104 protein-coding genes, 1 pseudogene and 2 riboswitches (2 of these 107 running past the window's edge) are annotated in these 114,786 nt (G+C 56.6%); of the genes and pseudogenes, 59 read left to right on the top strand and 46 right to left on the bottom strand.

The window, feature by feature from the left end; translation table 11 throughout:
- Together RO22_RS14770 and RO22_RS14765 are read right to left on the bottom strand one after the other, a co-directional pair.
- Positions 1 to 299, bottom strand: the 5' portion of a protein-coding gene (locus tag RO22_RS14770; RefSeq protein ID WP_022522992.1) for a hypothetical protein. The gene continues 61 nt to the left of window position 1, outside the view; the window shows 299 of its 360 coding nt (coding positions 1-299); its start codon is at positions 297 to 299; its stop codon lies off the left edge, out of view.
- A gap of 269 nt (positions 300 to 568) precedes the next feature.
- Entirely contained in the window at positions 569 to 976 is a 408-nt protein-coding gene (locus RO22_RS14765) for a CBS domain-containing protein (protein WP_022522993.1), read from the bottom strand.
- A gap of 241 nt (positions 977 to 1,217) precedes the next feature.
- On the opposite strand from RO22_RS14765, the gene RO22_RS14760 reads away from it, so the two are divergent.
- The 8 genes from RO22_RS14760 (at position 1,218) to RO22_RS14725 (ending at position 7,459) form a co-directional block, all read left to right on the top strand.
- Positions 1,218 to 1,778: a YqaE/Pmp3 family membrane protein gene (locus RO22_RS14760; RefSeq protein WP_041158644.1), complete on the top strand. Its 561-nt coding sequence runs from the start codon at positions 1,218 to 1,220 to the stop codon at positions 1,776 to 1,778.
- A gap of 88 nt (positions 1,779 to 1,866) precedes the next feature.
- A complete protein-coding gene (locus RO22_RS14755) occupies positions 1,867 to 2,736 on the top strand; it encodes a carboxylate/amino acid/amine transporter (protein WP_022522995.1) in 870 nt (289 codons plus the stop codon).
- 63 nt (positions 2,737 to 2,799) lie between these two features.
- Positions 2,800 to 3,735: an NAD(+) kinase gene (locus tag RO22_RS14750; RefSeq protein WP_039859209.1), complete on the top strand. Its 936-nt coding sequence runs from the start codon at positions 2,800 to 2,802 to the stop codon at positions 3,733 to 3,735.
- 2 nt (positions 3,736 to 3,737) lie between these two features.
- Positions 3,738 to 4,724 carry a metallophosphoesterase gene (locus RO22_RS14745; protein WP_027958679.1) on the top strand — a complete coding sequence of 329 codons (987 nt, stop codon included), beginning with the start codon at positions 3,738 to 3,740 and terminating at the stop codon, positions 4,722 to 4,724.
- Positions 4,725 to 4,964: 240 nt separating this feature from the next.
- Entirely contained in the window at positions 4,965 to 5,816 is an 852-nt protein-coding gene (locus RO22_RS14740; RefSeq protein ID WP_009287098.1) for a rhomboid family intramembrane serine protease, read from the top strand.
- Between the two features lie 10 nt (positions 5,817 to 5,826).
- Complete coding sequence (locus RO22_RS14735; protein ID WP_022522996.1) at positions 5,827 to 6,111, top strand: YeaC family protein; 285 nt, start codon at positions 5,827 to 5,829, stop codon at positions 6,109 to 6,111.
- On the top strand, positions 6,095 to 6,955 hold the full coding sequence (locus RO22_RS14730) for a DUF2797 domain-containing protein (protein ID WP_052475638.1): 861 nt from the start codon (positions 6,095 to 6,097) through the stop codon (positions 6,953 to 6,955). Before RO22_RS14735 ends, RO22_RS14730 begins: the two co-directional genes overlap by 17 nt.
- 78 nt (positions 6,956 to 7,033) lie before the next feature.
- Positions 7,034 to 7,459, top strand: a complete 426-nt coding sequence (locus tag RO22_RS14725) for a CopD family protein (RefSeq protein ID WP_022522998.1) — start codon at positions 7,034 to 7,036, stop codon at positions 7,457 to 7,459.
- 25 nt (positions 7,460 to 7,484) lie between these two features.
- On the opposite strand, the gene RO22_RS14720 is transcribed toward RO22_RS14725, so the two are convergent.
- On the bottom strand, positions 7,485 to 7,946 hold the full coding sequence (locus RO22_RS14720; RefSeq protein WP_022522999.1) for a DUF2231 domain-containing protein: 462 nt from the start codon (positions 7,944 to 7,946) through the stop codon (positions 7,485 to 7,487).
- A gap of 36 nt (positions 7,947 to 7,982) precedes the next feature.
- On the opposite strand from RO22_RS14720, the gene coxB reads away from it, so the two are divergent.
- Genes coxB through RO22_RS14700 form a run of 4 tightly spaced genes read left to right on the top strand, consistent with a single transcriptional unit; the run spans position 7,983 to position 14,116 of the window.
- On the top strand, positions 7,983 to 9,026 hold the full coding sequence (coxB, locus tag RO22_RS14715) for a cytochrome c oxidase subunit II (RefSeq protein WP_041158643.1): 1,044 nt from the start codon (positions 7,983 to 7,985) through the stop codon (positions 9,024 to 9,026).
- A complete protein-coding gene (gene ctaD, locus RO22_RS14710) occupies positions 9,023 to 11,563 on the top strand; it encodes a cytochrome c oxidase subunit I (RefSeq protein WP_041158642.1) in 2,541 nt (846 codons plus the stop codon). The genes coxB and ctaD overlap by 4 nt, the downstream gene beginning before the upstream one ends.
- A gap of 4 nt (positions 11,564 to 11,567) precedes the next feature.
- Entirely contained in the window at positions 11,568 to 11,924 is a 357-nt protein-coding gene (locus RO22_RS14705) for a hypothetical protein (protein ID WP_051051983.1), read from the top strand.
- Positions 11,925 to 11,971: 47 nt separating this feature from the next.
- The gene (locus tag RO22_RS14700; RefSeq protein WP_052475643.1) at positions 11,972 to 14,116 is read left to right on the top strand and encodes a heavy metal translocating P-type ATPase; all 2,145 of its coding nucleotides are present in this window, start codon (positions 11,972 to 11,974) and stop codon (positions 14,114 to 14,116) included.
- On the opposite strand, the gene RO22_RS14695 is transcribed toward RO22_RS14700, so the two are convergent.
- Positions 14,113 to 14,412 (bottom strand): helix-turn-helix domain-containing protein, encoded by a 300-nt coding sequence (locus RO22_RS14695; protein ID WP_041158640.1) that lies wholly within the window; start codon positions 14,410 to 14,412, stop codon positions 14,113 to 14,115. The two genes, RO22_RS14700 and RO22_RS14695, sit on opposite strands and share 4 nt — an antisense overlap.
- 41 nt (positions 14,413 to 14,453) lie before the next feature.
- On the bottom strand, positions 14,454 to 15,527 hold the full coding sequence (locus RO22_RS14690) for a PA0069 family radical SAM protein (protein WP_041158639.1): 1,074 nt from the start codon (positions 15,525 to 15,527) through the stop codon (positions 14,454 to 14,456).
- A 169-nt stretch (positions 15,528 to 15,696) separates the two neighbouring features.
- Here RO22_RS14690 and RO22_RS14685 point away from each other — a divergent pair, with 169 nt between their 5' ends.
- Both RO22_RS14685 and RO22_RS14680 read left to right on the top strand, forming a co-directional pair.
- A complete protein-coding gene (locus tag RO22_RS14685; RefSeq protein WP_041158638.1) occupies positions 15,697 to 16,428 on the top strand; it encodes an SDR family oxidoreductase in 732 nt (243 codons plus the stop codon).
- Positions 16,429 to 16,488: 60 nt separating this feature from the next.
- Positions 16,489 to 17,028 (top strand): DinB family protein, encoded by a 540-nt coding sequence (locus RO22_RS14680; RefSeq protein WP_041158637.1) that lies wholly within the window; start codon positions 16,489 to 16,491, stop codon positions 17,026 to 17,028.
- Positions 17,029 to 17,160: 132 nt separating this feature from the next.
- Here RO22_RS14680 and pgi read toward each other — a convergent pair whose 3' ends face one another.
- The 4 genes from pgi to ptsP form a co-directional block, all read right to left on the bottom strand.
- Positions 17,161 to 18,828, bottom strand: a complete 1,668-nt coding sequence (gene pgi, locus RO22_RS14675; RefSeq protein WP_009287092.1) for a glucose-6-phosphate isomerase — start codon at positions 18,826 to 18,828, stop codon at positions 17,161 to 17,163.
- Between the two features lie 178 nt (positions 18,829 to 19,006).
- A complete protein-coding gene (locus RO22_RS14670) occupies positions 19,007 to 20,746 on the bottom strand; it encodes a PTS fructose-like transporter subunit IIB (RefSeq protein ID WP_041158636.1) in 1,740 nt (579 codons plus the stop codon).
- Positions 20,743 to 21,726, bottom strand: coding sequence for a 1-phosphofructokinase (gene pfkB, locus RO22_RS14665; RefSeq protein WP_041158635.1), 984 nt, complete (start codon positions 21,724 to 21,726; stop codon positions 20,743 to 20,745). Before pfkB ends, RO22_RS14670 begins: the two co-directional genes overlap by 4 nt.
- Entirely contained in the window at positions 21,726 to 24,596 is a 2,871-nt protein-coding gene (gene ptsP / locus RO22_RS14660; protein ID WP_041158634.1) for a phosphoenolpyruvate--protein phosphotransferase, read from the bottom strand. Before ptsP ends, pfkB begins: the two co-directional genes overlap by 1 nt.
- Before the next feature lie 300 nt (positions 24,597 to 24,896).
- Between ptsP and cra the strand changes: the two genes are divergently transcribed.
- On the top strand, positions 24,897 to 25,874 hold the full coding sequence (cra, locus tag RO22_RS14655) for a catabolite repressor/activator (protein ID WP_041158633.1): 978 nt from the start codon (positions 24,897 to 24,899) through the stop codon (positions 25,872 to 25,874).
- Here cra and RO22_RS14650 read toward each other — a convergent pair.
- Together RO22_RS14650 and pyk are read right to left on the bottom strand one after the other, a co-directional pair.
- The gene (locus tag RO22_RS14650) at positions 25,871 to 26,347 is read right to left on the bottom strand and encodes a methylglyoxal synthase (protein WP_022523012.1); all 477 of its coding nucleotides are present in this window, start codon (positions 26,345 to 26,347) and stop codon (positions 25,871 to 25,873) included. The two genes, cra and RO22_RS14650, sit on opposite strands and share 4 nt — an antisense overlap.
- Positions 26,348 to 26,451: 104 nt before the next feature.
- A complete protein-coding gene (pyk, locus tag RO22_RS14645; protein ID WP_041158632.1) occupies positions 26,452 to 27,954 on the bottom strand; it encodes a pyruvate kinase in 1,503 nt (500 codons plus the stop codon).
- Between the two features lie 211 nt (positions 27,955 to 28,165).
- On the opposite strand from pyk, the gene gap reads away from it, so the two are divergent.
- Positions 28,166 to 29,170: a type I glyceraldehyde-3-phosphate dehydrogenase gene (gene gap / locus RO22_RS14640; RefSeq protein ID WP_041158631.1), complete on the top strand. Its 1,005-nt coding sequence runs from the start codon at positions 28,166 to 28,168 to the stop codon at positions 29,168 to 29,170.
- 21 nt (positions 29,171 to 29,191) lie between these two features.
- Here gap and RO22_RS14635 read toward each other — a convergent pair whose 3' ends face one another.
- From RO22_RS14635 to RO22_RS14610, 6 genes are all read right to left on the bottom strand, one after another.
- Positions 29,192 to 30,241, bottom strand: a complete 1,050-nt coding sequence (locus RO22_RS14635; RefSeq protein ID WP_009287088.1) for a LacI family DNA-binding transcriptional regulator — start codon at positions 30,239 to 30,241, stop codon at positions 29,192 to 29,194.
- A gap of 165 nt (positions 30,242 to 30,406) precedes the next feature.
- Positions 30,407 to 31,513 (bottom strand): ABC transporter ATP-binding protein, encoded by a 1,107-nt coding sequence (locus RO22_RS14630; protein WP_022523015.1) that lies wholly within the window; start codon positions 31,511 to 31,513, stop codon positions 30,407 to 30,409.
- A 62-nt stretch (positions 31,514 to 31,575) separates the two neighbouring features.
- Entirely contained in the window at positions 31,576 to 33,195 is a 1,620-nt protein-coding gene (locus RO22_RS14625; protein ID WP_041158672.1) for an alpha-glucosidase family protein, read from the bottom strand.
- Positions 33,196 to 33,225: 30 nt separating this feature from the next.
- Entirely contained in the window at positions 33,226 to 34,068 is an 843-nt protein-coding gene (locus tag RO22_RS14620; protein ID WP_035580176.1) for a carbohydrate ABC transporter permease, read from the bottom strand.
- Positions 34,068 to 35,051, bottom strand: coding sequence for a carbohydrate ABC transporter permease (locus RO22_RS14615; RefSeq protein ID WP_041158630.1), 984 nt, complete (start codon positions 35,049 to 35,051; stop codon positions 34,068 to 34,070). Before RO22_RS14615 ends, RO22_RS14620 begins: the two co-directional genes overlap by 1 nt.
- A gap of 15 nt (positions 35,052 to 35,066) precedes the next feature.
- Positions 35,067 to 36,338 (bottom strand): ABC transporter substrate-binding protein, encoded by a 1,272-nt coding sequence (locus RO22_RS14610; RefSeq protein WP_022523019.1) that lies wholly within the window; start codon positions 36,336 to 36,338, stop codon positions 35,067 to 35,069.
- A gap of 455 nt (positions 36,339 to 36,793) precedes the next feature.
- Between RO22_RS14610 and RO22_RS14605 the strand changes: the two genes are divergently transcribed.
- From RO22_RS14605 to RO22_RS14575, 7 genes are all read left to right on the top strand, one after another.
- On the top strand, positions 36,794 to 38,302 hold the full coding sequence (locus RO22_RS14605) for a carbohydrate porin (protein ID WP_041158629.1): 1,509 nt from the start codon (positions 36,794 to 36,796) through the stop codon (positions 38,300 to 38,302).
- Between the two features lie 139 nt (positions 38,303 to 38,441).
- A complete protein-coding gene (malT, locus tag RO22_RS14600; RefSeq protein WP_041158628.1) occupies positions 38,442 to 41,147 on the top strand; it encodes an HTH-type transcriptional regulator MalT in 2,706 nt (901 codons plus the stop codon).
- Between the two features lie 145 nt (positions 41,148 to 41,292).
- On the top strand, positions 41,293 to 42,987 hold the full coding sequence (locus RO22_RS14595; RefSeq protein WP_041158627.1) for an alpha-amylase family glycosyl hydrolase: 1,695 nt from the start codon (positions 41,293 to 41,295) through the stop codon (positions 42,985 to 42,987).
- Positions 42,975 to 44,090, top strand: coding sequence for a sn-glycerol-3-phosphate ABC transporter ATP-binding protein UgpC (gene ugpC / locus RO22_RS14590; RefSeq protein WP_041158626.1), 1,116 nt, complete (start codon positions 42,975 to 42,977; stop codon positions 44,088 to 44,090). Before RO22_RS14595 ends, ugpC begins: the two co-directional genes overlap by 13 nt.
- 112 nt (positions 44,091 to 44,202) lie before the next feature.
- A complete protein-coding gene (locus RO22_RS14585; protein WP_041158625.1) occupies positions 44,203 to 44,727 on the top strand; it encodes a DUF3455 domain-containing protein in 525 nt (174 codons plus the stop codon).
- 118 nt (positions 44,728 to 44,845) lie between these two features.
- Complete coding sequence (locus RO22_RS14580; RefSeq protein WP_223828136.1) at positions 44,846 to 45,400, top strand: sigma-70 family RNA polymerase sigma factor; 555 nt, start codon at positions 44,846 to 44,848, stop codon at positions 45,398 to 45,400.
- The gene (locus RO22_RS14575) at positions 45,397 to 46,134 is read left to right on the top strand and encodes an anti-sigma factor domain-containing protein (RefSeq protein WP_027958700.1); all 738 of its coding nucleotides are present in this window, start codon (positions 45,397 to 45,399) and stop codon (positions 46,132 to 46,134) included. Before RO22_RS14580 ends, RO22_RS14575 begins: the two co-directional genes overlap by 4 nt.
- 17 nt (positions 46,135 to 46,151) lie before the next feature.
- On the opposite strand, the pseudogene trkA reads toward RO22_RS14575, so the two are convergent.
- From trkA to malE, 7 genes and pseudogenes are all read right to left on the bottom strand, one after another.
- Positions 46,152 to 47,605: pseudogene (gene trkA, locus RO22_RS14570) on the bottom strand (Trk system potassium transporter TrkA).
- On the bottom strand, positions 47,602 to 48,324 hold the full coding sequence (locus RO22_RS14565) for a response regulator (protein ID WP_041158623.1): 723 nt from the start codon (positions 48,322 to 48,324) through the stop codon (positions 47,602 to 47,604). The pseudogene trkA and the gene RO22_RS14565 overlap by 4 nt, the downstream one beginning before the upstream one ends.
- A complete protein-coding gene (locus RO22_RS14560) occupies positions 48,314 to 49,459 on the bottom strand; it encodes an ATP-binding protein (protein ID WP_041158622.1) in 1,146 nt (381 codons plus the stop codon). The genes RO22_RS14565 and RO22_RS14560 overlap by 11 nt, the downstream gene beginning before the upstream one ends.
- Positions 49,460 to 49,499: 40 nt before the next feature.
- A complete protein-coding gene (locus tag RO22_RS14555; RefSeq protein ID WP_041158621.1) occupies positions 49,500 to 50,990 on the bottom strand; it encodes a TrkH family potassium uptake protein in 1,491 nt (496 codons plus the stop codon).
- A gap of 133 nt (positions 50,991 to 51,123) precedes the next feature.
- Positions 51,124 to 52,014, bottom strand: a complete 891-nt coding sequence (gene malG / locus RO22_RS14550; RefSeq protein WP_009287077.1) for a maltose ABC transporter permease MalG — start codon at positions 52,012 to 52,014, stop codon at positions 51,124 to 51,126.
- A 10-nt stretch (positions 52,015 to 52,024) separates the two neighbouring features.
- Entirely contained in the window at positions 52,025 to 53,596 is a 1,572-nt protein-coding gene (gene malF, locus RO22_RS14545; protein WP_039859184.1) for a maltose ABC transporter permease MalF, read from the bottom strand.
- 74 nt (positions 53,597 to 53,670) lie between these two features.
- The gene (gene malE / locus RO22_RS14540; RefSeq protein WP_039859183.1) at positions 53,671 to 54,858 is read right to left on the bottom strand and encodes a maltose/maltodextrin ABC transporter substrate-binding protein MalE; all 1,188 of its coding nucleotides are present in this window, start codon (positions 54,856 to 54,858) and stop codon (positions 53,671 to 53,673) included.
- 291 nt (positions 54,859 to 55,149) lie between these two features.
- Between malE and zwf the strand changes: the two genes are divergently transcribed.
- The 4 genes from zwf (at position 55,150) to RO22_RS14520 (ending at position 59,875) form a co-directional block, all read left to right on the top strand.
- Complete coding sequence (zwf, locus tag RO22_RS14535; protein ID WP_022523034.1) at positions 55,150 to 56,655, top strand: glucose-6-phosphate dehydrogenase; 1,506 nt, start codon at positions 55,150 to 55,152, stop codon at positions 56,653 to 56,655.
- 1 nt (position 56,656) lies between these two features.
- Positions 56,657 to 57,322: a 6-phosphogluconolactonase gene (gene pgl, locus RO22_RS14530; protein WP_022523035.1), complete on the top strand. Its 666-nt coding sequence runs from the start codon at positions 56,657 to 56,659 to the stop codon at positions 57,320 to 57,322.
- Between the two features lie 45 nt (positions 57,323 to 57,367).
- Positions 57,368 to 58,030, top strand: coding sequence for a bifunctional 4-hydroxy-2-oxoglutarate aldolase/2-dehydro-3-deoxy-phosphogluconate aldolase (locus tag RO22_RS14525; RefSeq protein ID WP_022523036.1), 663 nt, complete (start codon positions 57,368 to 57,370; stop codon positions 58,028 to 58,030).
- A 249-nt stretch (positions 58,031 to 58,279) separates the two neighbouring features.
- Positions 58,280 to 59,875, top strand: coding sequence for a solute:sodium symporter family transporter (locus RO22_RS14520; RefSeq protein WP_027957643.1), 1,596 nt, complete (start codon positions 58,280 to 58,282; stop codon positions 59,873 to 59,875).
- A gap of 93 nt (positions 59,876 to 59,968) precedes the next feature.
- Here the strand turns inward: RO22_RS14520 and RO22_RS14515 are convergent, their stop codons facing one another.
- The 9 genes from RO22_RS14515 to edd form a co-directional block, all read right to left on the bottom strand.
- A complete protein-coding gene (locus RO22_RS14515) occupies positions 59,969 to 60,865 on the bottom strand; it encodes an SMP-30/gluconolactonase/LRE family protein (protein ID WP_041158620.1) in 897 nt (298 codons plus the stop codon).
- Between the two features lie 15 nt (positions 60,866 to 60,880).
- Positions 60,881 to 61,501 carry a 2-dehydro-3-deoxy-6-phosphogalactonate aldolase gene (locus RO22_RS14510; RefSeq protein ID WP_268747808.1) on the bottom strand — a complete coding sequence of 207 codons (621 nt, stop codon included), beginning with the start codon at positions 61,499 to 61,501 and terminating at the stop codon, positions 60,881 to 60,883.
- A gap of 7 nt (positions 61,502 to 61,508) precedes the next feature.
- A complete protein-coding gene (locus tag RO22_RS14505) occupies positions 61,509 to 62,492 on the bottom strand; it encodes a 2-dehydro-3-deoxygalactonokinase (RefSeq protein ID WP_235270515.1) in 984 nt (327 codons plus the stop codon).
- Between the two features lie 18 nt (positions 62,493 to 62,510).
- On the bottom strand, positions 62,511 to 63,659 hold the full coding sequence (gene dgoD / locus RO22_RS14500) for a galactonate dehydratase (RefSeq protein WP_041158617.1): 1,149 nt from the start codon (positions 63,657 to 63,659) through the stop codon (positions 62,511 to 62,513).
- Positions 63,660 to 63,702: 43 nt separating this feature from the next.
- On the bottom strand, positions 63,703 to 64,422 hold the full coding sequence (locus RO22_RS14495; protein ID WP_041158616.1) for a FadR/GntR family transcriptional regulator: 720 nt from the start codon (positions 64,420 to 64,422) through the stop codon (positions 63,703 to 63,705).
- Between the two features lie 181 nt (positions 64,423 to 64,603).
- Positions 64,604 to 65,551 carry a carbohydrate kinase family protein gene (locus RO22_RS14490; protein ID WP_041158615.1) on the bottom strand — a complete coding sequence of 316 codons (948 nt, stop codon included), beginning with the start codon at positions 65,549 to 65,551 and terminating at the stop codon, positions 64,604 to 64,606.
- A 37-nt stretch (positions 65,552 to 65,588) separates the two neighbouring features.
- Positions 65,589 to 66,458 (bottom strand): aldo/keto reductase family oxidoreductase, encoded by an 870-nt coding sequence (locus RO22_RS14485; RefSeq protein WP_041158614.1) that lies wholly within the window; start codon positions 66,456 to 66,458, stop codon positions 65,589 to 65,591.
- A 35-nt stretch (positions 66,459 to 66,493) separates the two neighbouring features.
- Positions 66,494 to 67,459, bottom strand: coding sequence for a glucokinase (glk, locus tag RO22_RS14480; RefSeq protein ID WP_041158613.1), 966 nt, complete (start codon positions 67,457 to 67,459; stop codon positions 66,494 to 66,496).
- Positions 67,459 to 69,348: a phosphogluconate dehydratase gene (gene edd / locus RO22_RS14475; protein WP_022523045.1), complete on the bottom strand. Its 1,890-nt coding sequence runs from the start codon at positions 69,346 to 69,348 to the stop codon at positions 67,459 to 67,461. The genes glk and edd overlap by 1 nt, the downstream gene beginning before the upstream one ends.
- A gap of 281 nt (positions 69,349 to 69,629) precedes the next feature.
- Here edd and cobT point away from each other — a divergent pair, with 281 nt between their 5' ends.
- The 7 genes from cobT to RO22_RS14440 are packed head-to-tail and all read left to right on the top strand — an operon-like array spanning position 69,630 to position 75,125.
- Positions 69,630 to 70,679 (top strand): nicotinate-nucleotide--dimethylbenzimidazole phosphoribosyltransferase, encoded by a 1,050-nt coding sequence (gene cobT / locus RO22_RS14470; protein WP_041158612.1) that lies wholly within the window; start codon positions 69,630 to 69,632, stop codon positions 70,677 to 70,679.
- On the top strand, positions 70,676 to 71,680 hold the full coding sequence (cbiB, locus tag RO22_RS14465) for an adenosylcobinamide-phosphate synthase CbiB (RefSeq protein WP_041158611.1): 1,005 nt from the start codon (positions 70,676 to 70,678) through the stop codon (positions 71,678 to 71,680). The genes cobT and cbiB overlap by 4 nt, the downstream gene beginning before the upstream one ends.
- On the top strand, positions 71,677 to 72,825 hold the full coding sequence (cobD, locus tag RO22_RS14460; protein ID WP_052475637.1) for a threonine-phosphate decarboxylase CobD: 1,149 nt from the start codon (positions 71,677 to 71,679) through the stop codon (positions 72,823 to 72,825). The genes cbiB and cobD overlap by 4 nt, the downstream gene beginning before the upstream one ends.
- Complete coding sequence (locus tag RO22_RS14455; protein ID WP_041158610.1) at positions 72,822 to 73,391, top strand: bifunctional adenosylcobinamide kinase/adenosylcobinamide-phosphate guanylyltransferase; 570 nt, start codon at positions 72,822 to 72,824, stop codon at positions 73,389 to 73,391. The genes cobD and RO22_RS14455 overlap by 4 nt, the downstream gene beginning before the upstream one ends.
- Positions 73,388 to 74,158 carry an adenosylcobinamide-GDP ribazoletransferase gene (gene cobS / locus RO22_RS14450; RefSeq protein WP_041158609.1) on the top strand — a complete coding sequence of 257 codons (771 nt, stop codon included), beginning with the start codon at positions 73,388 to 73,390 and terminating at the stop codon, positions 74,156 to 74,158. Before RO22_RS14455 ends, cobS begins: the two co-directional genes overlap by 4 nt.
- Positions 74,095 to 74,748, top strand: coding sequence for a histidine phosphatase family protein (locus RO22_RS14445; RefSeq protein ID WP_041158608.1), 654 nt, complete (start codon positions 74,095 to 74,097; stop codon positions 74,746 to 74,748). The genes cobS and RO22_RS14445 overlap by 64 nt, the downstream gene beginning before the upstream one ends.
- Entirely contained in the window at positions 74,700 to 75,125 is a 426-nt protein-coding gene (locus RO22_RS14440; protein WP_041158607.1) for a bifunctional adenosylcobinamide kinase/adenosylcobinamide-phosphate guanylyltransferase, read from the top strand. The genes RO22_RS14445 and RO22_RS14440 overlap by 49 nt, the downstream gene beginning before the upstream one ends.
- 147 nt (positions 75,126 to 75,272) lie before the next feature.
- Here RO22_RS14440 and RO22_RS14435 read toward each other — a convergent pair whose 3' ends face one another.
- Entirely contained in the window at positions 75,273 to 75,890 is a 618-nt protein-coding gene (locus RO22_RS14435; RefSeq protein ID WP_041158606.1) for a hypothetical protein, read from the bottom strand.
- 74 nt (positions 75,891 to 75,964) lie between these two features.
- Positions 75,965 to 76,195: riboswitch (cobalamin riboswitch) on the top strand.
- 156 nt (positions 76,196 to 76,351) lie between these two features.
- Between RO22_RS14435 and RO22_RS14430 the strand changes: the two genes are divergently transcribed.
- From RO22_RS14430 to hemB, 6 genes are all read left to right on the top strand, one after another.
- The gene (locus RO22_RS14430; RefSeq protein WP_041158605.1) at positions 76,352 to 78,172 is read left to right on the top strand and encodes a TonB-dependent receptor domain-containing protein; all 1,821 of its coding nucleotides are present in this window, start codon (positions 76,352 to 76,354) and stop codon (positions 78,170 to 78,172) included.
- The gene (locus RO22_RS14425; RefSeq protein ID WP_152618911.1) at positions 78,153 to 79,076 is read left to right on the top strand and encodes a cobalamin-binding protein; all 924 of its coding nucleotides are present in this window, start codon (positions 78,153 to 78,155) and stop codon (positions 79,074 to 79,076) included. The genes RO22_RS14430 and RO22_RS14425 overlap by 20 nt, the downstream gene beginning before the upstream one ends.
- A complete protein-coding gene (locus RO22_RS14420) occupies positions 79,076 to 80,062 on the top strand; it encodes a FecCD family ABC transporter permease (RefSeq protein WP_041158603.1) in 987 nt (328 codons plus the stop codon). The genes RO22_RS14425 and RO22_RS14420 overlap by 1 nt, the downstream gene beginning before the upstream one ends.
- Positions 80,062 to 80,832 carry an ABC transporter ATP-binding protein gene (locus tag RO22_RS14415; protein WP_041158602.1) on the top strand — a complete coding sequence of 257 codons (771 nt, stop codon included), beginning with the start codon at positions 80,062 to 80,064 and terminating at the stop codon, positions 80,830 to 80,832. The genes RO22_RS14420 and RO22_RS14415 overlap by 1 nt, the downstream gene beginning before the upstream one ends.
- Positions 80,833 to 81,151: 319 nt before the next feature.
- The gene (locus tag RO22_RS24890; RefSeq protein ID WP_174788148.1) at positions 81,152 to 81,313 is read left to right on the top strand and encodes a hypothetical protein; all 162 of its coding nucleotides are present in this window, start codon (positions 81,152 to 81,154) and stop codon (positions 81,311 to 81,313) included.
- Positions 81,310 to 82,305, top strand: coding sequence for a porphobilinogen synthase (gene hemB, locus RO22_RS14410; RefSeq protein ID WP_041158601.1), 996 nt, complete (start codon positions 81,310 to 81,312; stop codon positions 82,303 to 82,305). Before RO22_RS24890 ends, hemB begins: the two co-directional genes overlap by 4 nt.
- Positions 82,306 to 82,398: 93 nt before the next feature.
- Here hemB and RO22_RS24205 read toward each other — a convergent pair whose 3' ends face one another.
- Together RO22_RS24205 and RO22_RS14405 are read right to left on the bottom strand one after the other, a co-directional pair.
- On the bottom strand, positions 82,399 to 83,223 hold the full coding sequence (locus RO22_RS24205; protein WP_081742539.1) for an AraC family transcriptional regulator: 825 nt from the start codon (positions 83,221 to 83,223) through the stop codon (positions 82,399 to 82,401).
- A gap of 158 nt (positions 83,224 to 83,381) precedes the next feature.
- The gene (locus tag RO22_RS14405; RefSeq protein WP_041158600.1) at positions 83,382 to 84,272 is read right to left on the bottom strand and encodes an NAD-dependent epimerase/dehydratase family protein; all 891 of its coding nucleotides are present in this window, start codon (positions 84,270 to 84,272) and stop codon (positions 83,382 to 83,384) included.
- Positions 84,273 to 84,440: 168 nt separating this feature from the next.
- Between RO22_RS14405 and RO22_RS14400 the strand changes: the two genes are divergently transcribed.
- Positions 84,441 to 85,052: a Yip1 family protein gene (locus RO22_RS14400; protein WP_041158599.1), complete on the top strand. Its 612-nt coding sequence runs from the start codon at positions 84,441 to 84,443 to the stop codon at positions 85,050 to 85,052.
- 79 nt (positions 85,053 to 85,131) lie between these two features.
- Here the strand turns inward: RO22_RS14400 and RO22_RS14395 are convergent, their stop codons facing one another.
- The 6 genes from RO22_RS14395 to RO22_RS24195 form a co-directional block, all read right to left on the bottom strand.
- Complete coding sequence (locus RO22_RS14395; RefSeq protein ID WP_041158598.1) at positions 85,132 to 85,896, bottom strand: ABC transporter ATP-binding protein; 765 nt, start codon at positions 85,894 to 85,896, stop codon at positions 85,132 to 85,134.
- Positions 85,896 to 86,960 (bottom strand): FecCD family ABC transporter permease, encoded by a 1,065-nt coding sequence (locus tag RO22_RS14390; protein WP_041158597.1) that lies wholly within the window; start codon positions 86,958 to 86,960, stop codon positions 85,896 to 85,898. Before RO22_RS14390 ends, RO22_RS14395 begins: the two co-directional genes overlap by 1 nt.
- Positions 86,957 to 87,973 (bottom strand): ABC transporter substrate-binding protein, encoded by a 1,017-nt coding sequence (locus tag RO22_RS14385; RefSeq protein ID WP_041158596.1) that lies wholly within the window; start codon positions 87,971 to 87,973, stop codon positions 86,957 to 86,959. The genes RO22_RS14390 and RO22_RS14385 overlap by 4 nt, the downstream gene beginning before the upstream one ends.
- Before the next feature lie 63 nt (positions 87,974 to 88,036).
- Positions 88,037 to 88,228: riboswitch (cobalamin riboswitch) on the bottom strand.
- Between the two features lie 241 nt (positions 88,229 to 88,469).
- Positions 88,470 to 88,925: a DUF2931 family protein gene (locus RO22_RS14380; protein ID WP_235270514.1), complete on the bottom strand. Its 456-nt coding sequence runs from the start codon at positions 88,923 to 88,925 to the stop codon at positions 88,470 to 88,472.
- A 143-nt stretch (positions 88,926 to 89,068) separates the two neighbouring features.
- Complete coding sequence (locus RO22_RS24200; RefSeq protein WP_084625361.1) at positions 89,069 to 89,665, bottom strand: DUF2931 family protein; 597 nt, start codon at positions 89,663 to 89,665, stop codon at positions 89,069 to 89,071.
- On the bottom strand, positions 89,655 to 91,412 hold the full coding sequence (locus RO22_RS24195; RefSeq protein WP_235270513.1) for a type VI secretion system PAAR protein: 1,758 nt from the start codon (positions 91,410 to 91,412) through the stop codon (positions 89,655 to 89,657). Before RO22_RS24195 ends, RO22_RS24200 begins: the two co-directional genes overlap by 11 nt.
- A gap of 327 nt (positions 91,413 to 91,739) precedes the next feature.
- Here RO22_RS24195 and RO22_RS14365 point away from each other — a divergent pair, with 327 nt between their 5' ends.
- The 9 genes from RO22_RS14365 (at position 91,740) to cobJ (ending at position 103,844) form a co-directional block, all read left to right on the top strand.
- Positions 91,740 to 93,497, top strand: a complete 1,758-nt coding sequence (locus tag RO22_RS14365) for an AAA family ATPase (RefSeq protein ID WP_041158594.1) — start codon at positions 91,740 to 91,742, stop codon at positions 93,495 to 93,497.
- Positions 93,494 to 94,087 (top strand): cob(I)yrinic acid a,c-diamide adenosyltransferase, encoded by a 594-nt coding sequence (gene cobO / locus RO22_RS14360; protein WP_041158593.1) that lies wholly within the window; start codon positions 93,494 to 93,496, stop codon positions 94,085 to 94,087. Before RO22_RS14365 ends, cobO begins: the two co-directional genes overlap by 4 nt.
- Entirely contained in the window at positions 94,087 to 95,457 is a 1,371-nt protein-coding gene (locus RO22_RS14355) for a cobyrinate a,c-diamide synthase (protein ID WP_041158592.1), read from the top strand. The genes cobO and RO22_RS14355 overlap by 1 nt, the downstream gene beginning before the upstream one ends.
- A complete protein-coding gene (gene cobW / locus RO22_RS14350; protein ID WP_041158591.1) occupies positions 95,444 to 96,550 on the top strand; it encodes a cobalamin biosynthesis protein CobW in 1,107 nt (368 codons plus the stop codon). Before RO22_RS14355 ends, cobW begins: the two co-directional genes overlap by 14 nt.
- Positions 96,550 to 100,407, top strand: coding sequence for a cobaltochelatase subunit CobN (cobN, locus tag RO22_RS14345; RefSeq protein WP_041158590.1), 3,858 nt, complete (start codon positions 96,550 to 96,552; stop codon positions 100,405 to 100,407). The genes cobW and cobN overlap by 1 nt, the downstream gene beginning before the upstream one ends.
- Entirely contained in the window at positions 100,385 to 101,551 is a 1,167-nt protein-coding gene (locus RO22_RS14340; protein ID WP_041158589.1) for a cobalamin biosynthesis protein CobG, read from the top strand. Before cobN ends, RO22_RS14340 begins: the two co-directional genes overlap by 23 nt.
- 195 nt (positions 101,552 to 101,746) lie before the next feature.
- Positions 101,747 to 102,376 (top strand): precorrin-8X methylmutase, encoded by a 630-nt coding sequence (locus RO22_RS14335; RefSeq protein WP_041158588.1) that lies wholly within the window; start codon positions 101,747 to 101,749, stop codon positions 102,374 to 102,376.
- On the top strand, positions 102,373 to 103,098 hold the full coding sequence (locus RO22_RS14330; RefSeq protein WP_041158587.1) for a precorrin-2 C(20)-methyltransferase: 726 nt from the start codon (positions 102,373 to 102,375) through the stop codon (positions 103,096 to 103,098). The genes RO22_RS14335 and RO22_RS14330 overlap by 4 nt, the downstream gene beginning before the upstream one ends.
- Positions 103,095 to 103,844 carry a precorrin-3B C(17)-methyltransferase gene (gene cobJ, locus RO22_RS14325; protein WP_041158586.1) on the top strand — a complete coding sequence of 250 codons (750 nt, stop codon included), beginning with the start codon at positions 103,095 to 103,097 and terminating at the stop codon, positions 103,842 to 103,844. Before RO22_RS14330 ends, cobJ begins: the two co-directional genes overlap by 4 nt.
- Here cobJ and RO22_RS14320 read toward each other — a convergent pair.
- On the bottom strand, positions 103,841 to 104,578 hold the full coding sequence (locus tag RO22_RS14320) for a cobalt-precorrin-6A reductase (RefSeq protein ID WP_041158585.1): 738 nt from the start codon (positions 104,576 to 104,578) through the stop codon (positions 103,841 to 103,843). The genes cobJ and RO22_RS14320 overlap by 4 nt on opposite strands.
- Here RO22_RS14320 and RO22_RS14315 point away from each other — a divergent pair.
- From RO22_RS14315 to RO22_RS14290, 6 genes are all read left to right on the top strand, one after another.
- Positions 104,577 to 105,800 (top strand): bifunctional cobalt-precorrin-7 (C(5))-methyltransferase/cobalt-precorrin-6B (C(15))-methyltransferase, encoded by a 1,224-nt coding sequence (locus RO22_RS14315; RefSeq protein WP_041158584.1) that lies wholly within the window; start codon positions 104,577 to 104,579, stop codon positions 105,798 to 105,800. The genes RO22_RS14320 and RO22_RS14315 overlap by 2 nt on opposite strands.
- On the top strand, positions 105,797 to 106,180 hold the full coding sequence (locus RO22_RS14310) for a cobalamin biosynthesis protein (RefSeq protein ID WP_041158583.1): 384 nt from the start codon (positions 105,797 to 105,799) through the stop codon (positions 106,178 to 106,180). Before RO22_RS14315 ends, RO22_RS14310 begins: the two co-directional genes overlap by 4 nt.
- Entirely contained in the window at positions 106,180 to 106,983 is an 804-nt protein-coding gene (gene cobM / locus RO22_RS14305) for a precorrin-4 C(11)-methyltransferase (RefSeq protein WP_041158582.1), read from the top strand. Before RO22_RS14310 ends, cobM begins: the two co-directional genes overlap by 1 nt.
- Complete coding sequence (gene cobF / locus RO22_RS14300; RefSeq protein WP_041158581.1) at positions 106,980 to 107,744, top strand: precorrin-6A synthase (deacetylating); 765 nt, start codon at positions 106,980 to 106,982, stop codon at positions 107,742 to 107,744. The genes cobM and cobF overlap by 4 nt, the downstream gene beginning before the upstream one ends.
- 70 nt (positions 107,745 to 107,814) lie before the next feature.
- Positions 107,815 to 108,255 carry a YtoQ family protein gene (locus RO22_RS14295; protein WP_041158580.1) on the top strand — a complete coding sequence of 147 codons (441 nt, stop codon included), beginning with the start codon at positions 107,815 to 107,817 and terminating at the stop codon, positions 108,253 to 108,255.
- A 504-nt stretch (positions 108,256 to 108,759) separates the two neighbouring features.
- Positions 108,760 to 109,140 (top strand): hypothetical protein, encoded by a 381-nt coding sequence (locus tag RO22_RS14290; protein WP_141440944.1) that lies wholly within the window; start codon positions 108,760 to 108,762, stop codon positions 109,138 to 109,140.
- 421 nt (positions 109,141 to 109,561) lie between these two features.
- Here RO22_RS14290 and RO22_RS24690 read toward each other — a convergent pair whose 3' ends face one another.
- Entirely contained in the window at positions 109,562 to 109,699 is a 138-nt protein-coding gene (locus RO22_RS24690; protein ID WP_161575209.1) for a hypothetical protein, read from the bottom strand.
- Positions 109,700 to 110,676: 977 nt separating this feature from the next.
- On the opposite strand from RO22_RS24690, the gene rho reads away from it, so the two are divergent.
- Positions 110,677 to 111,633, top strand: a complete 957-nt coding sequence (gene rho, locus RO22_RS14280; RefSeq protein ID WP_052475636.1) for a transcription termination factor Rho — start codon at positions 110,677 to 110,679, stop codon at positions 111,631 to 111,633.
- 56 nt (positions 111,634 to 111,689) lie between these two features.
- Here rho and RO22_RS14275 read toward each other — a convergent pair whose 3' ends face one another.
- Complete coding sequence (locus tag RO22_RS14275; RefSeq protein WP_041158666.1) at positions 111,690 to 112,886, bottom strand: DEAD/DEAH box helicase; 1,197 nt, start codon at positions 112,884 to 112,886, stop codon at positions 111,690 to 111,692.
- Positions 112,887 to 113,307: 421 nt separating this feature from the next.
- Here RO22_RS14275 and RO22_RS14270 point away from each other — a divergent pair, with 421 nt between their 5' ends.
- On the top strand, positions 113,308 to 113,835 hold the full coding sequence (locus tag RO22_RS14270) for a murein L,D-transpeptidase family protein (RefSeq protein ID WP_084625354.1): 528 nt from the start codon (positions 113,308 to 113,310) through the stop codon (positions 113,833 to 113,835).
- 13 nt (positions 113,836 to 113,848) lie between these two features.
- Here the strand turns inward: RO22_RS14270 and RO22_RS24685 are convergent, their stop codons facing one another.
- The gene (locus RO22_RS24685; protein ID WP_161575208.1) at positions 113,849 to 113,998 is read right to left on the bottom strand and encodes a hypothetical protein; all 150 of its coding nucleotides are present in this window, start codon (positions 113,996 to 113,998) and stop codon (positions 113,849 to 113,851) included.
- Positions 113,999 to 114,320: 322 nt separating this feature from the next.
- Between RO22_RS24685 and RO22_RS14265 the strand changes: the two genes are divergently transcribed.
- Positions 114,321 to 114,786 carry the 5' portion of an HAD family hydrolase gene (locus RO22_RS14265; protein ID WP_052475635.1) on the top strand. 206 nt of this gene lie beyond the right edge of the window, so 466 of the gene's 672 nt are visible here — the first part of the coding sequence; its start codon is at positions 114,321 to 114,323; the stop codon falls past the right edge of the window.

The following is a 114,786-nucleotide window of genomic DNA, read 5'->3' as shown; positions in this document are numbered from 1 at the left end:
TGTCCCTCTTGATTGAGCAACGGCTTGCCCTGGGCAACCATCCAACGGCGGCCGTGCTGTTCCATCAGGTGTGCGGCACGGCGCCTGATGCCGTCCAAGTACTCGTTGTGCCGAATAGGGTAACCGATTATCGCGTTCCACTCGGTTTCGCTCACTTGGCTGCTGAGCGCTTTATCAAACAGCGCCAGTAAATCTTTAGGCTCAGTACGGTAACGTGGGGTGCTTGACGTCATCAGCACCAGCATTACCGCACCAATCACGAGTAAGCAGACTCCAAACACTAATAAATACAGCGCCATTCGCTCTGCTCCTGGGCGTCATCCGTTAATAAATAGCTACGTTATTATACGCTTGGCGCCGCTCGGGTCGGAAATTTTACTTTTTTGCGAACTTTTACTTCATAGCGTGTCTGAGTATGTACAGGCAACATCGCGATAGCAGTCGCTAAAGTTGTTGTCCTGGCTCTTTGTTTTGATCCCTTGCTTCCGCTACTTCTTGAGTAGCGGCTTTTTTTTGTCTAAAGCTCAACTGTTCTTCGACACCTGATTTGAAACCGTTAAGCACTCTGCTAGTGGCGACGTATAGCCAGCAGCGCTACCAGGATATCACGTCGTGTCACAATTCCTATTAGACGCTGCTGTTCCACTACTGGGTAGACTTTGGGTTTAGGGCCTAGCATCTCCTGGGCTAGGTCGGTAATGCTTTTATTGGGAGAGACGCTGAGCACTTCGTGGCGCATCATCTCTTTCACCAGGGGCGCTTCATCGTCATGATAAATGCTGTCCAGCACACGTCCCATGACATCCTGCTCCGAAATAAAGCCGATTAAACGATCACTCTCATCCACAACCGGTGCGCCAGGCAGGCGATGCAGTGCCAGCCCCTTGGCCAAGGTTGTTATCGAGGCGTTGGGTGAAACGCGGTAGCAATCACGGGACATGATATCGCGGACGATGCTAGGGGTTGCTCTATTCATGGTGGGCGCTCCTCGCTCATCGTATTCAGCGCTATGGCAAATCGGGTATCGCAAATTATGCGAACTGATAAGTCGTCGCTAAGTGCTAAAGTAGCTTCAACACTTTCACTGTAGGCGATTTAAGCCGCTGTGTTCTAACTGCAAGCCGTGTTTTTTCAACGCTATAAGTACTGAATTTTCTAAGCTGTTAATTTTCTAACTGCTCAAATGACCTGCAAGTTAACGAAATAAGGAGCTACTCATGGATGCACGTGAGTACTTAAACCGCAAAGGGGTAGGGCTCGACCGCGACCCTGACCGGCCAAATACCTTGGAAGAGAAGGCCTGGGAGCGTGCGCGGGGTTCCGGTCACCAGCGGCCAAAATCGGGGACGCCTCACGACTGGGAGGATTGGGAGCGTTATCACGATGACCTGGCAGAAGGGGCTGAAACCCTAGAGCAAAAAATTGATAAAGAAGCCCACCGACTTGCCCAGGAGCGGGCAGCTAAGGCCGCGGCTGAACCAGCCTCCAGCTCAGTGGAGCACTTCACTCCGACGCCTAACGTTGATCCAGCGCCTGCCGAAGCCGCGTCTGCCAAAGCTACGCCGCCTAAAGCGACGCCCTTAGAGCAAGCGGAACAAACTGTCCCGGAGCCTGGAGCGTTAAGATTCGCCTACTATGCTCTTGCGTTACTATTGCCGCCGCTGGCGGTAGGGCTAACTGATGGTGATCGTAAGCGAGTAGGGGTAGCTGTGTTGCTAACCCTAGCGGGCTGGCTGCCCGGTGTCGTGTATGCTTTTTGGTGGTTGCAGCAGCGTTAACTAAAGACCCTTGCAGACGTTAACTACTTGGCAGCCTGATCCAGGTGCGTATAATCCCGGTAAACTAATTTACAAGTCGGGGTTTACGATGGGTTATTTGATAGGCGTCACGGCGCTATGGGCGTTCTCATTTTCGCTGATAGGCGTTTACTTGGCGGGCCAGGTCGACAGCTACTTTGCAGTACTTTTGCGGGTAACGCTTGCTACCCTGGTCTTCCTGCCTTTTTTAAGACCCAGCCTTCTGCGGGGTAAGCACCGGCTGGCGCTTATGGGCTTAGGTGCTATACAGCTGGGAGTAATGTACACCTTCTTCTATCAATCCTTTCTGCTGCTGTCGGTACCTGAAGTGCTGCTGTTTACTATCTTCACGCCTATTTATATCGCGCTACTGGATGATCTGCTGTTTGGGCGTTTTACGCCGATTTATATCGTGACTGCACTGCTCGCCGTCGTTGGGGCGGGGGTGATTCGCTATGACGGCGTTGATAGCGGTTTCTGGGCAGGCTTTTTAGTTGTGCAGGGGGCCAACCTCTGTTTCGCGCTTGGTCAGGTAGGCTATCGCCGTTTAGCCGCTGATTTGCCACCTACCCTGGCGTGGCACAACGTGTTTGGTTGGTTCTTTATTGGCGCGATGGTCGTGGCCCTGCCTGCTTATTTACTCTTTGGTAACAGCGCAGCACTGCCTACCACGTCACTACAGTGGGGCGTGCTCGCATGGTTGGGGCTAGTGGCTTCTGGCGTGGGCTATTTTGCCTGGAACCAGGGCGCCACCAAAGTAGATGCAGGCACTTTAGCGATTATGAATAATGCGCTGGTGCCGGCGGGGCTAATCGTCAATCTAGTGATTTGGAACCGCGATGCGGATATTCCGCGTTTGCTGTTGGGGGCACTTATCATGGCCGCCTCCCTATGGCTCAATCACTGGTGGTGCCAGCGTCGTCAGGTAGCCGTTAGCTAAGCCTATTTGCCCGATAGCTGAGGTGTCCCCATAATGGCGACTTATGTTAGCGAGAGTCGGCCCATGAGCAACACCTTATCAGCAGACGCTAAGTCAGCGCCCTCCAGCGATCAATCAAGCAGAACCTTTAAAACTATTGGGCTGATTGGTCGGCTGGGGAGTGACAAAGTGGTCGACTCCCTTCAGCGGTTGGTAACCTACCTGGTCGCCCATGACTACTCGGTATTAGTGGAAGATCGCACCGCTACTGTCATACCGCACCATGGTCAGCCGGAAGCCAGCCGCCGCATGCTGGGCGAGCTGTGTGACTTGGTGATTGTGGTAGGGGGCGATGGCAGTCTATTGGGCGCGGCGCGTGCGCTATGCCGCAGCGGTACGCTGATTTTAGGCGTTAATCGGGGCCGCCTGGGGTTTCTTACCGATATCTCCCCAGATGAGTTGGAAACCCGCGTCAGTGAAGTGCTGGCGGGGGAGTTTGAGGTTGAACAGCGTTTTTTACTCGATACTGTGCTCTACCGTAATGGCGTGGCCGTGGGTAATGGCGATGCCTTGAACGAAGTCGTGCTGCACCCTGGTAAAGCGGTGCGCATGATAGAGTTTGAGCTGTTTATCGATGGTCAGTTTGTGTATAGCCAGCGCAGCGATGGCTTGATCGTTGCCACTCCCACCGGTTCGACGGCCTACGCGCTCTCTGGCGGCGGGCCGATCATGCACCCCAAACTGGATGTTGTGACGCTGGTGCCGATGTTTCCTCATACGCTGTCGAGTCGCCCCATTGTGATTGATGCCGCTAGTGAAATACGTATTCACATTGGCGAAACCAACCAGTCCTACCCGCATATCAGCTGCGATGGACAAACTCGCGCGGTAGCCAAGCCCAACGATGTGCTGGTGATTACCCGCAAGCCTGAGCGTATCCAGCTGGTGCACCCCATCGGGCATAATTTTTACGAAGTGCTGCGCAGCAAATTAGGCTGGAGCCATCGGTTGGGGGATTGAGTATGGAGGGATACGACCTCATTGGCGATGTCCACGGCTGCGGTGCTACGCTGGCCTCACTACTGGAAAAATTGGGTTACCACCAGCGCAACGGCGTCTATCGCCACCCGCGTCGCAAAGTGATTTTCCTCGGTGATTTGATTGATCGTGGCCCGAGAATTCGCCTGGCAGTGACCATTGCCCGGCGAATGGTCGAGCAGGGCGAAGCGTATATCGTCATGGGCAATCACGAGTATAACGCCCTGGCGTATACCCATCCTGGGCCTGCAGGTAGCCACAAACGCTGGTTGCGCGAACATACGCCGCGGCATAATCGTATTATTCAGGACACCCTAGAGCAGTATCGCGACTACACCAACGAGTGGGAAGACACCCTGGCGTGGTTTAAAACCATCCCTTTGTGCTTGGAAATCGATGGTATCCGCGTGGTGCATGCCTGCTGGGATGAGGCGCTGATTGAAGAGCTGAAACAGCGCCGCCCTGATTACTGCATGGACACACAGTTTCTGATTGAGTCCACCAACTCCAAAACCCAGGCGTTTCGAATTTTAGACCGCCTCACCCGGGGCCCTCATGTCTCACTACCCAAAGGTATTGCGATACACTCTGGCGATGGCTTTACAAGACAAAGCTTTCGCGCCCACTTTTGGGCCCAGGCACCTCAGCAGTGGGGTGATGTCGTCTTTCAACCGGATAACTTGCCCGGCGACCTTGAAACGCGCGCATTGACCCACGAAGAGCGCCAGAAACTTAGCTACTACGGGCCAGAGCAGCCGCCGTTGTTTATCGGCCACTACTGGTGTGAAGGCATACCGGCACTGCCGACACATAATATTGCCTGCCTAGATTACAGTGCCGTGAAATATGGGCGTTTAGTGGCTTATCGCTGGAGTGGTGAGAGAGTATTAAATGCCGACCATTTTGTGTGGATTAAGGTACCAAAAGAGGAAAGGGCGCTGCCCAAACCCTGGGAAATCGACTTTGATTAACAGTTGTTTCTTTTTATTACATAAAATTACATATTTTTTTCAAAACGGCTGAACTAACCCTGCCGCCGGCCATCTGAGTAAGTGTTCCCTTGAATGATCCCTTGCTTTTATTCTCCGGCGGTTCCCACCGCCGGTTTTTTTTGCCTGTTTGTTGGCAACCGTGTGGTTCATTCAGTAGTTGTCTTCAATAGCTACCCGCTGCGGTCAGCATGCCGCAAGCGCTTTGATTAGAGGGATGTCATGCATCCAGTGATGCTTCTGCCCGATCACGCGGATACCAGTGAACTTCGCCAAGCACTCTGGCGCCACCGCATTGGTCACCGCATTACCGATGAAGCGGACGGCCAACTGCTATGGATAGCCGACCCACGCCAGCTTGGCGAACTTAAAGCACTGCTAGAGCGCTGGCAGCGGGGCGAACCCCTGGTGCTTCATCAGGCTGCTCAGCGCCCGCGCACCATGACCAACTTCTTGGCATCGCTAAAGCAAGTGCCGGTAACGGCGCTGATGATTGTCATTAGTCTGGTGGTATTTGCCCTGATAGGTGTTTTTGGTGACCAGTTGATTGTCACTCTAACCATCGTGCCGATAGGTATTTCAGGGGGTGAGCTGGTCTTCGGTAATCTGTCTCAAACGCTTACGTCAGGACAAGTATGGCGCTTTTTATCGCCTGCTTTTCTGCACTTTGGCTGGATGCATTTAATATTTAACCTGATGTGGGTGTGGTACTTCGGACGTCAGATTGAAGCACTCCAAGGCAGCCGTACCATGTTACTGCTGTTGATTGTGGCGGGCGTTGGCGCGAATGTGGCGCAGTACGCGACCGGCACCGTGCTATTCGGTGGCATGTCCGGGGTGGTATATGCCTTACTGGCTCACGTTTGGTTGATGTCACGCAGGGTGCCCCAAAGCGGCTTCTTTGTACCGCAAATGCTGGTGGTCTTTATGCTCGGCTGGATGGTGTTCACCATGACTGATATGGCGGGCAGCGTTGGTTTTGGCAATGTCGCTAATGAAGCACATTTGGGCGGTCTACTCGTGGGGCTTGTCACAGGCTGGTATTATTCATCCCGCCGTTTGAAAAACCGTTAAGAGGCCTGCAATGAGCGAAATGACGTTCGAAAAAATGATCAACCAGATGACCCCAGCGATTTACGAAAGCCTTAAACAGGCGGTATCGCTGCGCAAATGGCCCGACGGTCGCCGCTTAACGCCGGAACAGACCGAACTCTGCTTGGAAGCCGTCATGCGCTTTGAGGTGGAGAACAACGTGCCGGAAGAGAGTCGCGTAGGGTATTTAGAGCAGCGTACCTGCGGTGCAGCGGCTAGCGGTGCTGGCGTAACGCCTGAAATGGCGGGTTTGGCACGGGATGCCACGCGTGATTGAAGCGGCAGTACCGGGCTTTTCAGTACAGGGCTGTTTAAGCAAAATGGCGGCAGCGCTACCTGGCCGCCAAGATCAGCCGGTGGTTTACCACTTACGCGCGGGTGAGCACCGTGTTGCGCTTAACGAGCGTATCGGTGAGCCGCTTAGTTTGCGGTGGACGGGAGCAATTGCCTGTACCCACTGCGGGCGAGCAACCAAGAAGAGCTTTGCCCAAGGCCACTGTTACCCCTGCTTCAAGCGGCTAGCCCAGTGCGATACCTGCATTATGAAGCCGGAAACCTGCCACTTTTTCCAAGGCACTTGCCGTGAGCCGGAGTGGGGCGAGCGGCACTGCTTCCAGCCCCATATCGTCTATTTGGCTAACTCGTCGGGGCTTAAAGTCGGCATCACTCGCAAAACCCAAATGCCTACCCGCTGGCTGGATCAAGGCGCGATCCAGGCGCTGCCGATTCTTGAAGTGGATACTCGTCAGCAGTCCGGTTTTGTCGAAATTCTGTTTAAAGAGCAGGTGGCCGACCGCACCAATTGGCGTGCGATGCTCAAGGGCGACGTCGAAACCATGGATTTAAGTGCCGAGCGTGACCGTTTGCTAACCCTGCTAGCCGATGGGTTGCACCAACTGCGCGAAACCCATGGTGCGGACGCCATTCGCTTGTTGGAACAGCCAGCGCAACATTTTCACTACCCCGTCAGCGTTTTTCCCAAAAAAGTGGTGTCGCATAACTTTGATAAACAGCCGCTGGTCGAAGGCGTGCTGCAAGGCGTCAAAGGGCAGTATTTGATCCTTGATAGTGGGGTCATTAATCTCCGCAAATTCACTGGTTATGAGATCCAGGTAAGTTGAACGGCTAGCCATAAAGGGGTGCTTTGACTAAGGTTAGGGGTGATCTGCCCCCGCCTTACGCAACGCAAGGAAGCCCCGATGCCTTGGCTTAAACTGCTTCACATTGCCGCGCTAGTGATCTGGTGCGGCTCACTGCTTTATCTGCCCGCCTTGCTTAGCCAGGCACTGCAGCTTCGCAAAGACGCGGGCTTCGCTCAGGGCACACCGCCCATGCCGCGGTTTTTTTATAACTCAGTCGCTACCCCGGCCGCTTTAGTCGCTATTGCCTCGGGCACGCTGCTATTTCTCATCCATGGTGTGTTGGGCGGCTGGCTGATCTTAAAGCTGGGTGCCGTGGTGGCCATGGTCGCCGCTCATGGCAGCTTTGGCTGGTTAATCTTGCGCCTTGAGATGGGCCACTACCGCTGGGTAAAACCCGCCAACTGGACGGCGCTATGTGTTGCGTTAGCGGGCATTATAGGTGTGCTGGGGCTTGTGTTAGCTAAGCCACTGGATTGGAGCTAACGCCGTGTCTTTTAACAGCTTAGTTTTAATCCTCAACGTCGACCCCCACGGCGTGCTCATACACCAACTGCCCACCCAGCCAGCCTGCCAAAGCGATCAACGCGGCGGTGAGCAGCGATACGGCCAGCCCCCAAGGCAAAATCGCGCTCGGGTCGTTGAAGCGCAGCAGCCAGTTCAGCGACGCCAACGAGAGCATCACCACCGCGACGATAGCGTGGCTCCAGCCGGTAATCAGGCGGCGAATGCGCGGCACAGTGACCAGGTCAATAATGCCTGCCGTGCTGGCAATCCAACCGCCAAATGCGCCGACACCGGCCAGCCACAAGCTGGCGCGCAACCAGAATGGGTCGCCGCTAAGCAGGAAACCGATATCGCTTGCCACCAGCGCCATCAGGGCTGCGACGGGAAAGTGAATCATCACGGGATGAAGCGGATGGCCGGCGAGAGATGCGTGGCTTTTAATCGAGCGCTGGCGAGGCTTTGCCATGATCACTTCCTGTGGGCAGAAAAAGGAATTCAAGGGATGAGGCTGATAATTCAACGCTTAACCAAGCAGCGGGTCAACTCACTTGACACACCGCTAGCGCTGTTAGTCGGCCTGCTATTAGCCGGTTGCGCGGGGGATAAGTCTATTCTAGACCCGGCAGGCCAAGCCGCGCGAGACGTGGCGATGATTTGGTGGGTAATGCTGAGTTTTGGCACTGTGGTATTGGTGCTGGTGACTGCTTTTTGGCTGTATACCTTCAAGCGCAAGGAGGTTGTACGTACGCCTGCCGAGGAGCGAAAAATAGCGCGTCGCTGGATTATTGGCGGTGGCATTGTGCTGCCGGTGGCCAGCATTACCGCACTACTGGCCTTTGGTGTGCCCACCGGCCAGCGGCTTTTACCGTTGCCCCTGGCAGAACCGCCGGAGGTAATTGAAGTGATTGGCCACCAGTGGTGGTGGGAAGTGCGCTACCCCGGCGCAGAAGGGGGAGAGGTGGTGACTTCAAATCAGCTCATCATGCCCGCTGGTGAGCCAGTCGATTTTCACGTTACTGGTGCGGACGTTATTCACGCTTTCTGGGTGCCTCGCCTGGGCGGCAAGATCGATATGATCCCAGGGCGAGTGAACAAAATACGCTTGGAAGCGGACGAACCGGCGGTATTTGGTGCTCAGTGCGCAGAGTTCTGCGGCGCCCAACATGCCCAGATGCAACTCTATGTGGAAGCCGTCGGGCGTGACGAGTACGACGCTTGGCTGGCCGCCCGTCAAACGGAAGCATTATCGTCGCTAGCTGCAAACGATCAGCAGCATGAGCCTGCCAGGGAGTCATTTATGACCCATTGCGCGAGCTGCCACCGGGTAGCGGGACTATCCTCTGGGGAGGAGGGGCCGGATCTTTCTGATCTTGGCAGTCGGACTAGCCTAGGGGCAGGGATAATAGCCATGAAGGAGGGCGCAGTTACCCACTGGCTTAAGCACCACCAACGCTTAAAACCGGGCAACAAAATGCCGCCCCACGATGATATTGAGACGGCCACCTTGGCGTCCCTGGGGGCTTGGCTGGAGACGCTAACCCCATGACCACCATTAACCGTGAAGCGACCCCAGAAGGCGATAACATCGCAGGCCCCAACCAGTTGCACAGTGACTTGCACGATATCTGGGGCAATCCGCGTGGCTTAAAAGCCCTCACCATTGTGAATCACACCACTCTCGGCCTGCGCTTTATGGTGACCGGGATGGCGTTCTTCTTGCTCGGCGGGCTGTTAGCCATGCTGGTGCGAGCCCAGCTGGCGCTCCCTGATCAAGACTTTATGTCGCCGGATATCTATAGCCAAGTCACCACCATGCATGGCACGGTGATGATGTTTCTGTTCGCCATCCCCATGCTGGAAGGGTTGGCGATTTATATGATTCCCAAGATGATCGGCGCCCGAGATCTGGTCTGCCCACGGCTAACATCCCTGGGTTACTGGTGCTATCTGTTTGGCGGTATCATCCTATCGTTTAGTTTGATTCTGGAGATGGCGCCTAATAGCGGCTGGTTTATGTATACCCCGCTTAGTGGCAGCGAGTATTCACCGGGTTTGGGCTCAGATTTCTGGCTGTTAGGGATCACCTTCGTTGAGATCTCAGCGCTGTCTGCCGGGGTCGAATTGGTGGTCTCGATACTGCGTACACGCACTCAGGGCATGGCGCTGCACAAAATGCCGCTGTTTGCCTGGTATATCCTTGCCATGGCGCTGATGATCGTGGTCGGTTTCCCGCCGCTGATTCTGGGCAGTATTCTACTGGAGCTTGAGCGCGCAGTGGGGATGCCCTTTTTTGAAGTGACCGGTGGCGGTGATCCGATTCTATGGCAGCACCTATTTTGGCTGTTCGGCCATCCCGAGGTTTACATCATTTTCCTGCCTGCGGCGGGCATTGTCTCCACGCTGATACCAGTGTTTGCTGGCCGTCCGATCGTTGGTTACGGCTGGGTGGTCTTCGCCATTACCGTGACAGGCTTTATCAGTTTCGGACTATGGGTTCACCACATGTTTACCGTGGGTATTCCGCAACTGGCTCAAGCATTCTTCTCCGCGGCCAGTATGCTGGTGGCGGTACCTACCGCGATTCAGGTGTTTGTCTGGCTGGCTACGCTATGGCTGGGTAAGCCCAAAATGAAGCTTCCAATGCTATGGATCATGGGCTTCCTGATTATCTTCGTGTGTGGAGGTTTGACTGGAGTAATGCTGGCGCTGGTGCCCTTTAACTGGCAGGTGCACGATACCCACTTTGTGGTGGCGCATATGCACTATGTGTTGGTGGGGGGCATGTTCTTCCCGCTGATTGCCGGACTCTACTACTGGCTGCCGCTGTTTTCAGGGCGAATGCCTTCTGAAACCCTGGGCAAATGGGGCTTTTGGCTCACCTTTTTGGGCTTTAATGGCACTTTCTTGATCATGCACTGGACTGGCCTTTTGGGGATGCCGCGGCGGGTCTACTCTTATGAAACGGGCATGGGCTGGGATATTTTCAACCTGCTGTCATCCATGAGTAGCTTTATTATGTCGGCGGGGATTGCCATGGTGCTGCTGGATTTTGCGCTGCACTTCCGTTTTGGCAAACCCGCTAAGCATAATCCCTGGAACGCGGATACCCTGGAGTGGGCCAACAGTATGCCACCCAGCGCCTATAACTTTGTCAGCCTGCCAAAGATCGATACGCGCCACCCACTATGGGATGACCCGGATCTACCGCGCACCATGGCAGAAGGGCAACATAGCTTGGCGGTGGCTACCCATGGCCGGCGGGAGATGTGGGGCACCGACCCATTAACGGGCAAAGTGCGTGAAATCATTCACCTGCCGGGTAACTCCTGGTGGCCGCTGTTCGCCGCAATGGCATTGGCCGTGGTGTGTTTAAGCCTGCTGACGCGGCTATATCCGCTGGCGGGTATAGCCGTTGTCGTGGCCGGACTATTTCTACTGCGCTGGTCTTGGGAGAATGGTGCGCATCCAAAAGCGGCGCCAGATGCAGAGGTAGCCCCCGGTGATCCACCGCTGCACTCGCGCACCATGGATGGTCCAGGCTTATGGGCCATGTCGATCACGCTGCTGGCCAATGGTTCGTTCTTTCTCTCTTACCTGTTTGGCTGGTTCTATCTATGGACGGTGTCCCCTGAGTGGCGGATGCCTGAGACCTCACCGCTCTCCTTGGTGGGGCTGATCCTTGCCGGGGTGGCGCTAACTGCTGGCGTGGGAATTCTCGAAAAACTGGTGCGCGGTTTGCGCCAGGGTAAGGATGCGGGGCTGGCTGTGGGCATGTATTGCATCAGTGCCCTAGGCTTTGTTCAGGTTGCGATAACGCTTTGGGTGCTGTTGAGTGCAGACTTGGCGGTGACCGATACCTCCCATGATGCGATCATTATGGTCGGGCTGGCCTATGCGCTGCTACACGGCGGTTTAGGCGCGGTGCTGACCCTGCTTCAGGGCCTGCGGGTAGGTTATGGCTATGTGGGTGCCCATGCGCCTTTCGAGCCTGCCGTGGTTGCCCAGTGGTGGCGCTATAACCTGGTGACGTTCTGGATACTCGTGGGCGCGCTTGCCGTGTTGCCGCGTGTGATAGGGAGCTAAGTTAATGTCCATCACGATGCAGCGGTTACATCTTACCCATCCCTTACATTTCGTCATTGGCTTAACGCTATGGTGTATCTGGTTCGTAGCCGTTTACGGCGGGCACGCAATAGCCTGCTCAGTTGCGCCGCCTGCTCCCGAGCAGGGCGTATTCACCCTGGTAAACGCTATGCTGCTGGTGGTTAGTATCGCGGCGATTGCGTTACTGGCGGTGCTAACAGTGGGTTGTTGCCGCATGGCTAGGCGCCATGAAGGGCGGCTGCGCTTTAATGCCACTGTTTCCGCCGGGCTGTATCTTTTCTCTACCTTAAGCGTTGTGTTTGCTGCAATGCCGATTATTGGTATTCCGCCTTGCCTGTAAGCGATGCGCTTAACAAAGAGGAAGAGCAGCTCTATACCCTCCACGGTATGTGGTGCACCAGCTGTGCCCTGGCCGTGGAGGGCTCGCTTAAGAGGCTCGAAGGCGTGCATGAGGTTAGCGTCCACTACCCAAGTGCAGCCCTCTGCATCAGCGGTACACCCGCCGCTGTCCAGCTCCCAACGCTCGCCCCAAAGGTTAAACGTTTGGGCTATCGGCTTACGGAACTTGAGCCGGTGGCAGATGCCCATGGACGTTTAGAAGAGGAGAGCCGCTACCTGACGCTGAGGTTAATGGTCGGTTCGCTGTTCGGCATGTGGACGATGCTCGCTTCACTATTGATATATGCGGGTGCATTGCCTTCGGAGCGGATTGAACTGGTGGTGGCGTGGGTATCGGGGGCATTCTCCTTACCTGTCGTGCTGTTCGCAGGCGTGCCGTTTTACCGGGCCGGGTGGCGAACGCTGCTCGCCAAGCGCCCCGGCATGGATGTTTTAGTTAGCCTGGGTGTTATCGGCGCGGTGGTGGTCTCGGTTTGGCTACTAGGGCGCGGCTCTAACGAGGTCTATTTCGACACGGCGGTGATGCTTATTGTGCTTTTACTGGTTGGTCGGCTGGTGGAAACGCTGTGCCGTCACCGTGGGCTAAAAGCGCTCGATGCCCTGGCGCTTCCTAATGATGACATAACGGTTTGGCAGAACGAGCGCTGGGGATCGGTTCCTGTAGATGAAGTGACAAAGGGAACGCGTGTCGAGCTAGCGCCCGGTGAGTTGATAGCCCTTGATGGGATCCTGGAAGCCCCAGGTTGGATCGATACTGCCTCGCTTACTGGCGAAAGCCTGCCTCGCTACTTTAATGCAGGACAGAAGGTCTACGCGGGCTGCCGCTACCTGGGGACAACGCCGCTGGTAATGCAGGTGAGTGCTGGGGTAGGCAAGCGGCGACTGGATCGGCTGTGTGACGAAATGCGCCGCTATCAGGCTAAAAAAGGCGAATTACAGAAGCTTGCTGACCGTTTTGCTGCTTGGCTAAGCCCGCTAGCCCTAGTGCTAGCGATGTTAACGCTGCCTGTTGCGTTGCTATTTGGGCTGGGCTGGGAGGAAGCCTTTGTGCGCGCACTTTCGGTGTTAGTGGTTGCTTGCCCTTGCGCCGTGGGGCTTGCGGTGCCGCTGGCAAGTCTTGCTGGTAGCGGCCAGGCCATGCAGCAGGGTGTTGCGCTACGCGACCCGGCAGCGCTCGAAATCCTGGCACACATTCGCTCGGTAGCGCTGGATAAAACCGGTACCTTAACCACTGGTAGCCACTCGGTGCTGTACTGGCAGGCCAGGGAGGGCATTGATAAGCACACTTTGCAGCGCAAGCTCAGAGCCGCTGTTGCTGGCAGCGAACACCCCTTGGCACAAGCGTTAGCGTGCTGGTCGGGCAGCCAACATGATCAACATCACGAGCAATGCGTGGACGTAAACGAAGCGCCTGGGGAAGGGCGCCATGTGCGCTTGAGCAACGGTGAATGGCTGATGGTAGGCAGCGCCGGTTGGCTTTCTCGCCATCAGATAGCGCTGCCAGACCACGAGGAGGACACAGCGCTGGCCTTTGCTACTCAAGTGATGGTAGCTGATGGTGCAGGCTGGCTAGCCACGCTCTATCTTACTGATCAGCCAGTGGAAGATGCTGAAAAAAGCGTGAAACACCTGCTAGATGCAGGGTATGTGGTGGCAATGATCAGCGGTGATCGGGAGGGGGCGGTTAGTTGGTTAGGTGAACGGGTGGGGCTTGGAAGAGAAGCTTGCTATGCCCAGCGCTCGCCTGAAGCCAAAGCGCGGCTTTTGCAGGGGTTGCCATCGCCAACGCTCTACGTGGGTGATGGCTTAAACGATACCTTGAGCCTAGCCGCGGCAGATGTTGGCATCGCTCCATTAAATGCCAGCGAAGCCGCCCGCGAAGGGGCTTCCGCACAGCTAATGACGCCGGGGATGGGTGGGGTAGTCAAACTGCTTAGTATTGCTAAACGTACGCGACGCATCATGGTTCAGAATCTGTTCTTTTCAGCGCTCTACAATACCTTGGCACTCGGGCTGGTAGTGCTGATGGCGATCCCCCCGCTAGTAGCGGTACTCGCCATGGCGGCAAGTTCGCTGACGGTTACCCTCAACGCTGCACGGCTGGCCTGGGCAGAGTCTAATGATAATGGCTAAATAGCATAGCCAAGCGCCTGTTTAAGCCGCTCGGCGTGGGTGGCCACCCAGCGTGGATCTATCGCCCCCCAATCACGTATCTGGTAGCGACCAATGTTGTGGCGCTCGCCGTCATCCTTAGTAAATACACACTCGATATCCAACTCGGCAAGGGAGGCGATCGTATCCTGGGCGGTGCGTCGTGGCATGCCGGTGGCCTCGATTAGCGCAGGTACACTGGCAGCGCCCTGTTCGATCAAATGGGCGACGTATAAGCGGCGGTAAAAACTCGATTTGGTTTTGCTAAGAGCGGGCATTCGGCTTCCTTTGCAACTATTTTATGCGCGTGCTGCTTAGCTTAAATGAATAAATCCTGCTGCGCTCGTGGTGGGCGAAAGTCCCGGGTGTTTAAGCCCTGCTCGGTGCGATCCTGCATGTTCCACTGGCGGCTGGCGCGGGCAAAGCGTTGCGCAATTAAATCAGCAAATACCCCTTCACCGCGAAAGCGTTTACCAAACTTGGCATCGTACGCCTTACCGCCACGGCACTGACGCATTAGGCTCATCACTTTCGCCGCGCGCTCCGGGTAGTGGGCTTCTAACCAGGCTTCAAATAGCGGCGCCACTTCATAGGGTAAGCGCAGCAGCATCCAGGCGGCGGTTCGCGCTCCTGCACGGCTGGCGGCTTCCAAGAGTTTTTCTATTTCATGATCGGTTAGCCCCGGAATAACCGGTGAAATTAAAGCACCCACGGGAATGCCTGCTGTATTCAGTTCACGAATCGCCCGCAAGCGCGCCTGAGGTGATGCCGCCCGTGGCTCTAATGTGCGTTTCAATTGGGCATCCAGGCTGGTCAAACTGACAAACACACGCACCAGCCGGTGCTCGGCCATTTCCGCCAGAAGCTCTAAATCGCGCAGCACCAAGGTGCTTTTAGTCACCAGCGTTACCGGATGGCGACACTCCAGTAGCAGCTCCAGCAAACGGCGGGTGGTTTGGTAGGTGGCCTCTAACGGCTGATAGCAGTCGGTGTTGCCGGAAAGGTTGATCGGGCGGCACACGTAATTAGGGTGGCACAGCTCTTCGGTTAACCGCTCCACTAAACCGCTACGGGCAATCAGCTTGGTTTCAAAATCTAGCCCTGGCGATAAGTCCCAGTAGGCGTGAGAAGGGCGGGCATAGCAGTAAACGCAGCCATGCTCACAGCCGCGATACGGGTTCAGCGAGCGATCAAAAGGTAAATCTGGTGAGCGATTCCACGACAAAGCACTTTTGCTCACCTCCTCACGCACTTCGGTAGCGATAGTCGTAGAGGCCTCTTCCCGCCACCAACCGTCATCTTCCGCCACGCTACGGGTAGGCGCAAAACGATTGTGTGGGTCGTATGTTGCCCCGCGACCCTTATAGGAGCTTGGTGTTCCAAGAGATGTCATGGTTCACCTCTTTTGACATGGTTTTATATACAGTAGTTGTGAGGTGGCAAGAAATCAATAGCCAGTCAATTAATTAACTTGCAGCAGCAAAAAGGGCGCTACCCAAAGAACTATCGTGGGTTTAATGTGCAAGGTGGGTTTGTGACTAAAGAGTCAGCGAGGAAACGTTATGTCGAAAGTGGTCATCGTGACAGGGGGAAGCCGAGGTATCGGAGCGGCCACCGCAAAATTGCTGGGCGCAAAAGGCTATGCAGTGTGCGTGAACTATCTTGCTAATAGGGAGCTGGCAGATGATGTGGCTGATTGCATTATTCGAGCGGGTGGTCGAGCGTTTGCCTATCAAGCGGATGTTAGCAGTGAAGCTGACGTTATCCGCCTGTTTGATGCAGCAGAGGAGCGCTTGGGCGAGGTGACGCATTTGGTTAATAATGCAGGGATACTGTTTACTCAATCCAAGCTGGTCGATATCGACCTTGAGCGCTTCAACCAAGTGCTTAATAGCAATGTGGTCAGCTGTTTTCTGTGCTCTAGAGAAGCCGTCAGGCGCTTCCCAGCAGGTAGTGCAATCGTCAATGTCTCGTCGCTTGCCTCGCAAACAGGCTCGCCCTTTGAATATGTTGACTACGCTGCATCGAAAGGTGCCATGGATACCCTAACCAAGGGGTTGTCTCGCGAAGTTGCTGGCTCGGGGATTCGTGTTAACGCCGTTCGCCCCGGTTTTATCTACACTGATATGCATGCCGATGGTGGAGAACCAGGGCGGGTTGATCGTTTAGCTCCCCAGATTCCTATGCAGCGTGGCGGTAGCGCTGAAGAAGTGGCTAATACCATCGCTTGGTTGCTCTCGGACGAAGCCTCTTATGTAACGGGGTCATTCATTGATGTAGCAGGCGGGCGGTGATGCTGTTCTTCCCCCATATTTCAAACGTTCTAAATAGATGCTGCTTTTGGGTCTTAACTCATGACACTTCAACAACACTTCGAACAGTTAGCCACTTATAACCAGTGGATGAACACTAACCTCTATGATGCCGCCGGTAAGCTGAGCGCCTCTGAACTAGCTGAAGAGCGTGGCGCGTTCTTCGGCTCGATTTTTGGCACACTGAACCACATCGCGGTAGCCGACACGATTTGGCTCAAACGGTTTGCAACACACGCCTCTTCTTCCGCAAGAACGCTTGAGGTAATGGTGGCACTACCTACGCCAGATCGCCTTGATCAGATTCTCTTTGATGACTTGAAGGGATTGAAAGCGCATCGCCAATGGCTCGATACCGTGATTATTAACTGGGTATCGGCGCTGACAGACGACGATTTGAGTACCACGCTGAGTTATCACAACATAAAAGGAGTGGCCTCAAAACGGCGCTACTCAAGCCTGATCGTTCACTTCTTCAATCACCAAACCCACCACCGCGGGCAGGCATCTACTTTGTTCTCCCAAGCCGGTGTGGATATTGGTGTCACCGATTTGTTGGATCTCATTCCGGATGAGTCTTAAGGGGAAAGCTTAGACAACGGGAACCGAGTTACTGGAATTAGTCATTTATTACAAACCGAAGGTTCCAGGGTTGCGAAACGCCGTGGCTTGAGAAAGCCACGGCGTTGTTTTCTATCGATTTACCCTATCCATTCAACGCTTCTTCCGTGATGGCTTCTTATCGGCACTGGCCGGTGCGCTTTCCTTTTCGCCGCTACCACCATTGGGGAAGTGAGCGCGAACCAGTTCCAGCAGACCTTGAGTTGAGGTGTCGAAGTCAGCAGCGTTGGTGTCGATGCGTTCGCTGATTTCACCGGCGATGCGCTTGCCAAGCTGCACGCCCCACTGGTCAAAGGAGTTGATGTTCCAGATGACCCCTTGCACGAACACCTTGTGCTCGTAGAGCGCGATCAGTGCCCCCAGGTTTTTTGGCGTTAGCTCATCCAGCAGTAGGGTGCTGGAAGGACGGTTGCCGGGGCAGCTGTAGGGGTCGTGTTGACTGAGCTCTTTGCTGTCCCCTTGGCTGCCTTCCATAAAGGCGTTGGCCTGGGCGAGCATATTAGTCAGCAGTGCGAAGTGGTGGTCTTCAACGCCGGGCTCGGGCTTGAGTGAGGCAATAAAGTCGATAGGTACGTAGCGCGTGCCCTGGTGCAGCAACTGGAAGAAAGCGTGCTGGCCGTTGGAGCCGGTCTGGCCCCAGACAATCGGGCCGGTTTTGTAATTCACCGGGTGACCGAAAATATCCACCGATTTACCGTTAGACTCCATATCCAGCTGCTGCAGGAAAGAGGGTAGTTGGTTCAGCGCCTGGTCGTAGGGCACGATGGCTTGAGTTTCGGCGCCAATAAAGTTGATGTACCAAATACCAATCAGCGCCATTAGCACGGGCATGTTTTGCGAGAAGGGCGCGTTGATGAAATGGTTATCCATCTCATGAGCGCCTTCCAGCAGTTCGATAAAGCCTTCGAAACCGATCGACAGCGCAATCGGCAGCCCGATGGACGACCACATGGAGTAACGGCCGCCCACCCAAGCCCAGAATTCGAACACGTTCTCTTCGCGAATGCCGAACTCCATGGCCGCTTTGCGGTTGGTGGAGGCGGCAATAAAGTGCGCGCCTACGTCGGCGTCTTCGCCAGCGTTCTCCAGGAACCAGCGCCGCGCGGTTTTGGCGTTAAGCAGGGTCTCCTGGGTAGAGAAGGTCTTGGTGGAGACGATAAACAGCGTGGTGGCGGGGTCGAGGCGCGAAAGTACCTTCTGAATATGGGTGCCGTCCACATTGGAAACGAAGTGGAAGTGCAGCTCCGGGTGGCGGTATTTGAGCAGTGCGCGAACCGCCATATTGGGCCCAAGATCCGAGCCACCAATGCCGATATTGACCACATCTTTAATGCGTTTGCCGTTGTAGCCTTTCCATTCACCGCTGCGCACCGCTTCCGAGAACAGCTTGATCTGCTCGCGGGTGCGGGTTATCTCCGGCATAACGTCTTCGCCGTCCACATATACCGGCTCATCGCCTAAGTGACGCAGAGCCGTATGCAGTACCGGGCGGTTTTCCGTAACGTTGATAATATCCCCGGAGAACATCTGTGCCCGGCGCTGTACCAGTGCGGAGTGGTCGGCTAGCTCAATCAGCTTGGTAAGCACTTCATCGGAGACATGGTGCTTGGAGTAGTCGAGAAACAGACCGCCCACCCGTAAACTCATTTTCTCAAAGCGCTGCGGGTCATTGGTGAAGTAGTCACGAATGCGGTCGTTTGCGGTTTTGTCGCGCAAGCGTTCAAGTGCCTGCCAGGTAACACTGCGAGTGAGCTGAAACATAGGATGATCCGTTTGTTATAGGTGAATTGGTGATCAAAAAGTAGGTTATGTAAAAATACTACATAAAAAATGACAAAGAGTAGAGGGTATAAGTGGCGTGAAAAGGTATTAAATGCGTAAAGCGACGTATTTAAAAGGGCAGGCATGTTCGCCTGCCCTCATTTTTTGGTAACAGCGGTTAGGTGGCGAGTGCTACCTGGGCCGCATCACGTTTGATAAACGCATAGCTTAAACCCGTCACCAACGAGCCAGCCACAATAGCGCCAAGGTAGAGCAGTACCGGGGTAATGGCGTTGGGAATCAGCAGTACGAAGATACCACCGTGAGGAGCCATGAGTTGCGCGCCTACCAGCATCGAGAGGGCGCCTGTGAGTGCGCCGCCCACCATGCAAGCGGGGATAACTCGTAGCGGGTCTTTCGCCGCAAAGGGAATCGCGCCTTCGCTGATAAAACAGAGGCCCAGTACAAAAGAGGCTTTGCCCGCTTCCCGCTCCGGTGCCGAGAACTTGTTGCGCGCTACAAAGCTGGCAATACCCATACCAATGGCAGGTACCATTCCCGCCGCCATGATCGCCGCCATGGGGCCGTAAGTTTCAGAGGCTAGCAGGCCTACGCCAAAGGTGTAAGCCGCTTTGTTGACCGGGCCACCCAGATCGAAACACATCATCGCGCCGAGCAGAATACCCAGTAGCACAGCGTTGGTGGAGCCCATGGACTCCAGGAAACTGGTCAGAGCATTAAGCAGCGCCGCGACCGGTTCGCCAATCACATAGATCATGGTGAGGCCGGTGACCAAACTGGCGACTAGCGGAATGATCAGAATCGGCTTCAGGGATTCAACGCTAGAGGGCAGTTTGACGTAGCGAGTAACCGCCAGCGCCACGTAGCCCGCCAGGAAACCCGCCAAAATACCGCCGATAAAGCCGGAGCCGATATTGGCCGCCAGCATGCCACCAATCATACCCGGTGCGATGCCGGGGCGGTCGGCGATGGAGTAGGCAATATAACCGGCCAGCACTGGAATCATCAGTGCAAAGGCGGTGCCACCGCCGATCTGCATCAGCGCTGCGGCCAGAGTGCCTTCCTGCTCAAAGGCCTCAATACCGAACACAAAGGAGAGTGCAATTAGCAGGCCGCCCGCTACGACCATCGGCAGCATAAAGGAAACGCCGGTGAGCAGGTGCTTATAAACGCCTTTCTCTTTGACGCTCTTATTTGCTGTGCCCGCATTGCTGCTGCCGTTCTCTATGGCGGCCTCGCTGAGCGCAGCTTCAAGCGTGGGGCGTGGTTTTTTTAGCGCGTTGCCAGTAGAAGTGCGGTAGATGCGCTTACCAGCGAACCGCGACGGATCAACGTCGATATCGCAGGCCAATACGACTATGTCGGCGTCGGCGATCTCTTCTTCGGTCAATTTATCTTGTGCGCCCACCGAGCCTTGGGTTTCCACGCGAATGGCGTGGCCCATGGCTTTGCCCGCCTCTGCGAGTGCTTCGGCGGCCATAAAGGTATGCGCCACGCCGGTGGGGCAGGCAGTGACGGCAACGATTTTCTTGCCACCCGCGCTGTTTGCAGCGGTAGATGCGCTAGTAGTAGAGGCGGCAGGTGCGCTATAAATCGGCGCTTCACGCTTAGCCTGGGCTAGAAAAGCGCTGGGATCGGGGAGTGCGCTGGCAATCGGTGCTTGGAATAGCCGCTTGCCTTCAAAGCGCTCTGGGGCAGGCACGTGATCGGCGGCGACCACGATCAAATCGGCATTGGCAATCTGCTCGGCAGTAGCGGCCTGGAGCGGCGCGACTTCGCCGTGCATTTCCACATGCGCCGACCAGCCTTGGCGCTGGGCGGCTTGTTCCAGGCGCTTAGCCGCGAGGAAGGTGGTCGCCATGCCGCTGGGGCAGGCGGTAATCAGAATAATATTCATAGCGTGGCTCCCTCGGTGATGGTGTCGTCAAGACGCCGTATCCGGGTGTGTTGTTGGAGTGAATCGAAATCGGCAGCGTGGGGGTTGCCCACGCCAACGTGGCGCACGGCCTCGGCCGAGAGCGCGGTGGCAAAGCGCAGCGTCTGTTCAGCGTCTTGCTGGCCGTTCTGATGAGTCAGCAGGCCGTGGAGCATGCCCGCGACGAAGGTATCGCCGGCGCAAACGGTATTCGTCGCGGTGACCTTAGGGGGTGTAGCGTGCCAGGCACCTTGAGCGTTAACCCACAGCACCCCTTCGGCACCCGCTGAAATCAGTGCATGAGCGATGCCGCTTTTATGCAGCCGTTTAGCCGCATTCAAGCGAGCATCAGAAGAGGTCATATCTTCGCTCGCCCACTCTGCCAGTTCGTTTTCATTAGGCTTAACACCGGCGGGGTGAGTCGCTATGGCCGCATTGAGTGCCGGGCCACTGGTATCTACCCAGAGCGGTACGCCGCTGGCGTTTAAGTGGTTTAACAGCGCGCTGAAATCGACCAGTGACAGCCCGGGGGGCAGGCTGCCCGCCACGACGACCGCCTGGGGGGGCGTCGCGCTGGAAAGCTCGGTATTTAGCGTGTCGATCAGCGCCTGCAAATGCGTGGCGTCAATGGGCATGCCGGGGCCATTAATATCGGTAACGCGGCCGCTTTGTTCCGCAATTTTGGCATTAATGCGGGTTTCTCCCGGCACGCGCACAAAGGCGTCGGTCAGGGAGTACTGGGTAAATGCCAATTGAAAGGGAGCGTCGTTATCGGCACCTAAAAAGCCGCTGACGGTGACGTCGTGGCCAAGGCCTGCCAATACGCGGGCAACGTTAACGCCTTTGCCTGCCGCTTCTAACTGCGCGCTGGTGGGACGGTTGACGCTGCCTAGCACCAAGGCGTCAAGAGTAAACGCCAAATCCAGTGCCGGGTTCAGGGTAATGCATAGCACGCGGGCCATTAGCGCGCCTCCAGTGCATCGCGCACTTCATCGCTAGTCGCCTGATTCAGCGCTAACTGAGCGCTGGCTTGGGCATCAGCGAAGTCAAACTCGCGCAGGCGGGCTTTAACCAGCGGGATCTGCCGCGCGCTGACGGAAAGCTCGTCCACGCCCAGGCCTACCAGCACCGGAATGGCTACGGCATCTGAGGCCAATTCGCCGCACACGCCGACCCATTTGCCTTGGGTATGGGCAGCCGCCACGGTCATTTGAATCAAACGCAGCACAGCAGGGTGCAAACCATCGGCTTGGGCAGAGAGTTCCGGGTGGCCGCGGTCGATAGCCAGGGTGTACTGGGTTAAGTCATTAGTGCCTACTGAGAAAAAATCCACCTCGGCGGCGAGGCTGGGTGCCAGCAGCGCGCTAGAGGGTATTTCAATCATCACCCCCAACTGCACATCGGTGGCGCGCTGGGAAGTAGGGATCTCTTTGAGTAGGCGATCGTAGATGGCTTTTACAGCGCGGAACTCAGCGATATCTTTGACCATCGGCAGCATAATCCGCAGGGGACTATCCTTGCCTGCCATCAATAACGCACGCAATTGGGTCTCGAGCACATCGGGCTGTGTCAGCGCTAAGCGAATACCGCGCAGACCCAGGAAGGGGTTGTCTTCTTGGGGTACCGGCCAGTAGGGCAGTGGCTTATCACCGCCGACATCTAATGTGCGCGCTACCAGCGGGCGGCCATCCAGGGCATCAATTGCCTGACGGTACTCGCTAATCTGAGTGGCTAAGTCTGGTGCGCTGGCGTGGGCCATGAACAGGAATTCAGTACGCAGCAGGCCAACGGCCTCAGCACCGCGCTCCACTGCATCAGCGGCGTGGGCAGTGTTGCCCAGGTTGGCGGCGACTTCCACACGGTGCCCATCGCGAGTTTGGGCGACCTCGAAGCGGCTTTCCCAGGCATCGGCTTCGCGCTGCTGGAGGTCTAGTAACTGCTGCTCGGCACGCTGTAGGCGCTCTTCGGAAGGTTGCGACGTCACTCGGCCACGCTCGCCATCCAGAATCATCATGCTGGCGTTGTTAAGCGCCATCACCGCTTGACCCGCGCCCACCACGGCGGGAATGCCCAGTGCACGGGCCAGAATAGCGCTGTGTGCCGTGGCGCCACCGCGCACGGTAAGCAGGCCGCGGACACGGGAAGTATCCAGCCGGGCCACATCGGAAGGGCCGATATCGTCCATCACCAGAATATAAGGGTGATCCGGCGGTTCGGGGAGCGTCACATCGCAGAGTACGCCCAACACCCGGCGACCTACGTCGCGCAGGTCGGCAGCGCGTTCGGCCAGCAGGCGGTCAGCGAGCATCTCCTGGGCGTGGGCCGCGGTTTCAATCGCTTCCCACCAGCCCACTTCCGCCGAGCGCCCTTCACGAATGGCATCCGTCGCCGCGTGATGGAGCTCCGGGTCGTCGAGCATCTCTTCGTGCATTGAAAGAATATCGGCGACTTCGCCACCGGGGGCGTTATGCACCAATGTCTGCAGCTGGGCGGCACCCTCTTTCAGCGCGCTATTTAAACGGCTGATTTCGTGTTCAGCGTCGCTGGCGTGTTCGGCGTACTCGAACTGCATCGGGCGAATGACAAATACTGGCGCAATGGCCAAGCCCGGCGAGGCGGCCACGCCGGCGTGGGGCGTATCGGCAGCGAGAGGCTCAACGGCCGGTGTAGCGGTGCTCGCTTCCTGCGTGTTATCAAAGCCGCCGTCAAAGGGCGTTACTTTTTCTCCCAGGCCCGATTCAACAGCCTCGGCGACGGCCTCTAGCGCCGCGTTTGCCTGCTCACCCTCGGCTGACAGCACCAGCCACTGGCCGCGGCGTGCGCCCAGGCCAATCACTTTGGTTAGACTGGCGGCGGAAACCGGGGTGGCGCTGCCTTCTTCCAAGCGTGCCTGAATCGGCATGGCTTGGGCGCGCGCTATCTGTACCAACTGTTTGGCGGGGCGAGCGTGCAGCCCATGGGGGTTGAGCACCCGTACCCGACGGGTTTGGGTATTTGCGGTTTCGCCCGCCAGGGTGGCTAACAGCTGATCGCTGGTTTTGCCCACCAGGCTTTGGCTTTCGCTGTTTTCCAACACCGCCATCAGTTGCTCTAGCAGGGGGCGGTGGGCATCGCCATGGGCGGCCAGGCAGAACAACGCATGCACCGGATGACCAGCACTTTCCAGGGTTTGTTCAGCAGGTGTGGCCACCCCAAGCGCGGGCTGGTTAACGCCCTGGGCGCTGCTAGCCAGCCACAGCCCTTTACCTAACCAGGTCGGCTGTGCCGCGGCGACGGCGGAAATAAAACTGTTATCGACACAGCCGCTTTGGCGTAAGCGGGCGGCTGCAGCCAGAGCGAGTTCTTGTGGGTCGCGTGCCGGAAAGTTGACGCATAGGGTGTCGGCATCCAGGCGCGGTTCTAATGCTGGTTTCGAAAGCAGCCGCGCTACATCTGCCGCGGAGGTGGCGTTTGCCAGTTGCTCGGAAACGCCTTCGCGATCCAGCACATGGGTGAGCTGGCGCAGAATATCCAGGTGCTCATCATTCTGGGCGGCAATCGTTACCAGTACGTGCACCTGCTGGCCGTCGTGCCACTCGATCCCTTGTGGAAACTGCAACACGCGCACGCCCGTCTGCTTCACATACTGACGGCTTTCCGGTGTACCGTGGGGTATTGCGATGGCGTTGCCTAGAAACGTTGATGATTGTGCCTCGCGGGCGTGTAGGCCGTCGCGGTACTCGGCCTCAACCAATCCGGCCTCAACCAGCGCCTCAGCGGCACTGTCCAAAGCGGTTTGCCAGCTGTCGGCGTGGCGGCCTAGCAAGATGTCATCGGGGCCGAGTGTCAACATAGTATTCTCCTGTAAACGCGCACTGTCGGCATTTTAATGGGGTAGCGTCGACGTAGCGTCGTGTACATAAAGTGATCGTCGTTAAATGATCATGGTAATGGCGTTGATGCCAATGAGATGAACCGTGTCGTTTCAGTCGGTTTATCCTTGCCATTAAATCTGGGTATGGTGCTTTTAAAGCTGAGCATAGTGCTATGCTGAATCGATTCACTGAATGACACAAGGTTTGGGCGTTTAGACTTTGGTCTGGTAGGCGCTAACTTGCTGATAAACTGCCCGGTCACACCAGGGGGAAACCGCATGACACTTGCCGATATTGCCCGGCTAGCCGGCGTCTCGCGCACCACTGCTAGCTACGTCATTAATGGTCAGGCCGAGCAGCGCCGCATTAGCTCAGCGACAATTGAAAAAGTGATGGCGGTGGTGCGGCAACACCGCTATCACATTGACCCTCAGGCGGCTGCGCTGCGCCGGGGTGCAAGCCGCTTGCTGGGGCTTATCGTGCCGGATTTGGAGAACATTAGTTATGCTCGCCTAGCCAAACGCCTGGAGCGGGGTGCACGGGAGCAGGATTATCAGCTGTTGATCGTAAGCTCAGATGACTGTGCAGAGAGTGAACGGACACTCGCGTTGGCGCTGCGTGCGCAACGCTGTGAGGTGTTGATAACCGCCAGTTGCTTGCCTAGCGACGATACTTTTTATGCCGACCTGGTAGACGAGGGATGGTGCGTGGTGGGGATGGACCGTGGCCTCAACCCGACGCGCTTTGCCAGTGTCGTGAGTAACGATCAGGAGGCGGCTAAGACGTTGACCCGTTCGGTGATCGGAGCGGCGACCAAGCGTATTGCCTGGTTGGAAGCGATGCCGGAGCTGTCGGTTAGCTGTGAGCGGCGGGTGGGTTTTCAGGCGGCCCTTGAAGGCAGCATGATTGAACCGCTTTATCTTACCGGGTCGCACTATGAACGTAGCGAAGGGGCGCGTTTAGCGATTCAATTGCTGGATGAACAGGGCGGTGCCGACGCACTGGTGACAGCGTCCTATACGCTGATGGAAGGGGTGTTTGATGTATTCTTGGAGCGCGGCGGTCTGCCGGAAAATATTCGTCTGGCCACCTTTGGTGATCACCGGCTGCTGGATTTCCTTCCTCAGCCAGTGAACTCGGCGCTACAGGATTATGACCGTATTGCCGAGTTAACATTGCGCTGTGCCCTAGCTGCTATGAACGGCCACTATGAGAGCGGGCTGCAGGTGGTGGCGCGTCATCTGCACCGGCGTTAAACCGTGCGCGCCTGGGCCCAAGCTGCTGCATCTGGTATCGACATATCGTAACTCTCGCTCAAGTAGGGCGAGGAGAGCACGAAGTCGGCGCTCGCCGCATTGCAGGCAACGGGGACATTCCACAGCGCCGCTAAACGCAGCAACGCTTTGACATCCGGGTCGTGGGGCTGGGGCGAGAAGGGATCCCAGAAGAAGATCAGCACATCCAGCCGCTGCTCCGCAATCCGAGCGCCAATCTGCTGGTCACCGCCCAGGGGGCCGCTCATTAGACCCTCGACTTCTAACCCTAACGCGGTTTTAAGCCGCTTAGACGTTGTTCCCGTGCCAATCAATTCGTGCTGGCTCAGCGTATCCTTCCAGCGAGTTGCCCACTCAAGCATTTCGCTCTTCTTGCCATCGTGGGCAATTAGCGCAATACGCTTGCGCGCTTGCAGCGTACGGATGGCTTGGCGGGGCGGTTGCGCGTCACTCATTTCGTCACTTCCCTCATGGTTCTATTGCCTTTCGGTCTTATGGCCGAATGGCTTTTCTTTTTAAAGGTCGCAAAAGCTAAAAGCTCGCTACAGAGGTTAGACCGTTACTCACTATCAAAGGCAAGGATTTTCATCGTATTAGTGCCCCCATGGGCATTCATATGGTCGCCGCGAGTGAGAATGACATGCTCGCCAGGGTGGATAAATCCCTGTGCCTGCAAGCATTTCAATGCTTCTTGGTTAAGGTTGGCCGGATCCATCTCGGTGGTGTCGAAAGGAATTGAAACCACGCCACGATAGAGCGCCATACGCCGCTGGGCGATAGGGCTGTGAGCCAACCCTACGATAGGCAGGCCGGAACGAATGCGCGATGCAATCAGCGGTGTATAGCCTGTGGAGGTCATGCAAGCGATGGCGCTGACGCCGGATAAGTGATTCGCAGCATACATCGCCGATAGCGCGATGGTTTCATCGATGCGCTCAAAGCCCTCATGAATACGGTGGCCTGACTCCTGAGCGAGACGCTCACGCTCGGCACCCAGACAAACACGGTTCATCGCTTCGATGGTTTCCACCGGGTAGTCACCTGCGGCGGTTTCCGCAGAGAGCATCACTGCATCGGTGGCGTCGAGCACCGCATTAGCCACGTCGAAGACCTCGGCGCGGGTGGGCAGCGGCGACTCGATCATCGATTCCATCATTTGGGTGGCGGTAATGACGGCGCGGTTGAGTGTGCGTGCGTGCTTGATAATGCGCTTCTGAGTACCAATCAGCGCGGCGTCGCCAATCTCAACGCCCAGGTCGCCCCTGGCCACCATGACCGCCTCAGAGGCTTCAATGATGCCATCCAGCGTAGCATCGTCGGCAACCGCTTCGGCGCGTTCAAGCTTAGCCACCAGGCCGATCTCTTTCCCGGCTTCGCCAAGCAGCTCGCGGGCTTCTTGCATATCTGCGGCGCTGCGCGGGAAGGAGACGGCTAAGTAGTCAACGCCAATCTCAATAGCGGTTTTTAGATCGGCCTTATCTTTCTCAGTAAGGGCGGGCGCTGAGAGTCCGCCTCCCTGTTTGTTAATGCCCTTATTGTTGGAGAGCTTGCCGCCTACGTGAACGCGGGTATGCACTTCTTGTCCAATTACACGAGTGACATCGAGTACCAAACGGCCATCGTCGAGCAGTAGGCGGTCGCCCTCAATGACATCATCGGCCAGTGTTTGATAGTCGCAGCCGACGCGTTCTGCAGTGCCGCTATTGGCGTCCAGCGCCATGTCCAAGACAAATGCCTGGCCGACATCGAGGTTGACGGCGCCTTCGACAAAACGCGCAATACGAATTTTCGGCCCTTGCAGGTCACCCAGCGCAGCAACGCTGCGGCCAAGGCGTTCGGCGATCTCTCGGACTTCGCTTAAGCGACGGCGGTGGTCGTCTGCCGAGCCGTGGGAGAAGTTAAGCCGCACCACATCCACACCGGCTTTTAGCATCGCTTCCAGCACGCCGGGGCGATCACTGGCGGGGCCGAGTGTGGCAACAATTTTGGTGCGCCTTAAAGGCGTATGGGAATGAGGGTTGGTAGACGCCGGTGTTGCTGTATTCGAGGTCGCATTCGTCATGGGCGCTCTCCTTGAGTAAAGGGATTGTGGGCAATTTAGTATTGGACTACGATAGCGTTTATATAGTAATTTTACTACATATTGGATATTTACTAGCCTTTTGGGGCGGTTGAAACGCTGTTTATCGGCCTCATGACGCTTAAATACGTATTTTTAGTAATTTTTTTACTAAAGATGCAGATTGTTACTATTGGTCAATTGAGGAGCTATCATGACAATAAGAGTTGCGATTAACGGATTTGGCCGTATTGGCCGCAATGTACTGCGCGCCCTTTACGAAAACAGCTACCGTGACCGCGTACAGGTCGTCGCCATTAACGATCTCGGCGACCCCTCGCTAAATTCCCACCTGCTGCGTCACGATACCGTGCATGGCCACTTCCCCTTTAAGGTAGAACACGACGCCGAGAGCATCACGGTGGATGGTGATCGTATCGCCATCTCCTCAGAGCGCGATCCAGCGGAGTTGCCGTGGGCATCGATGAATATCGATCTGGTGATGGAGTGCACCGGGTTGTTTACCAAGCGCGAGGCGGCGGCCAAGCATATCGAAGCGGGTGCCAAGCGCGTGCTGATTTCCGCACCCAGCCCCGACGCTGATGCGACGATTGTGTATGGCGTTAATGACCAAGTGTTGACCGCTGAGCACACGGTGGTCTCTAACGCTTCTTGCACCACCAACTGCCTAGCGCCGGTGGCCAAAGCGTTGAACGATGCAGTCGGTATCGAAAACGGCTTGATGACCACGGTGCACGCTTACACTAACGATCAGAACCTCTCGGATGTTTACCACTCTGACCCCTACCGGGCGCGCAGTGCAACGCACTCCATGATCCCGACCAAAACCGGCGCTGCCGCAGCGGTAGGCTTGGTGCTTCCAGAGCTGGCGGGTAAATTTGACGGCTTGGCCGTCCGCGTGCCGGTGATCAACGTCTCGCTGGTGGATCTGACCTTTACTGCCAGTCGCGATACCACTAAAGAAGAAATTAATGCCATCGTGGAGAAAGCCGCGGCTAACTCACCGGTATTAGCCGTTAACGCTGAACCGCTGGTCTCTATTGATTTCAACCACGATGCTAACTCATCGACCTTCGATGCTAATCACACCCGCGTGAATGGGCGTCTGGTTAAAATCATGGCGTGGTACGACAACGAGTGGGGTTTCTCCAACCGCATGCTGGATACCGCGCTGGCCATGCAGGCGACTGCCAGGTAATGCACTGCTAATTAACGCAATCTAAGGGCAGGTATCGCCCAGCAGTAACTCCGTTTGCAGCAACTGCTGGGCGAGGGGGATGCGGCCAAGAATCATCTGCGCTGCGACTCGCCCTTTGCCCACGCTATCCTGGCGCACCGTGGTTAAACGCGGTGCGCGGTACTGTCCTTCAGCAATGCCATCGAACCCGGTAATGCGTAACTCTTCCGGCACCCGTATACCGCGCTGCTCGGCCAGCGTTAGCGCCGTGAGTGCAATACGGTCAGACATGCACAGCAGCAGGTCTGGCCGTTGTTCTAGTGGCTGGTCGAGAATCTCGGCAATCACCGGCGAGCACACCTCAAAGGTATTCTCCTCGATATTCCAGAGCGGCACTTGCGCCACATCCACACCTTGCTCACTCAGCGCGTTATGAAAGCCCTCAAGGCGGGCACGGCTAATGGTGCTGGTGTTGGGCAGCAGCGTGTGCTCGGCCGTCACGCGGCCGTTGCAGACCTCTTTGGTTAAGCGCAGGTTGATAATCGCCGGGCGTTTGGGCAACTGGTTAAGCGCATGCTGGGCGATTTTATAGCTAGCAGCTGTATCATCGATATGCACCGTCGGGCAGCCTTCAATATCAAAATCGACGGCCACCAGGGTGCGTTGGGCGGGCAGTTCATCGAGCAGCTTATTGTTGGGCATTAATCCATAAACGATAAAGCCATCGGCGATATTGGCGGAGCCCGGCGGCTGTGAGGCATGGCCGCGACCCGGCAATAACAGCAGCGTGTGGCCGTGGGCATCAAGAACTTCGGCAACCCCTGATAAAAACTCGCTGGCCACGGCGTCGTTCAAACTGTAGGTCAGGCTTTCCGCAAGAATCACCGCAATAATCCGCGAGCGGCCGGTGCGCAGGCTGCGCGCTTTGGCGTCAGGGCCGCTGTACCCCAGCCTTTTCGCCTCTTTGAGTATGCGTTCGCGCAGGGCTGGAGAAAGCTGATCCGGCCGGTTAAAGGCATTGGAAATCGTGGCAGTGGAGACGTTGAGTTCCTGCGCAAGATCCTTGAGTGTCATACGGCGCTGATCAGTCACGGTACTTCCTTATACAGGCTTTTTTAATAATTGAAGATTAGCTATTCAAAGGATGTGCATAATAAAATCGACCCGCTGTGTGCTGCCACTCCCCATGATAAGCGAAGGGAAGGTTAGGCACACACAGAGGGTCGTTAAAGCGGGTATCTTGGTTGACTCTTGTGCTTAAGCCGCTGCTTGTTGAGTGGATAACGTCAGTGCTGCACCGCTCTCATCAAACAGGTGGACTTTTTCCCAATCCGCTGCCAGCGACACCTGCTGGCCTTCCTGCCACTGGCTGGGCGCTTCGCTGCGATGAATCAACAGCGTGTCGCCCTGTTTGGGCTCAAGGTAGACGTAAACTTCGTTACCTAAATACTCGACATTGACGATATCGAAGCAGTTGTCATCAGTGGGTGCCGCTAAGCATAGGTGCTCTGGGCGAATGCCGAGGGTCAATGCTTCGCCGCTTTGCCGCTGCTGGGCATTCTGGGGCAGGGCGAGCTCGCCAACTCCTACGGCTCGCACACGACAGCCGTTGGCGTCACCAGCGAGTAACTCTGCGGGCATGAAGTTCATGGTGGGCGAGCCGATAAACCCGGCAACGAATTTCGTCGCCGGGCGCTGGTACAACTCGTGGGGGCTGCCTACCTGCTCAACGTGTCCGCCATTGAGCACCACAATTTTGTCGGCCAGGGTCATGGCCTCCACCTGGTCGTGGGTCACGTAAATCATGGTGGAACCAAGGCGGTTATGCAGCCGTGCGATCTCGTTACGCATTTGTACCCGCAGCGAGGCATCCAGGTTGGAGAGTGGCTCGTCAAACAGCAGAATACGCGGTTCACGCGCCATGGCACGGCCCATGGCCACCCGCTGGCGTTGGCCCCCGGAAAGGGCTTTTGGCTTACGGTGCAGCAGCTCTTCAAGCTGCAGAATCTTTGCTGTGCTCATGACCCGCTCGTGCACGGTCTCTTTGGCGGTCTTGGCCAGTTTCAGGCCAAACGCCATATTGTCGTAAACGGTCATATGCGGGTAGAGCGCATAGGATTGAAACACCATGCCCACACCGCGTTCCCGCGGTGGCAAGTCATTGACCACGGTGTCATCCATGCTCAGGTCGCCATCGCTAATCGATTCCAAACCGGCTATCAGGCGCAAAAGGGTCGACTTGCCGCAGCCGGAGGGGCCAACGAAAACCACAAATTCGCCGTCGCCAATATGTAGGTCCACATCGTTAATAATGTGATCGCTGCCAAACACTTTGTTGATCTTACTAAGCGTAACACTTGCCATAGGTGACTCCTTGCCGACCTCAATGCTTATGTCTTCTGGGTCGGCCTGTTGTTGTTTAGAGCTTATGAGACGACGCGCATAAAGGCCGCTTGATACCCCGGTAGCGTCAGGCTGTCACCGTCGCGCTGGGGGGTAAAGCCGTGGCCCTGCAAATCGCATTCAATCGCTAGTGGCAGATTAACCGTCTGCGCTTCGGCGGTGAGGTTGAAAACACACAGCAGTGTTTCTTCCCCTTTTTGTCGGCTAAAACCGAGCAGCGTTTCGCCTACATCGACCAGCGTTAAGTCACCATCGAACAGTGCGGGGTGCTGACGACGGAAGGCCAGCATGCTGCGCAGCGCATTCAAGGTGGAGTTGGCATCATCCTGTTGGCGGCTGACCGCCATATCCCGATGACTGGTCTCTATGGGGAGCCAAGGTTCAACGCTGGAAAAACCGCCATGTTCGCTATCGTTCCAGGGCATTGGCGTGCGGCAACCGTCGCGACCTTTGAATTCCGGCCAGAGCACTTTGCCGTAGGGGTCTTGGATGCGCTCAAAGGGCACGTCGGCTTCCGGCAGGCCGAGCTCTTCGCCTTGGTACAGGCAGACGCTACCGCGCAGCGAGCAGAGCATGGCTAGGGCCACTTTAGGGTAGGCGGTGGGGTCTTCGCCAGTGCCCCAGCGGGTGGCACTGCGTACGACGTCATGATTGGAGGTTGCCCAGCAGGGCCAGGCGTCGCCTGCCAGGCGTTGAAAGCGCTCCAGCACTTCATGAATATAGCGCGCCGAGTGGGGTGTGTTGAGTAGGTCGAAGGTGTAGGCCATATGCAGCTTGTCGCCGCCTGCGGTGTACTCGGCCATGCGCTCCAGGGGGTTATCATCACCAATTTCACCCACTGTCGTGGCGCCCGGATATTCATCCATTAACGCCCGCAGGTCTTTCAAGAAGTCGAGATTCTCCGGGCGGCTAAGGTCATAAACGTGGCGCTGCCAGGTGTAAGGGTTGGTTTCCGGAGCGCCCAGGGTTTTGGCTTCGCCTTTGGGAACCGGCGGATTGTCGCGCAGCTCGGCGTCGTGGAAGTAGAAGTTAACCGTATCGAGGCGGAAACCATCAACGCCCAGATCCAGCCAGAAGCGCATATTATCCAACTGCGCCTGCCGTGCTTCCGGGTTATGGAAGTTTACGTCCGGCTGGCTGGTTAGAAAGTTATGCATATAGTACTGCTGGCGGCGTGAATCAAACGTCCACGCCGGGCCACCGAAAATCGATAGCCAGTTGTTGGGTGGCGTGCCGTCCGGCTTGGGGTCAGCCCATACAAACCAGTCGGCCTTGGGGTTGGTGCGGTTTTGGCGACTCTCCTGGAACCAAGCGTGTTGATCCGAGGTGTGGCTAATCACCTGGTCGATCATCACCTTAAGGCCAAGCGAGTGGGCTTTTTCCAGCAGCGCTTTAAAGTCCGCCAGGGTGCCGAACATGGGGTCGACGTCGCAGTAGTCGCTAATGTCGTAGCCAAAATCGAGCATTGGCGAGGTGAAAAACGGCGATAGCCAGATACCGTCCACGTTTAGTGACGCCACGTAATCGAGTTTTTCAGTAATGCCGTTAAGATCGCCAATACCGTCACCGCGGCTATCCATAAAGCTACGCGGGTAGATCTGGTAGATAACGCCGCCGCGCCACCAGAGTGTGTTGTCTTGCATCTTAGTATCCATCGTTGACATAAACATTCCTTAGCCTTTAACGGCGCCTGCGGTAAGGCCTGACACAATGCGGCGCTGGAAGATAATCACTAATACGACCAGGGGCACCGTGACCACCACAGAAGCGGCCATAATCGGCCCCCAGGGCAGTTCGTAGGCGCTGCCGCCTGACAGCAGCGCGATGGCAACGGGCACCGTGCGCTGTGTGTCGGTGAGTGTGAAGGTGAGGGCAAACAGAAACTCGTTCCAAGCGGCGATAAATGCCAGCAGTCCCGTGGTCGCCATGGCAGGCCACATGAGCGGCAGAAATACCTTGGTAATGGTCACCCAGGGTGTGGCGCCGTCCATAATGGCGGCCTCTTCCAGCTCCATGGGTAGCTGCTTCATAAAGGTGGTCAGCACCCACACGGTGAAGGGCAGGGTGAAGATGGTGTAGCTTAAAATCAGCCCGGCGGGGTTGTTGTAAAGGTTGAGCGCACGGATCACCTCAAACAGCCCGGAAAGCACCGCCACCTGGGGAAACATCGAAACGCCGAGAATCACCAGCAGCACCGTAGAGCGCCCGCGAAAGCGCACGCGGCCCAGGGCGTAAGAAGCGGTAATGCCGAGTAGCAGGGCAATGAACACCACGCTAAACGCGACGATGATTGAGTTGAAAATGGCGCGCAGAAAGCTGGTCTGGGTGAAGATGCTGATGTAGTTATCGAAGTTCCAGTTCGAAGGCCATAGCTCAACCCGGAACAGGTCGCTCGACGGTTTTAACGAGGTGACCACCGCGTAGTAGAAGGGAAAAACGGCATACACCATGATCAGCACAATCAGCGCCCAAAACCCGATGCGCTTGGCTATTTTGGCCAACTGACGCGTATTCATTAGTCGCCTCCCAATTGGATTTGTTTACGCCCAACGTAGAGGTAAGCCACGGTAGCCAGGGCAATGATCAAGAACAGCAGGGTAGAAGCGGCGCTGCCGTAACCGACATCCTGAAACTCGACCAGCTGTTGGCGGGCGTATACCGACATCGACATGGTGCTGGTGGAGTTGGAGGTGAGTACGTAGATAACATCGAAGACACGCAGCGCATCCAGCAGGCGGAAGATCACCGCGACCATTAACGCCGGGGTAATCAACGGTAGGGTAACTTTGAAGAACACCCGCAGCGGGTGAATGCCGTCTACCTCGGCGGCCTCATAGCAATCCTTGGGCAGCATCTGCAGAGCCGCAAGCACCAGCAGCGCCACGAAGGGAATGGTTTTCCATACATCGACCATAATTACCGCCCACATGGAGTAGGTGGCGTTAGCCGTCCAGGCGATGGGAGCGTCAATCACACCCAGGCCCATCAGCATATGGTTGATGATGCCGAACTGGTCGTTGAGCATCCATGCCCACATTTGCGCGGAAACAATGGTTGGGATTGCCCAGGGAATCAGCACCGCAGCGCGCACAATTACACGCCCCTTGAACTCGGCGTTCAAAATCAGCGCCACAATGACCCCGAAAACCACTTCCAGCGATACCGACACCACCGAGAAGTAGACGGTGTTCCATACCGACTGCCACCACACCGAGTCGGCCAGTACCCCATACCAGCGGCCATCGTCATAGACGAGATAATTCTCAAAGCCAATCAGATTGGCAGCGCCTAAATCTGACAGTGATGCATCGGTGAAGCTGAGAAAAAAGGTGCGCGCCAGTGGCCAGCCAGCGACCAGGGTTAACGCAATCAGCATGGGGGCTAAAAAAAGCCAGGCGGCTTTAACCCGCTGTCGGCGAACCTTAGTGCCCCGGCGCGGCTTGGTAGTGAAAGAACGCGCCCCGGCGGGCGCGTCATCATGCTTGATGGAGGTCGACATGGAAAGGCTCCAGGGTTACCAGTTGCGACGCTTCAGGCGAGCCAATTCGTCTTCAAGATCAGCGACCGCTTGAGTGCCATCTTTAGTGCCGGAAAGCACGTCATGGGAGGTGCTGAAGAAGGCGTTACTCACCCGGCCATAAGCATCACCGGTGGGGGCAGAGGGGCGAGCGACCGCATTGACGAAGGTGTCGTAAAGGGTGCCAAAGAAGGGCACGGCTTCAAGCACTTCGTCATCCTGGTAGAGGGCGTCGATAGTGGGGTTGTAAGAGGCCTGTATGGCGCGACGCTTCTGTTCCTCTTCACCGGTCAGGAAGGCGACCAGGTCGGCGGCCAGCTCGGGGTGTTCGCTGTAGCGCGATACCGCCAGGTTCCAGCCGCCCAGGCCAGCGGCACTTTGGCCGTTTTCGCCACCTGCGGGCAGTTGGGTAACACCTACTTTGCCGCGAACGTCACTGTCTTCGCTTTGGGCCAGTGCCCAGGCGTAGGGCCAATTGCGCATAAACACGGCACCGCCGCTTTGGAAGACGCCGCGCGCTTCCTCTTCGGTGTAATTGAGCACACCGTTAGGCGAAATATCACCAATCCACGATGCGGCTAGGTCGAGTGCTTCTGCGGCGTGTTCGTTGTTAATGCTAATTTCGCCATCGGCTTCCACCACTGTGCCGCCGCCAAAGCTGGCTACCCACTCAAGGGCGTTAACGGTCAAACCTTCATAGGAGCGCCCCTGGAAGACATAGCCCTGCATACCGTCTTGGCCCTCAGCGCGCTCGGCGTCTTTGATCTCGCGGGCAATTTCGGTGAGTTCTTGCCAGGTTTTTGGCACGTCATGGCCATACTTTTCCAGCAAGTCTTCGCGGTAGTAGAGCACGCCCGCATCGGTGAACCACGGCATGGCGACTAAACGGTCATCGATGGTGTTGTTGGTGACGATGGTGTCAAAGTGCCCGGCAGCGGCGTCATCGCCAAGCACTTCTTTGAGGTCGAGTAGGTGATTGGCGAGTAGGCCGGGCCACACCACGTCAATCTGCATCACATCGATATCGCTGGAGTTAGCCGAAAGGATCTGCTGGTAGAGCGAAAGGCGCTCGGTGGAGGAGTTGGGCGTTGAAACAACATCGACGCTATGGCCGGTTTTCTCTTCCCAGGCGCGTACGCCTTCCTGGCACAGCGTCAGCTCTGCGCCGACTGCGCCACAGGAAATGGTGAGTTCTTCAGCCTGAGCTTGGCTTGTTGCACTCAGCGTGCTGGCTACTGCGATGGCGGTAGTGATTAAAGTCTTTTTCATAACGGCGTACCTCGACGTTTATTGTTGTGGATGGTGTGGCTTCTAAATTAGCGTTAATTCACAAACTCAACGTTTGTTCAATGGCTCTCTTAATCTTTATCTTAATCGATTAAGATTGTGCTGCTCAGTTAGCCGCTTTGATCGAGGAAGTTCAATAGCGACTTTTGTCTAACGGCATTGTTCAGTTTTCACTAAATAAAATCGTTCCTTAGACATTAGTCGCTAATTAGCAACTAGCCGTTGGTAAAAAGAGACTTAATCGATTAAGTTTTGGCTACCTTTCCTTAAGCGCCGTGGCGTTTAGCAGCAAAGCCACTACCTCCTGGGTGAACCGTGCAAGGGAAGTGTTATCGATTCGATCTTAATCGATTTAGGCAAAAGCGCTTACAGGCAGACGCTTAAAAACAGGCGCTAATAAACAACCGCTTGCCAATAACAATAGGGTACTCAAAACAATGCATAAAATGACATTTAAAACGCCGTTAGCCATTGCTATTGCCACCGCCAGCTTGGGAATGAGCGGTGCTGCTTCGGCACAAATGACCATGGAACAACGCTTTGCCGAGCTTGAAGCCCGCATTGAAGCCGCGGAACAGCGCGCTGATGCCGCCGAGCGCCGTGCCGAGATTGCCGAGCAATCACAGTCGACTGCCGTGGCGACAGAGAGCGACGCGGAGATCGAAGAGCGTCTGGCTCGGGTGGAGCGTTACGCCGATGGCGAAGAGGGTTTCTCGTTCAACGTTTATGCGCGTTCAGGCTTGTTGATTGGCGAAGATGGTAAAAGCGAGAATGCTGGCCCTTACCTGACACCCGCGGGTGGAGAGGGCGGCGCCGTTGGCCGTTTAGGCAATGAGCCGGACACCTACGCTGAAGCTATTTTCAACTACCGCATGCAGTTCGATAACGGCGCCAAAGCGCTTTATCGCACCATGATTGCTGACGGCACGACCTCCAGCAATGACTGGACTGGTGGCGAGTCCGATCTCAACGTGCGCCAAGTGTTTGCTGAATTCAGCGATCTTCCCAGCTTTACCGGCGCATTTGAAAACGCCTCTATCTGGGCCGGTAAGCGCTTTGACCGCGATAACTTCGATATCCATTGGCTCGACAGTGATGTGATTTTCCTGGCCGGTACCGGTGGCGGTATCTACGACATGCAGTTGGCAGACAACTGGAAATCTAACCTCTCGATTTATGGCCGTAGTTTTTCTGACTATCCGATTGTTGACCGCGAGAACCCCGGTCTTGAAGGCGACACCGACAACCTGATCCTGACCTCCAACAACTACTTCGGCAACTGGCAGTGGATGGTCAACGGTATGTCCGCTGCAGACAACGACGAGCGCGACATTGATGTCGGCCAAACTGCTGCCGATACTGGTTTCCACACCATGATTGCTTATCATGGCGACAGCTTCTTCGGCATGGGCGAGGGTAGTTTCAAAGCGGCCGTGCTGCATGGTCAGGGGTTAGGCGCCGAGACCAAAAGTATTGGTTCACGGGGTGATCTAACTGATGACGCTACCGCCACGCGCCTAGCGCTCTATGGCACCACTTATATTGCCCCGCAGTGGCGCGTTGCCCCCTCCATTCTGGCTGAAACCAGCGAAGACCGTTATGCCCAGGGCGATAAGTACAACTGGGCAGGGCTCAACGTGCGCCTAGCCAACGAGTTAACGCAGAACTTCGAAATGCAGTACGAAGCGGGCTATCAGTGGATGGATCTCGATCCCCAGGGTTATAGCGGTCGTAACGCCGTGGATGGTGGCTTCAGCAAATTCACGATTGCGCCCACCTTCAAGCCTGAAGTCGGCGGCTTCTGGCAGCGTCCTGAGATTCGTCTGTTCACCACCTTCAGCGATTGGGATGACGACCTTAACAACTACGGTGCCAGCTCACTGGGCAACGAAGGCTTTACCGGTGGTCAGTGGACTTTCGGCGTTCAGACCGAGGTATGGTTCTAAACCGATGTAAGTTGGTTAGCGTTTAACTGTTTCTTCTCCAATGCACTTTGCCCGCGACATGTCGCGGGCTTTTTTATAGCTTTAAAAGAATTTGTGAATAGTATTTATGGAGGGCTAGCAGGGTTGCTCAGGAGCGTTTATGTCACTACTGCAAGAGAAATTAAAAGCGCCGCCACTACCGCTTGGTGTAGTGGCCCGGCCGCGCCTTAATGACCGTTTCGGGTTAGATGAACGTGTCCGCTTACTGATGGTGCAGGCGCCTCCAGGCTATGGCAAAACCACGCTGCTGGCTGAGCGGCTGCCCGCGCTGGAGCAAGAGGCCACTTGGCTAGGCTTGGATCAGCGCGACAACCAACCCGCGCGGTTTTTAGCCTACTGGCAGGCAGCGCTCGATGGACTGTTAATCGAGCACATACGGCTTTCACCCGTGGCAGACGATGGAGACTGCGTGGAGCAGTTAGAGCGCTGGCTTGGCGAATTGCCTGAGCAGCGCTCGCCGTGTCGTTTGGTAGTGGATAATTTTGAGCACCTTAGCCACCCGGATATCTTAGCTGGGATCGCCCACTGGCTGCGTCATCAGCCGCCTTGGCTAACGTTAACGCTGGCCAGCCGCTCAAGGCCAGCATTGGGTTTGGCAAGCCTGCGGCTAAGAGGTGAACTCGAAGAGATCGACCTTCACGCGTTGGCCTTTGACAGCGAGGAGGCGCAAACCCTGTGTGCCGAACAGTTGAGCTTTCCCCCCACGCGAGTCAGCCTGGAGCGTGCACTGCGCAGAAGCGGTGGCTGGGTAATGGCGTTGAGCTGGCTGGTAGAGCGCACCACCACGCGGGCAGGGTTTGACGCCCTGGTTGACCGGTTAAGTGGTGCCCACCCAGACTTTGCCGCTTGGTTTGACGAACTGCTCTCCGCTGCACTGCCATTGGAAGAGCGAGAGCTAATGCTGCAACTGGGGGTACTGGAGCGCTTTTCCCCCGAGCTTATGGCCCGACTACTGGAAGGGGAGCGCTTGACCCAGCGCCTGGAGGCCTTTGAACAAGCGGGGCTATTTATTGAACGCCCAGACCCGCATGCTCAGTGGTACCGCTTTCAACGACTGTTTGGCGAGTACCTCCGTCATCGCCGTCATGAGCTTAGTTTGGCCACCCAGCGCGTGCTGCACCAGCGCGCAAGCCAGGCGTGGTTAGCCTTGAACGATCCGGTGATGGCTCTGCGCCAGGCGATACTCGCCGAGGCCCCCGATGATGTGGCAAGCCTACTGACCGCCCATGGACCCGCCTTGCTGGCAAGCGGCGCCTATTCACTGTTGGCCAAGGGCTTCGCCCTGCTCGGTGAGCCGCGGCTCTCTACCTGTCCGGAACACACGCTGCTCTATGGCTGGGTCTCCCATGCTCAGTTTCAGTTTGATATTACCGCACGCGTAATTGGCTGGATTGAAGCACAGTTGCACGCGTCAGAGTGGCAGTTGCTCAGCGCTGAATTCGCTACGCTGCGCGCCCAGTTAGCGATTAACCAGGGCGATGCCGAGCGAGCCGCACCGCTGGCCGAGCAAGCGCTAGCCGTGCCCGCCCGCTATTTAGCTTCCACGCCGCTGACTGCCACTGCCATCTTAAGCGAGGCGCGCTTTGTGCTGGGCTATTTGGAAGAGTCGCTGCAGCGGGTGCGCGAGGTAGAGCGTCAGGCCCGCCAGCGTGGCGATCATCAACTGCTGCTCTGGTCGTTTTGCCATCAGTCGGAGACGCTGGTGGCTCAGGGGCGCCTACAGGCCGCCTACGATATTCAGGAGCGCGCCTTTGCCCACCTGGAGCGCGCGGAGCTTGAGCACCTGCCCGTGGCGGAGTTTCTCTACCGCATTCGCAGTCAGGTACTCTGGGAGTGGCACCGGCTGGATGAAGCCGAGCAGGCCGCGCTGAAAGGCATCGCCGTGCTGGATAACCAGGGGGAGCGCTGGACACTTCAGTGTCATATCCAACTGGCCAAAATCGCCCAAAGCCGTGGCGACCAAGCCCAGTGCGCTGACCATATTCGGCGGCTGCGCAAAATTCTCGCAGAAGGGGATTACCATATTGACTGGGTGGCGAATGCTCACGCTACCCTGTTGGCCTGGTGGCACTCCACCCAGGATCTTGATGCGGTAGAGCGCTGGCGCCAGGAAGCGCCGTCCCCCATTACTGAAGGGGCCACCAACCACTTTTCCCAGTGCAATGTGCGCAACCACGCTCGGGCGCTCACGCTGCTGGGGCGCTTTGATGAAGCCTGCATGCTATTAGAGGCCCTTGAAGTGCACACTCAGTGCTTGGGGCTGGTCACGGATGCCAACCGCAACCAGATCTGTCTCGCGGCAGCGGCGTGGTATGCAGGAAGAGAAGAGCATGCCTGCCAGCATATGCATCAAGCGCTGAGCTTGGCTTCCCGCACCGCCCTGGTGGGCAGCTTTCTGCGACTGGGCAAACCCCTTGGGGAGTTGCTCAATCAGTTGCTCGACAGCGGCACCTTGGATGCCTTAGAGCAGGCGAGGGCAGAGCGGTTGCTGGCGCTTGCGGGGCGACAGAAGGATTTTGGCAGCGCCCGACGCTTAATGCTGGATGAAACGGTGATCGCTGATATTGTCGCCCGGCCAGATGTCCCCGAGCTGATCCGCACTTCGCCGCTCACTCGCCGGGAGTGGCAAATCCTGGGGCTGATTCATGCCGGGCTTTCCAATGAGCAGATCGCCGAACAGTTATCAGTGGCGCCTACCACCATCAAAACCCATATCCGCAGCCTCTATCAAAAGCAGAATATTCGACGCCGCGACGAAGCGATTGCCCTGGCGGGACAGTTGCTGGCGCATATTCAGGGGGAATAAGTCGACAGACGGGCTACTCCTAACGCCTACGCCCAGAGTCACCCTGGGGGGAGGATTTTATCTTGTGAGCAACCCTGCATCATGCCAAGTAACCAGCAAGAACTATGTCAAGAACTGTGACAAGAACTATGGCAAGGACAAAACAATGATGCAGACAACCTCTACTTCCCACTACGTTGGCAGCCAAGGAGCCGACTGGTGGCGCGGCGCTGTGATTTATCAAATCTACCCGCGCAGCTTTATGGACAGCAACGGCGACGGCATTGGCGACTTAAAAGGCGTGATCGACAAGCTCGATTACATCGCCTCGCTTAACGTCGATGCGATTTGGCTGTCGCCGTTCTTTACCTCACCGATGAAAGACTTCGGCTACGACATCAGCAACTATCGCGATGTTGATCCGATGTTTGGCACCCTGGAGGATTTCGACCGTTTAGTCGAGGGTGCCCATGCCAGGGGGCTAAAAGTCACCATCGATCAAGTCATGTCGCACACTGCCGATCAGCATGCCTGGTTCGAAGAGAGTCGCCAAAGTCGCGATAATCCCAAAGCCGACTGGTACGTATGGGCCGACCCTAAGCCCGATGGCGCGCCGCCCACTAACTGGCAATCTGTATTTGGCGGCAGCGCCTGGCAGTGGGACACCCGCCGCTGCCAGTACTATCTACATAACTTCCTGGCTAGCCAGCCGGATTTAAATTTCCGTACGCCTGCGGTGGTCGATGCCATGCTGGAGGAAGTGCGCTTCTGGTTAGAGCGGGGCGTGGATGGCTTCCGGCTGGATGCGGTGAACTTCTGCACCCACGGCGAGCTAAAAGATAACCCGCCGCGCCAGGAGATTACCGAAAGTTTTCTAGGCGTTCGCCCCGACAACCCCTACGGCTACCAGCTCCACCAATACGATAAAACCCAGCCGGAGAACCTGGTGTTTCTGGAGCGGCTGCGCGCTCTGTTGGATGAGTACCCCGGCACCACCAGCGTGGGCGAGGTGGGCGACGACGACGCCTTGGGCGTGATGGCGGAGTACTCCCAGGGCGGCAAGCGGCTGCACATGTGCTACTCGTTCAACCTGCTCACCGATAAAGCCGACCCCGGCTACTTGCACGAAACGCTAACCGAAATGGAAGCGCGCATTGGCGATGGCTGGCCCTGCTGGGCGCTGGGCAACCACGACGTGACGCGGCTGGCAACTCGCTGGCAGGCAGAAGGGCAACTGGATAAGCTGCGCCTTTATATGGTGTTTCTACTCACTCAGCGCGGTAGCGTATGCCTTTATCAAGGTGAAGAGCTGGGTCTGCCCGAAGCTCAGCTAACATTTGAACAGTTGGTTGACCCTGCGGGTATTACCTTCTGGCCCGCTTATAAAGGCCGAGACGGCTGCCGAACGCCGCATCCCTGGCAGGCCGATGCTCGTCACGCGGGCTTTAGTCGTGGCACACCCTGGCTGCCGGTGCCTGACACTCATGCTAGCCTCGCCGTTGATCAGCAAGATAACGATACTGATTCATTGCTCAATGCCTACCGCGATTTTTTAGCCTTCCGTCGTACTCAGCCTGCGTTGGTGAAGGGCGATGTGCGCTATCACGCTGTGCGTGACGATGTGCTCTGTCTTGAGCGCACCTACCAGCAAACACGGTTACTAATTGCTCTGAATTTTAGCGGTCGAACGGTCACCCGTTCGGCGCCTGAAGGCGCTGAAGCCATTGCCGGTGCCCCCGCGTGGCTAACCGGTGAGTGGCAGGGCAGCCAACTGTCGCTTCCGCAACTGTCCCTTCCGCCCTATGGCGTGGCCATTGCCCGCTGCTCCCAGCTAGAGGAGAACGCACTATGGGACGTCTAACGCTAAGTGGTATCGGTAAATCTTTTGATGGCGTGGAAATCTCGCGGGATATCGATCTCACCATCGAAGACGGCGAGTTCGTGGTGTTTGTTGGCCCCTCCGGCTGCGGAAAATCCACGCTGCTGCGCATGATTGCCGGGCTTGAAGATATCAGCGAAGGGGATATGCAGCTGGATGGTCAGCGAATCAACGAGATTCCGCCCCAGGAGCGGGACATCGGCATGGTGTTCCAATCCTACGCCCTCTACCCGCATATGAGCGTGGCCGAGAATATGGCCTTTGGCCTGAAGCTGGCCCGCACCGACAAAGCGGAAATTCGTCGCCGCGTTCAACACGCCGCTGAGATGCTGCATCTCACCGAGCTATTGGAGCGTAAGCCTAAAGACCTCTCCGGCGGTCAGCGCCAGCGGGTAGCCATTGGCCGCACGCTGGTCAAAGAGCCTGCCGTGTTTCTGTTCGATGAGCCGCTCTCTAACCTGGACGCCGCGCTGCGGGTGGATATGCGGGTGCAGATCGCTGCGCTGCATAAGCGCTTGAACGCCACCATGATCTACGTGACTCACGACCAAGTGGAGGCGATGACGCTGGCTGACCGCATTGTGCTGCTTTCCCGGGGAAGAATCGCCCAGGTAGGTGCGCCTCTCTCGCTTTATCACTTTCCCAAAACCTTAGAGGTAGCGGAGTTTATCGGTTCGCCGCGCATCAATACCTTCCCGGTTACGGTAGTCGACCCAGGTGAGCGCCAAACGGTGGTGCGTTTGCCTAACGGGGAGACACTGACGGTCGCGGTCAATGGCAAGCACCTCCATTCCGGTGATGGCGCCACTTTGGGATTGCGGGCAGAAGATTTTGTATCGCCCGAACAGGCGGAGGCTCGGCTGACAGCGAGATTAATGGTGGCGGAAAAGCTGGGTTACGAAACCCTGGCGCATCTGCAGGTAGACGGTATAGACGCTACCTTAACCCAGCGTTTGGATGGCTTAACGCAACTAACCGAAGGCCAAACGATCGACTTGGGTTTAGCGGGCCAGCATTGCCATCTTTTTGATCTACAGGGGAGTGCCTGCCCGCGGCAGGTGGTGGTAGATGGGGTAAGCCAATAATCGCCCATCTTATTTTTTTCAATAAAAGTGCATCCAATACGTCTCCTCGCGGGTAATCCCTATACAGGCGCTATTTAAGGCGGCTGATAAAAACCCTTTTAGGAGACTGAAAATGACCATCCAACCTCTTACGCGTGCAGCACTCGCCGCTACCTTGATTGCATCCTTCAGTCACGTCGCGCTGGCAGACATGACGCCCGCGGAAGTCCAGGTGCCGGACGGCAACACCGTCGCTCTCGAAACCGTAGGCGTTGGCGCTATTACCTACATGTGCGAAACCCAGGACGACGGCAACATGGGCTGGGTATTCAAAGGCCCCCACGCTGCGCTTAACGACAGCGAAGGCACACAGGTAGGAAGCTATTACGGCCCGCCAGCCACCTGGGAAGCGTTGGATGGCTCAAAAATTACCGGCACTCAGCTAGCCACGGCCGCTAATGGTGATGGCAACATTCCACTTCAATTTGTGGAAGCCAACCCGGCTGAAGGCGAAGGTGCTATGAGCGGTGTTAGCTACATTCAGCGCCTGAACACCCAGGGTGGTGTTGCCCCGGACGTCACCTGCGATATGGATCACGACGGAGCCACCGCGGTAGTGACCTACCAGGCGGACTATATCTTCTGGGTTGCTGAATAAGTCGACTGGAATGTTAATTCCGCTGGGGGCTCGTCTGTCGAGTCCCCAGCGGCTATGCTGTCTCTGAGAACGACGACTGGCGTCGGTGCCGTCACCAGGGAGCTAGGGTTTGACTGACGTGTATTCAGAATTTGATCATGCTGCGGCATTAGCCAACTGTGCCCGTGGCGAGCATGACGCCTTGCACCAACTCTATGTTCATGAAGGTGCCCGACTATTAGGCGTCGTCATAAGAATCGTCAAGGATCGTGGTATGGCCGAGGATATTGTCCACGATGCCTGTCTTAATATTTGGCAGCATGCCGATAGTTTTGATCCCGCCAAAGGATCCGCGCGGACGTGGATATTTAGCGTGGCGCGTCACCTGGCACTGAACGCTATCCGTTATCGCGACCGTGAAGTCACTTTTGATAATCACGATCCCACCGAATTAGATCTCGATGAACATTTTCAGCACGCCTTCGTTGCCGATGAAGCCTTCGATTGGCAGACCGGCCAGCGGATGGATAGCTGTTTGGAAGCGCTTGAGCCTGAGCGGCGTAACTGCGTACTCCATGCCTATGTTGACGGCCTTAGTCATGCGGAAATTGCGGCGCATACCGGCGCGCCGCTGGGAACCGTAAAAGCCTGGATCAAACGCAGTTTGCTGCGCCTACGGGAGTGTATGGCATGAGCCGCCCCAGTCAGCACGAACACCAAGACGACCATACTTTAGCGGGTGAATACGTGCTGGGTACGCTTTCGTTAGAGCAGCGTAAGGCGCTAGAGGCCCGGCTACCTAACGAGCCTGAATTGCAACAAGCCGTGATGGCTTGGGAAGAGCGTTTCTTGCCCTATACCGCTATCACCGACCCGGTAACGCCTTCTGACAATTTATGGCCGCGTATTGAGCGCAGCTTAGCGTCACGGGAAGCGCTTGCTAAGCGTGCTCGACCTGCCTCTGTCGTGCCGCCAAGACCTCGCCGCATGCTGCACAGCCTGCCGCTTTGGCGCGGCGCTGCCGGGTTTGGCTTAGCGGCGGCGTTAGTATTGGGCGTAATGCTGGCCAATGAAGTAACTGAACCGACGACCCCCGAGTACATGGTGGTTCTGCTTGCTCCGCAAACGCAGTCAGCGGGTTGGGTAGTGCAGGCCTCATCACGCCAGGAAATCGAGCTGATCCCATTGGGTACTTTCGAAGTACCTGAAGGTAAAGCGCTTGAGTTTTGGACCAAAGCAGATGAGTGGCAGGCCCCGGTATCGCTGGGTTTAGTGGAGCCAGGGCAGCCGATCCGTTTGCGCTTGGATGAACTGCCGCCTCTTGAGGATAACCAGCTATTTGAGCTAACGCTGGAAGACGAAACCGGCTCACCAACCGGCCTGCCCACCGGGCCGATTGAGTTTATTGGCCGCGCGGTCGAGATTTAGCCACTCAAAAGCGCCAGTTAAAAGAACGTCAAGCCGACCTGGAACAGGCGCTCCACGTCGCGAATGCGGCGCTTGTCGATCACGAATAGAATCACGTGGTCACCGCTCTCAACCATCACATCGCCGTGGGCGATGATGACTTCCTTGCCGCGCACAATCGCACCGATGGTGGTGCCGTCGGGCAGTGCGATATCGCGGATGGTACGGCCTACCACTTTTGATGACTGCTTGTCGCCGTGGGCGATGGCTTCAATGGCCTCGGCGGCGCCCCGGCGCAGCGAGTGGACGTTGACGATATCGCCCCGGCGCACGTGGGTCAGCAGGCTGCCAATGGTCGCCTGCTGGGGAGAAATAGCGATATCGATCTCGCCCCCCTGCACCAAGTCCACATAGGCGGCGTTGTTGATCAGCGTCAGCACCTTCTTCGCCCCCAAACGCTTGGCGAGTAGCGACGACATGATATTGACCTCGTCGTCGTTGGTCAGCGCGCAGTCAGCACCTTCTTCGCCCCCAAACGCTTGGCGAGTAGCGACGACATGATATTGACCTCGTCGTCGTTGGTCAGCGCGCAGAAGATATCGCACTCTTCGATGTTCTCTTCTTCCAGCAAACGCTTGCTCGTGGCGCTGCCGTGGAGCACCACGGTGCGATCCAAACGCTCAGAGAGCGTGGTGCAGCGATCCAGGCTGTGTTCGATGATTTTAACCTGGTGACTATGCTCCAAATGCTCTGCCAAGCGTTCGCCGATATTGCCGCCCCCGGCAATCACTACCCGACGGAAGTCCCGCTCGACGCGGCGCAGCTCGCTCATTACCGCGCGAATATCCCGCCGGGCAGCGAGGAAAAACACTTCGTCGTCGGCTTCGATGACCGTATCGCCACGGGGGATAATTGGCCGATTACGCCGGTAAATCGCCGCCACGCGGGTATCCACGTTGGGCATATGGCGGCGTAGAAAGGCCAGGTCTTGGCCTACCAGCGGGCCGCCGTAGAAGGCCTTTACCGCCACCAGCTGAACCAAGCCACCGGCAAATTCCAGCACCTGTAGGGCCCCGGGGTGCTCGATCAGACGGCGCACATGGTCGGTCACTACCTGCTCGGGGCTGATCAGTACATCAATGGGAATCGCTTCGTGGGCGAATAGCCCTTTGCGGGTTAAATACGCCGTGGCACGCACCCGGGCGATCTTAGTGGGGGTGCGAAACAGCGTATGGGCGACCTGGCAGGCGATCATATTGATCTCGTCGCTGTTGGTGACAGCGATCAACATATCGGCGTCTTCGCAGCCTGCCTGGCGCAGCACAATGGGGTAGGAGCCCGCCCCGGTAACGGTGCGAATGTCGATTTTGGTGTGCAGCTCACGCAGTTTTTTGGCGTCAGTATCAACGACAGTGATGTCGTTCTCCTCGCGGGCGAGGTGCTCTGCCAATGTGCCGCCGACCTGGCCGGCGCCGAGAATGATGATTTTCATAGGGTCTTGTCCTCACTGTCGGGCTCAAGAAAGAGTCGGTAACCGATGCCGGGTTCGGTTTGTAATAGGGTCGGTGATTGGGGGTCGTCACCTAGTTTTTGACGTAGCTTGCTCACCACGATGCGTAAATAGTGGGTATCTTCCTGGTGGGTTGGGCCCCACACCTGGCGCAATAGCTGCGTTTGCGTGACCACACGCCCAGCGGAGGCAATAAGCTGTGCCAGAACAGCGAACTCTTTAGGCGTCAGATGAATTGCCTCGCCGTGCATGCTCACTTGGTAAGCGGCCAGGTCGACCATCAAACCGCCGTGTTGGAAACGCTGAACGGTTGGGCTGGCGCGACGCCTTAATAGGGCTCGAATACGTGCCAGCAGCTCTTGAATGCCGAAGGGCTTGGTGACGTAGTCGCTTGCACCATTATCCAGAGCGCGCACTTTTTCAGTCTCATTACCGCGCACTGACACAATGATCACGGGTATCTCGCTGTGCTGGCGGATCGCATCCAGCACCTGCTGACCATCCATATCCGGCAAACCAAGATCCAGCAAAACAATGTCGGCATTGGGCGCGAGGGCAGTCGCATTGAGTTTTTCCAGCCCTTCGCGACCACTGGCCGCCTCAATCACCTGAAAGCCTTGGGAAGTGAGGCTGATACGTAAAAAGTGGCGAATGTGTGGTTCGTCATCAATCACTAAGACGCGTGCTGGATCAGTGGTCATCCTCGGCCTCTTTGCTGGGTGCCGATAGCGGCAGCGTCATGGTAATTCGGGTGCCAACACCGTCAGGCCCTGGGCTTGCATGAATTTGACCCGCGTGGGCGCCAAGCATTCCCCGACAAATCGCCAGCCCCAGGCCGCTGCCGTGCAGGCTGCGGTCCCCTTCGTTACCGGTGACAAACATATCGAACACGCGCTCGCGCAGCGCTGCGGGTATGCCAGGGCCTTGGTCGCTAACCGAAAACTGCAGGACGGAATGATCTCCGTCGCTGTTCTCATCGCTACACTGGGCCTCAATAGTGATACGGCCATGGAGGGGGGAAAAGCGCGCCGCGTTTTCAAGTACGTTGACCAGCGCTTGCTCGATCAGGGCGGGGTGAACGTAAAGTAGTGGTAGCTCTTTTGACCAGTGCTGCTCTACTTGGAAGCCTTCAAGGGCGCTGCCCAATCGCTTCCGCGCAGAAGTAACTAAATCATCAAATGCCACCCAGTCGCGCTCGATTTTCATGTCGCCATGGCCTAATCGGGTCATGTCCAACAAATTTTGTATATAGCGGTTAAGGCGTTCACTTTCGCTTAATACGCCATCTAGTAACGCAAAGCGATCCTGTTGGCTGAGCTGTGCATCCAGAGTGCGAAGCGAGCTGGCCGCGCCAATAATCGACGCTAGCGGAGTACGCAGGTCGTGGGAAATCGACGATAGCAGCGCTGAACGCAACCTCTCCTGCTCTTCAGCCAAGCGAGCGGCACTAAGCTCCAGCAAGCGTTGGCGGCTATCCCCGGCGAGCTTGCCGACTACCAGTGCGACTAATAGAAAGAACAGCAGTGTTAGCAGTTGCTCTTGCTCTTCAACCGCTAACGAAAAGTGCGGAACGGTGAAGCAAAAATTAAACGTCAGAAACCCCAGTACGGCACATAGCAGAGCTGCGTAGCTTCCTGCTAACACCGCACTGGCGAGAACCGCGGTAAGAAAAATCAGCGAAAGATTAGCCAAGGCTAGCCAGGTATATAGCCCCCAGGCGATTAGCAGAGCAATTAGCGTGCTCGCCAGCGCAATCAGGATTTCTGACGACATTGGCAAGCGCAACTGGTTCGCAATCTGCCTAAAGGGTTTGAATATTGGTTTTCTAAGTGTCATGACACGATTGTCCTTCACGAACGTCCTTCAAGATATCCGGCTAGCGTCGCCAGAACATTGGGGTCAGTAACACCACGACGGTGAGTATTTCTAACCGCCCCATCAGCATGCCAATGCATAGCAACCATTTCGCCGCGTCGGGTAGAGGGGCAAAATTACCTGCGGGGCCGATGATATCGCCTAGACCAGGGCCCACATTGGTGACTGCGGTGGCGGCACCGGAAAGAGCGGTGACTAAATCCAACCCCAGGGCAGAGAGGCTCAACGCCAGTGCCGCTATGGTGATAAAAAAGAAGAACGAGAAGGCCACTACGCTGCGCGAGATATCACTGGTGACCGGCTGATGGTTATAGCGAGTGGTAAACACACCATTGGCATGGATGAGGTAACGCAACTGGTTAAGCAGCATTAAAGAAGCAATCTGAAACCGGAAGATTTTCATTCCGCCGCTAGTAGAGCCGCTGCAGCCGCCCACAAAGGTCAGGTAGAAAAAAGCGACCACCGGCAGCGCCCCCCACTGGGTGTAATCATCCGATGCATAGCCGGTGGTGGTTACCACTGAAATAATGTTAAAGGTAACGTGGGTGAGCGATTCAAACCAGTTGTTGCCCTGGGTGATGCGCCAGACACTGAGTAGCAAAATCGCGGCCATCAAGAGCTTTAACAGCCCAAGTACCTGCTGATCGTTCCATAGGGCACTGCGCGACCCGCGTATAAAACGGATATACAGTACAAAGGGAAGCGCACCGCTCAGCATGAAAAAACTGGCCATCCACAGCAGCCATGGCTGTTCGCTATAGGCGCCGAAGGAAGCGTCGGAATTGGCAAAGCCGCCGGTAGAAAGCGACGTCATACCATGTACGGTGGCGTCTAAGAGCGTCATCCCGCCGAACCAATAACTACCAATCGCGACCAGGGTTAGGCTGACATAGATCGTTAGCGTCGCTTTGGCAATACCGCCAGTGCGTGGCATCACTTTATCCGACCAGTCGGACGACTCGGTGTGAAACAACCGCATACCACCTACTTTAAGAAACGGCAAAATCGCAATACCCATGACGATAATGCCGATGCCGCCCATCCATTGCATGAGCCCTCGCCATAGCTTCAATCCATCGGAAAAGTGCTCAATACCGACCAGAATCGTGGATCCCGTCGTAGTTATCGCTGATACCGATTCAAACACCGCATTGGTGAAGGTTAACTGTGGGGCGCCCAGCACCAGCGGCAGGCTGGCAAAACCGCTAATGGTGACCCAACTGGCGGCGGTAAGAATAAACATCTGCCATGGCTTCAACTCTAAAGCTGCGCGATAGGTGAGTAACCAGGTAAGCGCTGCGGCGCCAAGTACAATTAGAATGGAAACACCGAAGGCAGGTGCGTCAGGGTCTCTTTCAATCAGCAGTACGACGAAAGGCACTAGCATGAACAGCGCTAGCACAACCCAGAGAATCGAAATGATTTTAAAAACAGGTGCCCAGTGCCGATACACATACCTGCTACGGTAAAACCATGGTGTGAATGGAGTCATATGCCCAGCTCGCCGTTTAGTATTCTTAACATCCGCCATGACACCATGACCTTCCATAAAAAGTCTGTAAAAAAACAAAAAAACCCAGCAGAGCGCTGGGTTTGGGCAAGCTAGCTAAACACCTTCGTTAGATTTAACCTTTAACGCCCCCGGCGGTTAATCCACCAATAATCCAACGCTGGCAGATCAGGAACGCCACGGTGATTGGCAGCCCCGAGAGCACGGCAGCGGCGGCGAAGTCGCCCCAGCGCTGATTATGGTCGGCCAGGTACTGCTGGGCGCCCACCGCCAGGGTGAGCTTATGCTCATCCACCAGCAGCACCGAGGCCATGGGGTACTCCATGATGCTCATCACAAACGCCAGGATGAACACCACCATCAGAATCGGCACCGACAGCGGCAGCAGGATGTAGCGAAACGCCTGCCAAGTGCTTGCCCCGTCCACCATGGCGGCTTCTTCGAGCGACCCGTCGATGGATTCGAAGTAGCCCTTGATCGTCCATATATGCAGCGCCACTGCGCCCAGGGAAGCGACAATCAGCGCGCCGTGGGTGTTTATCCCCAGCCAGCCGACGAACTGACCCAGCCGGTCGAACAGCGCGTAGAGTGCCACCAGCGACAATACTGCTGGGAACATTTGGAAAATCAGCATGCCTTTCAACAGCGGCTCCTTGCCCTTAAAGCGCATACGGGCAAAGGCGTAGGCACTGGTGGTGGCAAGCATCAAAATCAGCAGCGAGGACACCACGGCGACTTTGATCGAGTTCCATAGCCACAGCAGCACGGGGAAGGGCGGCTGGATCACGCTGCCGTCGGCGCGCTCCCAGGGAATACCCAAGGCCAGCGCCCAGTGTTCAAGAGAGAAACGCTCGGGGATCAAGCTCCCCGAGGCAAAGTTGCCCTCACGAAACGAAATTGAAATCACCAAAAGCAGCGGAAACACGATCAGTGAAACAAAGCCGATCAGCGCCAAATGGGCGCCCCATCGCCGTGAGCGAATGGAGCGGGGTTGAACCATCGCCATAGTAAACCTCCTAAACCTTAACCTTGGAAAGCCGCAGATTGATGACCGACATGCCCACCACCAGCAGAAAGATCAGCGTGGCAATCGCCGCCGCCAGGCCGAAGTTTTGGCCAGCATCCTGGAAGGCGATTCGGTAGGTGTAGCTCACCAGCAGGTCGGTGGTGCCCGCGGGCGTGCTGGCACCCAGAATGTCCGGGCTGCCCCCGGTGAGCAGCGCAATCAACACGAAATTATTGAAGTTAAAAGCAAAGGCGGCGATTAACAGCGGTGTGAGCGGTTTGATGATCAGCGGCAGGGTGATCTTCATCAGGTTGGTGATCGGCCCGCCGCCGTCTACCGCCGAGGCCTCGTAAAGATCGCCGGGGATCGACTGAATCAGCCCCATGCACAGCAGAAGCATATAGGGGTAGCCCAGCCAGGTGTTGACGATCAGCAGCATGGTTCGGGCCAGCCAGGGGTCGGTAAACCATTCTGGGGAAATGCCGAACAGTGCCTCCAGAATCATGTTCACTTCACCAAAATGCTGATTGAACATGCCTTTGAAAATCAGAATCGAAATAAACGCTGGAACCGCGTAGGGCAGTATCAGTAGCGTCCGATAGACCGCCTTGCCCTTGAGCTGATCCCACTGCAGCAGCGAGGCGAGGACAAACCCCACGGCCAGCGTGAACAGTACGGTGAGCCCGGCAAATACGAAGGTCCAGACAAAAATCTGCATAAACGGCCCGCGAATATCCGGGTCGGTGAAAATCTTGGTGTAGTTGGTGAAGCCCACGTTCACCGGCCACCCGGGGGTGATGCGTTCTCCGTTTTCGGTGACGAAAAAGCCGATATCGTTGTCCGGCGTCAGCACCTGATCCTCCTGCCGATCGTAGAGGCTGCCGTTGTCACGAATCTCATAGCGGTCGATCATTGGCGCGAACTGGCGCAGGCCCGCCATGCGCAGCTCAGTGCCCCCGGGTGTTTGCAGGCGCAGCGCCTGGAGGGCGTCGCGGGCCTGGATGGCTGCGCGCATGGGAAGCGGCTCACCTTCGGGCGGGCCGTCTACGGCTTGGGTTGGAACGCGACGAACTTCGCTGTTAGTTAGGTTGAGCGCGGCGGATAGTAGCCGGTCGTTGTCGCCCGCAGGGGCGTCGCTTTCCAGGTAAAGGCGCACCAGCTCGCCTTCCTGGTAAAGCGCATAGGAAAAGGCAGCGCCTTCTGCCTGGTAGGTTTGATTGGTCAGTTGTGCGCGTACGCGCTCCTGGCTAAGCAGATTGTCCGAGCTGTAGTTGCTGAAGCTGATGCCGACGGTATACACCAGCGGGAAAATGACAAACACGCCAAGCCCGGCCACGGCAGGGAAAATATACCGGTGGCTCATCAGCGAACGTCGGCTGAACACCACGCCCAGCGACGTGCCAAGCACCAAAAAAAGCAGCGCAAATACCCACTGGCCGTGCATGTAAAAGGCCATCACCAGCCAAAGCAGGGCCAGTACCATCAGCCCGATCAAGCTGCGCATTGCCCAGCGGGAATAGCGTTCGGCCACATGGCGGGAGCGGTGGCGGGGCAAGCCCCGCGAAGCATTCGTGGTAAACATGAAAGATGTCCTGCGAAACTGCCCGGCCTTGCCAGCGGTGTGCCATGGTCGGGCAGTGAAGGAAAGGCGAGTGGCTACTGACGCATACGCCGCGCGGCGGCATCCAACGCTTCTTGGGGTGATTGACGCCCGCTGCCGATGTTTTGCAGCGCGGGCTCCATGGCTGCCCAAAAGGCGCCCATTTCGGGAATGTTCGGCATCGGCATGCCAACTTCGGCGTTTTCAAGCGTGGCGGCAATATTGGGGTTGTCGGCCAGTTCCGCTTGATAGTCGATGTGGGCCACAGCCCCCAGCGACCCATCGCTGTTGAAGGTGCGCATACCCTCCTCGCTGAGCAGGTAGTTTTCCAGGAACTCGACGGCCAGAAAGTCATTGGGTGAGGCCGAGTTGATCATTGCCGTCATAACGCCAAACATGGGCTTGGCACGTTCGTCGCCCACCTTGGGCAGCAAGGCGACGCCGTAATCAATGCCACTGCGCTCAAGGTTTGGCCAGGCCCAGGGGCCGCTGATCATGGTTGCTACTTCGCCCTTGTTAAAGCGATTATCCATGATGCTGTAGTCGGTACCTCGCGGCACCACGTCGCTTTCGATAAGCTCGACTAACAGCTCTGCACCTTGCACGGCACCTTCGTTGTTAACGCCAATATCGGTAACGTCGTAGCCTGCGTCAGTTTGTTTAAACGGGTAGCCCCCGTTCGCGGCTAGCAGCGTCCAGCCGTAGTAGGGCTCGCTGTAGTCGAACAGGATGGCTTTTTTACCCTCTTGGGCAAGCGTCTTGTCCAGCTGCATTAACTCGGCAAAGCTCTCCGGCGGGGTGTCCACCAAGGCTTTGTTATAAATGAGACCGAGTGATTCCACTGAAATGGGGTAGCCGTAGGTTTCGCCATTCCACAGGGCGGCTTCCCAGGTGAAGTCGTAAAAAGACTCGCGAAAGCTGTCACTAGGCGCTACCTGTTTTAGTAAGCCACTTTGTGCCCACTCGCCCATCCGGTCGTGGGCCCAGATCACGATGTCCGGCCCTTGGCCACTGCCCGCCGCCTGTTGAAAACGGTCGGTCAGGTTATCCGGAAAGACCACCTCAACTTCTATGCCCGTCTCTTCAAGAAACTGCTCAGCCAGCAGTTGAATGCCTTGCTGGCCTTTGTTGTCGCCCATCCAGATCGTTAGGCGGTCATCTTCGAACGCGAAGGCTGGCAGGGTAGCGCTGGCAGCCAAAGTGGCTGTGAGTAGCGGTCTGATAAAGTAGCGTAGCGTTGCCATCGAGTAATAACCTCATTGTTGTTGTGGTCATTTATTTATCAACTTCCGCAGAGTGGCCAATTATGCGCAAGGTCACCTCCTCCTTAGGGGGCGTAGCAGTGGCGTATATCAAGGGCGTAGAGTAAAAGTGGAAGGAGAAGGATTGATATGAAGTGCTGAGTGCGTTGATAGAGCAGAAACCGTGGTTATTTTGTAGTAAAATTACACGAATTATTGCGTATAATGCCCCCTTTACGGTAGATTTTAGGTAATCTAACTACATTAGATGCCTAATTATAAACAGGAGTGACGATGAGCCAGTCCACTGCTTCCCAAGGTGCACCGCTGGGCGATCCGAATCACGCTATTGATTTAGCGCTGTTTGGAGCGCTGGGTGATCTTGCCATGCGCAAGCTATTTCCTGCCTTATACCATCTTGATCGCGAAGGCTTGATGCCTGAAAGCACGCGCATTATGGGGCTGGCTCGCCATGAGCACGACGCTGCATCGTTCCGAAAAATGGTTAACGACGCGTTGCAGAAACGGCTGAAAAGCAGCGAGCAGGATAAGCAGAGCCTCGAGCGTTTTCTCGCCCGCCTAGATTATTTAAAACTCGATTTTTCCAGCGTTGAAGGTTACGACGCCATTCGCCAGTGGCGAAAGGGCTCACCGCGCCCAATGGTGGTCTATCTTTCCGTTGGAGCACCTATTTATGGCGATATCTGCCGTCACCTGCAGGCCAGTAAAAGCCTGGATGATGAGTCCCGCGTGGTGGTTGAGAAACCCATCGGTTACGACCTGCACTCCTCGGTCGAAATTAACGACGCAATTGGTGAAGTGTTCCCCGAGTCGCGGATTTACCGCATCGACCACTATTTGGGTAAAGAGACCGTACAGAACCTGATCGCACTGCGTTTTGCCAACCCGCTGTTTGGCACCCAGTGGAACCAGAACAATATCTCTCATGTGGAAATTACCGTTGCCGAAAAGGTAGGTATCGAAGGGCGCTGGGGCTATTTCGATGAGGCGGGTCAGCTACGCGATATGGTGCAAAACCACCTGCTGCAGCTGCTGTGCTTAATCGCCATGGATCCGCCCTCTAACCTGGATGCCGATGCCATTCGCGATGAAAAGGTCAAGGTGCTTAAAGCACTTAAACCGTTTGTGGGCGAGGCGCTTGGTCGCGATGTAGTACGAGGTCAATATATCGCGGGCACTAGCGATGGCCAGTCGGTGCCGGGTTACCTGGAAGAAGAGGGCGCCAACACCCAGAGCCAGACCGAAACCTTTGTGGCCATGAAAACTGAAGTGGCTAACTGGCGCTGGGCAGGTGTGCCGTTCTACTTGCGCACCGGTAAACGGATGCCGGAGAAGCTCTCGCAGATCGTTATTCACTTCCGTCAGCAGCCCCACTATATCTTCGACCCGGATCAGCGCGGCATCGCCTCTAATAAGTTGATTATTCGCCTGCAGCCGGAGGAGGGTATTGCCCTGCAAGTATTGACCAAAGATAGCGGTTTGGATAAAGGCATGCGCCTGCGCCCGGGTCCGCTGCATTTGGACTTCAACAGCGCATTTCCCAAATCGCGGATACCCGATGCTTACGAACGCCTGCTGCTCGAAGTCATGAAAGGCCAGCAGTACCTGTTCGTGCGTCGCGATGAAATTGAACACGCCTGGCGTTGGTGCGACCAGCTCATCGATGGCTGGAAAAAACGCGACATGCCCCCGCGTCGTTATCCCGCAGGCTCTTGGGGGCCAGTCGCCTCCATCGCCATGATTACCCAGGATGGCCGCAGCTGGTACGAGGATTATTAATATGAGTCAAGCACGCCAACAGTTGGCCGAGCAGCTTGCCGAAGCCGTGTTTCAGGGTCTGCAAGACGATTTGAACCACCAGGAACGCGCCCTGCTGGTGGTTTCTGGTGGTTCTACGCCAGTGCCTTTTTTTAAGGCGCTGGCGGCCAAATCGCTGCCCTGGGAGCGGGTAGATGTAACGCTGGCCGATGAGCGTTGGGTAGACGAGCAGAGCAGCGATAGCAACGCCAAGCTGGTGCGTGAGCATCTGCTACAGGGCGAGGCATCGGCAGCCACTTTTATACCGTTAACTTGCAGCGCGGCTACACCTGAAGAGGGCGTCGATGAAGTTGCCAAGCAAGCAGAAACGCTAGCGTGGCCTGCCAGCGTGGTGATTCTAGGCATGGGCGGTGATGGCCATACGGCATCACTGTTTCCCGACAGTCCTGAATTGACCCTGGCACTTGCCACGGAGGAACTGTTAGTGGCGGTCAGAACGCCTAGTCAGCCGCAACCCCGGATTACTTTTTCGGCCGATCGCCTCCATCAGGCACGGCGGCATATTCTGCATATTACCGGCGATGATAAACGCGCCGTATTGGCCAAGGCACTAAGTGGCGACGATGTTCGTCAACTGCCTATTCGTGCCTTTTTAACCTGCCCACTGGCCATTTATTGGGCGCCTTGAGCGCTAACTGCCTTAGCCAATAATAAGTTGCTTGGAGACTCACTAATGACTATCGACAAACAGTTACCTTCTACACGCACTGCAGAGCTGGATAGCATCTGCTTGAAAGCCGAGGTGATTCCGGTCATCACTATCGAGCGTTTGGAAGATGCGGTACCGCTAGGCCGCGCCCTGGTAGAGGGTGGCTTAACCGTATTGGAAATTACCCTGCGCACTGACTGCGCGCTTGAAGCAGTGAAGCGTATGCGTGAAGCGTTGCCCGGTGCCAGCATTGGCGTGGGCACGGTACTGACGCCCGCCCAGTACCGCCAGGCCGAGCAGGTTGGCGCTGACTTTGTAGTAACACCAGGCGCAACGGAAGCCCTCTATCGTTACGGCGTTGAAAGCCCGGTGCCCATGCTGCCGGGGGTCTCGACAGTTTCTGAACTAATGACCGGCTGGCAGTACGGTTACCGTCGGTTCAAGTTCTTCCCGGCGGAATCCAGCGGTGGAGCCAAAGCCATCAAAGCGTTTGGCGCGCCGATTCCTGAAGCCCGCTTCTGTCCCACTGGCGGTATCACCGTCGACAACGCCGATGATTATCTATCGCTGCCCAATGTGATGTGCGTAGGTGGCTCCTGGCTAACACCCAAAGCAATGGTGGAAGCGGAAGATTGGGATGGCATCCGTGAGCTGGCCCGCCAGTCCGCGGAGCGCTTTCATCACTAAATAGGCATCCACTAGCAACCCGTCGCGGGCCGCATAAATGCATACCCTAGTTATGGTTTTAACCATTGCTAGGGTTTTTTTATAGTGAAGTTTTGTCATTCGCGTATCGTAACCGCCTGCGTACGACCAAAGACGTATAACGGGCTATATTCAGCTCAATTAAAATGACGGCAAGATTTGTCTGACATTTCGCTATTCGCGCATACATAAAGGTGCGTGCCACTTACAATGATGATGAGGTGAGTCAAAATGCACGCGTTGACCTTGGCGTCCTTCCTGTTTTTTACAGGGCTTGTCGCCTTTATCACTTGGCGGATCACCCGCCGAGATGACCACTCAAGCACCAGCGGCTACTTTCTTGCCGGACGTACGCTAACCTTCCCGCTGATTGCCGGCTCTCTATTGATGACCAACCTCTCCACCGAGCAAATGGTGGGGCTCAATGGGGCGGCCTTTTCTGATGGTTTAAGCGTAATGGCCTGGGAAGTGGTCGCGGTTATCGCCCTAGTGGCGTTGGCGCTATTCTTCCTTCCGCGGTTTTTGAAAAGTGGTATTGCTACGCTGCCGCAGCTTCTCGAAATTCGTTTCGATAAAACGACTCAGCTAATCACCAATATCATCTTCTTGATTGCTTACGCGGTGATTCTGCTACCGATCATTCTCTATTCAGGTGCCATCGGCCTGCAGGGCATGCTCGATCTACAGGGATTAACCGGCATTGAGTCTTCGACGACGCTGCTTTGGCTAACGGTGTGGATCGTCGGTATTATCGGTTCCGTGTATGCCCTGTTTGGTGGCCTGCGCACGGTTGCAGTATCCGACACGCTCAACGGTGTTGGCCTCCTGATCGGCGGTTTTGTGATCGTCTATTTCGGCCTGCAGGCCGTGAGTGACGGCAGCGGCATCATGGAGGGTTGGAGCATCCTTAAAGAGGCTGACCCGGATAAGCTTAATTCGATTGGCGGTGCTGAACAGCAGGTGCCGTTCTTTACCCTGTTTACCGGCGTTTTCCTGATTAACCTGTTCTACTGGAGCACCAACCAGCAGATTATTCAGCGTACCTTTGCAGCCAAAAACCTTGCCGAAGGTCAGAAGGGCGTGCTGCTGACCGGTCTCTTCAAGCTGCTGGGACCGCTCTACCTAGTACTGCCTGGCATCATTGCTTATCACCTTTATGCCGATCAGGGTGTGCGTGCCGATGAAGCCTACGGTCATTTGGTTTTTAACGTACTGCCGCCGTACCTCACCGGGTTTTTCGCTGCGGTGATGGTCGGTGCGATCCTGTCGTCGTTTAACTCAGCGCTTAACAGCACCACCACGATTTTCAGCCTGGGCATCTATAAAGGTGTGCTGAATAAAGAGGCCACGGAAGAGCAGGTGGTTAAGTCGGGTAAAGTGTTTGGCTGGATCATGGCCATTCTCACCATGATCATTGCGCCACTGCTGGCAGGTCAGGAGAGCCTGTTTGGCTACCTGCAGAAGATGAACGCGATTTACTTTATTCCGATTCTTGCCGTGGTGCTGGTCGGGCTGCTAACCAAACGTGTTCCGCCAATGGCGGCCAAAATCGCCCTGATCGGCGGCTGCTTATTGATCGCCGCCGGTTACTTTGTGCCACCGTTTACATTGCTGCCGCAGATCATGCACGAGTTCCACTTCGTGGCGCTGGTCTTTGTATTACTGGTGGCGGTGATGCTGATTATCGGCAAGGTGCGCCCAAGGGAAACCGACTGGATTCAGGAGCACAGCGGCGATGTGGATCTAACACCCTGGAAAGGGGCGGTACCCGCCGGTATCGTTTTGGTCGTGTTAGTGATCGTTATGTATATTAGCTTTGCTGGCTGATTGCCCGCCTTGTAGGTAATAGGTGAAGCCGTAACAGAAAGGCCCCGCTAGTATCCGCTAGTGGGGCCTTTTGCTGGGAGGTTCGTGGGAGAGTTATGCCAGACGTAGCGGCGGTTCGGCTAGGCCTTTGATGCCGGTTTCGACCACATAGAGCGAGCCTGCGGTGGGCTCTTGGGCCAGCTGCTCAGCACTGAATCCCTCTTGCGCCGTGGTGATATACAGCGTTTTCAGATCAGGGCCTGCAAACGCCGGGCAGGAGGGTTGGCTGACCGGCAGCTCGACGCGGCCTATTATTTCACCGTTAGGATCCAGACGAACGACCTGCCCAGCCCCCCACAGCGCTAGCCATAGGCAGCCTTCGCTATCCATCACCGCGCCATCGGGATTACCTTGGCTGGAGAAAAAGTCCGCCCAAGGCTGCGGCTCGCCTTGCGGCCAGCCGTCGTTATCCAGCGCCCAGCGCATCACCACACCCGTCACGGTATCGGTAAACCACGCAAACTCACCATCTGCGGAGAAGCAGATGGCATTGGGAATCGTCAGGCCTGAACGCAGACGCGAGAGCTCGCCGCGATGCAGGCGGTAAAGGCTTCCAGCGCCTCTTTCAGCGCTTTTACCCATGCTGGAGAGCCACAGGCTGCCGTGGCGATCAATGCGTGCGTCATTGCTGCGGGTGATAGGGTTATCGGCCTCGAAATCACTCAGCTTTTCGATACTGCCGCTGCTTGGGTTGAAGCGGCTTAAGCGGTCTTCACCGACTAACAACAGGCCACCCTCAGCGAGGGGCGCTGCCAGGGACACCCGATGATCGAGCTGATAGTGGCCGCTTTCCCCGGTGGCGGGGGAGAGCCAGTGCAGCTGCTTTCCAAGAATGTCGCACCAATAAAGGCGCTGATGTTTAGCGTCCCACTGCGGGCCTTCACCCAGTGAACAGCGGCAATCGACCGCTAACTCGGCCTGCCACGTTGAAACACTCATATCGGTATTCATTATTGTTGGTTCTCCTTATTGTTCTCCTGCTAACCAGGCATCGACGAGGGCTTGAGCTTGTTTCCCCACCTGAGAGGCGCTTTGGCCAGGTTTGTATAATGCGCTGCCCAGACCTGCACCATCGACACCCGCTGCGCGCCATTCGGCGAAGTTATCGACTCCAGCGCCGCCGACGGCATACAAAAGTGTGCCTGCCGGTAGCACGGCGCGTACTGCTTTCATTCCTTCTAAGCCTACCTGCACCGCGGGGAAGAGTTTAAGCCCGGTAGCACCTGCATCCAGCGCATCGAATGCTTCTGAAGGCGTCACAATGCCCGGCCAGCTGGCCATGCCGAGCTTATGCGTTTCTTCAATCACCGCTGGTCGACAGTTGGGAGAAACGATTAAGCGCCCACCAGCAGCGTGAACTTCACGCACCTGAGCTGGAGTGAGCACCGTGCCTGCTCCAATGACCGCGCGCTCGCCAAATGCGTCGACCAAGCGGCGAATGCTCTCCAGCGGGTTGGGTGAGTTAAGCGGTACCTCAATCTGGGTGATACCCGCAACCAGCACCGCTTCCGCGATATCCACGGCCTCATCAGGCGTTACACCGCGTAAAATTCCAATCAGTGGCAGTGACATAGCCAATTTCTCCATGCTTAATTTATGTTAACGCGCGATGGGCGAGGCGCAGGCCCGCTAAGACAGCGGTGTCGCCATCCACATGTTTTGTCTGATAGCCGATCGCATTGAGTGCCAACGTGTAGCGCTGGCTCAGCGTTTGGTTGCCAATCAGCGTGATTGGCTTATCGCTGGGGCATTCACGGCAGGCGCCAGCAAGCTCAAGGCCAATGGCGAGCCCAGAGAGCCTGGCCGCAAGAACGGCCCCGCGCGTGTCGCCAGCAGGTAGCCGGCCATCGAGTAAATCTTGCGCGCGCAGGCCGAACAGGCGGCTACTAAAGGTTTCGGGGGCTTGATGAATATCGCTGACGGCCGAAATAAAAGTCTCACGGCAAGCTGCATCGTTAAGATCATCCTTTGCCGCTGAAGGTGATAAAACGGAATGCTTCAGCACCGACTGGTTGGCGAGCAGTTGGTAAAGCTCGCCGGTCAGGTAGGTCGAAAACCCGCTCACCGCGCCCGCTTCCAGGGTTGCCCATTTGGCGTGAGTGCCGGGCAGGCAGGCGAGGCCAGTAAAATCTGGCGAATCAGCGACGAGCCCTGCCAACTGGGTCTCTTCACCGCGCATCACATCAAAGTGAGTCGCGGTACCACGGGTTTGGCTTAAACCAGGCAGCAGGTAAACACCTAGCTGGTCACCCGTAAGCGTTGGCGTCACTGCGCCTTGGCTAAGCTGGTCAAGCCGCGTGGGTACCGGCAAATAGGCGGCTTCCAACCAGCCCTGGCGAGCGCCTGCCATACCGCACACCATCACCTTCGTCGTACCGGTGGTGGGTAGCCAATCGCCCACCAATCGCAGCAGCTCGGCTTCGTACTTGTCGGCCTTTAGCGACAGCATGCCCTTGTCACTACTGGCTTGGGCAATCACTTGGTCGTGTTGATCCAGCCCCCAGACGCGCAGATTGCTGGAGCCCCAGTCAACGGCAATCCAGGTTAATTGACCTGCAATGTCAGGTGTTTCACTCATCTCGGTTGATCCCATGGCTTACCACTCCGCAATAGAGCCATCTTCATGAGTCCAGACCGGGTTGCGCCAGCGGTGGCCCACCTTGGCGCGCTCCTCAACGAACTCCTCGTTGATCTCGACACCCAGGCCTGGGCCTTGGGGAATGGCGCAGAATCCGTCTTCAATGGCGAGGGCGGATTTATCGACCAGGTAATCGAGGACGTCGTTGCCCTGGTTGTAGTGAATGCCCATGCTCTGCTCTTGGATAAAGGCGTTGTGGCTGACCGCATCCAGCTGTAAAGAGGCGGCCAGGGTTAACGGGCCGAGCGGGCAGTGGGGCGCTAAGGCGACGTCATAAGCGGAGGCCAGGGCGGCGATTTTGAGACCTTCGCTAATGCCGCCACAGTGGGAAATATCCGGCTGGATAATGTCGATCATGCCGTCGGCCAGCAAATCCCGGAACTGGAAGCGGGTATGCAGCCGCTCGCCAGTTGCCAATGGGTAGCCCAAACCACCGGCAATATCTTTCAAGCAGGGCAGATGTTCAGGGGCGACCGGCTCTTCCACAAACATGGGGTGAAAGGGTTCTAGCTCGCGCAGCAGTGCTTTGGCCATAGGGCGGTGCACGCGGCCATGAAAGTCGATGCCGATGCCTACATCTGGCCCAACGGCGTTGCGGGCTTCTGCCACTCGGGCAACGGCTTCATCGACCTTGCGGTGTGAGTCGACGATTTGCAGCTCGGGGGTGCCGTTCATTTTAAAAGCCGTGAAGCCTTTTTCGACCAGCGCTTTGGCACCAGCGCCTACGTCGCTTGGGCGGTCGCCGCCCGTCCAGGCATACATGCGCATTTTGTCGCGCACGGCACCGCCTAACAGCTGGTGAACGGGCACACCCAGGTCGCGACCTTTAAGATCCCACAGTGCCTGATCAATACCGGCAATTGCACTCATCAGAATCGGCCCGCCGCGGTAAAAACCGGCGCGGTACATGATGTTCCAAAGATGCTCAATGCGGTGCGGATCCTGACCGATCAGGTAGTCGGAAAGCTCGTGTACGGCGGCTTCAACGGTAGCGGCACGGCCTTCAACCACCGGTTCGCCCCAGCCGTAGCAGCCTTCATCGGTTTCGATCTTGAGAAACAGCCAGCGCGGGGGGACTTGCCAGGTCTTGAGTTTGGTAATTTTCATGTTCGGTCATCCTTCTGAATAGAAAGTATTCATTGAGTAATTGTCAGTTGACGATGCCAAGGTCGATAGCCGTGCGGCGCAGCACTTCTCTGGCGGCGGTTTCTGCGGCGCTGGCATCGTGGCTGCGGATAGCGTCAAGTACCTGGCGGTGGCGCGCGAGACTGTCGTCCAGGGTGTCCGTGCGGTGTTGCGAGCGATGTATTAGCGCCATGATCGAAGGGCGCAATAAATGGCCCATTTGCCGCCAGACTAAATTGTGGCTGGCCCGGTAGGTGGCGTCGTGAAAGGCGACATCGTACTCGGCATGCTCAGCACGCGCTTCAACACTGCCTGCGCTGCTCTCCATGCCTGCATAGGCGCTCTCCAGACGTTCTATGTCTTCAGCCTGAGCTGCCTGGGCAGCGAGTCCTGCGACCACCGGTTCAGCAGAAAAACGAAAGGCGTAAATGGCCCTTACCAACTGCGGGTCAAGGTTGACCAGCCCGGTCATCCATTCGCTCATCAGTGGGTCGAGTAGATGCCAATCGCCCATCTCGCGAACCAGCGTGCCACGGCCCGCGGTGCGCTCTAATAAACCCGCAGCGGTGAGGCTGGTGAGTGCGTTACGCACTTGGTTTCGGCTAACGGCAAAGTGTTTACCGATATCCAGCTCACGGGGGAAAACATCACCTGGCTGCCAATGGCCTGCCAGCAGCGCTTGGGCGAGTAAACGGGCTAACTGTTCAGCGCCACCCTGGTGGGGCGGTAGAGCGTCCAGCGTCATCGGTCATCTCTTGTTCTTTATTGGATAAACCCTAGTCTAGTAAATGTCTGACATTTCCACAAGCGAGCCGCTTTAGACAAAAGTCCGAATTAGATTGGCGACGAGTCGCCCCCTAGGAAGCATAAAAAAAGCGCGCCTGTGTGGGACGCGCCATTTGTTAATGGGTTATAGCTTTACTTGCTTAGCCAATATCCGCTCGCGTTGGCAGCGCTGCGTAAGCGCCTGGCCGGGTGACCGCATGGGCGCCACAGCGGCAGGCGGTATTCACTGCGCTGAGTAGAAAATCCGTATCGCTCTGCCAGTGTTCATTGATGCCGTGGGCCGAGAGCTCCGCCAACAGCCCGCCAATAAAGGCGTCGCCCCCGGCGGTGGTGTCGACCGCTTCCACTTTGGGTGGCGCAATGCGCTGGTCGATGCCGACGCCTTTGATTACGACATCATTGGGGCCGTCGGTAATCAAAATAACTTTTACCCCTGCCGCAAGCCGCTCTGAAAGCCACGATTCTGCAGGATGATCGGCGCGCAAGTAGTCGAGCTCTTCCTGGGAGAGCTTGAGCAGCTCAGCGCCGTCTAGCAGCTGTGTGACTAAGCTGGCATCGGCTTCGCCGCCGGGCCACAGGTTGTGGCGTAGGTTGGCATCTACACTGACCAGGCAGCCTGCGCGCTTGGCCATGGTGGCCATCGCCAGGGTAACGTCGGCGATCTCTGGGTCGGTTAGGCTGTTACTGCACAAGTGCAGAATGGCAGGGTTCTCGAATACGCCATGGGGTAAATGCTCAAGGCGATAAAGCAGGTCAGCAGCGGGCGGGCGATAGAAATCAAAAGTGCGTTCGCCCACGTCATCCCGGGAAACGAACGCCAGCGCCGTGCGGGCTTCTTGGGTAAATACCACGCCGCTGGTGTCGACACCGTGGCTTTTGAGTTCACGCACCAAAAAATGCCCGAACGTATCGTCGCCCGTCATGCCTAAAAATTGGCTAGGAACGCCCAAGCGGGCGCAGGCGACCGCCACGTTAGCGGGAGCACCACCGGCGTAGGGTGTAAAGGTTTCCTGGGCATCTGTAGCCGCCCCTAAACGGCTGGAGAGCATATCAACCAGCGCTTCCCCAAACGCGATAACTGGCGTCATTATTGGCTCCTTAGTGTAATTGTTTGCAAAGACGGGTTTATGCCACGCAGTGGCCGCGGGCGGCTTCCAGCAATTCATACCACACTTCTCGGGGTAGCGTGGCAGGGCCCTTTAGCATGTCGCTGATTCGGTCAGGTTTAATGCTGCCAATCACCGGTACTGGCGAGTTAGGAAGACTACGCAGCCATGCCAGCGCTAAAGCGCTGGGGGAGCTATCAAGCTTTGTCGCCCACTTAGCCAAACATTCGCCAACGGCGCCTTGCATCAGTTGCCCGCCTGCCAGAGGCGACCACGCCATGGGGGCGTGGTCATCGGCACATAGTTCATCAAAGCTGCCGTCAAACAGCGGCGTTGTGTGGGTAATCGAGAGCTCGATTTGGTTGGCTGATAAGCGGTGATGCATGGCGCCCTGCAAGCGCCGCCACTGGCTGGGCAGGTGGTTGGAAACCCCTGCAGCGCCAATTTTGCCTGCTTCAATGGCGTCGTCCAGCGCGCGGCCGGTCGCTTCTGCGTTCATCAGCAGATCGGGACGATGAATCAGGAAATGGTCGAGGCGTTCGACATTCAAACGCACAAGTGAGGCATCAATGGCACTATTAAGATAAGCAGGGCTAGCGTTGTAGTGCTTTACCTTACCCGAACCGGGGGCGGGGTTGTCGTTAGCGATACTCGCTTTAGTGACGACATTAACCCGCTGAGCCAGGGCAGGGCGCGCCCGTAGCGCGGCGCCAAAAAGCGTCTCTCCTTGGCCGCTGCCGTAAATGTCCGCATGGTCAAACCAGTTAAGGCCCTGCTCCAGGCGCGCTTCGATCCATTCTGCTAATCGCTCGGGTTCGTGCATGGCGGGTGTTTCGTGCAGACGCATCATGCCGAGTAAAAGCGGCACATCAAAGGTGGCGGCGGGCATAGCAGGTTCCGTATTGATGTTGTTAGAAGTTGTGATCAGAAAACCTCTTCGTTATGCAGTGCTTCGGCGGCACCTAACAGGCCCGTCCAGGGCGCAGTCACCACCCACACGGGAATGTCAGCGTTATAAGCGCCCATACGGCCTTTATTGACAAAGGCGGCGCGCAGCTCGCTTTTTGGCAGCCACTCAAGCAAGCGCGGGAGAATACCACCGCATAGATAAACCCCACCCCTTGCGCCCATGGTCAAGGTGGCGTCGCCGCACACATCGCCAAGAATTTTTAGAAAGCGCAGCAGGGCAGTAGTGGCGAGGCTATCGCCTTCATTGGCCGCTGTGGTCACCTCGGCTGGGCTAGTTAAGTGCGGCTCAACTCCCTCAAGGGTGCAGTAGGCTTGATAAAGCTCCAATAAACCCTGACCGCATAAGATGCGTTCTACGCTCACCCGTTTGTGGCGCTGCAGAAATACATCCAGCAGTGCCTGCTCGGTACTGTCCGTGGGGGCAAAGGTGACGTGTCCGCCTTCGGTGGGCAGCGGAATCCAGGCGTGTTGTCCAGGAAATACCCCGGCAACGCCCAGCCCAGTGCCTGGGCCGATAATTAAGCGTGTGGAGTGTGCCTGGGTTTGCCCCGGCTGAACTTCGACCAAATCACTGGATGCCACATGGGGAACGCCCAGCGCCTGGGCGGTAAAATCGTTTATGACCTTGAATAGCGCTAGATTCAACTGTTGCTGAACGTCACTTTTCAAAAAATCCCAATGGTTATTGGTCATTTTGACCCGTTCAGCGTGAACGGGGCATGCGAAGGCTAAACACGCCTCTTGGGGCGCGTTGTCACCGGTGGCGCCCACGCGCCCCAGATAATCCTGCACCGCTTCCACGACGCCAGGGTAGTCGGCGCAGGGTAGGTTCAATATATCGTGCGGGGTTATTTCACCGGGAGAGACCAGCGCCAAGCGTGCGTTGGTTCCCCCGATATCGCCGATGAGTGCCGGTCGCATCAGGCATCCTCTTCTGAGATTTGCCCCTGCTGACGGGCGAGATCATCGGCTTCAAAGCCACCGAATACACCAGCGCCTTCTTCACCGCGCATGGCCAGGTGGCGGAAGCCCCCAAACAGCTCGCGACCCAAGCCCACGTGGTAGTGATCCAGGTTGCCAATGGCCAGTTCCCGTTTAGCCCAGGTGGCGGGGTCGACTTTGGCTTCGAGCGTACCGGCGTTGGCATCCAGACGTACAATATCGCCATCACGCAGTTTGGCCAGCGGGCCGCCGTCCAGGGCTTCGGGGCTCATGTGAATGGAGGCGGGTACTTTGCCTGATGCACCCGACATGCGGCCATCGGTGACCAGTGCCACTTTAAAGCCACGATCCTGCAGTACGCCCAGGAAGGGGGTTAGCTTATGCAGCTCGGGCATGCCGTTGGCTTTGGGTCCCTGGAAGCGAACCACCACAATCACGTCGCGATCCAAGTCGCCGGATTCGAAGGAGGCTTTCATTTCGTTTTGATCTTCGAAGATCTTCACCGGCGCTTCTACCACGCGATGCTCTTCCGTCACTGCGGAGACTTTGATCACACCGCGACCCAGATTGCCTTTCATGACCGTCAAGCCACCCGTCGGCGCGAACGGTGTCGCTACCGGGCTGAGCACGTCTTCATCAAGGCTTTTTTCGGGGCCTTCGTGCCAAACGATTTTGCCATCTTCAAGGAACGGCTCTTGGGTGTAGGCGGTTAGGTCGGTGCCGAATACGGTGGGAATATCGCCGTGAATCAAGCCCGCGCCCAGCAGTTCGCGGAACAGGTAACTCATGCCGCCCGCTGCTTGGAAGTGGTTGATATCTGCCTGGCCGTTGGGGTAAACCCGCATCAGACTGGGGGTGACCGCCGAAAGGTCGGTGAAGTCGTCCCAGTTGAGGGTAATGCCCGCAGCGGCGGCCATGGCGATCAGGTGCATCGTGTGGTTGGTTGAACCACCGGAAGCCAGCAAGCCCACCACGGCGTTAACAATCGCGCGCTCATCAATCTGCTTATAGAACGGGCGGTAGTCGCCACCGGGTTCGGTGTTGCGGATCGCCTGCTCGGTGGCATAGCGCGTCAACGCTTCGCGCATTTCGGTGCCTGGGTTTACAAAAGAAGTGCCGGGCAGGTGTAGGCCCATCATCTCCATCATTAGCTGGTTGGAGTTGGCGGTGCCGTAGAACGTACAGGTGCCGGGGCTGTGGTAAGAGTCAGACTCGGCTTCGAGCAGCTCAGCACGGCCGACCTTGCCCTCGGCATAGAGCTGGCGAATGCGCGCCTTCTCTTTATTGGGTAAGCCGCTGGGCATGGGGCCCGCGGGTACAAACATGGCGGGCAGATGGCCAAAACGCGCCGCGCCAATAAACAGACCCGGCACGATCTTGTCGCACACGCCCAGATACAGCGCGGCATCAAACATATTATGCGAGAGACCTACGGCGGTGGCCATGGCAATCACATCCCGGGAAAACAGCGATAGCTCCATGCCCGGCTGGCCCTGGGTGACACCGTCACACATGGCCGGAACGCCACCGGCAAACTGGGCGGTAGAACCCATGGCACTGGCGGCTGCTTTAATCGTTTCAGGAAACGTCTCAAACGGCTGGTGCGCCGAGAGCATATCGTTGTAGGACGAGATAATGCCCAGGTTGGCGCTATTCATTAGCTTGAGTTCGTTTTTATCACGCGGGTTACAGGCCGCGAAACCGTGAGCCAGGTTGCCGCAGCTTAGCTCAGCACGGTGCACGCCACGTTTGTGCTGGTCAGCCATGCGCCGCTCGTAGAGGGCGCGACGCTCAGCAGAACGCTCACGAATGCGCTGGGTAACCTCAGCAACGGTGGGGTTTAACGTAGCAGGTGTTGAGCTCGGCATAGGGACCTCTGCATGATAGAGACGGTGAGTGAAGCTTGTAGTTATTTTACATTTTTTGGCGTCGAAATAAGAGACTTTACGGCAATAAAAACCACATTTGTAGTTTTATTACTCGAATGTGAGGTGGCAAATACGCCACGCGAAATATCTAAATAAAGCCTTAACATCCTGACAGGGTGGAAGACCCGCTAATGAAATAGCAAGTATAGCACTCAGGCTTTTGCTACCATTTTGCGCTTTGCCTTTGAATGTTTGATGACCCCTAGTGGGCTGGAGCCTGCATGCACGCCATTGTTGACCACATTCAGTCAGTTGATCTCAATGCCGGTGAAGAAACGCGTCGTTACTTGGATACGTTGACCAAGCCGCCAGGTAGTTTGGGTGCCTTGGAAGAGCTGGCTATTCAACTGAGCGCCATAACCGGTGAACTCAAGCCCAGCGTGACGCCGCCTGCGGTGGTTGTGTTTGCCGCCGATCACGGAGTTGCTGATGAGGGGGTGTCAGCTTTCCCCCAAGCAGTGACCGCTCAGATGGTGGCCAACTTTGCCAACGGTGGGGCGGCGATTAATGTCTTCGCCCGTCAGATAGGCGCGCAGGTCGAGATTGTGGATGTGGGCGTTGCTTCGCCTTTAACACTGCCTGGGGTGACCTCCGCCAAGGTGCGCCATGGCACCGCCAATATGGTGTTAGAAGACGCGATGCAATGTGATCAAGCCATAGCCGCGATTGATGTGGGTATTGCGGCCGTTAATCGAGCAAAAAGGGCAGGTGCAAAGTGCATTATGGTGGGTGAAATGGGCATCGCCAATACCACTGCCAGCAGCGCAATGTTGGCGGTGCTGACGGGTGAGTCAGTGGCAAGCGTGGTGGGCGCCGGAACCGGGATTAACCCTCAGCAGCAGGCGTACAAAGTGGCGGTGATTGAACGCGCTATTGCTGCGCGCAGCGCTGACCCTCAGGTGCCTTTAGAGGTGCTGGCCAAGTTGGGTGGTCTGGAAATAGCCGCTATGACCGGTGCTTATCTGGCAGCAGCAGCCCAGCGTTTACCGGCCATTGTGGATGGCTTTATTGCCACCGTCGCAGCGCTAACCGCTTGCCGTCTATGCCCCGCCGTTCGTGACTATCTGATTTTTGGTCATCGCTCCCAGGAGCCAGGCCATGATGTGGCATTAAAAGCGTTGGAGGCCAAGCCGCTTCTCGATATGGGCATGCGGCTAGGGGAAGGCAGTGGTGCTGCGCTGGCGTATCCATTGCTGCAAGCGGCGACAGCGATGGTGGCGGAAATGGCTACCTTTACCGATGCCGGTGTTAGCGATAAGGCATCACCATGATCCCAGGCGCCACTTTTGGCGGTATTGTTCTGATCATCTTCGCGACCGCCATTGATTTAGTGGTTGGCGATCCGCGCTCGCTGCCACATCCGGTGGTGCTGATGGGGCGCTTTATCAGTGCTTTTGAGCGGCTGTGGAATCGTGGAACTGCACAGCAGCGCAAAGTTAGTGGCTTCCTGCTAACCATTATTGTCGTCGGTGGTGTATGGGGTATTAGCGGGCTAACGCTGGCGCTGCTGGAACGCTTGCACCCAGGGCTAGCGCTGATCGCCGAGCTTTGGCTGCTCTCTACTACGCTGGCGATCAAAGGTCTGGGCGATGCGGCCCGCGCCGTGATCCAACCGCTTACTCAAGGCGATTTGCCTGCTGCCCGCAAGGCGCTGGGGATGATTGTCGGCCGCGATACGCAAAATCTAGACGAAGCGGAGATTACTCGGGGCACGGTGGAAACCGTGGCGGAAAATACCGTTGACGGCATCACCGCGCCGCTATTTTTCGCGCTTATCGGCGGGGCGCCGCTAGCGCTGGCCTACAAGGCAGTCAATACTCTTGATTCGATGGTAGGCTACAAAAACCAGCGCTATGCCGATTTTGGCTTTGCCTCTGCCAAGCTAGACGATCTAGCTAACTGGGTACCCGCACGCTTAACCGCGCTGTGTCTATGGCTTGCAGGCTTGCTATTAAGTCTTTCAGGTGTTGTACGATTGCGTTGGCAAGGCGCACTGTGGGGCACCTTCCGCGATGCTCCGCGCCACCCCAGCCCCAACGCCGGTTGGCCAGAAGCCATGGTGGCCCGTTTGCTCGGCGTGCAGCTGGGCGGCACCAATTTCTATGGAGGCGAGGTCTCACACCGTGCGACCTTGGGCGAGCCGCTTGAGCAACTGCGTGTTGCCCATATCAGCACCACACTTCGTTTAATGCACGGCGCCTGGATACTGTTTATGTTGCTGCTTGCTGGGGTAATAGTTGGATTGATGTTTATGCTGCGAGGATCGCTATGAGTACTCCTCTATTGCCCAACGCTCCATGGCCCAGCTCTCCATGGCCCAGCCATGGCGGCCAGGCCGAGACACTGCTGGCCCATTTCGGCTTGCCCGCCGATCACCGCCTGGACGACTTTAGTGCCAACCTTAACCCCTTGGGGCCTCCGGCGTGGGTTAGCGATTGGCTGGCTAAGCAACTGGCAGGTCTTGAACGCTACCCCGCGCCGGATTACGCCGCTGCACGTCAGGCCATCGCCACCCATCACCAGCTTCAGCCCGAACAGGTACTGCTCACCAACGGTGGCGCTGAGGCAATTTTCCTCGCCGCCGCGCTGCATGCAGGTAAGCGAGCGGCGATTATTACCCCGAGCTTTGGCGAGTATGCCCGCGCTTGCCGTGCCCATCGGCTTTCAATCAGTGAGATCGAGCTGCCCGCGCCGCACTTCACGGTGGATATAGACGCGCTAACGGCTGGGCTTAACGACATTGATGTGCTGTTTCTATGCCGCCCCAATAATCCGACCGCTACGCTTATCGATATTTCAGCAATGGAAGACCTGTTGAATTACACCGCTGCGATGGGTTGCCGCGTTGTGGTCGACGAAGCCTTTATCGACATGGTGGGTGAGACGTCACAAGCGTCGTCGTTGGTGCCGCTACTGGCGCGCTACCCGCATCTGCTGCTGCTCCACTCAATGACCAAATTTTATACCCTGCCGGGGCTCCGGCTGGGCTACCTGCTGGCGGATGCGGCCACGGTTCAAGCGGCACAGGCTCACCAGCCACCTTGGAGTGTCAATCACCTCGCGGCTGAACTGGTGGCACCATTGCTGGCAGATGATGCCTTTGCCCGGCGCACCCAGCGGTGGTTGGCCAGCGAGCGCTCGCGCATGGCTGAGGCGCTTGCTCAACTAGGGCTGGAAGTCGTGCCCAGCCAGGCTTGTTTTTTTCTTATCCGGCCCTGTGCCGCGCAGGCAATCACCAGTGATGCGTTGTTTGAGCAGCTCCTACGCCGGGGTGTTTTAGTGCGTCATACCCATAATTTTGCCGGGCTCAATGGTGATTGGCTGCGGGTAGCGCTGCGCGATGCCCCTGCTAATCGACGGCTGATAAGCGTGTTGAAACATGTTTTAGAAAATGTTTTGGAAAAAGGAACTGCATGATTGTCTTTGTTAGCGGCGGGGCGCGTTCCGGCAAAAGTGATATCGCCGAGCAGCTAGCAGTGAGTGCAGCAGGCAGTTCGCCCTGTTACTACTTAGCCACCGCAGACATATACGACGACGAGATGGCTGAGCGGGTGGCGCGTCATCGTCAATCCAGGCAAGGGCAGTGGCACACCGTTCAATGGAAAACGCTAGAGGCACCGCTGCATATTGATCGAGCGATTGCCAAGGTGCCTGATGGTGGCGCCGTGCTGCTGGATTGCTTAACGCTATGGGCAAGCCAAGTCCTGTACGCCAGTAAACTAAGCGAAGAAGAAGGCTTCGCGTTGCTAGTAAACGCACTGGCTGATGCCCGCGCGCGTAGCCTTTATCTAGTGATTGTCTCCAATGATATCAACGAAGCTCTGCCGCCTACGGATGCTGAAACCTGGCGCTATCTGGCATTTCTACAGCGGGCTCACTGCTGGATAGTGGCAGAGGCCGATTCTGTACTCGAAGTCGTCGCAGGCTGTGCCATTAAGTGGAAGCATCGGCAGTGGAAGCATGAGAAGGAGGTAAACGTTTGAAAAATGCCTTGTTCGGTGTGTTGCTGGCGCTGCAGTTTCTGACCCGGATTCCGATTCCAATAGCCGTTCCCTGGACGCCTGTCACCCGTCGCTGGGCAGTGCGGGCCAATCCATTAGTGGGGTTGATGATAGGGAGCTTGCTGATGCTAACAGCGTTGGCTATGCACAACGTTCCCACGCCTATCACCGCTTTAGCGGTACTAAGCGTGTGGGTAGCGCTTTCCGGTGGTTTGCATCTTGACGGCGTAATGGACATCGCCGATGCCCTGGGCAGCAATCAGCCCCTGGCGCGCCGCTGGGAGATCATGAAAGACCCACAAATTGGCAGCTTTGGAATGCTGGCGCTAGTGTTTTTACTCGCCTGGAAGGGCATTCTGCTATGGGCATTGCTGGCCTATCAGGCTCCCTTGTGGTGGCTGTTGATGCTGCCTGCGCTAGGGCGCTGGGCTGGCGTTGCGTTACTGGTGCTAACACCCTGCGCCCAGCAGAAGGGCTTGGCGTGGAGCTGGCAGCAATCGCTTAGCGGTCAGGATGTGGCGCTAGCGTTGGTGCCGATCATGCTGATAGCCCTGTTAGCGCCCGCGATAGTGTTGATGATGCTTACGGTTACTGTGTTCGTGTTACTAATCCGCTGGCTAATGTTGCGACTGTTTAACGGCATTAACGGCGATATGGTAGGCGCCACCATCGAAGGAGGAGAGCTTTGGCTACTGATCTTACTGTGGAGCTGGTGGCAGTTCGCCACGGTATCACCGCTTGGAATTTAGAGCGCCGTTATCAAGGCCAGCAGGATATTCCGCTGCTGTTTCCTGATGCTGAAGCAGGGTTGCTGGAACTGCGCGACGTACTGGCGAATGAGCGGTTCGATGCTATCTATTCAAGCGATCTTAGCCGCTGCCAGCAAACCCTGGAGTGGGCTGATGTCGCCAAGGCTGGCGTGCCGCTTGTACTTGAGCAACGCCTGCGTGAACTCGATTTTGGCGAGTACGAAGGCAAAGTTTACGATGAGCTGAAAGACTTACCCCATTACCGTGCCTGGATTGATAGCGTGGGCGAACTGCAAATTCCCGGCGGAGAATCGGCGGCCCAACTGCGTGAGCGTTTAGACGCTTGGTTGCATGACCTGGCTACGAATGGCCGCGTCGACGGCCATAAAAAGATTCTGGCCGTCACCCATGGTGGCGTGATTCGTGAGCTGCGCCGCCGCTTTGAAACGATTCATTTCTGGGACGGTACCGTGCTCCAAGCCCAAGGCAGGCGCTGGCAGCTTATTTATCAGCAAGACGACCATGGAAAAGGGGAATGGCAATGCAGCTCTTCATCGGCGGTGCCTGCGCTGGCAAACGTGACGCTGTAACCGCACGCTTTCCCACCGCAAACGGGTGGCGGCTTGATGCTGCTAAGCCCTTCAGCGATAGCCAGCAAGCACTGGTAGCCGATACGCCGCTTGTTATCACAGGTGTGCTTGAGTGGCTTAGCGTTGCACTTGAGCGTGACGATAACGATGCCCTGCGCCAGCAGTGGCAGAGCGATATGGCAGCACTCTGCCAGCGCGCCGAAGAGCTAAACGCACCGTTAATCATCATTGCCAACGAAGTTGGCCGTGGGATTGTGCCCATGCAGCCCGAACAGCGTCGCTTACGTGACCTCAATGGCTGGTTCGTTCAGGATGCCACTACTCAAGCTGAGCATGTGTGGTATGTCCGGCATGGGTTGGTAATGGCGGTTAAGTAGTTAGAAACCTCTGATTAACTACTGCGCTTGACCATACAGCGTTAAAAATCGCCTCAAAATGCTCATTTACAACCTGTAAACTCCGCTTTTTCGTTGATTTTTGCCTTGTCTGGCCTGCGCTCATCACGTTAATCAGAGGTTCCTTAGCTAAGCTTGGCTCCGCCAGCGCTGCCAGCCAATCATCAGCAGATGCACTGGCAGGTAGACTATTACGGGCCAGAGCAGCGAGAGTAGAAACAGATAGAGCAACGGGTTGAGGCTGTCCTGGGGTTGGCCGAAGGGCCCATGCACCCAATTGATATTGCGCCCGGCTTCGGTAAGCAGATAGGTCAATGGCACCACAATCCAGGTTAGCAGGGTCTGCCAAAGCAGGGCGCGGCGTGCATAGCCAAGCCTGGCTATGCCGATACCCGCCACCAGTGGTAGCACCACATGGTAGAGCGACATGGCTCGCGCCATGGGTGGATGCTCCGGGTCAAACATATACTCGGTGCCGCCGATAGGATGCACGCCAGTGAACGCCGCCGTGGCGACGTCCAGGCTCCATAAACTGCCGACTAGCGCCACCGCTAGCCATTGCATCGACATCAGGGTGCGGTGTTCACTCCACAGCGCCACCAGCAGCAGAAAACTCGCCACGTTACACAGCCAAAAGAAGTTCTGCGCTCCCAGCAGCACTACGTAGCTTGGTGCCCAGACCAGGATCCACAGTGTAAAAGCCAGCTTTAACCAGCGTGGCACACCGGCTGCCGAGAAATCGATCATGGCCGTCTCCTGTTCTGTGCACTGCCTTTACTCTAGCAGCTCATCATGAATTGACCTCTCTTGGGCAAGTTGCTAGCTTACGCCCACTCTCAGGTGCTGGCGGTGGATTAAAGCCGCTAGTGAAACGGGAAGTTGGTGAACGCCTTGCGTGATTCCAACGCTGCCCCCGCAACGGTGATCGAGATAAGAACGGCTAAGACGCCACTGTGCTAACGCACGGGAAGGTGGTCGTTCGGAAAGGCGCATTGTTAGATGCTGCCTTTCGCTCGTCAGCCCGGAGACCGGCCCGAGAGTAATGGTTCAACCTGAACCGATATATGCCGAGGCGCGGTGGGTGCTCTCAGGGCGATTAACGGTGGCGCGATGCGATCATACAGCGCGACCGAGACTCCCTTGTTTGATCCTCCGTTCGGTCAAAAAAATGCGCTGTGCGGGTGAGCACAACGAGCAAGGGGTCTCACATGAACCATCGTTACCACACCACCGCCAAACGGGCGGCGTTTAGTATGGCTGCTTTACCACTAGCCTTTCACATCCAAGCCGAAGCCCAATACGCCGAAACAACGACCGATTTGGCCACGCTTGATCCTGTCGTCGTTACCGCTGCGTTAGCGCCCCGCACCGCCAATGAAAGCCTCTCTTCCGTTAGCGTGCTGGATGAAGCTACTTTTCGCCGCCAAGACCCCACCAGCCTGACCGATCTTCTGCGCGGCCAGCCGGGCGTTGATGTCACGAGTAACGGCAGCTTTGGTAAAAGTAGCAGCGTTTATCTACGGGGTGCGCCCAGCGATGCCTCTGTGCTAATGATCGATGGTATCCGGCTACGATCCGCCACGGCGGGCGGTGCTGCATTTCAGTACTTGGATCCGCGTATGTTTGATCGTGCGGAAATCGTGCGCGGCCCCCGCGGTAGTCTTTACGGAGCGGATGCCGTCGGCGGCGTGATACAGCTTTTTACCCCTGATGGTGACGAAGAGGGGCCGCAACCGAGAATTTCAGTCGGCGGTGGTTCATTCAATACCCAGAGGTTAAGCGCAGGCGTTTCAGGGCGCGAGGGGGGCACGCGTTACAGCTTTGCCGCTAGCCATTTCAATACCGATGGCCAGCCCATTCGTCGGGGTGGTGAGGACAAAGGCTACGACAATACCTCAGCGCTAGCCCGCGTTGCGCATACCTTTGAGAGTGGCGCTGAAGTTGGCGTGCTGGCACTGCGCGCTCGCGGTAACAACGAATATGACGGTGGGGAGAATGACTTCGTCCAGCAGGTAGCAGGCGTCTACGCTGAGTTGCCGGTAACTGATACGTGGCAGAGCCGACTGACCCTTAGCGAAGCCCGCGATGAGTTGGACACAATCGATAATTTCGGCGCCTCCATCATCGATACCCGCACGCAAACCGCACGTTGGCAGAACAACATTCAGTTTGGTGCCCATGAGTTGATCGCTGGCGCTGAAATCAGCGAAGACCGCGTTTCAAGCACCAACGATTTTGACGTTACCAGCCGTGATAACAAAGCAGTGTTTACCCAAGGGTTACTTGACTTTTCGCCGTTCGCCATTCAAGCAAGCCTGCGTTATGACGATAACGAAGCCTATGGTGATGAAGTCACCGGCAGCTTGGCGCTGGGCTACGATCTGGATAGCTACCACACGCTGCGTGCCAGTGTAGGCACTGCGTTTAAAGCACCGAGCTTCAATGACCTTTATTGGCCGGATTCGGGTAACCCTGATCTCAATCCGGAAACCTCTGAAACCGTCGAGGTGGGCGTTCGCGGCCAATACAGCCAGTGGTTCTGGGACTTGGCCGCCTTTCAAAACGACTACGACGACATGATTGCCTGGGCGCCAACGTCGAGTGGCTTATGGGCGCCGCAAAACGTTAACAGCGCGCGTATACGCGGGGCTGAGCTGTCAAGCGGCGTAGAGGTCAACGACTGGACACTCCAAGCTGCCTTCACCTACCTGGATCCGGAAGACCGGGCAACCGGCAATCGATTAGCCCGCCGGGCCACTCAAAGTGTGCGATTGGATGCAGATCGGGAACTTGGCGATTGGTCGTTGGGCGGATCACTTGTAGCGCAGAGTTACCGTTACGATAACACCACCAATACCCAGCGTTTAGGAGGCTATGGGCTGGTTAACCTGCGCGCTGGCTGGCAGTTTGCGCCACTCTGGAGCGCTCGTGTTACGCTAGAAAATGCCTTTGATAAAGAGTATTCAACCACCCGTGATTACATCAACGCTGGCCGAGCAGGGTTCTTGAGTGTTCACTTTGGCCAATAGAAAAAGTGGTTTTGCGCGCGGAGCCCTGGGCCTCGCGCTGCTATTGATGGTGTCTGTTGCACCGGCACACGAGCACTCGCGCTGCGCAGTCGATGATCGTGACCGTGAGGTCTGTCTGTATAATGCTGCTCAGCGCATTGCTACGCTCTCGCCTGGCGCAACCGAGCTGACTTATGCGGCAGGCGCAGGAGATCAAGTGGTCGCCGTCGTCTCGTATAGTGACTATCCCCCGGAAGCCAAGCAAGTGGCGTCAGTGGGCAGCCATACCCGAATTGATTTAGAAAAGCTGGTGGGGCTTGCACCCGATATAGTGATTGGTTGGGTGACGGGTAACCCCGCCGAACAGCTTGAAACCCTTGAAGCCCTGGGCATGCCAGTGTTCTATATCGAGCCCCGCGATGTAGAAGGCGTGGCCAGCGCCATTGAGCGCTTGGCAAGGTTGGCAGGTACAGAAACAGCGGGACAAGCAGTGGCCGACAATTTCCGCAATACCATGAACGCCCTTGAAGAGCACTATCGAGACCGGGAGCCGGTACCCACGTTTTACCAAGTGTGGGATGTGCCGCTAATGAGCGTTAACGATCAGCACCTGATCGGCCAAGTGGTTAAGATCTGTGGCGGTGAGAATGTGTTTGGCGAACAGGCACGCCTGGTACCCCGTATCGATGATGAAGCCGTGCTGGCAGCTAATCCTGAAGCGATTGTTGCCGGTGGCATGGGGGAAGAGAACCGCCACTGGCTGACCCACTGGGAGCAGTATCCCAACTTGGCGGCGGTTGCGGAAGATAATCTCTTTTTTGTGCCGCCCTCACTGATTCAGCGGCCCACGCCGCGACTGATGGAGGGCACCCAGCTCCTCTGTGAGAAGCTCGATATCGCCCGCCAAAAACGTGAGCGCAGTTAATGCTCGCACGCTTGGGCCTGCCGCTGAGCCTGCTATTACTAGCGGCCTTGGCTTCGCTGATCCTCGCCATGGGTGTCGGCAGTGCGCAACTCTCTCCTGCGCAAATTTGGCAGGTGTTGATGGGTGACAATGTGCAAGGCCAGGGCGATGCCTTGGCGCGTACCATGGTGATCGAGCTGCGCTTGCCCAGAGCGCTAAGTGCCTTTGCGGTGGGTGGCTTGCTGGCGGTAGCCGGTACGTTGATGCAGGTGTTGCTGCGTAACCCCCTGGCAGACCCTTACGTGCTTGGCCTTTCCGGTGGCGCCTCGATTGGCGCACTGGCAGCCATGCTGGGCGGGCTAGGCGGCCTGGCGATTTCGGGCTCGGCCTTTGGCGGCGCGCTGTTTTCGACGTTGTTAGTGTTTGGTTTGGCCCACGGCAGCGGCGGCTGGACGCCTTCGCGGTTGCTGCTCACCGGTGTGGTGGTCGCGGCGGGGTGGGGCGCGGTGATTACCTTGATGCTGGCGATGAGCCCCGCCGAACGCCTGCCGGGTATGCTCTATTGGCTGATGGGCGATCTCTCCTACGCGCGTACCCCTTGGCCGCCGCTGCTATTGTTATTGGTTACCTGCGTGGTACTGATTCCGCTTGGGCGTAGCCTGAATGTTCTGGCCCGAGGCCCTCAGCAGGCTGCCGCGCTGGGCGTTGCGGTTAGGCCGCTGGAGTGGTGTATCTATATTGCCGCCAGTCTGCTGACTGCTGCTGCCGTTACTACCGCAGGCAGCATTGGTTTTGTCGGTCTAGTGGTACCTCATATGCTGCGTTTACTGCTAGGCAATGATCAACGGCTGATACTGCCCGCCTGCGCACTGGCGGGTGGCACGCTGTTGGTGCTGGCCGATACCCTGGCGCGCACCATGATCGCCCCGGAACAGTTGCCCGTAGGAGTAATCACCGCGCTATTAGGTGTGCCTACCTTCCTGTTTCTGCTCTACCGGAGCCGCTGATGAGCGTACTGGCTACCCGTAATCTCATCATCGATGTGCCTGGCCGCGAAGGCGGTACGCAGCTTAATATAACCATCGAACCAGGGCAGGTGTGGGGTGTGTTAGGGCCTAACGGTGCGGGAAAAACGACGCTATTACACACCTTAGCTGGGCTGCAAGCGCCACGTTCAGGCAGTGTTCAGCTCAACGATTTAGCGCTTGGCCAACTGCGCCGCCGCCATGTTGCTCAGTGCTTGGGGTTAGTGTTTCAAGATCGCCAGGATGGGTTTCCAGCAACCGTGTTGGAAACCGCGCTGATTGGCCGTCACCCTTATCTATCGCCTTGGCAGATGGAGGGGGCTGAAGACTACGCCCGCGCGGAAGCCGCCCTTGAGCGCCTGGATGTTGCGCACCTACGTGACCGTCTGGTAAGCACTCTTTCCGGTGGCGAGCGCCAGCGGGTGGCGATTGCCACGGTGCTGACGCAAGCGCCCAATGTGTGGCTAGCGGATGAACCCACCAACCATCTGGATCTTCATCACCAGAGTGCCGTGATGGCGCTAATGGCAGAACAGGCCATTCAGGGGCAGGCGGTCATCATGTGTTTACACGACCTAAACCTTGCTGCCCGCTGGTGCGACCATGTGCTGTTGCTTTATCCCAATGGTGAGGCGTGCTGGGGCCCGCGGGATAGCATGCTGGAGCCCAGTGCGCTGGAAGACCTCTACCGCCAAAAGCTAGCGGTAGTAGAGGTGGATGGTGCACCGGTGTTTGTGCCGATAAAGGGGTGATACAAGCTTAATCTAGCCGTAATCTCGATTAGGATCCGTCATTCAAGTTTATTCTTAGATACATAGAAACCAAGCGTCATATTAGCCGGAATAATGGTAATGATTCCATCACTTTCTCGGTCATGCTGCATCACTGTAAGGCTTTTTACTTATTGCGTGGAGTGAAAAAGTTGAAAAGAATCATTAATTATTAGCTAATTTATTTACACATATTTTTCCTTTTCTAAACAATTTATGTCTCAAATGGAAAAGTCATTCGTCGAACCTGCGGAGGATAATGTGAACTATGTTATCAACCTGTATAAAGAAGGCGTCACGAATGGAAAAAATCATCATCACCGCTGCAGTAAATAGTGGAACAACTTTACGTCGAAAAAATCCAAACATTTCTTACACGCCTGAAGAAGTTGTGCTTGATGTTTCAAATCTCGATGAAGCCAGGAAGGCCATGGGTCTTGATTTTGAGAGGGCGGTTGTATGAGTGTAGTTCATCGTCCCCGTCGGTTGCGTCAAAATAATGAATTTCGTCAACTCGTTAAAGAAAACGTTTTAACTTTGAGTGATTTGGTACAACCTATATTTATCGAGGAGGGTATAATTGAGCGTGCTCCAATAAAGGAACTGCCAGGTATTTATCGAATACCTGAAGCATTACTTTTTGAAGAGATAGAGTCACTCTATGGGGTAGGTATTCGTTGCGTCATGCCATTTGGTATATCTCATAATAAAGATAGTCTTGGCAGTGATACCCTTTCCGATAATGGATTGCTGGCACGCATGATCCGTATCATTAAAGAATGTAGATCCGATATGCTGGTTATTCCAGATATTTGTTTCTGTGAATACACCACACATGGTCATTGTGGAGTAGTTGTAGAAGGAAAAGTTGACAACGACAAAACTGTTGAAAATTTAGTTAAGCAGTCCCTTGTTGCTGCTCAAGCAGGTGCTGACATGTTAGCGCCATCATCTATGATGGATGGACAGGTGGGGGCAATACGGCATGCACTGGATAAATCTGGTTATTCTGAGGTTGCCATACTGTCCCATGCAGTAAAGTTTTCATCCGCTTTTTATGGCCCTTTTCGCTCCGCAGTTGACTGTAAGCTTGAAGGTGATCGTCTAGGTTATCAAGCGGATAATGCAAATGGCCGTCAGGCTATGATTGAAGCCCGTCTAGATGAGGAACAAGGGGCTGACATTCTGATGGTGAAACCTGGTATGCCATATTTAGACGTTGTTAGCCAACTTCGAAATCGCACTGACCTTCCTTTAGCTATTTACCAAGTAGCAGGTGAATATGCCGCTATCAAATTTGGTTCGCTAGCTGGTGCTTTAGATGAAAAAGAAACCGTCATGGAGGTCATGACAGGTTTCAAACGTGCAGGTGCTGACATCATAGTTAGTTACTATGCACACCAAATAGCTCAGTGGCTAAGTGAAAGAAACGTGGACGCGATTATCAGAAAGTAATAGTGTTCAGTCAGCGGTTTTAACGAAAGCTTCATATATTCCTCTACCTGTTATTTCAATAAGTAGAGGAATAATATCAATCTCATTCGAACTTTATTCTTCCATACACGACAATTTTATTTGAGAACGGGACAGGTCGTTCAAATACTCTCGTGGAGATTTTCCCGTTACACGCTTGAACATAACAGTAAAAGCACCTTGAGAAGCATATCCTAGCTCTTCAGCAACTTGACTAACACGTTCTCCAGTGCTTAAACCCGAAATTGCACTGACGATGCGTACCTGCTCCCTCCATTGAATGAAAGAAATACCTGTCTCGCTGCGAAATAGCCGGGTTAACGTCCGAGTGGTTGCTCCGACTTCATTGGCCCAATCTGCCAATGAACGTACATCCCCAGGATTTTCCATTAACGTATCGCATATTTTTTTTAAACGCTTATCTCTACCCATAGGAAGCTTTAATCCACACTCGAATGCATGCTTCGTTTCTTCCAATGCTAGTCTCAGTAAACGTTCTTCAAAACTGTCAGGATGGTAAGTTATCGGGAAATAAGAGGCTCTGATCAGCAGTTCCCGCAAAAGGGGAGTGATACCAATACCTACTGGGTGATTAGGTAAGCTTAAGGTGAATGATTCGACATTTACATATAATGTCCGTAAAGAAACCGATGTGCTGGCAGTCATTTCATGCTCTACGTAAGGGGGCATCCATACGCCACGAAAGGGAGGTAACAACCAATACTCATCGCAAGTTCTCAGTCTCATAGTACCTGCGCTGGCATATATCAATTGTCCACGCTGATGTTGGTGCGGAAGAATATGATGGCCCGCAGGGTATTCTTTGGACATTGATACCACTGGGTTTTTTGCATTTTCCCATTGACCAAGGTGCGCATTTGGTGAGTGGTCAGTATTCATTCATTCGGGGCTCAACATTTGAAAAGAAATAGATGGTAATACCTCTGTGATCGCACCAACTTCAATTAGTTTTTATATAGAGTCTGTTGATGTTTCCGCGTGAGCCACGATGAAGTGTTCACAGAACCTGACATGACCACTTATTTCTCAGGTTGGCTTCACTGCTCCAGCTCTTCCCGCCAGGAGTGGCGTGGTTCAAAGCCGACCAGACGACGGGCCTTTTCGATGCAGTAGAAGGTTTCGAATTCGCCCATTTCGCGCTTGATGGGTACGCCGGAGTAGAAGCGCTCTATCACTTGTGCGTTGGTCAGGCCCACTGACAGTTCGTTATTGGCGACGTTAAATACCTGGTAGCCAAGGCCATCCGTTTTCAGGCAGCAATCGACCATCTGGCCCAGGTCGCGAGCGTCGATGTAGGCGAATATATTGCGGCGGCGCAGGGCGGGATCATCCATGTAAGCTGGGAAATCCTGACGGTACTCGTGGGGCTCGATAACGTTGTTGATGCGCAGGCCGTAAATGTCGATGCCCGAGCGCGCCTGGAAGGAGCGTGCCGTTACTTCGTTAACTACCTTACTCATGGCGTAGCTATCTTGAGGCACGGTGGGGTGCTCTTCATCGACGGGCAAGTAGTCGGGTTTTTGCTCGCCATCAGCGAAGCAGACACCGTAGGTGGTCTCGCTAGAGGCGAAGATAACCTTAGGAATGCCCAGCTTGGTGGCGGCATCAAGAATGTTGTAGGTACTTAGGGTATTGATGCGGTAGGTCTCGTTGTCCGGCCGATGCAGAATGGCTGGTATGGCCGCGAAGTGGACTATCGCATCGTAACGCGGCACGCCGGTGCCGGGTTCCAGCTCATCGAACCCAGCGTAGGCTTGGCAAGCATTAAACACTTGCCCAGCATCGGTCAGATCGGTTTTCAGGGTAGTAATACCGGGCACATCAGACGCCACCCAGTCCAAATTGGTGACGCGGTGGCCTTGATCGCGCAGGTAGGCAGTTGCATGACGGCCCGCTTTGCCACTGCCGCCGGTGAACAGAATACGCATATGAACTCCACCAATGAATAGAATGAGCTGCTCCACCTTAGCAAAGAAAAATCCTCACCTCCGAAAATGATTTTGTGTTCTACACTAAAAATGATTCGGAACCTTGTTGATCCGATCGATCATCGTCTGATCCTAACAATAGCGTGTCCACAAAAACGGGAGGTCGTTATGGTCAATCATGTTTGGGGGCTTCTCCATCATCCTGAACGGGAGTGGTATAAGATCAGTGAGGAGCATGAGTCTGTCAGTCATCTCTATGCTCACCATGTTCTGTTGCTCGCTGCCGTTCCTGTTGTCTGTGCCCTGATAGGCACCACCCAGGTGGGCTGGACTTACGGTGGCCCTGAAACCTATAAAGTCTCTCTTGCCAACGGTATTGCCTTAGGCGTGGCTTTTTATGCGCTGATGCTAGTGGCAGTAGGTATTGTGGGCAGTATGATCCATTGGATGGCCCGCCGTATTGAGAATCGACCTAGCCGCCGCGACTGTATTATCTTCGCAGGTTATATTGCGACCCCGATGTTCCTCAGCGGCGTTTTTGCGCTATATCCGGTTTTCTGGTTGTGTGTGCTAGGGATGGTGATCGGTCTGCTCTATAGCACCTATCTGCTCTACAAGGGAACGCCCAGCTTTCTGGGAATCAGTCATAAGCAGGGGTTTATTCTGTCGACCACGACGCTGGGTATCGGTGTTTTGGTGCTGGAGGCGCTGCTTGTCGTCGTTGTACTTCTGTGGAGTATGGGCACAGATCACAGTGTGGTTTGGCATTTTTTTCGGTGAATGGGCACTGTAGCGCCGGGGGGCACGAAAGTTTGCGCTGTCGGTAACCGGGCATTTTTCCTAGCAGACTAGGAGCTAGCTAAATCGCACTGTGAAAACGCATGACTTGCTTGCCATCGATAGGATCATCGATCACATGGGCATATACCCCAAAGGTCTGTTGTAGCCTATTAGGCGTGAGTATGTCTTGGGGGAGGCCGCTATCGATCAGGCGGCCGCCATCCATGACGCCGATGCGGTCACACTCCATGGCTTGGTTAAGATCATGCAGTGAGATAACCACCGTGATCGGTAGTTGCCTGACCAATTCAAGAATCGAAAGCTGGTGGCGAATATCCAGATGATTGGTGGGTTCATCCAATAGCAGAATTTTAGGCTGTTGTGACAGCGCTCGGGCAATATGCACTCGCTGGCGCTCACCGCCAGAGAGGGTATGCCAAAGGCGATCGGCCATGTGCACCATATCCACATCTGCCAGCGCCTGCGCCACGATGGCATCATCTTCCGTTGACCAGGGACGCAACGCGGAAAGGAAAGGTGTACGACCCAGTGATACCACTTGGTGCACGGTAATGCGGTCGGTAGTGTCCGCCTGCTGTTCCACCAAGGCAACGGATTGTGCGATCGCCCGTTGCTTGAGCGTGTGCAGGGGCTGGCTATCCATCAACACCCGTCCTGCCTTGGGTTTGTTCAATCCCGCCAACAGACGCAGCAGGGAGGTTTTCCCCGAGCCGTTCGGCCCCACCAGTCCAAAGGTCTGGCCGGGCTCGACGGTAAGATTGACGTCAGCAAGCAGTGGCGTGCCGTGTACTGACCACGCAAGCTGTTCAGCCGTTAATCGCATTAAGACCTCTTGCCGCGAACCAGAATCAGCGCAAAAGCGGGCGCGCCGATCAGTGAGGTAATCACCCCGATGGGGAGTACTTGGCCGGATATCAGCACCCGGGAAAGAATATCCGAGCCGATCAAGAACACGGCGCCTGCCAGAGCGGTTGCTGGTACCAGTCGGGTATGGCGGCTCCCCACGATAAAACGCATCGCGTGAGGGATCACCAGACCCACAAACCCAATCGCTCCCACGATAGACACCATCACGGCCGTGACCAGTGCCATGGCGATAATCAGCATGCCACGCACCGGGCGCACCGCGATGCCCATGGAGGCGGCGCTGTCGGCGCCGAAGGTAAATGCATCCAGGGAGCGCCGGTGCCACAGGCAAACCAGCAGCCCGAACAGCGCAGCAGGCACCGCCAAGGATACATCGGCCCAGCGTACCCCGGATAGATTGCCCATCAGCCAAAACATGATACCCCGGGCCTGCTCGGCGCTTGCTGACTTGGTAATGATAAAAGCGGTCAGCGCATTGAACAGCTGCGAGCCTGCAATACCCGCCAAAATAATCGCCCCCGCGGCTTGAACGCCGCGGCCGCCACCCACACCGCTGTTGGCTGCATGGGCGAGCATCACCACGATACCAAAGGAGAGCAGGGCGCCAATAAAGGCGCCTAGGGAGAGCGAAAGTGCTCCTGCGCCCAGTCCGGCGACAGCCACTGCCACCGCCCCGGTAGAAGCCCCAGCGGAAATACCCATCAAGTAGGGGTCAGCCAAGGGGTTACGCAGCAGCGCCTGTAGCACGACCCCGGCCAGGGCCAAGCTGGTGCCGCAACAGGCGGCAACCATGGCGCGGCTGAGACGATAGTTCCAAATAATGCCCGCGTCGATTCGGTCAACCGGGTAATCCGTTCCTATCAGCTGGTTGGCGAGCACTTTGACAATGGTATCCACGGGAATCGGCGTCTCGCCGATGGCGGTGCCCGCGACCAGTGCCGTCACAAGCACGAGCGGCGTTATCCATAGCCAGCGCAACCCGAAGTGTGCGGAGGAAACCCTCGTTAGCGCTATGCTCATTCGTTAAACGACATATTGGATAGTGCCTCGGCAAGTGATTCAAGGCCGTAAATAGTGCGCATAGTGGCGCTCATGGCGTGGGCGTCCATCTCGACGATACGGTTATTTTTAACCGCGTTCATCTCGCGGGTGACCGGGTCGCTATGTAAAAACTCACGTTTTGCTTCAATGTCATCGGCAGGAAAGCGGCGGCGATCCATACTGGCGATAACAAGCACATCGGGGTCGGCTCTGGCGATGCTTTCCCAGCCCACCGTGGGCCACTCTTCGTCAGACTCGATGACATTACGAATGCCGAGTTTTTCCATCATATACCCTGGTGCCCCCAGCTGCCCCGCCACGAAAGGGCTAACCCCCAGTTCTGTCGATGAAAACCAGAATGCCGCCGACAAGTCTTCCGGTAAATCAAGGCTGCTCGCCAAGTCGATAGCGCGCTGTTCGCGGGCGGTAAGGTCGGCTATCAGCGCCTCGCCAGCGTCTTGAACATCGTAGATCTCGGCTAACTCGGTGATCCCTTTATAGATGGAATCGGTCGAGAAGGCGGCGGTGCGGGTGCCATCGCCGCCGGTAGAGTTATCCTTGGTGTCGCAATCGGCGGGCATAATATAGGTATTAATACCCAGCTCATGAAACTGCTCACGGGTGGCGACACTGCCGGTGGGGCCCACGTGCCACTCATACTGCACCGCCACCAGATCAGGCCGTTTATTGACCACGGCCTCGAAGCTCGGGTCGTCGTTGGCGATCCGCTCGATCGCTTCATTGGCATCAGCAAACTGGGGAAGAACCGGATTAAACCAAACCGAAGTGCCATTCACTCGATCAGCGAGCCCCAGCGAATAGAGAATCTCCGTAGCTGACTGGCCAACCGTCACCGTTCGCTCCGGGGGGGACGTCACACTGAAGTCAACGCCGCAATTGGTTAGCGTAAGGGGGTAGTCGGTGGAGGCGTAAGCCGCCTGTGCAAGGCCAACAGCGCTCGCGGCGATGGCCGTGGTCAATCTCAACATCATGTACACTCCCGTGCATGATGAGCTCCGCATTCGGGCAGAAAATACTGACCGAGCCACTTCGCTCGATGTAAGTAATATATCGGCAGTTCTCCTGACTGACGGGTCATGGCTAGCTCGCCTTCCCAGACTCTGTGTCCAGTGGCATCAAAGAGCATCGCTCGCCGCCTACAGTTGCGGGGGCAGTTCCGGTTCGCGGCAAGCCGCGGCGGATTCTCTATTAAGTTCCGTGGGAACACCGACACTGGCCATTCTAGGTTGCAGGTGGATAGCGAACAACAGAAAGCCTAAGGATCTTATGAGTTCTTGTTTAAAATGATATGTTATAACATTGTATTATGTAGGAGCGTAAAAATCCAACTGTATCCTTAGCGTAAGTGATATATGCCCTCGCAAAGTTAATAGCTTGCAACAAATTGGCCTCGCCGCCACCCCTTCCTCGGTTAAGAAATATGCATGAACTGGATGAGGCACCTTCGCGAGGATTGCTTAGTCGCCATTACTCACCAGGACTGGGAAAGAGCCCCTCGTTAACAAATTGCTCGGTTTGGCTTCGGTATCGGCTAGGGTCTCCTTCCACCACGGACGCTTGCGCATTTTCAACGATGGGTGTACTGAAATCCTCACTGCGATCATAGCCACAATCCATGCATCTGGCTCGCCACCAAACAAGGGCTTCACCTTTTCCGGAAAAGCCCACAATTAAGTAGTGTCCGTATTTGGGTTCGGGGTACTTCTGGTACCAGTCATCAACACGGTCACTAAAGTCTTCTGGAAGCGAAAGATCGATCTGGTAAAAGGCTTGGATTCTATGTGAAAACCAGCGAGCCTGCACCGAATCGGGAACTGCCTTTGGCAACGACAATACCACCAGTGCGCCCCCCGGTGGATTGTGGTCAAAGCCGCCTCTAAGAATGCCTGCCGGAGCACCCCAGCTATTGTCAAATGTGAGCATTTCTACTCTGGCTGGCCACCCAGTTGGGCCACCTGCCACTGAAATAACAAAATTATATTCACGGGGTTCGCTGGAGCACGCGGTGGCCAGGGTTAGGCACAGAGCCACTAGCAAGGCTCGAAGCATTGAAGTTTTAGCTGTCATTACTCATTAGGTCTAGGAAAGAGCCCTTCGTTAATAAATTGTTCAGTTTGGCTTCGGTATCGACTTGGGTCGCCTTCCACTACGTTCGCTTGCGTATTTTCAACGATGGGAGTGCTAAAATCCTCGCTGCGATCATAGCCACAATCCATGCATCTTGCCCGCCACCAAACAAGGGCTTCACCTTTTCCGGAAAATCCAACAATGAAGTAGTGGCGATATTTGGGTTCAGGGTATTTTTGGTACCATTCATTAACACGGTTACTAAAATCGTCCGGTAGAGAAAGATCAATTTGGTGAAAAGTCTTGGTTCTGTAAGAATACCAGCGGGCTTGTACCGAGTTGGGAGCTGGCTTTGGCGATAATATTACCATTGCTCCCCCTGGTGGGTTGTGGTCGAACCCTCCTCTAAGGATGCCTCCCGGAGCACTCCAGTTATTGTCAAATGTGAGTTCTTCAACTCTGACTGGCCAACCTGTGGGGCCGCCTGCCACTGAAATGCCAAAATTATATTCATGTGGTTCTCCAGAACACGCGGTGGTCAGGGTTAGGCACAGAGCCACTAGCAAGGCTCGAAGCATCGACGTTTTAGTCGCCATGACTCACCTTACTCCTTGGCTGTGCTGCACGTTGGGAATTGCTAAGGAAAAAACGCCGTACCCGATTCGGCTCTGGCCTATGGGCAATGTCACCGATGCGGTAAGAGGTATGAATATAGTCATAAAGATAATCACGTGCATTCGCTAGGTCGCCACCCGAGGTTTGCCACTGATTAAGGGCATCTTGCAACTGGGCAGGTATGGGATAATCGTTCATTAAGTCCAAAGATACGCCTGCACTTATCGCTTGGTCGTACATTTTATGTAAAGCGAAGTAAGACAGCTCCTTGCGGGTAGGGCGTCGCTCCTCTGCGATCACATCGCTTCCTTCAATTCGGGGTTGAATGTTTCGTGAGTCTGTGGCGTTAAGTTCCGCAATCTTCTGCTGAGCAGACCGGATGGTTCGGGAGTTATGGCCGTGCCCCCTATACCTTCTTACCTCAAACCGTTCATAGTTCTGAAAGTCCACTTCAGGGTTCTCATAGCCCCCGCCCACATCGGAATGAACCCCCGGCAATGCCTCTTCTATAAAGTTACCGGGTAGGCCGTTAGCCCCTCTAATTCTTGACAGTGGAAAGTTTGTGCGGATTTCATGAAAGGCCGTTAGATGAACAACCTGCTCGGCGCTATGGGCACCCAAATGCAGGTTAAAATCAAGGTTCTGCTCGTTACCAGGAAGGTAAAAACTGCCCACCGTATCAAATAGGCCGACAAAACCGATGCTAGCGTTAACGCCTTGAGGAAAAGCTGTCACTTCCCTGAACTCGATTCTCGGTTGCGGCCACCAGGTAAGCTGCGGCATGGCAATAGTCGCAGGCCAGGAATTGACCAGATTAACGAAGTGCCTAGCCAGTGCCGCACCGCGGCTAAATCCAAATACATCAATAATCACCTCAGACGCTGAGGTATCTTCTACAATAGTCCGTACATCTGCCAGAGCCATCTCGATTCTTGCATGCCCTCCTGTGGCCCCTAAACCTAATGCTAGCCCCCAGCTATCTTCCGGCGCAACAAATCCGTCATCGGTGTCTTCACCATCCACTGTGCCGGGGCCTTCAACATATATCCTTTGCTCGGATCCTCCAGCACCTAAATCACGGTATAGGTCGTACAATCGAGCCACATTGGTAATATCCCGATCCGTTAGCCGTAGGTCGTTCTGCATATGGTTGCCCGTGCCATCGAAAAACACCCCAAGCCGAAGGGTTCTGGGCGAGTTTTCCTCCTCATTTGTCGCTTGGGCTTGCGATGAGTCACCTGCGTTGGTCAGTCCTCTCTGGCCATTGTGCAGTGCGCTTGTACCCGGCTGCCGGGCAGTGCGGGAAAGCGCCGATTGGTTGAGACGAGTATTATGGTTGGCTGATTGGTGAGCGCTAGCGCTGCTGGAATTAGCGTGCAATGCCGTCGCAGACCCAATCCCACCCCCTTGCATGGTACGAGAGGGCGTCGCTATCTGGTCATCGCCGATGATGACACTGCCACTGCCTATAGTGACGCCACCACAGTCGACTGAACCGCCGGTAAGGGCGGCGGGCCTGCCGTTGATAAGTACGGTGGTTGAACCACTGGAGATAGTGCGCGGGTGAGGAGGGTGGTTAGGCTTGGCGTGGGGCTCCAGAGGGTCACCCACCCGTCCTACGGGTTTGCTGTCCACAAATACATCCGGCGAGCCAGCGGTGACCGGTGTAGGTGGGAATTTCTCATGTTCAGTCCCTATATCTCCGACTATTACAATTTTCTTACCCACTCCCCATCTCCCTTCTTTCCCTTTGCGAATGCATATCATCATTACTGGTGGTTAATTAGCATTAGCTTAAGGGGGCTCGGCATAATATGAAAGTGTGAAGGTAATTATTATGAGGATTTTTTAACCAGTACTCCCTATGGTCGAGGAACAGATTGGCTTCGTCGCCGTGCCTTCCTCTATACTGCATGCCTTTATGTCATCACCTCTTTATGAATATTTTTATCACTACTCACTTGGTTATTATGAATCAAACTCAAGTCCGTAGGTCATCACAGTGTTCAGCAAAGGTCGGCCGGTGGGCAGGCTTGCCTAGCCCGGGAGGTGCTGGTGAGTGAGTTTCCCTTTGTGGGCGTTGTTGGTCAGGAACCACTGAAAACCGCCTTGCTGCTGAACGCTATTAACCCGCGCATTGGCGGTGTGTTGATCAGCGGCCCCCGGGGTAGCGCGAAATCCACCCTGGCGCGGGCGCTGGCCGCCGTTTTGCCCAAGGATAACAACGGCAGAAAGCCACCGTTTGTCACCTTGCCCCTCGGTGCCAGCGAAGACCGCCTGGTGGGCAGCCTGGATCTGAACAAGGTGTTGGCCGAGCGCGAAGCCACGTTTCACGACGGCTTGCTCGCCAAGGCCCACGGCGGGGTGCTGTACGTAGACGAGGTCAATCTGCTGCCGGATATGCTGGTGGATCTGCTGCTGGACGTGGCCGCCAGCGGCGTTAATGTGGTCGAGCGCGATGGCATTAGCCACTCCCACCCGGCGCGCTTTAGCCTTATCGGCACCATGAACCCGGACGAAGGCGAGCTGCGCCCTCAGTTGCTTGACCGCTTTGGCCTCTGCCTTGAACAGGCTGGAACCATAAGCATCGACGAGCGCATTGCCATTGTGCAGCAACGGGAAGCCTTTGACCGCGACCCCACTGGCACGCTCGAACGCGTTGAGGATGCCCAGGCCGCTCTGGCCGGGCGCATTGCTAAAGCGCAGCGCTTGCTCAAAGAGATCACCACCGACACCTGGGTGTATCGAACGATTGCCAACTGCTGTGAAGCCGCGGGCGTTGAAGGCCTGCGGGCAGACGTTACCTGGCACCGCGCCGCCCAGGCCCATGCTGCCTGGCGTGGTGTGGCTAGCGTGGAGCAGCAGGATATCGACACCGTTGAACCCTGGGTGTTGGCTCATCGGCGTACCCGACCGCCTGAGCAGAGCCCGCCATCATCTCCACCTAATGGAACACCTTCGAAAGACGAGAGCGGTTCGTCGTCGGGCAATAACGCATCGACCGCTGGCTCATCCCCACAGAGCGCTGAACAGGGCCAGTGGGGCGCAATGCCTCCCATAGCCCAGGAAGCGATTATCCAGCCAGCGGTGAAATTGCCCGATAGCGAAGATCTTTTTAAGCTGGCCAACCGCACCGATACCACCGCTAGCGCGGGAAAAGGGGGGGCGTCGGGCTGGGGGCGTTCTCAAGTGGCAACTTCACGGCTGGACGGGTTCGCAACGCTGATCGCCAATCGCGGCCAGTGGCCCTGGCAGCAGCTAAAGATGCGCAAGACCCGCGCTGGGCAGGCGACGGCACACCTGGTACTTCTGGATACGTCGGGTTCCACCCTGGGTCAGCGCCTGCTGGGCCAGGCAAAGGGGCTGGTCGAGTCGCTAGTCAGCCAAGCCTACGCAGCGCGGGAGCAGGTGGCGGTGCTGGGGTTTGGCAACGGCGGTGTCGTGCCGATACTCTCCCGCCGCAGGGCGCCCAAAAACGCGCGGAGCACTCTGGATAGTGCCAAAGGCGGTGGCGGTACCCCGCTGCGGGAAGCGATTATTGAAGCCAAGCGGCTGATCCGCCAGTGGCAGCGCCGCGAGCCCGGCTTGAAAGTGCGCACCTATCTGATTACCGATGGCCGCACCCGGGAAGCCGTTGACGATCTCGCCCCGCTGGAGGACTGTCTGCTGATCGATACCGAACAGTCGAAAGTCAAACGCGGGCAGGGCGCGCGCATCGCCCAGCAGCTGGGTGCGCGTTACTGGCCGGCCTCGTTTGACAAACCCTCTATGGCGCCTTCTTTTTCTGCACATCAACCTGGGAATTCCTCATGAGCGACGCAAGCCACCTCAATCGCATGCAGCGCAAGAAAGACGTGGTCGACGAGCGCATCAGCAAGGCGACGGAAGAACGCGGCGTGCTGATTCTGCTGAAAGGCAACGGCAAGGGTAAAAGCAGCTCCGCTTTCGGCACCATGGCGCGCTCACTGGGACACGGCCAGCAGTGCGCGGTGATCCAGTTCATCAAAGGCCGCCGCGAAACCGGCGAGTACCTGTTCTTTCGCGATCATCCCAAGCTCGACTGGCACATCATGGGCCACGGCTTTACCTGGGAAACCCAGAACCGCGAGCGGGATATCGAAGCCGCCGAGGCCGCTTGGGCCGTCGCCAAAGGGCTGCTGGAGAACCCCGCCTATCATATGATCGTGCTGGACGAGATGAGCTATATGTTCAAGTACGGCTATCTCGACCCCGAGCCGGTAGTGGAAGCGCTTAAGCGCCGCCCGGCGCACCAGAACGTCATCATTACCGGGCGCACCATGGCCACGCCGCTGCAGGAAATCGCCGATACCATCAGCATCGTTCAGGATGAGCGCCACGCCTTTCGCGGCGGCGTCAAAGCCCAGGCAGGGATCGAATACTGATGACGACGCCAACCGCTCGCTGCCCCGCGCTGTTTATCGCTGCCCCGGCCTCAGGCCAGGGCAAAACCACCGTCACGGCGGGCCTGGCGCGCCTGCTGCGCAACCAGGGCAAGGTGGTGCGGGTGTTCAAGACCGGCCCGGACTACCTGGATCCGCAGATACTCGCCCAGGCCTCCGGTCAGCCGGTGGATCAGTTGGATCTATGGATGGCAGGCGAAGCCTACTGCCGCCAGCGCTTTTATGACGCCGCCTGCGAAGTGGACTTGATCCTGGTGGAAGGCGCCATGGGGCTGTTCGACGGCGAGCCCTCCAGCGCTGATTTAGCGGCCTTGTTTGATATTCCCATGGTGATCGTCATGGATGTAAAAGGCATGGCCCAGACCGCCGCCGCATTGGTCTCGGGGTTGGTCGGCTTTCGCGACGACATCCATATCGCCGGGCTTATCGCCAATGCCTGCGGCTCGGCCCGCCACCGCGAGCTGATCGAAGGGGCGCTGCCAGCGACAATCCCTCTGCTGGCCGCTATGCCCCGCGACCCCGCGCTGTCACTCCCCGAACGCCACCTGGGCCTCGTGCAGGCGGCGGAGATTCGCGAGGATCTGGAAGCCCGTTTTGAAGCCGGTGCTAAAGCGCTGGAAGCGGCTGGGCTGCTTGAATCACTTGCAGCGCTTTCGCCGGTAACCTTTACCGCACCACAAGAACAGCTTGCGGCCGTTAAGCCGTTGCTCAAAGGCCATACCATTGGCGTGGCCCGGGACGCCGCTTTCAGCTTTGTCTATCAGGCCAACCTTGACCTGCTGGAGCAGATGGGCGCGACGCTGCGCTTCTTTTCGCCGCTGACGGATAGCCGCCTGCCCGAATGCGACGCCCTGTGGCTGCCGGGGGGCTACCCGGAGCTTCACGCTCAAACGCTGGCGGATAACGGCGCCATGCGTTCGGCTATTGAGGCTTTCTACCGCGCCGACAAGCCCATTCTGGCCGAGTGTGGCGGGCTGCTGTATTGCCTGGAAACCCTGACCGACTACGACGATATTACTCATACCATGCTGGGCCTGCTGCCCGGGCAGGGGGCCATGCGCGGGCGCCGCGGCTGCCAGGGGATGCAAACCGCCGAGCTGCCGGAAGGCCCGGTTCGCGGCCATGCGCACCACCGCTCCATGGCGGAAGGCACCCTCGAGCCGATTGGCCACGGCCGCCGCCAGCGGCACCCCGCGCCGGGGGAGGCGATTTACCGTCAAAAGCGCCTGACGGCGACCTATTTGCATCTGTTTTTCCCCAATAATCCTGACGCTGTGGCAAGGCTCTTTTCTGCCAGCCCGGCGTACTGCGAACCGCAACACAGCGAGGCATTTACCCATGCAATTGAATAAGATTCCTGCCACGGTCGTGACCGGTTTTCTCGGCAGCGGCAAAACCACGCTGCTGGCCAATATTCTGCGTCAGGTGACCGGCAAGCGGATCGCCGTGATCGTCAATGAGTTCGGCGAGCAGGATATCGACTCCAGCCTGCTGCGCAGCTGTGCGCTGGGGTGTGAAGAGGGTAGCGAAGGCGGGCAACTAGACGGTGAAGACGGCAGCATCTATGAACTGGCCAACGGCTGTATCTGCTGCACCGTGGAAGAAGAGTTTCTGCCGGTCATGAAAAAGCTGGTCGCCCGCCGCGACGATATCGACCACATCCTGATCGAAACCAGCGGCCTGGCGCTGCCCAAGCCGCTGGTGCAGGCGTTCAACTGGCCCGACGTCCGCCAGCACTGCACCGTGGATGCGATTATTACCGTGATCGACGGCCCCGCTGTGGCCGCCGGACGCTATGCCAGCGACGTGGACAAGGTGGCCGCCCAGCGCCTCGCCGACGAGAGCCTGGATCACGACCCCAGCCTGCGCGAGCTGCTTGATGACCAACTCAGCGCGGCGGATCTGGTGCTGGTCAGCAAGGCCGACCTGCTCAGCCCGGAAGAGCGCACAAAGGTGGAAGCGGTGATTCAGGCGCGTGTGACGGCGTCGGTGAAAACCCTGTTTATCGATCAGACCCTGACCACCGACACCACCCAGCTGGAAGCGCTGATGGGCATCGGCGCGGCCAGCGAAACAAGTATCGACCTGATCACCAATCACCACGACAAGCACCATGCCGAAGGCGCGCACCACGACCACGCCCACGATAACTTTGATTCCTGCGTGATCACTCTGGGCGAAGTCGATGGCGATATCCTGGCCGACAAGCTGCAGCAGCTGCTGAAAAGCCACGAAATCTACCGCGCCAAAGGCTTTGCAGCGATTCCCGGCAAGCCCATGCGCCGGGTCATTCAGGCGGTGGGCGAGCGCCTGGAAGGCTACTTCGACCGGCTGTGGGCTCAGGACGAACTCCGCCAAACCCAATTAGTGATTATTGGCAAACACCTGGATAGCGCAGCGCTGCGTGAAGCGCTAGTGGAAGCAGAGGTTCAAACGGCTACCTAATGCACTTATTTGCCGCCAAGCCCGGAGGCTTTGTCGATGATGAAGGCATCATCGACCTGCAACAGAGCCCCGCCGAGGTCGTGATACTCTCCGCCGCCGATAGCAATCTGTCGGCGCTGGCCCAGGCGGTGGATCGTCTGGGCGAGGCGTACCCCTCGGTGCGGCTGGCCAACTGGATGAATCTGGTAAAACCGGCCGCCTATGACCTCTACGAAGATCGGGTGCTGGAAAAGGCTCAGTTGGTCATCGTCTCACTGCTGGGTGGCAAGGCCTACTGGCAGTATGGCCACGAGCGTCTGCTTGCCTGGGCGGCGGCCAAGCCCGAGCGCCAGCTGATTCTGGTGCCGGGCTGCGATGCCCCGGATGACGCCCTACTGGAAGACTCCACCATCGCCTTCGATGACGCGTACCGAGTGTGGCGCTACCTTCGTGAGGGCGGCACCGATAACGCCGAGCAGCTGCTGCGCTTTGTCGCCAGCGAGTGTATGGACAGCCAGTTTATAGATAGCCAACTGGGCGACTGGCAGGAGCCCAAAGTCATTCCGCCAGCGGTGATTTATGCGTCGCAGGAGCAGCAGGCGTCCAGCCTCAGCGAGTGGCGCGATCGCCAGGTGCCAGGGCGGCCAGTGTGCCTGCTGCTGTTTTATCGCAGCCATTTGCAGGGGGCGAACACCGCCGTACCCGACGGATTGCTGGCAGCACTTAAAGACCAGGGGCTGGAGCCGTTGGCGGTGGCCGTGGCGTCCCTGAAAGAGGGGCCGTGCATTGATTTTATCAATCACCTGATTGAGCAGACCGGCGCCATGCTGGTGATCAATACCACCAGCTTTGCGGTCAATCGCAACGCCGACGGATTAGATGCCCTGGGTGAGGAATTACCCGACAACCTGTTTGTCGGTCGACCCGTGGTGCTCCAGGCGATTCTTGCCAGCAGCACCAGTGAAGACTGGCAGGGCATGGCCGCCGGGCTGCATAGCCGCGATGTGGCGATGCAGGTGGTGCTCCCCGAGATGGATGGCCGCATCATCACCCGGGCGGTGGGCTTTAAAGCCGAAGCCCACTACAACCCGCGCTGCCAGTTGGCGGTGACCCACCACGTGATCCACCCGGAACGAGCCGCCTTTGTGGCCGAGCTGGCACGGCGGATTTGTTCGCTGCGGCTGACCCCCAACGGGCAGAAGCGTGTCGCGCTGATCATGGCCAACTACCCCAATCGCGATGGCCGTATTGGTAACGGGGTCGGGCTGGATACCCCCGCGTCGACGCTGCAGATTTTAAGCGCCCTGAAGGAGGCGGGTTATCCGTTAAGCGAGCTGCCGGAAAATGGCGATGAATTGATCCGCCAGCTTCAGGGCGCGGTGACCAACGATCACGGCAGCCTCGACCAGCGCGCCTGCTGGCAGAGCATCAGCGTTGAGGACTACCTGGCCTGGTTTCAAACCTTGCCCAGCGAGCTGCAGGAAACCGTATGGACGCGCTGGGGCGCACCTCATGAAGACCCCAAGTGCCGCCAGGGGCGCTTGATGATCGCGGGTATTCGTTTGGGTGAGACCTTCGTGGGTATCCAGCCGGAGCGAGACTTTATCGACGACCTCACCCAGTCCTACCACGATATGGAGTTGGCGCCGCCGCACAGCTACCTGGCGTTTTACTTCTGGCTGCGCGAGCACTACCAGGTCGATGCGGTCATCCACGTCGGCAAGCACGGCAACCTGGAGTGGCTGCCGGGCAAAAGTATCGCCTTGAGCGCCGACTGCTGGCCGGATATTGCCCTGGGCCCACTGCCGCACTTTTATCCGTTTATCGTCAATGACCCCGGCGAGGGTGCCCAGGCCAAGCGGCGCAGTCAGGCGGTGATTATCGACCACCTGATGCCGCCGCTGGCGCGGGCCGAGCTCTACGGCGCCATGGCCGAGCTTGAAGCGCTCACCGACGAATATTATCAAGCGCTGGATATGGATCCCCGCCGGGAAGCGCTGATTCGCAGCCAGATTCTTGCTCACCTGCGTGATACCGGTATCGACCAGGAACTGGCGCATGTGGTAGACGGTTTTGACAACAGTGCTGATGACGCCGAGATTCTCAACGAGCTGGATACCTTCCTGTGCGACATCAAGGAATCGCAGATCCGTCATGGACTGCACATACTCGGCACGCTGCCGCCGGAAGAGAAGCGGGCGGGCACTTTGGTGGCGCTGTTGCGACTACCCCGGGGCGAAGCGGTGGCAAGCCGCGGCCTGCTGCACAACCTGGCCAGCGATTTAGGCTTGAATTTTGATCCGTTAGCCGCGGGCAACGAGCCCTGGCAGGGGCCTGAACCGACCATTTTAAGCCAACAGCTCAATACCCCCTGGCGCACCGGGGCGGATGCCCGCGAGCGGCTGGAGCTGCTGGCCGAACGCTGGGTAGCCGACTACGTATTGGCAGACGGCTGCCTGGATGACCTGGCCCAGGATTACCCCGATACGGCAGCGCAGCTGCGCTACGCCCGGGACCAGCTATGGGTCACCATGCAGCGCGGGGTGAAGATGGAGATTCAGTCGCTGCTCGACGGCCTTGAGGGCATCTTCGTGCCCGCCGGGCCCAGCGGCGCCCCCAGCCGGGGGCGGCTGGATACGCTGCCCACCGGGCGCAACTTTTTCAGCGTGGATAACCGCTCGATTCCATCGCCCGCCGCCTGGACGCTGGGCGAAAAATCCGCCCAGGCGTTTGTCGAGCGCTACCTACAGGATCACGGCGACTACCCGAGGCGGCTGGGGCTGTCCATCTGGGGCACCGCCACCATGCGTACCGGCGGCGATGACATCGCCCAGGCCTTCGCGCTGATGGGCGTGCGGCCCATCTGGTCGCTGGGTTCCCAGCGGGTGAGCGACTTTGAAGTGATCCCCTCGATGCTGCTCAATCGCCCACGGGTCGACGTTACGCTGCGGGTGTCCGGGTTCTTCCGCGACGCCTTCCCCAACGTGATTCGGCTGTTTGACGCCGCGGTGCAGGCGGTGGCGCGCTATGAAGAGCCGGGCAACAGCAACACCATCCGCGAGGCGGTGCTTTCCCGCCAGCAAGCACTGGAAGAGCAGGGGCTAAGCCCCGAGATGGCCGCCCAGGAGGCGAGCTACCGTATCTTTGGCAGCAAGCCCGGCGAATACGGCGCGGGCCTCAACCGGCTGGTTGAAAACCGCTCTTGGGACAGCGCCGACGATTTAGCCGAAGCCTATCTTGGAGCAGGGGCTTACGCCTACGGCCAGTTTAAGGCCTCCGGCACCGCCGCGCGGGCGGCGTTCGAGCAGCAGCTCCAGGGCCTAGATGCGGTGATGCAAAACCAGGATAACCGTGAGCACGATATTCTCGATTCCAACAGCTACTACGCCTTTCAGGGCGGCATGGCCAACGCCACTCGCTCGCTGAGTGGCAAGGCACCGGAGATTTACCACGCCGACCACGCCAACCCGGCAATGCCCAAGATCCGCACTCTGAAAGAAGAATTGGCCAAGGTGATTCGCTCCCGCGTGCTGAACCCCAAATGGATCAACGCCATGCGCGAGCACGGCTACAAAGGCGCCTTTGAGATGGCCGCCACGGTGGACTACCTGTTTGCTTATGACGCCACCACTGATCTGATTGCCGACTACCAGTACGCCCAGGTGAGCGATGCCCTGGTGCTCGACGCCGCCAATCAGCAGTTCCTGCGCGAGCACAACCCGGCCGCCCTGGAAGAGATGGCCGAGCGCTTACTCGAAGCGGCCCAGCGGGGCATGTGGCAAGCCCCCGGCGAGCATGGCGAGTCGCTTCAGGATCTGCTGCTGGAAATGGACGAAGCCAAAGAGACCAGTGGTCATGTCGCCCAGCCCGCGCATTAAAGGCTGGTGCCCCGGCGCGTGGCGACCCATGGCCACCGGCGATGGCCTGCTGGTGCGTGTGCGCCCGCCGCTGGGTCAGCTTTCCCGCGAGCAGACGCTGGCACTGTGCGACGCCGCCGAGACCTTCGGCAGCGGTTTGATCGAGCTCACCAGCCGGGCCAACCTGCAGCTGCGTGGGGTGACCGACGAAAGCTGGCCGCTACTGATGGCGTTTCTGGTCGAGCATCAGTTGGTCAGCGACGACCCGGACGCAGAACGCCAGCCACAGCTGATGCTGGCGCCCGCATGGCAAGTGGGCGATGACACCCATACCATTGCCAGTCTGTTGCAGGCGCGGGGTAGCGAATTAGCCACCATGCCCGGCAAGGTGGGCATCGCCATCGATGCGGGAAACGCGCCGGTGCTTGGCGACAGCGCCGCTGATTTTCGAATCGAGCGCTCAACGGAAGGCGGCCTGATGGTGCGCCCCGATGGCTACGCGCAAGGCACGGCGGTGAACAATACCGAGGCCGCCGTCGAGCAACTGATACGCCTGACCCACTGGTTCGTAAATACCGGCGGCTGGGAGTCAGGCCGTATGCGGCGGCACACAGCACCGCTGCCAGATTGGGCGCCGGCTGATACAGCCCCCGCCTCCCATGGCGAGAAGCTGGCGCTGGGCGAAAATCGCGAGGGCATGGTGGTTGGCCTGCCTTTTGGTCGGGTGGCGGCTGATACGCTGCGCGAGGCGGTCTTTCCGGCAAGTGGCTCGCAAGCAAGTATCAGTGCTGTGCAGGTCACGCCCTGGCGGCGCCTGTTATTGAAGGATTGCGATACACTACCCGCGGTTGATGGCTTGATCCGTCATAATAGCGACCCGCGGCTATCTATGGATGCCTGCCCCGGCGCGCCCTTTTGCGAACAGGCGAGTGTCGCCACCCAGCCGCTTGCCGAGAAGCTAAGCGGCTGGGTGGAAGGAACGGTTCATATATCCGGCTGCTCTAAAGGCTGCGCCCGTCGCGCCCCAGCCGATGTGTGCTTGGTCGGGCAAGCAGGTCGATTTAATGTTGTTGTTAACGGCGGTGCCGATAGCACGCCGATTAAGACAGGCCTCACCGAGAGTGAGGCGTTGGATGTTATAAAGAAGCTCAGCGAAAGCCGTTAGGTTTATCGATATTAAAAAAATAGTGGCTTATATGCTGGATAGCTGAGTGCCAGGGCAGGTTGTAGCGAGGGTCTTTTTCCAGGGATGGAAAAAGTAGCGCCCAGGGACGGGTTCACAGCGCCCTCGCGGAAACCTGTCCTGGCACGGAGGCCTTGCAGACCAGCAACTGCGAATTAGTTTATTTGGAGAGTTTGGGTGCCCTATAAGTATGAAACCAGTGGCCCGGCGATTTACCGGGAGTCGTTTGCGATGATTCGCAGTGAAGCCGAGCTTGGCCGCTTTTCAGTGGAAGAAGAGACCGTGGCGGTGCGCATGATTCACGCCGCCGGGCTGGTGGAATTGGCTGCGTATATTCATTTTCAAAATGACGTGGTCAATAAGGCCCGTGCCGCATTGGAGCAGGGCGCACCGGTCCTCTGCGATGCCCGCATGGTCTCGGAAGGCATCACCCGAAAGCGGCTGCCCGCTGACAACGAGGTCATCTGCACCCTTAACGATGAGCGAACGCCCGGCCTCGCCCAGGAAATGGCCAACACCCGCTCGGCAGCGGCGCTGGAACTGTGGCGGCCGCACCTGGAAGGCGCCGTGGTCGCCATTGGTAACGCGCCCACCGCGCTGTTTCACCTGCTCAATATGCTCGAAGACCCGGCGTGCCCGCGCCCGGTGGCAATTATCGGCTGCCCGGTAGGCTTTGTCGGCGCGGCGGAATCCAAGGAAGCGCTATTGGCTAACCCGGCACTGCCCAGCTGTATCGTACGCGGTCGCCTGGGCGGCAGCGCCGTCACGGTAGCGGCCATCAACGCCATGGCGGATCGCATCGAATGACCCAGGGAACGGTATACGGCGTTGGCCTGGGGCCAGGCAGCCAAGACTTGATGAGCGTGCGCGCCGACCGCCTGATACGCGGGGCGACCCATGTGGCGTATTTTCGTAAAAAGGGTCGCTGCGGCCATGCGCGAACCATCGTGGAGGGCATGATCCCGCCCGGCGCGATCGAGCTGCCCATGGAATACCCGGTCACCACGGAAATTCCCTTCGACGACCCGCGCTACAATGAGCTACTGGCGGCTTTCTACGAACGCAGCGTGGCCCAGCTCATCGAGATGGCGGAAGCCGGGTGCGATGTGGTGGTGCTGTGTGAAGGCGACCCGTTCTTCTATGGCTCCTTCATGCACCTCTACACGCGGCTGCTAAACCGCGTGCCGGTCTCGGTGGTGCCGGGAATTACCGGCATGTCGGCGGCGTGGACGGCCACCGGGCAGCCGATTACCTGGGGCGATGACATCCTGACCGTGCTGATGGCCACGCTACCGGAAGACGCGTTGGCCGAGCGCATCGCCCAGACCGACGCGCTGGTAGTGATGAAGATTGGCCGTAACCTGGCCAAGCTGCGTCGGGCACTGGTTCACGCTGGCCGCGAAGGCGAAGCCTGGCTGATCGAGTACGCCGCCATGTCGCAACAACGCGTATTGCCGCTGGCGGACGTGGGCGAGAGCGTGCCGTACTTCTCGATTGTGCTGATCCATGGCCATGGGAGGCGACCATGAGCGGCTGGCTGAAAATCGTCGGTCTGGGGCCGGGCTCTGAGGCCATGGTCACTCCCGAGGTAACTGCTGCGCTGGAGGAAGCCACCGACGTGGTGGGCTATGTGCCCTACGTTAACCGGGTCGCGCCGCGTGCTGGTTTAGTCCGCCACGGCTCGGACAACCGCGAAGAGATCCGCCGGGCGGAGCAGGCGCTACAGCTGGCGCTTGAGGGCCATAGAGTCGTGGTGGTGTCTTCCGGTGATCCCGGCGTGTTTGCCATGGCCGCCGCGGTGTTCGAGGCGCTGGACGCGGGCGATACCCAGTGGCGCACGCTGGATATTCAGGTGCTGCCGGGCATTTCCGCCATGCTGGCCGCCAGCGCAAGCGTTGGCGCGCCGCTGGGGCACGACTTCTGCTGCATTAATCTATCCGACAACCTCAAGCCTTGGGCGCTGATTGAAAAGCGCCTGCGCCTGGCTGCCGAGGCTGACTTCGCCATGGCGTTCTACAACCCGCGCTCTAAGGCACGGCCTGCGGGTTTTGAAAGAACGCTAGAGGTACTGCGGGAAGCCTGCGGGCCGGATCGATTGATTATCTTTGCCCGGGCGGTTTCTACGCCAGAAGAGTCGGTTCGCGTCACCACCCTAGGTGAGGCGACGCCGGACATGGCCGATATGCGCACCCTGGTGATTGTCGGTTCCCAGCAGACGCGATTGATAGAGCGAGCAGGATCGCCGCTGGTTTATACGCCGCGCTCCGCTGATTAAGCGTGGTCGCTGAGCCAGCTAAAAACGTCATCAATGCGATGAACTTCGTGGCGGGAAGGCAGTGCTGGCCGCTCGATCATCACCATGGGCAGGCCGAGGGTTCTTGCCGCGGTGAGTTTGGACGCCGCCCCTTCGCCGCCGGCGTTTTTACACACGATGCGCTGGATTCCCTGGGTTTCAAGCAGGGCGAGATCGCCTTCCAGCGTAAACGGGCCTCTATCAATCACGGTGCTAACATCGGCCAGCGGCAACGGGCTGGTAGGCGGGTCAACCAAGCGCAGCACGTAATGGTGCTGGGGCTGGGCGGCAAAGGCAGCTAGGTGCATGCGGCCGATAGCAAGCAGCACGCGCTGGGGCGGGCCAGCCAGGGCGCTGACGGCTTCATCGATATTTGCCACGCTTTGCCACTGGTCACCGTTAACAGGTCGCCAGGCAGGCCGGGTGAGGGCAATGGCCTTTACGCCGAACTGCGCCGCCGCGGCTAACACGTTGCTGCTCATCTGCGCGGCAAAAGGATGGGTGGCATCGACGATATGGGTGATGCGCTCCTGGGCGACAAAGGCGGCAAGGCCGTTAACGCCGCCAAAACCGCCAATACGGGTTGGTAGCGGTTGGGGTTTAGGCGTGGCAACGCGACCCGCATAGCTGAAAATGGCGGGAAGCCTGCGCTTGGCAACCGCACTGGCCAGGGCGCTGGCCTCCGAGGTTCCCCCGAGAATTAGGATCTTGATCATGGTTGAAATTTCTCACGCTCCAGTGGGTCAGGCTCCCTGGCTGACCCTTTTAGGCTGGGGGGAGGGTGGCACACAGGCACTAACGGCGGCAAGCCGCGCTGCACTGGAAAGTGCCGAGGTAGTGTTCGGCGCACGCCGCCACCTACGCCTTTTGCCGCCCCTAAACGCCGAGGTGATGGAGTGGCCGGTGCCCTTTGCCGATGGCATTCCCGCGCTATTAGATCAGCGCGGCCGCCGGGTGGTCATGCTGGTCTCGAACGACCCGTTCTGGTTTGGGGCGGGCACAACATTAGCGCAGCATCTTAGCGCTAGCGAGTGGCTGGCTTTGCCAGCGCCTTCCACCTTCAGTCTGGCGGCTGGGCGCTTGGGTTGGCCGCTGGAGCGCTGCACCTGCCTGGGCCTGCACGCCAAACCACTGACTCGTATTCGGCCTTACCTGCATGCCGGTAGGCGTTTGCTGTTGCTGGTAAGAGACGGCGAAGCGGTGGCCGAACTCGCCGCTCTGGTTAGCCAATTTGGCTTTGGGGATTCCCAACTAACGGTGCTGGAAGCCCTGGGCGGTAATAACGAGCGCATTCGCCATTGTCGTGTCGACGCCAGCTTGCCCCAGGATATCGCCCACCCGGTGGCGGTAGCGCTGGAAATCGCCGGCAACGGCCCCGCCTTGCCGCTGACGCCCGGCCTGCCGGACCATTTTTTTGACCACGACGGCCAGATCACCAAGCAGGCCATTCGCGCCATCACTCTGGCGGCGCTGGCCCCCATGCCAGGCGAGCGGCTATGGGATATCGGCACCGGTTCAGGCTCCATCGCCATTGAGTGGCTGCTCGTTCATACGGATAATCAGGCGGTAGGCTTCGAGCAAAACGCAGAACGTGCAGCGCGAGCGCGGAGCAACGCAGTTAACTTGGGCGTCGATTGGTTGGAAGTAAAAGAGGGAAGTGCGCCGGAAGTGCTGAACGATACGCCGCTGCCGGACGCGGTATTTATTGGTGGCGGGTTATCCCATGCGCTGCTGGACGACTTATGGCAGCGCCTGCCCGAGGGTGTGCGCATCGTCGCTAATGCCGTCACCCTGGAATCCGAAGCGCTGCTGGCGCACTGGCAGCACAAGGTAGGGGGCGAGCTGCTGCGCCTGGAGCTGGCCAACGCCACTCCCATCGGCACCCGGCGGGGCTGGAAGGCCAGCTATCCGATCGTTCAGTGGCGGGGCGTTCGATGACAGCACGGGGTTTGAGAATAGCGGGATTTGGCTTTCGCAGCGAGGCCAAGCTTGAATCCCTCGCCCAGGCGCTGGATCAACTTAAAGACCTGTACGGGGCTATCGATAAGCTGGCGGCGGCTCATTCAATGCTGCCGTTAGTCGAAGAACTGGGACGACTGCGCAACATTGAAGTTATCGCCGTGGCGGACGCCGAGCTACCAACGGTGACAACGCTGACTCATTCAGCACAAAGTTTACAGGCCCGCGGCACGGGCAGCGTGGCCGAGGCCGTGGCGCTATTAGCGGCGGGCCCTAATGCTAAGTTAGTGGGGCCAAGAATCATCTCAGCGGATCGACAGGCCACCGCCGCGTTGGCGTTAGCAGAAGGAAATAGATAATGACGGTACATTTCATTGGCGCCGGCCCCGGCGCGCCGGATCTGCTTACTCTGCGCGGGCGCGACCTGATCGCCGCCTGCCCGGTGTGCCTGTACGCAGGCTCATTAGTGCCTGAGGAAATCCTCGAGCACTGCCCGGCAGGGGCGCGGGTGATCAACACCGCGCTGCTATCGCTGGATGACATCATGCAGGAAATCGGCCGCGCCCACGCCGAAGACCAGGATGTCGCCCGGCTGCATTCGGGGGATCTATCGGTATGGTCGGCCATGGGCGAGCAACTGCGCCGCCTGCGCGAGCTGGATATCCCCTACAGCATTACCCCCGGCGTGCCAGCGTTTGCGGCTGCTTCGGCAACCTTGGGCCAGGAGCTGACGCTGCCCGGTGTCGCCCAGTCGGTAGTGCTCACCCGCACGCCGGGCCGGGCCAGCGCCATGCCCAGCGATGAGACGCTTGCTAATTTTGCCCGCACCGGGGCTACGCTTGCCATCCATCTCTCTATTCATAACCTTACCCAGGTGGTCGAAAGCCTGACGCCTTACTACGGCGACCAGTGCCCGGTAGCGATTGTGTGGCGGGCAAGCTGGCCCGACGAGCGGGTGGTACGCGGGCGGCTAGCCACTATAGAAGCTTTGATTGATGAGACCATGCAGCGCACCGCGCTAATTCTGGTGGGGTCGGTGCTCGAAAGCGATGACTTCCAGGAGAGCAGCCTCTACGCCGTTGGCTACGACCGCCGCTTTCGTCCCCAGTCGGCGGATTCGCCTTTTGCTACGGCAAGCCAAGACCAAGAGAGCGAATCATGATCACGCTATCGCTCATAGGCATCGGCACCGGCAACCTTGATCACGTCACCCTGGCCGCCGTGCGCGCCCTCAATAACGCCGACCTGATCCTGCTGCCCCGCAAGGGCGAGGCCAAGTCGGATTTGATCGACCTGCGCCGCTTACTCTGCGAACGTCTGCTGGAAGCGCCGGTAACCACCAAGATCGTCGAGTTCGATCTCCCCAGTCGAGATGGCCGCAATGACTACCTCGGCGCGGTAGACGATTGGCACGCTGCCATCGCCAGCGTCTGGGCGCAGCTAATCGATGAACATCTACCCAACGGCGGGCGAGTAGGGATGCTGGTGTGGGGCGACCCCTCGCTTTACGACAGCAGCCTGCGCATTACCCAGCGCCTAAGCGCCGCGGGTAAGCAGGTTGATGTAGAGGTAGTGCCGGGCATCACCAGCCTGCAAGTGCTCACTGCTGAACATAAAATCCCCCTCAACGCCCTCGCCGAACCGGTACACATCACCACCGGCCGCCGCCTGCGCGAGCGCGGCTGGCCAAGTGATGCCGCCACCGTCGCCGTAATGCTGGATAGCGGCGGGGCGTTTATCACGCTGCCACAAGATGACACCTACATCTGGTGGGGCGCCTACCTGGGCATGGATAAACAGTGCCTGATCAAAGGTTGGCTAAGCGACGTCGGCGACCAGATCATCCAGCGCCGAGCAGAGCTGCGCGACACCCACGGCTGGATAATGGATATTTATCTGCTGGCCAGACAGCCTCTGCTATAGTGCTGGTGTTAATATGGAATGATTTTCCATAAAATAGCGCTACTGACCAACTAACCTTTGAGGAATGGCCATGAGCTTTTACGTTTACCTATCCGGCGAGATCCACACCGACTGGCGCGAAGAAATCCAGCGCGGCGCCGAGGCCGCGGGCCTGGATATCGTGTTTACCGCACCGGCCACCGACCACGCCGCCTCTGACGCCGCTGGCGACCACTTGGGCAAGCCGGAAAATGGCTTCTGGCGCGACCATCAGTCGTCCAAGGTCAACGCCATTCGCACCCGCACCATGATCGAGCAGGCGGATCTGGTCGTTGTACGCTTCGGCGACCAGTACAAACAGTGGAACGCCGCCTTCGACGCAGGCTACTGCGCAGCCCTCGCCAAGCCCTACATCACCCTTCATAGCGAAGATATTATCCACCCGCTGAAAGAAGTCGATGCTGGTGCTCAGGCCTGGTGCACCACTACTGATCAAGTGGTTGAAACCCTGCGCTACGTTCTGAAAGCCTAATACGCCCACCCAGCTAAGTGCACGGTGCCCTATAAGGGGCATAGTGCCACAAAGTCTGCAATAGGGGGCTGTAGGAGCCCAATTCATTGGGCGATCAGCGTGTAATCAGCCACCAAAAACGATCGCCCGACGGAGTCGGGCTCTTACAGAAGCCCTCTGCAATTGGGTTACGGGCTGGCATTTCGTCGCGCGATCAGCAGTTATCCCGCCACCGCAAGCCATGCTCGACGAAGTTGGGCGCTTACAAGGCCCTGTGCAGAGGGTGTTGTAAGAGCCCAATTTATTGGGCGATCAAGCGTCTATCCCGTCACCAAAAAACTATCGTCTGACAAAGTTAGGCTGTTACCTAAGCCCGTCCCTTAAGACCATGCAAAATTTCTTGCGATAGGCGCGTCAGCTACGCTACTTTTCATATGTAGCGAATAAGCATTCTATAAAATAGCGGGTATGTGATTTTCAAACCTGCTGGTGGCTGATAATAAGTTATAAGGGAGGTTACTCGTTGTGAATAGGATTGCATTAACAGCGATACTTTTGCTGTCACTCTTTTCATCGTTGGCATGGGCAGATACCAAGCCTAGGCCAATGATTATGGAGCTGTTTCGTTCGCAGATAGATGCCATTGCCTCAGAGAGCTATGAGCAATTTATGGATCATGCGGATGCAAACTTTCGCCAATCGATCAGCCAAGATCAGTTTGGTGCTCTTTCAGAGTCTTTATCCCCAAGGCTTGTGGATGGCTATCAGTCAGAGTATTTGGGCGCTTTAAATCAGGACGGCTTCAACGTTCATTTGTGGAAGATGACCCTTGCCAGCTCGGATTCCGACAATCTCGTAAAAATGGCCATGCGGGAAAACGAAATAGCAGGGTTCTGGATCCAATAAACAGTTAACCAGGGGCGCTAGCCGACTGGCAAACCTGCTGTTGAAACCCTGAATTCAAACATTAAACGCAGTACCTGTGGTTTTCAGCGCCCCTGAATGCTCTCCGAGGAACACTTGTGCCGATGTCCGATACCCCAAACGTTTTCTGTGGCGATTGTGTAGCTTGGCAACGGCTCTCTTCAGTGCTGAGTCGCTCACCTTTCGGAAGTCCGTTCCTTTCGGGAAATGTTGGCGAATCAGTCCGTTGGTGTTTTCATTGGTGCCATGCTGGCATGAGCGGTGCGGGCCGCAAAAAAGGTCTTGGCCGATGGTTCGCACTGCTCCACGGCGTGGTGCTAATAACTGGGTGATCGGCTTGGCCGTTCTAGTGGTCGTGATCTTAGGAAGGCGCGCTGCGAAGAGGTAACCGCTAGGGTCTCCTTTATACCGTATCGCCCTCCCAATCGACGATATGGTGCCTCTTTCCCACTTCGGCGGGGCGCTGTGGGATATTGCCCAATCCCGTATAGTTGTCCAACTGGCGCTGATAGCGCCGCTGGCGTTCGCTTCCATAGTTCACCGCCCTGTTTCTTATTATCCCAGAAGATCCACAGATGGCTTACACTAACTCCGCTGGCATTTGGCTTGTGGCGCAGCAGCGCTGGAGTAGGGTGGGGCGGACTCCATCCCGTTGGTAAAGTCGAGAGGGTACTGGCGTTGGCCCTCCTTCCTCTACTGTGTGAACCAAAGTGCTGAGGTTATTCTATGAATCCAGGATGTCAGGTGATTAGGGCTGTTTTATGTGCATGATAAGAATGTTGAATAGCACAGCGCGTTCATTCCATACCAGAGCGTGAAGTCTAATTACTGTTAACTTACAGCACGCAGGTGAGACGAGAAGAAAAGTAACATGAAGAGCTACCATTACAGTAGCTCTTATCAGTAATATATTCTATTTTTTTGAGGATTTACTAGGTTTTAAGTCCGGAGTATTTCCCGGTGTTTTTTTATTGTCACGTCGACGTTGATCGGGTTTCCCTGTTGATTCTGCAATTGGCTTTGGACCTGGTTTAAGAGCCATAATAGTTTTCCTCAAGTGTTTGAGAGTAATCCTCTCATTCATCAATTTACTTGTATTGATGTGCATGTTCAATAGGCATTAGAGGGGGCGGTCTCAAGTTTGAAGTCTGGAGCGCCGAAATTTAACAAGACGCAGCAGTTTGCGGCCGCCGGACGCTCATAAACTCGCGCCGCTGTGTTTGGTGTTGAGGTTGTAGAAAAACCCCTTTGACGTCTAGGTTTTGGTAGGCTCGAGAAAAAAGACGAGGAGTGGTCAGCATGCCGCACTTCAAGCCCTATAACCAAGATCAGGACGCCATGGTGGTGGTCAACTACTAAGATTAGCTCCAACCCGATACGCTTGAGCGCAAGTGAGACTTATCCGTTTTCCATACCGAGTGCCGCAAGGAGCGACCAGTCGGCTGGCCTATGATGCAGCTATTTTTATAAATTCAGTATTCTATAAATTCAAGTTATTTAAGGCGATCCATCAATATTATGACGAGAAAAACACTAGGTTTGAAGGTGAAAAGGCAGGTAGGCGCCAAGCCCGCCGACGAGGTTGAAGATCAATTCCCTAATGATCCCGAAAAACGTTTTTTAAATGGCGTCGCTATTCATCCTTCCCCACGCATTTATTTAGAGCCTGGTTCTAAGCAGCGTACTGTGCGAATGATGGATTTAATTACGCCTATTGGGATGGGGCAGCGAGGGTTGATTGTTGCGCCGCCAGGCTCTGGCAAAACGACGATGTTAAAACATATCTGTCAGGCCGTGGCTGAGGCTCATCCGGAAATAAAGCTGTATGCCTTGTTGATTGATGAGCGCCCGGAAGAAGTGACCGATTTTAAACGCAGTGTTTCGGCAGAAGTGCATGCATCGTCTTCAGACGAAAGCTATACACACCATGTAAAAATGGCAGACAAGCTTCTTGAGACGGCGCGTAAGCAAGCAGGCGACGGTCATAACGTGATGATTGTGATCGATTCTTTGACGAGACTCTCGCGCGTTCATAATGCCGAGCAGCGGGGCAATGGTCGCACTATGTCGGGTGGGCTGGATTCCCGAGCGATGGAAATACCGCGAAAACTGTTTGGCGCCGCGAGAAAGATCGAAAACGGCGGATCGCTCACCATTCTGGCCACCGTGCTGGTGGATACCGGAAGTCGTATGGATCAGGTGATTTTCGAGGAGTTCAAGGGCACCGGCAATATGGAACTCGTGTTATCCCGGGAAGTTGCCAATCAACGGATTTTCCCTGCGATAGATATTGCCAAAAGTAGTACCCGTCGAGAAGAGCTTTTGATTGATGCAAAAGATATTGAAAAGGTAAGGACATTGCGCAGAGGTTTGACAACGCTTAAGCCAGTAGAAGGCGCGCAGAAGTTGCTTGAGTTATTGGATAAATATCCAACGAATGCCGAGCTATTAGATGTGTTTTTACCAGCTTCTTGAAATGGCTGTAATAAAGAAGCCCACCTTTTTTAAGAGGTGAGCTTCTTTTTTAAGGTTTAACGATTACTTTGTTTATTATAGTTTAAGTTTGACTCGGGTACTGCTTTGCGAACCGGAAAGCCTGCAATCTCTTTGCGCTCAATAATGCTTTTTAACCGTCTTTCAATGGCACAAAGATTTTTAAAGTCACTCATGTCGACTAAAGAGATGGCTTCCCCTGAGGCGCCCGCGCGGCCGGTTCGGCCAATGCGGTGGATGTACTCTTCTGGCTTAAAGGGTAAATCATAATTCACCACACGGCTCAGTTCGCCAATATCCAAACCTCGCGCGGCAACCCCTGTGGCGACCAAGTACTTTAATTCGCCAGATTTGAACTGAGCCAGAATCTTTTCGCGCATCGCTTGGCTTCTATCGCCATGAATGGAATCCGCTGTGATGCCGCGTTTTTCCAATTGAGCAACAAGCTTGGCTGCATTGTGTTTTTTCTCGGTAAAAATAAGCGCCTGATCCCACTTTTGTTCGTTGATCAAGTGGCTTAACAAGGCGGACTTAGTGTCTTTATCGACGGTGATTAGCCATTGTTGGACATTAGCGGCGGCGCGGATATTGGGAGAAATGGATATTTCAGCCGCAAGATCGGTCATCTTGCTATCTGAAAAATCGTAGGCCAGCGCCCGAACGTCGTCGGTCATTGTGGCCGAAAACAGTAGGTTCTGACGGTCTTCAGGCAGGCGTTCTATGATTTTATAGATATCGTCGACAAAACCCATGTCGACCATTCTGTCCGCTTCGTCCAATACCATGACTTTAAGTTCATCAAAGTGCAGTGCACGCTGATGTGCCAAATCAAGCAATCTGCCCGGCGTGGCGACCAGAATATCCACTCCTTTGATCAGGCGCTCTTTTTGAGCTTCGGTATCCACACCGCCATACATAGCCATGGAGGTTAACTGCGTGTGTTTAGCGTATTGAGCCACATTGGCTTCGACCTGAACCGCAAGCTCACGGGTGGGCACGAGGATCAGTGCGCGTATGCGCTTGCCGCGTAACGTTCCCGCGTTGCTGAATCGTTCTAGCAGAGGCAGAACAAAGGCAGCGGTTTTGCCTGTGCCTGTTTGTGCGGTAGCGATTAAGTCGTTACCCGAAAGAATGGCAGGAATCGCTTGTTTCTGGATTGGCGTTGGAGTTTTGTAACCTAGTTCGGTAATCGCTTGAACAAGAGGAGTGGATAAGCCTAGTTTTGCAAATGGCATAAGGTGCCCTGACAGATTGTCGTAAGGTGTGTCGAAAATAAAAGATGAGGCAGTATAAAGTAAAAGCAGCTGTTCGTTGCTCGAATTGTGCAACTAGCTTCATGATGCAGAATGGCGAATCTTGTTATGAAGTAGAATAATGTATTTAATTCAATATAAATAGGGGTTTTCTGTGGTTTGGCTATCGCCGAGCAGCCTAAACTCATCTAAGCCTTGAAGAGCTTTCGGTTCACTAAGCAGCACAAGTGCAGCGTATCACTATTGCGAACGAAGCGGTTCAGTGGAAGACAGTCAAGGCACTAATGATGCACGGGCATCATTAGTACGAATCTAACGAGGTGCGTCATTCGGGGCCTGTGGCCCCTGCGACGCTCGTAAGTTCGTGCGAATACGCACGGCGTTATACCAAAAGGCGGTTAAAGTGCGATACAGACTTCTAGCAATCCTGTTACTTGTTCTGACGCTTGGGGTGGGTGTCTACTTTGCAGATTCCCGCTTGCCAGCGTTGTTTGCTGAAGAACTTCCGCAGGCAGAGGCAGTATTGGTGCTCAAGGAAGAGCGGAAACTTTATCTATTGAGGGATGGCGAGCCATACCGCGAATACGGGATTGCACTCGGAGGTAATCCGGTCGGACATAAACAGAAAGAAGGTGATCAACAGACACCGGAAGGCGACTATGTACTCGACTGGAGAAACCCTAACAGCATGGCTCATCTGTCTCTTCATGTCTCATACCCAAACGAGGATGATCGCGCACAGGCGGAGGCGCGTGGCGTTTCGCCTGGGGGTATGATCATGATCCACGGTCAGAGGAACGGATTCGGCTGGTTGGGTCGCCTAGTCCAACGATGGGATTGGACTGATGGTTGCATCGCGGTTACCAATGTTGCGATGGAAGAGATTTGGCACGCGGTGCCAAACGGAACACCAATTCGCATTGAGCCGTAAATGAATAACCGCGTTAAGCGCGAAGCAAGCCGACTTCTTTCTGGCCGTCAAAGACAATCAGCCACAGCTCAAAGGCGTGATCGATGATTTCTTCGTTAAATTTTGCGCCATGCACGCGTCGCAAATGACGCACGCGATCAAGTGAGAAGTCGGTAGCGGACATGGGAGTGTTCAGACAAATATCGAGAACACTCGCTTGTCTTAGAATGAGAGTCCTTATCTACGTGTGATTACCCTGATACAACAGAGGGGGCTGTATTCGATTCGTTAATTTACGAACGGAACATTGAACGTGCAAATACTCTGATAGATACTTTCATTAGTAAGGATAGTCAATCACCCCAACCGATAATTTACGCCATGCGGATAGCGCTGAACCCGCTTCGCTTTATCACAAGTCACCAATGCGCTAATTATGGGGGCTGGCAAGCTAGCATCTATTATAACTATGCTAGCGTTCACAAATTACGTTTCTCGGAAATCATATGCAACTTCGAGCAATCCTATTCGACCATGATGGCACTCTCGTCAACTCTGAACCAGTTCACTACAGAATGTGGGTGGAAGTTCTTCAGCGCTATGGCTTTACGTTATCGGAACAGCAGTACAAGGCTCGCTATGCAGGCGTACCAACTCCTGCCAATGCCATAGACTTGGTGCAGCGATATGGCATGGATGAATCTCCGGAGCTACTTGCTGAGGCGAAGAACGCCGCAACACGTGAGTACCTGGAACGGCAAACTTTCCCCATGATGCCCGGTGTAGAAGAGGCCATATCCTACTTTCATGGCGCAGGTCTGAAGCTTGCTGTTGTAACGGGTGCCAGTGCGAACGGTGTTCAAACAACGTTAAGGGCCAACGAGTTAGAGCAATATTTTTCTGCGATAGTCTCAGGAGATGATGTCCGGGCAAGCAAGCCTGCGCCGGATTGTTATTTACTCGCTCTGCAGC

The sequence above is a fragment of the Halomonas sp. KHS3 genome, assembly GCF_000830495.1.
GTDB classification, from domain to species: domain Bacteria; phylum Pseudomonadota; class Gammaproteobacteria; order Pseudomonadales; family Halomonadaceae; genus Vreelandella; species Vreelandella titanicae.
The sequence above is the reverse complement of the archived record's forward strand: the minus strand, read 5'-3'. Positions and strand labels throughout refer to the sequence as shown.

Bases quoted from the DNA above. Each gene is read 5' to 3' on its own strand.
- RO22_RS14765 (WP_022522993.1), bottom strand. From the start codon at position 976: ATGAATAGAGCAACCCCTAGCATCGTCCGCGATATCATGTCCCGTGAT.
- RO22_RS14760 (WP_041158644.1), top strand. From the start codon at position 1,218: ATGGATGCACGTGAGTACTTAAACCGCAAAGGGGTAGGGCTCGACCGC.
- RO22_RS14755 (WP_022522995.1), top strand. From the start codon at position 1,867: ATGGGTTATTTGATAGGCGTCACGGCGCTATGGGCGTTCTCATTTTCG.
- RO22_RS14750 (WP_039859209.1), top strand. From the start codon at position 2,800: ATGAGCAACACCTTATCAGCAGACGCTAAGTCAGCGCCCTCCAGCGAT.
- RO22_RS14745 (WP_027958679.1), top strand. From the start codon at position 3,738: ATGGAGGGATACGACCTCATTGGCGATGTCCACGGCTGCGGTGCTACG.
- RO22_RS14740 (WP_009287098.1), top strand. From the start codon at position 4,965: ATGCATCCAGTGATGCTTCTGCCCGATCACGCGGATACCAGTGAACTT.
- RO22_RS14735 (WP_022522996.1), top strand. From the start codon at position 5,827: ATGAGCGAAATGACGTTCGAAAAAATGATCAACCAGATGACCCCAGCG.
- RO22_RS14730 (WP_052475638.1), top strand. From the start codon at position 6,095: ATGCCACGCGTGATTGAAGCGGCAGTACCGGGCTTTTCAGTACAGGGC.
- RO22_RS14725 (WP_022522998.1), top strand. From the start codon at position 7,034: ATGCCTTGGCTTAAACTGCTTCACATTGCCGCGCTAGTGATCTGGTGC.
- RO22_RS14720 (WP_022522999.1), bottom strand. From the start codon at position 7,946: ATGGCAAAGCCTCGCCAGCGCTCGATTAAAAGCCACGCATCTCTCGCC.
- coxB (WP_041158643.1), top strand. From the start codon at position 7,983: ATGAGGCTGATAATTCAACGCTTAACCAAGCAGCGGGTCAACTCACTT.
- ctaD (WP_041158642.1), top strand. From the start codon at position 9,023: ATGACCACCATTAACCGTGAAGCGACCCCAGAAGGCGATAACATCGCA.
- RO22_RS14705 (WP_051051983.1), top strand. From the start codon at position 11,568: ATGTCCATCACGATGCAGCGGTTACATCTTACCCATCCCTTACATTTC.
- RO22_RS14700 (WP_052475643.1), top strand. From the start codon at position 11,972: ATGTGGTGCACCAGCTGTGCCCTGGCCGTGGAGGGCTCGCTTAAGAGG.
- RO22_RS14695 (WP_041158640.1), bottom strand. From the start codon at position 14,412: ATGCCCGCTCTTAGCAAAACCAAATCGAGTTTTTACCGCCGCTTATAC.
- RO22_RS14690 (WP_041158639.1), bottom strand. From the start codon at position 15,527: ATGACATCTCTTGGAACACCAAGCTCCTATAAGGGTCGCGGGGCAACA.
- RO22_RS14685 (WP_041158638.1), top strand. From the start codon at position 15,697: ATGTCGAAAGTGGTCATCGTGACAGGGGGAAGCCGAGGTATCGGAGCG.
- RO22_RS14680 (WP_041158637.1), top strand. From the start codon at position 16,489: ATGACACTTCAACAACACTTCGAACAGTTAGCCACTTATAACCAGTGG.
- pgi (WP_009287092.1), bottom strand. From the start codon at position 18,828: ATGTTTCAGCTCACTCGCAGTGTTACCTGGCAGGCACTTGAACGCTTG.
- RO22_RS14670 (WP_041158636.1), bottom strand. From the start codon at position 20,746: ATGAATATTATTCTGATTACCGCCTGCCCCAGCGGCATGGCGACCACC.
- pfkB (WP_041158635.1), bottom strand. From the start codon at position 21,726: ATGGCCCGCGTGCTATGCATTACCCTGAACCCGGCACTGGATTTGGCG.
- ptsP (WP_041158634.1), bottom strand. From the start codon at position 24,596: ATGTTGACACTCGGCCCCGATGACATCTTGCTAGGCCGCCACGCCGAC.
- cra (WP_041158633.1), top strand. From the start codon at position 24,897: ATGACACTTGCCGATATTGCCCGGCTAGCCGGCGTCTCGCGCACCACT.
- RO22_RS14650 (WP_022523012.1), bottom strand. From the start codon at position 26,347: ATGAGTGACGCGCAACCGCCCCGCCAAGCCATCCGTACGCTGCAAGCG.
- pyk (WP_041158632.1), bottom strand. From the start codon at position 27,954: ATGACGAATGCGACCTCGAATACAGCAACACCGGCGTCTACCAACCCT.
- gap (WP_041158631.1), top strand. From the start codon at position 28,166: ATGACAATAAGAGTTGCGATTAACGGATTTGGCCGTATTGGCCGCAAT.
- RO22_RS14630 (WP_022523015.1), bottom strand. From the start codon at position 31,513: ATGGCAAGTGTTACGCTTAGTAAGATCAACAAAGTGTTTGGCAGCGAT.
- RO22_RS14625 (WP_041158672.1), bottom strand. From the start codon at position 33,195: ATGCAAGACAACACACTCTGGTGGCGCGGCGGCGTTATCTACCAGATC.
- RO22_RS14620 (WP_035580176.1), bottom strand. From the start codon at position 34,068: ATGAATACGCGTCAGTTGGCCAAAATAGCCAAGCGCATCGGGTTTTGG.
- RO22_RS14615 (WP_041158630.1), bottom strand. From the start codon at position 35,051: ATGTCGACCTCCATCAAGCATGATGACGCGCCCGCCGGGGCGCGTTCT.
- RO22_RS14610 (WP_022523019.1), bottom strand. From the start codon at position 36,338: ATGAAAAAGACTTTAATCACTACCGCCATCGCAGTAGCCAGCACGCTG.
- RO22_RS14605 (WP_041158629.1), top strand. From the start codon at position 36,794: ATGCATAAAATGACATTTAAAACGCCGTTAGCCATTGCTATTGCCACC.
- malT (WP_041158628.1), top strand. From the start codon at position 38,442: ATGTCACTACTGCAAGAGAAATTAAAAGCGCCGCCACTACCGCTTGGT.
- RO22_RS14595 (WP_041158627.1), top strand. From the start codon at position 41,293: ATGATGCAGACAACCTCTACTTCCCACTACGTTGGCAGCCAAGGAGCC.
- ugpC (WP_041158626.1), top strand. From the start codon at position 42,975: ATGGGACGTCTAACGCTAAGTGGTATCGGTAAATCTTTTGATGGCGTG.
- RO22_RS14585 (WP_041158625.1), top strand. From the start codon at position 44,203: ATGACCATCCAACCTCTTACGCGTGCAGCACTCGCCGCTACCTTGATT.
- RO22_RS14575 (WP_027958700.1), top strand. From the start codon at position 45,397: ATGAGCCGCCCCAGTCAGCACGAACACCAAGACGACCATACTTTAGCG.
- RO22_RS14565 (WP_041158623.1), bottom strand. From the start codon at position 48,324: ATGACCACTGATCCAGCACGCGTCTTAGTGATTGATGACGAACCACAC.
- RO22_RS14560 (WP_041158622.1), bottom strand. From the start codon at position 49,459: ATGACACTTAGAAAACCAATATTCAAACCCTTTAGGCAGATTGCGAAC.
- RO22_RS14555 (WP_041158621.1), bottom strand. From the start codon at position 50,990: ATGACTCCATTCACACCATGGTTTTACCGTAGCAGGTATGTGTATCGG.
- malG (WP_009287077.1), bottom strand. From the start codon at position 52,014: ATGGCGATGGTTCAACCCCGCTCCATTCGCTCACGGCGATGGGGCGCC.
- malF (WP_039859184.1), bottom strand. From the start codon at position 53,596: ATGTTTACCACGAATGCTTCGCGGGGCTTGCCCCGCCACCGCTCCCGC.
- malE (WP_039859183.1), bottom strand. From the start codon at position 54,858: ATGGCAACGCTACGCTACTTTATCAGACCGCTACTCACAGCCACTTTG.
- zwf (WP_022523034.1), top strand. From the start codon at position 55,150: ATGAGCCAGTCCACTGCTTCCCAAGGTGCACCGCTGGGCGATCCGAAT.
- pgl (WP_022523035.1), top strand. From the start codon at position 56,657: ATGAGTCAAGCACGCCAACAGTTGGCCGAGCAGCTTGCCGAAGCCGTG.
- RO22_RS14525 (WP_022523036.1), top strand. From the start codon at position 57,368: ATGACTATCGACAAACAGTTACCTTCTACACGCACTGCAGAGCTGGAT.
- RO22_RS14520 (WP_027957643.1), top strand. From the start codon at position 58,280: ATGCACGCGTTGACCTTGGCGTCCTTCCTGTTTTTTACAGGGCTTGTC.
- RO22_RS14515 (WP_041158620.1), bottom strand. From the start codon at position 60,865: ATGAATACCGATATGAGTGTTTCAACGTGGCAGGCCGAGTTAGCGGTC.
- RO22_RS14510 (WP_268747808.1), bottom strand. From the start codon at position 61,501: ATGGAGAAATTGGCTATGTCACTGCCACTGATTGGAATTTTACGCGGT.
- RO22_RS14505 (WP_235270515.1), bottom strand. From the start codon at position 62,492: ATGAGTGAAACACCTGACATTGCAGGTCAATTAACCTGGATTGCCGTT.
- dgoD (WP_041158617.1), bottom strand. From the start codon at position 63,659: ATGAAAATTACCAAACTCAAGACCTGGCAAGTCCCCCCGCGCTGGCTG.
- RO22_RS14495 (WP_041158616.1), bottom strand. From the start codon at position 64,422: ATGACGCTGGACGCTCTACCGCCCCACCAGGGTGGCGCTGAACAGTTA.
- RO22_RS14490 (WP_041158615.1), bottom strand. From the start codon at position 65,551: ATGACGCCAGTTATCGCGTTTGGGGAAGCGCTGGTTGATATGCTCTCC.
- RO22_RS14485 (WP_041158614.1), bottom strand. From the start codon at position 66,458: ATGCCCGCCGCCACCTTTGATGTGCCGCTTTTACTCGGCATGATGCGT.
- glk (WP_041158613.1), bottom strand. From the start codon at position 67,459: ATGCGACCGGCACTCATCGGCGATATCGGGGGAACCAACGCACGCTTG.
- edd (WP_022523045.1), bottom strand. From the start codon at position 69,348: ATGCCGAGCTCAACACCTGCTACGTTAAACCCCACCGTTGCTGAGGTT.
- cobT (WP_041158612.1), top strand. From the start codon at position 69,630: ATGCACGCCATTGTTGACCACATTCAGTCAGTTGATCTCAATGCCGGT.
- cbiB (WP_041158611.1), top strand. From the start codon at position 70,676: ATGATCCCAGGCGCCACTTTTGGCGGTATTGTTCTGATCATCTTCGCG.
- cobD (WP_052475637.1), top strand. From the start codon at position 71,677: ATGAGTACTCCTCTATTGCCCAACGCTCCATGGCCCAGCTCTCCATGG.
- RO22_RS14455 (WP_041158610.1), top strand. From the start codon at position 72,822: ATGATTGTCTTTGTTAGCGGCGGGGCGCGTTCCGGCAAAAGTGATATC.
- RO22_RS14440 (WP_041158607.1), top strand. From the start codon at position 74,700: ATGCAGCTCTTCATCGGCGGTGCCTGCGCTGGCAAACGTGACGCTGTA.
- RO22_RS14435 (WP_041158606.1), bottom strand. From the start codon at position 75,890: ATGATCGATTTCTCGGCAGCCGGTGTGCCACGCTGGTTAAAGCTGGCT.
- RO22_RS14430 (WP_041158605.1), top strand. From the start codon at position 76,352: ATGAACCATCGTTACCACACCACCGCCAAACGGGCGGCGTTTAGTATG.
- RO22_RS14420 (WP_041158603.1), top strand. From the start codon at position 79,076: ATGCTCGCACGCTTGGGCCTGCCGCTGAGCCTGCTATTACTAGCGGCC.
- RO22_RS14415 (WP_041158602.1), top strand. From the start codon at position 80,062: ATGAGCGTACTGGCTACCCGTAATCTCATCATCGATGTGCCTGGCCGC.
- RO22_RS24890 (WP_174788148.1), top strand. From the start codon at position 81,152: ATGGAAAAAATCATCATCACCGCTGCAGTAAATAGTGGAACAACTTTA.
- hemB (WP_041158601.1), top strand. From the start codon at position 81,310: ATGAGTGTAGTTCATCGTCCCCGTCGGTTGCGTCAAAATAATGAATTT.
- RO22_RS24205 (WP_081742539.1), bottom strand. From the start codon at position 83,223: ATGAATACTGACCACTCACCAAATGCGCACCTTGGTCAATGGGAAAAT.
- RO22_RS14405 (WP_041158600.1), bottom strand. From the start codon at position 84,272: ATGCGTATTCTGTTCACCGGCGGCAGTGGCAAAGCGGGCCGTCATGCA.
- RO22_RS14400 (WP_041158599.1), top strand. From the start codon at position 84,441: ATGGTCAATCATGTTTGGGGGCTTCTCCATCATCCTGAACGGGAGTGG.
- RO22_RS14395 (WP_041158598.1), bottom strand. From the start codon at position 85,896: ATGCGATTAACGGCTGAACAGCTTGCGTGGTCAGTACACGGCACGCCA.
- RO22_RS14390 (WP_041158597.1), bottom strand. From the start codon at position 86,960: ATGAGCATAGCGCTAACGAGGGTTTCCTCCGCACACTTCGGGTTGCGC.
- RO22_RS14385 (WP_041158596.1), bottom strand. From the start codon at position 87,973: ATGATGTTGAGATTGACCACGGCCATCGCCGCGAGCGCTGTTGGCCTT.
- RO22_RS14380 (WP_235270514.1), bottom strand. From the start codon at position 88,925: ATGCTCACATTTGACAATAGCTGGGGTGCTCCGGCAGGCATTCTTAGA.
- RO22_RS24200 (WP_084625361.1), bottom strand. From the start codon at position 89,665: ATGGCGACTAAAACGTCGATGCTTCGAGCCTTGCTAGTGGCTCTGTGC.
- cobO (WP_041158593.1), top strand. From the start codon at position 93,494: ATGAGCGACGCAAGCCACCTCAATCGCATGCAGCGCAAGAAAGACGTG.
- RO22_RS14355 (WP_041158592.1), top strand. From the start codon at position 94,087: ATGACGACGCCAACCGCTCGCTGCCCCGCGCTGTTTATCGCTGCCCCG.
- cobW (WP_041158591.1), top strand. From the start codon at position 95,444: ATGCAATTGAATAAGATTCCTGCCACGGTCGTGACCGGTTTTCTCGGC.
- cobN (WP_041158590.1), top strand. From the start codon at position 96,550: ATGCACTTATTTGCCGCCAAGCCCGGAGGCTTTGTCGATGATGAAGGC.
- RO22_RS14340 (WP_041158589.1), top strand. From the start codon at position 100,385: ATGTCGCCCAGCCCGCGCATTAAAGGCTGGTGCCCCGGCGCGTGGCGA.
- RO22_RS14330 (WP_041158587.1), top strand. From the start codon at position 102,373: ATGACCCAGGGAACGGTATACGGCGTTGGCCTGGGGCCAGGCAGCCAA.
- cobJ (WP_041158586.1), top strand. From the start codon at position 103,095: ATGAGCGGCTGGCTGAAAATCGTCGGTCTGGGGCCGGGCTCTGAGGCC.
- RO22_RS14315 (WP_041158584.1), top strand. From the start codon at position 104,577: ATGGTTGAAATTTCTCACGCTCCAGTGGGTCAGGCTCCCTGGCTGACC.
- RO22_RS14320 (WP_041158585.1), bottom strand. From the start codon at position 104,578: ATGATCAAGATCCTAATTCTCGGGGGAACCTCGGAGGCCAGCGCCCTG.
- RO22_RS14310 (WP_041158583.1), top strand. From the start codon at position 105,797: ATGACAGCACGGGGTTTGAGAATAGCGGGATTTGGCTTTCGCAGCGAG.
- cobM (WP_041158582.1), top strand. From the start codon at position 106,180: ATGACGGTACATTTCATTGGCGCCGGCCCCGGCGCGCCGGATCTGCTT.
- cobF (WP_041158581.1), top strand. From the start codon at position 106,980: ATGATCACGCTATCGCTCATAGGCATCGGCACCGGCAACCTTGATCAC.
- RO22_RS14295 (WP_041158580.1), top strand. From the start codon at position 107,815: ATGAGCTTTTACGTTTACCTATCCGGCGAGATCCACACCGACTGGCGC.
- rho (WP_052475636.1), top strand. From the start codon at position 110,677: ATGACGAGAAAAACACTAGGTTTGAAGGTGAAAAGGCAGGTAGGCGCC.
- RO22_RS14275 (WP_041158666.1), bottom strand. From the start codon at position 112,886: ATGCCATTTGCAAAACTAGGCTTATCCACTCCTCTTGTTCAAGCGATT.
- RO22_RS24685 (WP_161575208.1), bottom strand. From the start codon at position 113,998: ATGTCCGCTACCGACTTCTCACTTGATCGCGTGCGTCATTTGCGACGC.